Origin of the sequence: Nocardia sp. NPDC020380 (genome assembly GCF_044386975.1) — a bacterium.
Taxonomy (GTDB): Bacteria; Actinomycetota; Actinomycetes; order Mycobacteriales; family Mycobacteriaceae; genus Nocardia.
This window is the reverse complement of record NZ_JBIRVQ010000013.1, coordinates 115,343-228,269: the sequence shown is the minus strand read 5'-3', so window position 1 is coordinate 228,269 and position 112,927 is coordinate 115,343. Positions and strand designations below refer to the sequence as shown.

The window sequence follows — 112,927 nt, the reverse complement described above, 5'->3', positions numbered from 1 at the left end:
CGGTACCGCACGCCGAGGTGCGCATCGTCGATCCCGGCGATCGGGAGCTGCCGCGCGGCGAGATCGGCGAGGTGGTGGTGCGCGGGGACAATGTCATGCTCGGGTACTGGAACCGGCCCGAGGACACCGCCGCTGCCGTGCGGGACGGCTGGATGCATACCGGGGACGGCGGCTACATGGATGAGCGCGGGTACGTGTTCATCGTCGACCGGATCAAGGACATGATCATCACCGGTGGGGAGAACGTGTACTCCGCGGAGGTGGAGAACGCGCTGTCGAGTCATCCGGCGGTCGCCCTGTGCGCGGTGATCGGTGTGCCCGATGCCGAATGGGGTGAACGGGTGCATGCGGTAGTGGTGCTGCATCCGGGGGAGCAGGCCGCCGAGGCGGAGCTGCGCGAGCATTGCAAGACGCTGATCGCCGGTTACAAGGCGCCGCGGAGTGTCGAGTTCGTCCCGGAACTGCCCATGTCCGGTGCAGGTAAGATCCTCAAGCGCGAACTGCGCAAACCGTATTGGGACGCCGACGGCAGTCAGGTCTCCTGAGGAGTGTGACGCAATGGTGAGTGGGCCGGACGTGGTCCGTCCGGCCCGCAATACCAGGCCGGCGAACCGCCGCGATCTGATCGTGGCCGCGGCGGGGGATCTGTTCTACCGCAAGGGATATCAGAACGTCGGCATGGGCGAGGTCGCCGAAGCCGTGGCCATCGGGCCCTCCGCGCTCTACCGCCATTTCCGTGGCAAGCAGAGTCTGCTCGCCACCGTGATCGGCGGCGCGCTGCGGAAGCTCGACGATGCCATCGTGGCCATGGAGGATCCGCGGGAGGACATCGCCACCACCCTCGCCGTGTCCATCCTCGCCGGTCGTGAGGTGGGGGTGCTGTGGCGCCGGGAAGCCCGCCACCTCTCCGACGCGGACCGCGAGCAATTCCGTGCCGACGCCCGGCGTATCGGGGCCCGCTTCACCGAACTCATCACCCGGCGCCGGCCCGAACTCACCCCGGCGCAGTCCGATCTGCTGGCCTGGTGTGCCCTCGCGGTCGCGAACAGTGTGTCCTTCCACAGTCTTTCGCTCCCGGAGCTCGAATTCACCAAGCTGCTGGGCCAACTCATCGGGGCGGTGATCGACGCTCCCGCCCCGGTCCTGCCGGCAGAGCGCCGCCCCCACACGCGACCGACCCGGATCCCGAGCACGTCTCGCCGCGAGATCATCCTCACCGAGGCCACGGAACTGTTCGCCGACCGGGGTTTCAATGGAGTGAGCGTCGATGACATCGGCACGGCGTCCGGTATCGCCGGTCCCAGCGTCTACAACCATTTCTCCGGCAAGGTCGAAATCCTCACCGCCGCCATCACCCGCGGCGACGAATGGCTCCGCATGGGCATGCAACGTGCGCTCGCCGGAGCGGTCACCCCCTGCGATGGGCTGACCCGGCTGCTCGCCAACTACACCGAGTTCACGCTGGAGAACCCGCCTCTCATCCAGCTCCTCATCTCGGAGATCGAGCATCTGCCCGCCGCCGACCGGACCCGAGCCCGCGCCTCCCAGCGCGCTTACATCGCCGAATGGGTCCATCTGCTCCGCCAGTTGCACCCGGCCTTCGACCCTGTCGCGGCTCGCATCCGGGTACAGGCCGCTCAGACGATGGTCAATGACACCGCCCTCACCCCGCACCTGCGCGCCATCCCCGACCTCGCCGGGCCCTTGGCGAGCATCGCGGGCAGAGTCCTGGCACTTCCGGCGGCCTCGAAAGCCGGCTGACGCCGACCGCGAGCCCTACGCTCGCCGAATGCACCTGCAACTGGTCACGATCATCGTCGAGGAATACGACCCGGCCATCGACTTCTTCGTCAACACTCTAGGTTTCGACCTGATCGAGGATTCCCCCTCCTTGACCAACGACGGTCGCCAGAAGCGCTGGGTCGTCGTCCGTCCGCCCTCCTCCGCCACCGGCATCCTGCTGGCCCGAGCCGACGGCGACCGCCAGCGCCGGGCCATCGGCGACCAACTCGCGGGCCGAGTGGCCTTCTTCCTCCAAGTAGAGGACTTCGAAGCCGCGCACGCCCGATACCTCTCGGCCGGAGTCGAATTCGTCACCGAACCCCGTACCGAACCCTACGGAAAGGTAGCCGTCTTCCTGGATATCTCCGGTAACCGCTGGGACCTGCTGGGCCCTACCGCAGCAGCGAGCGCGCCGTAGGCGCCAGCCGAAGGTGAACCGTCGGTCCCGCAAGCCGTTTCGACAGCTCCGGCCCGATTTCCTGTGTCCAGCTCCGGGATCGATCCACGACCGCGAACCAGACGAACACCTGCTCCTCGCGAACCGGCAGCGCCGGGAAATCGTTTGCCGCAGAACTTGTTTCGTAACACCCGATAGGTACTATCCCGGCGTCGGCGAGCTCGGGCCGAATCGTGCTCTCGAAGAATTCGGCGAACTCCTCCGGCGGTACAGCCGGCTGATAGACCGTGGCCAGCACCCGCGATTCCGGCAACTCGCTCGCTCCCACCGCCGGTCGTACAGCCTCGGTGGCAAGGTCTCCCGTTCCCCCGACCGGCCGCAACAACAGCGCATTGTCGGTGTCCACCATGGTGGCTCGCGCGGCCGGCGCATGTGTGCGCCAAGCCTCGCCCTCCATATAGAAACCGTTCAGCGCCGTCAGCCGGGAGGGCATGTCCCGAAAGGCGCGGATCCACACGAATCGATCCGGATCATCCTCATCCCGGAACTGCCCGGCAATCCGCATTCCGACAGCTTCCTGCGTCTCCACCAACTCCCGATCGAACAATTCGATCAACGTGTCACGACTTCCCGGCCGCAACGTGTACTGCCGCAGTTCCACCACCGGCCACCGGATTTCACTCATCCGCCCACTCTGCCGCGCCCCCACCTCCCCGGCGAGTAACCCGACGGCCGTAATTCGCCAAGATCCGGCCAGCCCGCACCACCGGCTGCTGGTACGGCTGATCGGCGAGTTCTAGTTCAGGTTGCTGTCGACGCAGCTGCGGGTTTGGGCGGGCTGGTAGGTCCATTGGGGGTTGGGGCCGTCGGCTTGCCAGGTGAGGGTGCCGTTCACGTCGACGGCCTGGAAGAGGTAGGCGTTGCCGGGCTGGATGGTGTCGGCCTCGCAGGTGTCGAAGTAGGTGGAGCCGGGTTGTACTGCGCCTGCGCTGAATCCGACGGCGGCGGCCTGGGTGGCGCCGGGACTGGGGACGGTGTCGGGGTGGCCCGCGGCGGGGGACCGGGTCCACTCGGCCTGCTGAGCGCAGGTGAATGCGGTGCCGCCGGCGTAGACGGTGTCGCCTTGGGAGTAGGCGGTGCCTGCCCATTGACAGGATCCGGCAGGGGGCGGGCCGGCCTCGGCCTGACCGGCGTGCCCGAGTGTCGTTGCGGCGGCGATGGACAGGGCCGATCCGGTGAGGGCGATCTTCACAAAGGTGTTCATCATCTGATTCAGTCTCCGCCCCTGGCTCTTTCGGAGGGGCCGACCTGGGCCGAGTTTTATGAAACACACTTCTTCCAAATGGAAGTTGCGCTAGGTTCACCGCTACGCCGGATGATCGGCGATGAGATAGTCGGAGGACACTGTGGAATTTCTTGGCTCTATTGCCGGTCTCTTGCAGATGGTGATCGGCACCATCCTGGCTAACACAGGATCGGGTGGGTCCGGCTCCGGCTGGTGATCAGCGGCGGTGGCGGCGGAATTCGAGGATCGTAGCGATGACGTATCCGCCGCCACCGGCGATGGCAAGGATCGCGAAGAAGGCCGGCGGGCTGAAGAACAGCGCGACGGTGGAGACCAGCGCCAGCCAGCTGCCGACGCTGTAGTGCAGGATGTTCCGGCGCGCGGCGCCTTCCGCGAGATAGATCAGGCCGACGACGAGACCGGAACCGGCGGGCCAGAGCAGCGTCTGCAAGCCGGGGGTGGCGAGCGTCGAGGAGATGCCGGTGATCGCCAGGAACAGGGCGGCGAACCCCACGACCCAGGACAGGCCGAGCAGTTGTCCCGTGCGGACCTCGGGTTTGCCGGCGTCACGCTGGGCGCGTAGGGCGGCCATCGTGGCGAATACGGTGCCGATCGCGAAACCGGTGCCCAGCAACGTCATCGGTAGCCAGCCGGGCAGGCTGACCAGCGGGTTGTCGCCCTTGGACAGGCTCGCGGCGCCGTGTCCGAGGATGTAGGCGAGTCCGAAGGTGATGTAGACGGCGCGATTGTCGACGTCACCGCCGCGGGTGGTCGCGATCGAGGGGGCGAAAACAGTGGTGGTCATGGAAGTCTCCGAAGTGTGGGTGCCGGCGGTGGGATTCAGGACCGGGGCGGGTCCGGGACGATGACGACCTTGCCTGCGACGGTGCGTGATTCCGCCAGTGCCAGTGCGGAACCGGTCTGCGACAGCGGGAATTCGGCGGCGATCTGCGGGGTCAGCGCGCCGTCGGCCAGGAGCTGCAATACCTGGGTGAGGTCCTCGCGCTGCCGCAGGCGGTAGGCCTCGATGCGGCGCTGACCGTCCCAGAGGTTGTAGAACTGCGCACTCTTGCCGTTGGGCAGGTAATTCCACATCATCAGCCGCGGGAACATCTTCAGCACAGGCAGTTTCGCATTGCCCTCGACGTTCTTCGTTGCCGCGCTGCCGTAGGAGACGAGCGTCCCGCCCCGGCGCAGCAGTCGCCACGATTCGACGATCCCGGGACCGCCGACGTGGTCGAACACCGCATCCACTCCATCGGGCGCGAATTCCCTGATCCGGCGGTACATTTCCGGGTCGTTGTAGTCGATCGGCGTCACACCCTGCTCGCGCAGCGCCGCGTGGTGCCACGGGGACGCGGTGCCGATCACCCTGATTCCGCTGTGGCGGGCCAACTGTACGAGCGTGGATCCGACGCCGCCGTTGGCGCCCAGCACCACGATGATCCCGCCGGGTTGCACGGCGGCCTTGCGGTGCAACATCTGCCAGGCCGTGAGGCCGTTGACCACCACGGTCTCGGCGGCGGCCGGGGCCACGCCGTCCGGCACCGGCACCAGATCCACGGCGTCCAGCACCAGCGCGCTGGCCCAGCCGCCGACCTTGGTGACCGCGGCGAACCGCTGTCCGATCAGCGCGCGATCCACCCCGGGCCCGGTCGCGAGCACGGTGCCGACCACGTCGTAACCCGGCACGAACGGGAACGGCGGTTGATCGAAGTACTTGCCGCGCCGCATCTGCTGCTCGGCGAACGACACCCCGGTCGCTTCCATGCCCAATACGACCTGGCCCGCGGCCGGTGCCGGGAGGTCGCGAGTGGTGATTTGCAGGCCTTCGGGCTCGACCTTGCCCGGCAGGACTATCTCGGTAACGGTGCTGGTGGCGGTGCTGCTTCCCATGATGGGCTCCCGTTCGAATCGCTTGAGCTAACGCATGTAAGGCTACGCACGTAAGTTTATTTTCCGCAAGAGCTAACGCTTGTAAGCTTTCCGTTGTAAGGTGAGCCCATGGGAAAGAACGAGGCCGCGACGAACGTCCGCGCACGCAACCCCCGAGGGGAGGGCGCTCGGCTACGCGACGAGATCGTGGCGGCGGCGGTCGAGCTGCTCGACGAGACGGGTGAGGAAAGCGCCATCACATTGCGCTCGGTCGCGCGCCGCGCCGGGATCGCGGCTCCTTCCATCTATCGCCACTTCCCCGACCAGCCCGCCATCATGCTGGCCGTGGTCCAGGACGCCTTCGCCGAGCTGAACGAAGAACTGGCCGAAGCCGTACGCGCCCATGGCGACTCGCCCCGGGGGCGCCTGCTGGCCGTCTGCTACGGCTATCTCGACTTCGCTCGCGCCCGCCCCGGCCGCTACCGCACCATGTTCGGCGGCATCTGGGCGCCCGACCTGAAGGACGCCTCCGTGACCGAGAACGATCTGGCCATCCTCGGTCAGACCAGCCTGCAACTGCTCGCCGACGCCCTCGAAGACTGTGTCGCCGCAGGCGAAGCCACCAGCACCGACCCTGCCGCCGACGCCGTCGCCTTATGGCTCGGATTGCACGGTCTCGCGCACCAGCAGGCGGTCGCCCCCAATTTCCCCTGGCCGCCGGACATCTCCGAACGCCTCATCACCGCACTCGCGCACTTCACGACCGAATAAGCACAACTGAAAGCAGTTTCATATGAGCAAGGTCTGGTTCATCACCGGTGTCTCGCGCGGCCTCGGCCGCGAATGGGCTTCGGCCGCACTGGAACGCGGCGACCGGGTCGCCGGCACCGCCCGCGATCTGACCGCACTGACCGACCTGGTCACCGAGTTCCCGGAAACCTTCCTGCCGCTACAACTGGATGTGACCGACAGACCGGCCGATTTCGCCGCCGTTCAGCAAGCGGCACACCATTTCGGCCGCCTCGATGTAGTAGTGAACAACGCCGGATACATGCAGTTCGGCATGGTCGAAGAACTCACCGAACACCAGCTTCGAGCCGAACTCGACACCAATCTCCTGGGCGCCCTCTGGGTAACACAAGCAGCCCTCCCCATCCTCCGGTCACAAGGCGCCGGTCACATAATCCAGGTCTCCAGCCTCTGGGGAATCGTCGCCTCCCCCAACGCAGGCGCCTACAACGCCTCCAAATGGGCCCTCGAAGGCATCTCCCAATCCCTGGCCGCCGAAGTATCCGACCTCGGCATCCACGTCACCATCCTCGAACCCGCCAGCTACGACACCGGTTTCAAACTAACCGAATTCACCACCCCCCACCCCGCCTACGACCACCTCCGCACCACCGCCGACCCCTCCGGCACCCCGCTCGGCGACCCCGCCTCCACCCGCACCGCCCTACTGACCCTGGTAGACGCCGAAACCCCACCCCTCCGCCTACTTCTCGGCGCCCAAGCCCTCCACATCGCCACCGAAGAATACGAATCCCGCCTCTCCCTCTGGCAAGAATGGCACCCGATAACCACAGCCGCCCAAGGCAACTAACCCACTCGGCGGATTAGTTGGGTGGTTGTCCACCTCGCCAGGCGGTAGGTGAGGAGGGCGGGGACGATTATCAGAAGGGCCAGTCGGAGAACCAGTGTTGCGATGGTGATTGCCAAGTAGGGGAGGCCGAAGCCGTTGGGGGAGCCTAGGCCGTGGTGGGCGGAGAGGGCTGCCAGGAGGGGGGTCAGGGCCAGGTATAGGGCGATCAGGATTACGGGGGTGCGGAGCGGGCGCCAGGCGGTGCGGAGTTGGGGGCGGGTGGGGAGATTCATTGGGCGAGTTCCGGTCCGGAGGTGAGGAAGGCCAGGAGGAGGGCGTTGCCTATGGCGCCGCCTGTGGCGAAACGCAGGCTGGGGCCGCTGCGGAGGGGGAGGCCCAGGAGGTCGGTGGTGCGATACAGGCGGGTGAAGAGGGAGTGGTTTCCGAAGGCGCGGGCGGGGGCGAAGGCGAAAGCGGTGGCGGACACGGATACTCCGAGGATTACCGGGCCGCTGTCGATGTCGCCTGCGCCGTCGTAGCCCTTGCCGTACTCGTGGATTGCGCTGAAGCCGAGGAGGCTTCGCTCCTGGTGGAACAAGCCTGTGGCCAGTTGCTCGGCAATAGAGCGGTCGGCGAAGCCGGCGAAGTAGGCGGCCAGGCCCGTTCCTGAGGCACGAGGGGCGTCGTGGGCGTGGCCGTCCGGGCCCATGCGCTGGAGGACCAGGCCGGTGGCTGGGTCGATTTGGGTTGCGCGTAGTTGTTGGGCCCAGTGGGTGAGGACGGCGGTGTGGTCGGTGCCGGTGGCGCGGCCCTGTACGGCGATCGCGGCGGCTACGGCGGCGACATCCGTCGGATAGGCCTCGCCGGGAAGGGTTTCCACAAGGCCGGTCGGTGAGGCGAGTAGCTGGCGTTCGAAGGAGGCGACCAGGGCGTCATCCTCGACGGCGAGGTTGTGGGGGAAGGCTGGATCGACAAGACGTGCCATGCCCAGTGCGAGAGCGGGATACGAGAGGTATGCGTGGGCGTGCGGATTGCTGAGGTCGGCTGATCCGTCGTCGCCGTGCCAGGCGTTGGTGAAGGTGGTGCGCATGTCGGGGAGCAGGCTCTTGGCTGCTGCGCGAGTAGCAATGGGGGCGTAGTGGTCTCGCCATTCGGGGTGTGAGAGGCAGACCTGTGCGAGGCCCAGCGCGGTCATCTGATGTGCGAGCAGGCCCCACATATCGGTGAGCACATCGTGAGATCCATTGGCGCGCAGTTGATCGTCGGCGGCCTCGAAGGCCACCAGTTCCTCGGCGAGACCGTGCACCAGTGCCGGATCCCCGCGGTACCAGCGATCGGCATCACGACCGCACCACCAGCTCGGCACTGACGCCACGACCGTCGCCGCCACCACGATGCCGATCACAATTGCTATCGGCCGGCGAAACCTGTTGATAGAACGCAACGGACCGGTCGGACTCCCCATGCCCCGAAAGTACATCGGTTACGCGAACCGTGGCGGCGGCCTACTTGTCCAAGGATCGCCGGGCATCGAGGCGGGCGCGATCCGCGGCCGCGCGACCGGCGTCCCAGCCCGCGGCGCTGCGGATGCTGATGCCGCGGTTGCGGGCTTGCGGAAACAAGGTGTCGAATGCCGAGTCCACCGCGAGCTGGTGGGAGGCCAGGACCGGCAGCAATCGTTCCGGCTCGGCCGATTCCGCGATGCTGGCGGCGGTGGCTGCCTCGAGTCGTTCGCCGATGCGGGCGGCGTAGGCGACGAGGAACGACTTGCGGAAGGTGCGGCTGCGCGCCTCGTCGCTCCGGGAGTCCTTGTTGCCGTTGGCGATCATCGCGCGGGTGGCCTGGACCAGCAGCGAGGTGGACAGCAATTCCACCGCGTCCAGGTCGGCCTCGTCGCCGACAATGGTCATGAAACCCCACGCCGAGGCGAAGATCGCGCGGCACCGATTGGCTTTCGCCACCACATCGATCAGCAGCGCCTTCGCATCCGTATACGGCGTATCGAGCCATATCCGCCGTGCCCCGGGCAGATCCACCACCGAGGCGTCGGCATCGACCAGCACGCGATCGAGCGCGTATTTGCTCATCAATTCCTGCGCTTTGGCCGAAAGCGCCTCGGCCTCTTCGGGAAAGGAGGTCGATTCGGCCTTGGCCAGCAGTCCCCGGACCCGGCCGAGCACCTTCTCGTCGACATGATGATGGACCTCGGTCCGCGGGCGCGCCGTGCCGGGCAACGGCCGGATGAGCTCCAGCTTCGGCAGCACCATCAGCAGGGCGAGGGCCTCGATCACGGTGGCGAGGGCTTCGCCGGTGGTCAGCATGTGCTTGGCCGCCCACTGCCGGAAATGTGGCGCCGAGTCCGACCACCAAGTGCCGGCAGCCAATTCGCGCAATTGCACCAGCCAGGTCTCGTCCATGGTCGCGGCGGCGAAGGGCCGGGCGTAGGCCGCGATCACATCGGTCAGGAAGCTGACGGCGAAGTCGTCCACTCGCCGCCGCGCTGCCTGGTGGATATCCGCAGGCAGCCAGCCATTCTGGAACACTCTCGTGACGATGTGCTGACTCGCCGAGTGCACGCCTGATTCCACTTCGCGAACGAGTGCGTCGTCGCCGGCGAGCCCGGCGACGAATACGACCACCGGATCGCTCGCCGCGGATTTGCCCCGAGTTCCGCCCTGCGCCGATTCTATTGCCGCGGCCATGATCGCATTGGCAATCTCCTCCGCGCTGGGCTGCCGCTCGCCGGAGCCGATCCCGAAATCCGCGCCCCCTTGGCGCGCCCGCTGCTTGGCGGCCCGATGCTTGCGATTCGGCTTACCCACGACCGACGACCCTATTTCACCGGGTTCATCGGTCCCCGATTACCCTGCGGATCCCGCACCGACGCCATGTCCGCTTCCCGCCAGCGACGGCCGTGGCGGGACCGCAGAGTGGGTGCCATGCATCGAAACGTCAACTTGAAGGTTCTCTACTTCGGCACACCGGTCGTGCTGATCAGCACGCGCAATATCGATGGGACCGCGAACCTGGCGCCGATGTCGTCGGCGTGGTGGCTGGGGGACCAGTGCATGCTCGGGATGAGCACCTTGTCGCAGACCACCGGCAACCTGCTGCGCGAACGGGAATGCGTGCTGAACCTGCCCTCGCCGGACCTGGTGGAGGCGGTCGACCGGCTGGCCCTGCTGACCGGATCGCCGGTGCGCACACAGCACCGGATCGAGAAGGGCTACCGCCACGAGCCGGACAAGTTCGGGGCGGCGGGCCTCACACAGCTGGCCGCCGATCTGGTCGACGCGCCCCTGGTAGCCGAATGCCCGATCCAGCTCGAATGCGAACTGGTCTCGGCCACGCCGTTCGACGCCGGCGACAGCATCACCGCACACACCGTCCGAGTGATCCGCGTGCACGCGGACGAGGAGCTCATCATCCCCGGCACCCAGTACATCGACCCGCTCGGCTGGGATCCGCTGATCATGAAGTTCTGCGAGTTCTTCGGCGGCGGAACCCAGCTCCGGGACTCCCGGCTGGCAACCGCCTGGCAGATCCCGAAGTCCGCGACCACCGCGGCCGGCCCCGCCCCTGCTCGAAACTAGTTGCCGTCTATCGTTCGATCCGGCAATGATGAACCGTTGTCGATGATCTGCCGCGGTACCCCCGGCTCGGTCGAGAGGTGGGATGCCGGTCTTGTCCGGGCAGATGGTGGAGTTGTGTGGACGTGAGCCGGAACAGCAGGCGATTACCGCGCTGCTGACCGCGGCGCGCGCGGGAGGCAGTGGCGCCCTCGTATTGCGGGGCGAACCCGGGATCGGGAAGACATCACTGCTGGAATATGCGGCGGCTACGGCCGCGGAAATGCGGCTGCTGCGCGGCACGGGCATCGAGGTCGAGGCCGAATTACCTTTTGCCGGACTGCAATTGCTGCTGCGTCCGGCACTGGTCTGCCTCGACGCGCTGCCCGGCCCGCAGCGTGCGGCCCTGGCCACCGCGCTGGGACTGGAAGCCGGCGCGGCGAGCGAGCCGATGCTGGTGGGGCTGGGCGTGCTGTCGCTGCTCACCGAGTATGCCGACGGTATCGGCGCATTGGTGGTGATCGACGATGCGCAATGGCTGGACCGCGCATCGCAGGACGCGCTTCTGTTCGCCGCGCGCCGATTACAGGCCGACGGTGTCGTGATTCTGTTCGCCGCACGTGATGGCGAAGGATCCTTCCCGGCGCCCGGGATCCCGGAGCAACGTCTCGCGGGTCTGTCGCTGGAGGCGTCGGCCACGCTGTTGCAGGGCCGATCGATCAGCCCGTCGGTGCGGTACCGGCTGCTGGCCGAGGCGCGCGGGAATCCCCTGGCCTTGCTCGAATTGCCGGTCGCCGTCGCGGTCGCCGCCGAACGGTCGGTGGATCTCGGCGTCGGTTCGCTGCCCCTGACCGACCTGCTGCGTGCCGCCTTCCACGGTCAGGTGAGCAGACTGCCCGACGCGACCCGGACTCTGCTACTGGTGCTCGCCACCGACGAAACCGGTGAGCTGGGAGTGCTGCTGCGCGCCGCCGAGTCGTTGGGTGCGGGCATCGACGACCTGGCTCCGGCCGAGGAGGCCGGGCTGCTGCATCGCGGCGAAGGTCTCGGTGCGACAGTCGATTTCCGCCACCCACTGATCCGCGCGGCCGTGTATCAAGGCGCACCGCTGGCACAACGCCTGGCGGCGCACCGGGCCTTGGCCGCCGCACTGGATGCCCCCGAACACGCCGACCGCCACGCCTGGCACTTGGCGGCAGCGGCCACCGGCCCGGATGAGCAGACGGCGACTGTCCTGGAGCACACCGCCGTCCGAGCCCGCGAACGTGGCGGCCACAAGGCGGCGACGGCCGCATATGACCGCGCCGCAAGACTCAGTGTCGAGCTGGAGGCGAAGACCAGGCGCGAGGCGCTGGCTGCCCAATCGGCCTTGGAGGCAGGCGAACTCGACCATGCCGATCAGCTGGCCAAGCGAGCGTCGGGGCGAGAGATCGCGGAACCGATGCGCGCCGGCCTCGCGCAGGTAAGAGCATTGGCCCGATTCTGGCAAGGCGCCTTCCCCGAAGCGCATCGCTTGCTCATCGACGCGGCGTATCCCATCTCCGGCTCGGCGCCGGAACAAGCCGCGGGAATGCTCCTGCAAGCTCTGCACACCGCCTGGTATCTCGGCGAAGCACAGCTGTCCGAGGTACTGGAACGCATTGCCGCACTGGAATTCCCGCCAGCACACCCGATGACGCCCGCGACGGAATACGTCGGCCGCCTGCTGTACCGCGGACCGGCCGAACCGATCTCGCTCACCGACACGCTCGCCGAAATCCGTTCCCGGGGCGAGGTTTCGGATCAGGTCCTGGTGATGCTCTGCGGCGTGGCCCTGGCCCGTGGCCAAGACACCGCCGCATACACCCTGGCGACCGCGCAGATCGCACGCCATCGCGCCGCCGGCGCCGCGGGCCGCCTGCCGACGGTCCTGTTCTTCGCCGCCGAGACCGACATCTTCACCGGCCGCCTCCGCAATGCGCACACCACCGTGGCCGAGGCGCGAGAATTGGCCCGCGATACCGGACAACAACAATGGGTCCACCAACTGGCCAGCGTGCAGGCACACCTCGAAGCCCTCGCCGGTGACGCCGACGCCTGCCGCGAACACGCGGACATCGGCCTGGCCGGCGACACCCCCGGTTCGATGGCACCGGGCGCACCCTGGGCCCATTGGTCGCTAGGACTCCTCGAACTCGGCCTGGGCCGCGCCGAAGCGGCCCTGTCCCGCTTCGACCGCCTCACCCGAGACCCCATGCGCCACCACGTCTGCGCCACCCACTCCGTCCCCGACCTGGTCGAAGCCGCAGTACGCCTGGGCGCCCCGGACCGCGCCACCGCCACGTTCACCCGCTTCGAACAATGGGCGCACTCGGCACGCGAGCCCTGGGCCGACGCCCTCGTCCTGCGCTGTGCCGCACTACTCGACGACGCCAACGCCGAAAAGCACTACCTCCAAGCATTGCAAACCCACGACCGCGACGGCCGCCCCATCGAATACGCCCGCACGGCCCTCCTTTTCGGCGAATGGCTCCGCCGAGCCCGCCGCAAAGCCGAGGCCCGCACCCACCTCAACGACGCCCTGGAAGTCTTCGACCGCCTCGGCATGCACCCCTGGTCGCAGCGAACCCGCAACGAACTCACCGCCACCGGCGCCACCGACGACAACACCCGCCCCTCACCCGCCACCCTCTCCGGCCTCACCCCACAAGAACTACAAATCGTCCGACTAGCCGCCCAGGGCCTCTCGAACCGCGACATAGCCGCCCAACTCTTCCTCAGCCACCGCACCGTCGGCTACCACCTCTACAAGGCCTACCCGAAACTCGGCGTCACCTCCCGTGGCGAACTGAAAGACGTTGCCGCCCAGTTCGAGTAGTAGCGGAGAGCCGGCGGGAACGCGAGTTCCGCGTTCCCGCCGGTAGATCTGTGTCAGGCGCCGGCCGGGACCTGGTCGAGGAATCCGAGCACCTGGCCGATGCGGCCGTCCTCGGCGATCACCGCGACATCGAATCCGATGACCAGGGGTTCCGCGCCCGGCCGGCCTAGGTTCCAGGTGAAACGGACGATGTTGTGATGTGCGTCGATGGTGGTTGTGCCGGGGGTGAACTCGAGGCCCGCGAACTGTCCTTGGACCGCGGCGATGGTGGCGGCAAGGCCGGCGTGGCCTCGGACCGATACCAGCGGATCGGTGTACTCGGCGTCCTCGGTGAATACCTCGGCCACCAGGGCCGCCCGGGCGCTCGGGTCGGTGGCGTTCCACGCGGTCAGGTAGCGTCCGACCAGCTCGTTGATGTCACTCATGGTCTCTCTCCTTCGTGTTCTCGTTCGTGCTGAACACAAAGTTATTGACCGGCGCTCGCCTGGGAATCTGTCGTCCTTAAGTACGCTCGACCGGCATCTCGATCCGGCTGTCGTACCCCCTGGGTAGCGTGCTTCGCCATGCAGCCCACCACCGCTGTCATTGCCGCCACGGTCGCCGCGATCACGCCGTGGGACGAGCTCGAGCGCCTCCACATAGCTCGGACCTCAGCCTGGCTCCACTCCACCGACGACATCTACCGCCGCATCCAACCCGCCACTCCGTCACCGCATCTGGTGGCCTACACGGTCCTGGTCGACCCCGACGAGTCCGGCGTCTATCTGGGTCGTCATCGCAAGGCGGACCTGTATCTACCGATGGGCGGTCATGTGGAGCCCGGCGAGCATCCCCGCCATGCCGCTCGACGTGAGGCCGGTGAGGAACTGGGCATACCAGCCGTATTCGATGTCGTAGGTGAACAACCCTTGTTCCTTACGGTGACCCCGGTGACCCGCCCGGCCGCCCACATCGACTGTTCCCTCTGGTACGTGATCCGCGGGATGCGCACGCACGCATACGCTCTCGACCCCGCCGAGTTCGACGGCGGCCGGTGGTGGGACCTGAACCCGGAAACCCTGCCCGAATCGGACCCGCACCTGCACCGCTTCGTCCGAAAGCTCAACAGCGCCCTGGCTTCCGGGTAATTCCGCAGCGCATGAGCCGTTCGGGTCAGGTGCGGGCGCTGCCGCGGAGCCAATCGGGCCAGGCGATGGTCCAATCGCCGTTCTGCCAGATGTCGAGGGGATCGCCGCCGGTATTGCGGACCTCGACGATATCGCCGGGGACGACGAAGTCGTAGAACCATGCGGCATCGTCGGGGGAGATATTGAGGCAGCCGTGTGAGACGTCGGTATTGCCCTGCGCCCAGACGGTTTCGGCCAATTCGTGGACGTAGATGCCGTCGTGGCTGATGCGGACCGCCTTGTTGATGCTGGTGCGGTAGCCGAGACCGGAGGTGTTGGGGAGGCCGTACGTGGCGGAGTCCATCATTACCGGATCTTTCCGGTCCAGGACGGTGTAGACACCCGGCCGCGTCCAGAACGACAGGACTCGATCGCCGATGACCGCGGTGCCGCCCCTGCCCATCGAGGTGGGCATGGTGCGGACGAGAACACCATTGTCGAAGACTTCGATCTGCTTGGTGTCGTCGTCGGCGATCGCGACATGGGCGGCGCCGATATTCACGGTGATGCGCTGGTCGCGTTCGCCGAATGCGCCGTCGCCGAGATCGATTCCGAAGAATTCGGCCGCGGCCGTGATCTTGGTTCCCGGCGGGTGGTAGTGCTCGGGCCGCCAATGCGCATTCTGATCGTCGAGCCAGTACCAGGCGCCGGTCACGGCGGGCACGGTGGTGACCTTCAGGTGAGGTTCGGCGGCCGCTCGATCGATGGGTTCGTCGAAATGGGCGACGAGCACGAAACCCGTTCCGTACGTGTCATTCTCGGCTATCTCGTTCAGATTTGACGAGCATAGCGAGACGTCGACGAGCCGGTCGGGCTGGACGGTGGTGCAGGTCGCGGTAGCGGTGATGTCTCCGGTCGCGCCCTGCGCCACGACCTTGGCGGTGTAGGTGTGGCCGTAGCCGAGCGGTTCGGAGCTGATCCAGGTGCGATGATCGGGCGCCGGCCCGCCCGGTAAGGGTCTGCCCGTCTCGTCGATCCATTCGACCGAGCGCACAGTCCCATTGGTGATGGTGACCTTGGCGGGCGCGCGGGCGCCGACGTTTTGGGCATCGGGTGGCGGATCGAATCGGATCACGGCCGGTGGCGGCGGTGGCGGCGGCGGTTTCCGGTCTTGTGAACACGCGGTCAGGGCCAGCCCGCCGGCGCCTGCGAATCCGATCAGCAGCTCACGACGTCGCAATCCCATCGTCGTCTCCCTTCGCCGGGGCAGGGCAGACCTTCACGTCGCAGCTTGCGGTAGCCGGGGGACGGTCTCGGCGCCGACAGGCGGTATCGCCACCGATCCGTCGCGTAACCGACACCATTCCTAGATCGATCCGGGCGGCTCGCCCGGGCCGAAGGTATTGCGGGAGCTATATCTTACGATATATCTTCAGTGCGTGAGCCCGAGACGATTCGCCGACTTCGGCGGACCCGGAACCGGCCGTTTCTTCGGTCCGGGTGAGTTGCGCTGGGCCCTGCTGGCATTGATCGCCGAGCAGCCCGGCCACGGCTACGAGCTGATGTCCCGCCTGGAGCGGCGTTGCGGCGGCGCCTACCGCCCGAGTGCCGGCGCGGTGTATCCGACGCTGCAGCAGCTCGAGGACGAAGGTCTGGTCACCCTCGAAATTGAGGGCGGCCGAAAGATTTTCCACATCAGCGCCGAGGGACAGGCCGAGGTCGACGGGCACACCGACGCGATCGAACGCATCTGGGTGCGCGCCGATCAGCGCGGCGAATGGGGCATGTTCCGTGATCCCGATGCCGCCGAAATCGTCGGTCCCGCACTGCGTTTGTTCAAGGCCGCGGTCTCGGCCGTGGTCCATTCGCACCGGGATCCCGCGGTGATCGATCAGGTCCGCGACATCCTCACCGATACGACACGTGAACTGCAGCAACTGAAATCAGATATCAAGCGTCAGCATCACGACCGGCGACGCGGCCGGCGCACCGACTGACCGAACCCTCCGCATGGAAGGTATTCCCATGGCGCACACAGATAATCCCGCGCAGGACACTGCCACCGTCCGGCAATCCCGCGGCCTGGGCGATCGCCTCCTGGACCGGTTCCTCACCACGGGCCGCGTGCTGGAAACCGAACGGATCGCCGGCCGCATGATCCGCATCCGAATCGGCGGCCCGGCCTTGCAGGAGTTGAATTGCCTTCCCGGACAGCATCTCCGGGTAGTCGTCGGCGGCGACGGGCTGCTGTCCCGCGTCGCGGATCTGCGCACCTATACGGTGTGGCATTTCGACAAGGAGAACGGCGAACTCCACCTGTGCGTGCTCGATCACGGTGACGGACCGGGCTCCCGCTGGGGACGCGCCGCCGAGGTCGGTCAACAGATCCGATTCCGCGGCCCCGAAGGCTCTTTCACGCTCCGCGCCGATGCGCCGAACTATCTGTTCATCGGCGAGGAGACCGCCTCGGTGGCCTTCGGCGCCATGCTCCGTGCGGTACCCGACGAGGTTCCGGTCAACGGCGCGATCGAAACCGCCACGCCCGAGGACCGACTCCCGCTACCCCGCGCGGCCGAGCTGTCTCACCCCTTGCGCGGCACCGCCTCCGCAGCCCGTTCGGAGATTCTCCTCGACGCCGTCCGCAACCTCCGCCTGCCGGCCACCCCGGGCGTCGCATATGTCGCGGGCGAGGCGCGCACCATCCAGATGGTCACGAAACATCTTGTCCAAGAACGCCACTGGCCGCGCCGCTCCATCGTGACCAAGCCCTTCTGGACGCCGGGCCGCCGCGGCATGGACTGATGTGAAGCGAATCGTGATCCTCGGCGGCGGAGGTATGTCCGGTCAGGATGGAAGCCCACAGATTCTGACATAGTTGGGTGGGGAATCGACCTGGGAGGCGGACTGTGGGACGTGGTCGGGCAGTTGTTTTCGTGGTGTTCGACGGCATGAAGATGCTCGATGTGGCAGGGCCGGCGGAGGTTTTCGCGGAGGCGAACCTGTTCGGGGCGGCGTACTCACTGAGTTATGTGTCGCCGTCGGGGGAGGCCGTTCGCACATCGGCAGGGGTTCGGTTGCCTGTCGACGGGGCTGCCGGGGATGTCACGGATCCCGACACGGTAGTGGTGTCAGGTGGAGAGGTGCTGGTCAGCGCGCCGATACCGGAGGACTTGATTTCCGTGGTGCGTGAACTTCGTTCGCGGACAAGGCGATTGGTGTCGATCTGCACCGGGTCGTTCGCGCTGGCCGCGGCGGGAGTGCTGGCGGGGCGGCGGGCCACCACGCATTGGCGGCATGCGGGTGCGCTGGCCCGGCGATATCCGGATATCGAGGTCCTGCCCGACGCCCTGTTCGTCGAGGATGGAGGCGTCTTCACTTCTGCCGGCGTCTCGGCGGGAATGGATTTGGCGCTGGCGCTGGTGGAACAGGATCACGGGGTCGACCTGGCTCGCGAAGTCGCGCGTAGCTTGGTGATGTTCATGCAGCGACCCGGCGGGCAATCACAGTTCTCGGCGCCGCTGGAGGTCAGACCCGCGCGGACACCCACGGTTCGCGCCATCGTGGATGTGATCTCGGCGGAGCCCGCTCGCGATCACAGCGCAACCTCGCTGGCCGCACTGGTAGGAGTCAGTCCCCGGCATCTGGCGCGGTTATTCGCTTCGGAGCTGAACACCACGCCCGCACGGTATGTGGAGCAGGTGCGGCTGGATCACGCGAAGGCCCTGCTGGATGCCGGTCACGGAGTGGCGCAGGCCGCACGGGCCTCGGGATTCGGCAGCTCGGAGACCATGCGACGGACCTTCGTCGCGCGCCTCGGTATCTCGCCCAGCCAATACCGGGCCAGGTTCGGAAGCGCCATGTCCGGATCTGTGGGATAGCGGTCAATTCAGGCAGTGGGCGCGGCCTGGGCGACCGGGGAGAGTAAAGGCATTCCACCGAAACTCTGGAGGCCCGATGTCCGAAGCCATTGCCGGAATAGTCATTCCCGACACCGAACTCGTGCGAGCAGCCACCACTCTCGTCCGCAATGCCACCGACGACACACTTTTCAACCATTCCCGCCGAGTCTTTCTCTGGGGAGCATTGAAGTCGGCCGCTCGCGGCCAGGAGGTCGACCTCGAACTCGCCTATGTCGGCGCCCTTTTCCACGACCTCGGGCTGACTCCCACCTATGCCACCAAGGATCGCCGATTCGAGATCGACGGCGCCGAGGCAGCGCGAGACTTCCTGCTCGACCACGGTCGCACCGAGCAAGAGGCTCGAAATGTGTGGCTGGCCATCGCATTACACACCACCCCCGAAATCCCATTGCACCTCGCACCGGAAGTCGCCGTGGTGACCCTCGGCGTAGAGACCGACGTACTGGGCCTGGACCTCGGCGAAATCACTGATCGGCAACGCGCCGCCGTGGTGTCGGCCCACCCGCGCCCGGATTTCAAGAACCGCATCCTGCAAGCCTTCTACAACGGCATGTCCAACCGTCCCGACACCACGTTCGGCACCATGAACGACGATGTCCTGGCCCATTTCGACCCTTCCTTCAGCAGAAAGAACTTCGTCGAAATCATCCGGAACAACTCCTGGCCGGAGTAGTGCCCGGCCCGGAACTCCGGGCATACTGGCCGCTATGACGGAACCGGTCATTCGCCGGGCGCGCCCCGAAGACGATGCCGCACTGGCCGAACTCTTCCGCACCGCCTGGTCCGGCACGAGTGAGATCACCCCGCGCCCGGCGCCGGGCGAGCCGTTCTTCCATGACGGCAGCCGGCCCGAGCACTACCTGGTCGCCAGTCTCGACGAGCGCTTGGTCGCGTATCTCCGCCTGGTGCAGCCCATTCCGGTGGACAGCGTCGCGCATGTCCGTCAGATCCAGGGGCTGGCGGTCGATGCCTCGGTGCGCCGCCGCGGGATCGCCTCCACGCTGGTCCGGGCGGCGATGGCGGAATCGCGCCGGGCCGGGGCCACCCGCCTGACCTTGCGCGTGCTCGCCACCAACGACCCGGCCATCGCGCTGTACGAGAAGCTCGAGTTCCACCTGGAGGGTCGCCTGCGGGACGAATTCAAGCTCGACGGCCGCTACGTCGATGATCTCTTGATGGCTCGCCGCCTGAACGGAGATGCCGGTTAGGCTGGCGGGATGCCTTTGGTGCGAATAGATCTCATGCAGGGCTTCACCGTCGACGAACGTAAGGCCATCGGTGACTGCGTGCAGCTGGCGATGGTCGAGACGCTGAATGTGCCGGAGCGGGACAGGTTTCAGATCGTTACCGAGCACGGCGCCGAGACCTTCGATTTCAATCGGTCCTACCTCGATATCGAGCGGTCTGTTCGGTTCGTGATGGTGCAGGTGACGCTGTCGGCCGGGCGGACTGTGGAGGCCAAACAGGCGTTCTATGCCCGCCTCGCCGAGTTGCTGGCGAAACAGATCGGGCTGCGCACCGAGGATCTCGGTATCGCGCTCACCGAGAATCAGCGGCACGACTGGTCGTTCGGGCACGGAGAAGCGAGTTACGTGGTGCTGCCGCCGGAGCAATGGCGCTGACGGCAGCTGCCCGGCCTCAGACGGTCGTCATCCGGAGTTCCGCTAGCGCATAGGTCTGCCACGAAGGCCGCAACTGGTAATCCTCGCGAGGCGCGACCGTACTCAGATGCGGGTATTTGTGCAGGACTGCGCGGACTGCGTGGCGGGTCTGCAGTTCGGCGAGTTTCGCGCCGAGGCAGTAGTGGCGGCCGTGTCCGAACACCACGTCGGGGCGGCCGGCGCCGGCCGGGTCGAGATGCGCCGAGCGCAGGGAAGCCAGCACCGTGTGCCCGCGGGGAATGACCACGCCGTTGATTTCGATATCGGTGAGCGGGAAACGGCGGATGGCGTAGTTCATCGGCGCGGCGGCGCGAATCAGCCGCCGGATCAGCGCCTCGAATTCCGCTGGGTTGTCGAGTATTTCGCGGGCGTGTGCCTGATGCTCGCGGATCAGTTCGTCGAGGACGTAGGCGGTCAGGCTGATGGTGTTCTCGAAGCCGCCGACAATGGTGATGAAGGCCAGGCCGACGAGTTCGTTCTCGCTGAGCCGGTCTTCGCCGTCGCGGGCCGCGATCCAGGCCGACAGCAGGTCGTCGCCGGGTTCGCGGCGCTTGTCGGCGATGACGTCGGAGACCAGCCGCAGCATGATGCCCATCGAGGTGCGGGTCTCGTCACCGCCGGTGTTGACGCGCAGCAGTGGCGCGGACGCGGCCCGGAAGTCGCCGAGTTGCTCGCGCGGCAGCCCCAGCAGTTCGCCGGTGACGCGCGGCGGCAGTGGCTCGCACAGGCCGTTCATCAGGTCGATCTCGCCGTCGTCGGGCAAGGCGTCGACGAGTTCGGTGACGGCGTCGATGACGACTCGTTCCTGCGCCGGATGATTGCGTGGCCCGAAGGCCTCGGTGGCGAGGCGGCGGATGCGGCGGTGTGCGTCCCCGTCGAGGTTGAGCAGATTGGCGTCCAGGGCGGGCGGCAGTTTGTTGCCGCGAAATCCGGTGGTGGAGTCCGCTTTTGCCGCCGAGACCTTCGGATCGGCGAGCAGCCGGGTGACGGCGTCGTACCCCGTGATCACCCACACCGGCGACCCATCGGGCAACTCGGCCTCGTGCACGCCCGCTCCGCGGGTCCGCAGGTCTTCGTGCAGCTCATCGACGGCGTGGATCCCGGCCTGGAACGGGCAACTCCCGATTGTCATCCCGCCAGTCTGCCAAACGCGTCGGATCCGCTGTCCGGCAGCCGGTTTCGATAGATTGACGGCATGCCCCCGATAGAAGTGACCTAGCGGGAAACCAGCCTGCGGAACTTCGGAATTTGCCTGTCGCTACCGGCCGCGGCCTGGTCGCAGGGGGACTGAAGATCGTGATCTTTCCGTGTCCAAAAGGCGGCGTTTTCAGATCTACGCTAGAAGGCCCGATGTGATCTACGCCACTTTGTTTGGGTGAGGCGGGCGCCGCCCGGGCGGTCCCGCCGACCCCGTGAGTTCCCTACGCCAGCGGACGTGAGCATCTACGCCACGTACCAGCACATATCGCACTCCGAAAACGCCCCCTGCACGCAGCGGTCGCACCGCTGCCGGGAGCGGCCGTGTCACGAAGGAGGCGAGGACGCCATGAGCACCTACGCCGAACACGAAATGCGGATGGGCCGACACGCCCGCGCCGTACGCTTCGCCGCCAAGACCACCATCGCGGTAATCGTGATCCAGCAACTGATCACCTGGCAGCCCTGGATGCCCCGGGACGTCGCGGGCATCGAACAACGTTTCTACGCCACCGTTCGCAGTGAACGCGCCGAGGTCTGCCAGCTCTACGACATAGCCAAACTCTGCCGCTAGCCCCGGCCCCGCCGACGGGAACCTGTCAGGACAGGACCTCGATCAGCTTGCCGGTGGCCACATCGAACACGAAACCACGCAACGAGGTCGTCTTCGTGATGAACGGACTGGCCTCGATGCGATGAATCGACTGCCGCACATCCTCGTCGAGGTCGGGAAAGGCTTCCGCCGACCAAGTGGGCTTGATCCCGGCCTCGTCCTGGATGGCGCGCTTGAACTGGTCATCGGTGAAGGTCAGCATGCCGCAATCGGTGTGATGGATGAGAATGATCTCGGTGGTGCCGAGCAGGCGCTGACTGATGGCCAGCGAGCGCACCTCGTCCTCGGTGATCACCCCGCCCGCATTGCGGATGACATGCGCCTCACCATCTTTCAGGCCGAGAATGCGATAAACGTCGAGCCGGGCGTCCATGCACGCCACCACGGCGACATGTTTGCTCGGCGGCAGTGGCAGCGGCCCGGCGAACTGGGCGGCGTATTCGGCATTGTTGGCCAGGTACTCGTCGGTCACGGACATGATCGTTCCTTTGCCGAGGTGAAGACATGCGTATGTGTGCATCGACAGTGACGAGCGGGGGCGTCCGGGGCAAGGTATTCGCGCACGGTGAAGTCAACGGTTTACGCCCTTCGTTCTTGCTCACAGGTTTCCACCCCGCACCCACCCGCGGGTGGAGCCGGTCGCCGACCGGGCGCGACAGACTCGCTGTGCGGCACTTCGCCGTGTTTCTCATGTCGATCGATGATCATCGGAGGTTGGGGATGGGCGTTCGTTCAGTCTGGTCCGTCGCGGTGGTGGTGACGGCCGCGTTCGTCGCGGCCGGGTGTACCTCGACTTCGAACCCCGGTTCGCCGCAGAGTCTGCAGTGGGGTGCGTGCCCGGTGGCCACGCCCGATGCCGAAGGTGCCACCGCGCAGCGGGATCCGGCCGAGCAGTGCGCGACCTTGCGGGTGCCCCGCGACTATTCGGCCGCCAGCGCGGGCGATATCACGGTGACCGTGTCGCGGATCGCTACCGCGAAACCCGGTGCACGGAAGGGCTTTCTGCTGGTCGCACCCGGCGGGCCGGGCGGCTCGGGCCTGGATCAGCCGAGTGTCATGCGCAGTCAGCTGCCGGCGGCCATCACCGATGCCTACGACCTGATCGGCCTGGACGACCGCGGCATCGGCAACAGCACCCCCGTGCATTGCAATCTGACGTCGGCGGACCGCGCCGCGGCCGTGGCGGGCATGCCCTTTCCGGCGCCCGACGGCGACGTGACCGGCAATATCGCCTACGCCAAGCGGGTCGCGGACACCTGTGCCGCCAATGCCGGTGACTACCTGCGCGATATCACCACCGCGAATATCGCCCGCGATATCGACCGGTTCCGGGCGGCGCTGGGCGTGCCCAAGTTGTCGTACCTGGGCACCTCGTACGGCACCTACCGGGGTGCGGTCTACGCGCAGATGCTCCCGTCGCGCACCGATCACATCATCCTGGACAGCACGGTCGACCCGCTCGGTGCGGAGACCTGGGCCCGCGAGATGTACAGCCGCGGTGACCAGGAAGCCTTCCCGCCCCTGGCGCAATGGCTGGCCACCAATGACGCGACCCTGCATCTCGGCACCGATGCGGCACAGGTCGAAGCCTCCTACTTCCGGCTCACCGGTCAACTGGACCGCACGCCGATCCAGCTGAGCGGCGGGCGGGTCCTCGACGGCAACGGCCTGCGTTCGATAATCTACGAATGTGAGGAGAACGCGAAGTACTATCCGTTGGTCGCCAACGCATTTCAGGTAGCGAACGGCGTCGCCCCGCAGAGCTCCGGCGCCTCGTCATCGACCCTGCCGACGGAGATCCCCGACAACTTCCTGTCCGACCAGTTCGCCGTCATGTGCGACGACCAGGCCTGGTCGCCCGATACCGGTCAATTCGCCGCCACGGTCGCCGAGGGCAAGGCGAAGTACCCGATCGGCAATGGTTTCGGCGGCAGCCCGTGGCCGTGCAACTACTGGCATTACCAGCCGAAGGAACAGACCGTGAAGATCGGCGACAACGGGCCGGCCGATATTCTGCTGCTGCAGAATCACATCGACCCGTCGACGCCGTATTCCGGTGCCTGCCAGATGCTTTCCGCGTTCGGCCACCGCGCCGCGATGGTGACCGTCGAAAGTGTCGGTCACGGCGTGGATTTCAGCAACCCCTGCATCCAGTCCGCCCTGACCGGCTTCTTCTCCACCGGCAAGCTGCCCGCCGCGGACACGACCTGTCAGGCCAAGTAACGGTCGGCTCAGCGCTGCGGCGCTTCGCGATTCAGGATTGCTTCGGCAATGCTGTCCAGCTCGGCCGCCGCCTGGGAGGGGAAGTGCGCCTCCGTCAGGACCTGATGGATCTGCAGGCGGCGGTCACGAATCATCCGCTCCACCTCGAAACGCGCCGTGGTGTCGAGTATTTCGCGGCAGAGCGCGGCATCACCCTCGGTCGGGCGCGGATTGGCGATGAAATCGGTCAGCCGGTCCCGCTGGGCCGGGGTGGTATGGCGCAGGGCCAGCACCAGGAGCACCGTATGCCTGCCGTCGCGCAGGTCGCGCAGGGTGGGGGTGCGCCCGCTGCGGGCATCGCCGAACACATCGCTCAGTTCGTCCTGCAGCCGGGCCGCCTCCCCGAGTGGATGCGCGTAGGCGGAGAGGGCGTGCAGCACAGCGGGTCCCGCATCGGCCAGCACCGCGCCCAGTCGCAGCGGACCCTCGACCATCGAGGCCGCGCAGCTGTAGCGGACGATCTCCCACGCCTGTTCCAGATCGCAGGTCGGCCGCCCGGCGGTCACCAGTTCCAGGTAGCGCCCGTAGCCGACCTCGGTCCGCATGGCATCCAGAACCGTTGTGGCGACGTGGATTCGATCCGGTGAGAGCCCCGAGGTGTGCAGCAGTTCCTGCGCCCACACCAATCCGAGATCGCCGATGACGATGGCGGCGCGCGCCCCCAGTCGTTCGGCGGCCTGCCCGCCGCGCACCCCGTGATTGCGATCCGCGACCACGCGGTGGACGGTAGGCCGGTCGCCGCGGGTGTCCCGGTCGTCGATGACGTCATCGTGCATGAGCAGTGCGGCGTGGAAGAGTTCCATGGCCGCCGCGGCCCGCACCACCTCGTCGGGCAGTCCCGTGCCGCCGCCCGCATACCAGCCGAGGGTGCAGAACTGGGATCGCAGCCGCCGCCCGCCCGCGAACAGAAAGGACCGCACCGAATGCACGACATCGGCCGGCAGGCGGCGCGCCGCGGCGGATTCGGCTTTGGAATCGAGGAATTCGTGTAGTGCGGACTCCACCCGGGCACGGATGACATCCCGATCCAAGGGCGAACTGGCAATAGCGGGCGCACTCATCGCGTCTCCATTTCCGGGCAGTTCTCCGGATCAGACTAAAGGAAGTGTAATGGCTGTCTCGAACAATGGTAAAGGCAGCCTACGCGACGCGCCCACACTTCACCCATCGCCCGGCGCGGCTGGGCGGTTGACCACAACATGCAGGTCAGCGACCGCGCACCAGCCCGCGGAGCGCGAGCACACCTCCCGCGAGGCCGAGGAACCCGCCGAGAGCCGTTGTGACGGGGACATTGTGGACTATCTCCGGACCCGCGCGATGAACTATGAGGATCACCGCGCCGAGCAGGCAGGCAATGGCGATGAGCGTGGTGATCACCTGATGAGCCAATGATTCGCGGAAGGCGCGGTCGCCGGGATGCTCGAGCAGCCGCACACCGACGCTGAACCTCCCCGTCGCGAGGTCCCCGGTGAGTTTGTCCAAACGACTCGGAAGTCGTTGCAGCACGGGCAGAGCGGTGAGAAGCTGACCCGCGGCACGCCCGAGCAGTCGTTCGGGATCGGCGAGGTGGGTGAGCACGCCGCCGCCACTCCGGCGCGCGGCCGTCATCAGGTCGAAGTCCGGATCCAATTGCAGCAGCGTGCCTTCCACTGCCGCGAGGGTACGGAAAACACCCGCGACCTGACCCGGAACGGCGAACCCCGCCCCGGTGATCAGCCGGGCCATGTCGCCGAAGAGCGCCGCACTGCCACCGCCGAACCCGCCGCGGTGGCGCACGATGAGCCGGCCGAAACGCCGCTCGAACTCGCGGCGCTCGAACCCCTCGGGTGTGCCCAGCAGGGTGAGCAGGCCGTCGGTGGCGGCCACGGAATCATCGTTGTCGATGGCCAGCAGCACGGCGGTGAGCGCGAGACGTTCGGTTTCGTCGAGGCGCCCGACCGCGCCGAAGTCGAGCATGGCCAGGGTTCCGTCCGCGTCGATGAGCACATTGCCCGGATGCAGATCGGCATGAAAGACGCCGGCGGCCAGGATCTGGCGCAGCACCTCCTCGAGCAGCAGGTGAGCGGCCCCGACGCGGGTCTCGCGGTCCAGCCCGGCGAGCCGGGTCGCGGCAGAACCGATCGGGATGCCCGAAACCCGTTGCATGACGAGCACGGTCGAGGACGAGAACCGCGGATAAGCGGCCGGAATGATGATCGGGGAGTCCGCCATGACCGCGGCCAGATTGCGGGCCCAGCGCGCGTCCCGCTGCAGCCGCCGCGCGATGCGGCGCATGATCCGCAGATCGCGATCGACCTGGGTGCGCGCCTCCGGTCGCTGCACCTTCACCACGACCGCACTGCCGTCGAGCAACAGTGCGCTGTGCACCTGACCCACCGAGGCCGCCGCGAGCGGCTCCCGGTCCATCTCGGCGAAAACTGTGTCGAGCGGCCCGCCGAGCGAATGCCGCAGTACCGCTTCGGCTTCCGCCCACGGCATCGGCGCGACATCGGACTGCAGCTCGGCGAGCTCGTCGGCGACCGACGCCGGCACGATATCCCGGCGCGCCGAAAGCATCTGTCCCAGTTTGATATACGTGACACCGGCATCCTGCAGCGCCGCCCGCAACCGCCGCGCCGCACCCGGTACATCACCGGCGCGCGCCTCCGCCCCGCGGCGCAGGAATCCGCCCAGCCCGTGCCGTACCAGGACGGTCAGCAGCTGCAGATAGCGCAGCGTCTCGCGGCGCGAGTTCTCCAGCCGCCGAATCGCGGTGACGGGTCCGGGAATCGATCCGGTCGGCACCAGGATCTCGGCCACGTACAGCGCGGCCGGCAGCAGCACGAAGATCCACGCCCACACCAGCAGCACGAGCACCGCGGTGCCCGCGAAATCGGTGACCCGGCGGTCGGGGCCGAGCGTCCCGAGATATCGCACCAGCGCATTGGCGGCCGCGGAGCCCACCGTGGGAAATGCGATGGCCAGCAGGATGGTTCGCGGCCAGCCGACCGGCGAGCCGATCACCCGGCGGGCTACGGCGGCGAGGACCGCGACCGCGGCCGCGGCGGTCACGAACACGACAAGCGAGGCCACGATTGTCATCGGCTCCTCCGGAGGCGGCGGTCGGTGGCTCGACGCTAGCCACCGAGCGCCGCCGCCCGGATCGGGGAGATCCCCGAATTCGCCCCTGATCAAAGCGCCTTTCGTTCGTGTGACATGGATTACAGTGATGCGGATGTCGCATCGTGCCTGAATAGACTGCGTTATCCGGCCGGAGTCGGGGTCACCGGCGGGATGTACGTCGAAGTGCAGGAGGTTCATCCGGCGCCGAGGGGCAGTACATGTGGGTTGATCTGCGGTTGCTCCGGAATTGGTGGAGTGAGGACGTCGACTACGGATGGGTGGTCGACGCCATTTCCTCGCGGTCGGCGCTGGGGGTGCTGAAGGTCGCCATCGGCTTTTCCGGTCTGGCTGCGCCGATCATCGGATTGCTCACCGTGCTGTCGCCCGCCGGACCGGACGAACTGTTCGCGAAAGCGCTGCTGTGGTTGCTCATCGTGGTGGGCGTGCTGTGGGGTGCGAGCTGGTGGGTGCTGCCGTGGCCGAGCGAGCGGAAATCACTGGTGCTGGTCTCGGTCGCCGATGTCTGCCTCACCACGGTGTGCGCGTTGAGTCCCGGCGAGGTGGTCCGGTCGGTGGGGATGATGATGCTGCTGATCGTGGGTGTGTACATCAGCGCCTTCCACAGCCCGAAAATTCTTGCCCTGCACACGATATGGTCGATGGGCGCGGCGGTGATACTGGCCGCGCCGCTGTTCCGCGACGGTCACGTCACCTCGGGCTTGATCATGCTGCTGGGGATGGCGGCGACGGTCGTCGTGCCGCCCGGACTGCAGTTCTGCTATTGGGTGCTGCGCAGCGAAATGCTTTCGGACCCTTTGACAATGCTGCTGAGCCGGCGCGGGTTCGACTACCACTCGGTGCCGCTGCTGGCGCGTCCGGTGCCGCTGCCGGTCGGGGTGCTGATGATCGACCTCGATCGGTTCAAGGCGGTCAACGACACCTACGGCCACTCCGCCGGCGACGAGGTGCTGGTGTGCACGGCCGATCGACTACGCCGGGCCGCGCCGGCCGGCAGCATCGTGTCCCGTTTCGGCGGTGAGGAGTTCGCGGTGATCGTGCGGCTGCCGGTGGAGGCCGCGCTCGACGCCGCCGATCGCCTGCGTCGTGCCGTGGCCGAGCCGATCGGCTCGATATCGGTCACCGCCAGCATCGGTCTCGCGATTCTGGAGCGGGAGATGATCGGTGATCGCGTGCGGAACCAGCACGCGCTCTGGGAGGTCATCCAATCGGCGGATCAGGCGATGTACCGGGCGAAGCAGCAGGGCGGTGACACCGTCGTCATCGCGTCGGAAAGGCGCGTAGAGCACTGATCAGCGCGGCCGGATTGTCTTCCTGCACATTGTGACCCGCGTCCGGCGCCACCACGAGCTCGCCGTCCGGGAGCCCCTCGACGAAGTGTTCGGCGACGGTCTGGGAAAGTACCCTGCTGCGCCCGCCGCGGACGAGCAGTACCGGCACGCGGGTGAGCTGCACGGGGAATCGTTCGAGTGCGCCGAGAATGTGTGCAAAGTCGGGTGGGCGCGGATCCCATTTCGGCGCCCAGCCGCCGTCGGGCACCGGGCGGAACAAGGTGCTCATCCGATAGGTGACGGTTGCGCGGTCGGCCAGCGGATTGACCTGCATTGCCGCATCGACCACTTCGTCCAGTCCGGCGACCGGGCCGAGTCCGAGAATGAAGGCCCGCATCCGGCCGGTGCTCGCGAAATCGACACCGGGTGCGACATCGACGAGGGTCAGCCACTCGACTCGTTCGGGGTGGGTGCCGGCGATATGGGCCGCGACCACACCGCCGAGTGACATGCCGACCAGCCGTATTCGATCGAGGCCGAGGTGGTCGGCGGCGGCGAGGACATCTCCGGCCATGGTGGCGATGCGGTAGTCCTCGGACCAGTCGCTGTCGCCGTGCCCACGCAGGTCCAGGGCGACGAGCCGCGCCGCCCCGCGCAGGCCGAGGCAGACGAAGTCCCAGGTGTGCGCGGTCAATCGGCCGCCGTGCAGCAGCAGTACCGCGGGTCCTGTTCCGCCCCAGTCCAATCCGTGCAGTCGGCAGCCCGCGTGCGAGTAGCAGAAGTCGCGCGGCGGGGCCGGGTCGTGGATTCGGACGCCCAGGGACGTCGCCAGTTCGGTCATCGACGGGATGGTGATCTGTCCGGTCATAGCGGCACCTCACTACCTTGGACCTTCAAGGTAGGACGCTTACCTTGAGTGGTCAAGGTAGAGTCGATGGGTGGTCACCCGCATCCGCCGCAAACCCGATGACGCCAAGCGATTGATCCTGGCAGCGGCGGCCCGCCTGCTGGCCTCCGGCGGTCCGGCCGCCGTGCAGGTGCGGGCGGTGGCCGCCGCGGTCGGGGTGACCGATGCCGCGGTCAACCACCACTTCGGCACCCGCCAGGAGCTGCTCTCGGCGCTGCTGCGCTTCGGCGGCGCGCAGCTCAAGGCGGAACTGCATACCGCGCTGGGCGCCTGGCACGACCGGCCCGTCGACCCCGCGGAACTTGTGCGCACCCTGTTCGCGGTCTTCGCCGACGGCTACGCCGAACTGGCGCTCGCGCTGTACCAATCGGGCTGGCGGGGCACCGGCAGCGGACTGCTCGACGAGGTCGTGGACCGCTTGCACGCCCAAGCGCAGGCCAACCGCGCGGCCACCGGCCGTACACCCCCCTCCCGCGAGCAGATCCAGCTCACCGTGGCCGCACTTCACCAGGCCATTGCGCTGGAACCGGTATTCGGCGCCGCATTCCGGCGCAGCGTCGGAATGCGCGAGCCCGCAACCGAACCCATGCTCGAATGGTGGATCGACATCGTGCGCGCGGCCATCGCCGGCTAGGCCGGCACCGAATCCGGCTGCAGCGCGCGGACACACGCCTGAGCGATCTCCACATCCTGATCGGCGGTGCCACCGGACACCCCGACCGCGCCGAGGACGCGCCCGTCCGCATCGGCGATCGGCAGCCCGCCGCCGAAGGAGATCAGCCCGCCGCTGCTCCACTCGATGCCGTACACCGGCCCGTCCGGGCGCGACAGTTCACCGAGCAGTGCGCTGGGCATGTGGAACATGATCGAGGTCCGGGCCTTGCGTTGCGCGAGATCGATCGACCCCAGCGCGGCGTCGTCCATGCGGATGAGGTGCAGCAGATGCCCGCCCGCATCGAGGATGGCGATGGTCATCGGGGTCTCGATCGCGGTGGCCGCCTGCTGCCCGGCGGTGGCGAGGCGTGCGGCGGTATCCAGGGTCAGTGCGCTCATGAGGTGAATCTCCGTTCGAGAGGGTCTTTTCCGGTACGGACACCAGCCTGCGGCGTCGGCGACCGCGCAAACAGGGTGGTGTCGTAGCTGGAGATCGCGTTCCTGGGGACGGTTGCCCCAGGAACGCCACGGGCGGGCGATGCGACACTGGCGGGGTGAGTGAACTGGGTGAATTCCTGAAGGCGAAGCGCGCGGGCATCTCGCCCGAGGATGTCGGGCTGCCGCCGGTGGGGAACCCGCGCCGGGTCAAGGGCCTGCGCCGCGAGGAGGTCGCGCTGCTGGCCGCGGTGAGCGTCGATCACTACACGCGGCTCGAACAGGGACGCGTCGCGGCCGCGTCGGAGAATCTGCTGGCCGGTATCGCGCACGCTCTGCGGCTCAGCGACGAGGAGCACGAATACCTGCGCATGCTGGTCCAGGCGCGGCCCGCGCGGCGGCAGCGGGCGAACGCGCCGGAAATCGGTGCGGCACTGCGGGATCTGCTCGATGCGCTGCCGGCACCGGCCATGGTGCTCGGCCCGCGCACCGATATCCTGGCGTGGAATTCCGGGATGGCGGCACTGTTCCTGGACTTCGCCGAAATCCCGCTGGAGCAACGGACATTGGCGCGGATGGTGTTCCTGGAACCGCGGGTGCGCGGACTGTTCGTGCACTGGGAGCAGGTCGCCATGGAAGCGGTGGAGCGATTGCGGATGGTCGCCGCGCGCACGCCGGGTGATCCGCGGCTGGCGCGGTTGGTAGGGGAGCTGTCGGTGCACGACGGCGACTTCCGGCGCTGGTGGGCCGGGCACGGGGTACGGACGCTCTCGGGCGGGCGCAAGCAGATCCGGCATCCGGTGGTCGGTGAGCTGGAGTTGGATTGGCAAGTCCTGCAAGTGCTTACCGCCCCGGACCAGTCTCTGGTCACCTACACCGCGCCTGCGGGCTCACCCAGCCACGAGGCGCTGCGCCTCCTGGCCTCCTGGACCGCTGTCGCCCCCGAGCGCCGCACCGGACCGGTCGACGCCGTCCACTAGCGATTCAGGATGGCTGCGGGCCGCGCCAGCGATGGGCGGAGCGTGGCGCCTTCGTCTCCGTCGGTGATCAAGGTCAATTCGATCGTCGTGGTGAGTTCGGGACCGTCGTGGTCCGCGGTGGAGGTGAATCGATGGTTGCTGCTCACCCGCGGGCGGACGCTCGCGACCGTGATGCCGTCGTGCACCGTCGGTGCAGTGCTGAACAGGTAATGGTTACTGGGGACGAGCTTGTGGTCGGGTGAGAGCATCGATTCCGGAATCGCGGCTTCGGTGGCGAGCTGGTGCCGGCTCGCGGCGCTGCCCGCCGCACCCGTCAGCACGAAGCGCGTCACCGTGGTGCTGTAGCCGGTCACCCGCCGGCCTGGACGGCACGCGTGAAGATGGTGACCAGTTGCGCGGCAAAGACTTCGATGCCGGGCTCGGCCTGGGCCGCGTAGCGCCGGATCACCGAACGCGTCTGCCTGCCGGCCGGCCCGGAACCCTTCGGTGAGGATGTCGATGGCGGTGGGCATGTACGGCTCTTGACGAAAGTGGTGTTCTGATAACCGACTTCGGCGAGTGTCTCGATCGCTGAAGCGACGATCTGGGCCCGTCGCGCGGCGGTACCGGGGCCACTGTCAAGAGTCCAGCAGGCGGTCCAGCATCGACCGCGCCGTGTTGATTCGATCGATATCGGCGGTCATGCGCAGGCGCTCGTGCAGGAGTCGCTCCCGGCAGCCTTGCAGCAGTACGGATTCGCCGGAGGCGCAGGTGAGGATCTCGGTGATGAGTTCCATGCCGAGTCCGGCGGACAGCAACGTCTGGATATGGCCGACGGTCGATACGGCGTCGTCGTCGAAGATCCGGTATCCGCTCGAAGTGCGTTGCGGGCGCAGGGCGCCCTTCTCCTCGTAATAGCGCAGCGCACGGATGCTGACGCCGGTCCGGTTCGACAGTTCGCCGATCTTCACTGGCGTCTCCCGCGCATCGCCCGACTTGACTCTCACATGGACGTGAGACTTTAGCGTACCGGCATGCTTTCACTCTCGATCCTGATGGCCGGCGTATTCAGCATCACCACCGGCGAATTCGTGGTGGCGGGGATCCTGCCGGAGGTGGCCGGGGACCTGCACGTGCCGGTCGGCACCGCCGGGCTGCTGGTCACCGCCTACGCCCTCGGGATGATCCTCGGCGGTCCGCTGCTCACCGCGCTGACCGCGGCCGTGGACCGGAAACGGTTGCTGCTGGCCCTGCTCGCGGTCGCGGTCCTGGGCAATGTGCTCTCCGCGCTCGCGGCCGATTTCGTGGTCCTGCTGGGCGCGCGGGTGATCACGGCGCTGGTGACGTCCACCTTCTTCGCACAGGCCATCGTGATCGCGGTGCGTTCGGTGCCGCCCGAACGCGCCGCGTCCACCATCGCGCGACTGGCCTTCGGCATGAATCTGGCCATGATCGTCGGTGCGCCGCTGGGTACCGCGATCGGTGACCGCTGGGGCTGGCGGGCCACGTTCTCCTTCGTCGGTCTCGGTTGCCTGATCTGCCTGGGCCTGGTGGCCGCGTGCATCGCGTCGCCCGCCGAAGAGCCGCGGCGATCGGCCACGGCCGAACTCCGCGTCATCACCCGCGGGCCGGTGTTGTTCGCATTGGCGCTCACCGCGATCGGCAATGCCGGCGTGCTCATGGTGTTCACCTACTTCGCGCCGCTGCTCACCGATCTGGCCGGCCATCCGAGCCGGCGCCTGCCGATGCTGTTGCTGGCCTACGGAATCGGGGCCACCCTCGGCAACCTGGTGGGCGGCACGCTCTACGACAAGCGCCCGCGGGTATTCCAGCCCGCCGCACTGGGACTGCTCACCGCCGTCCTGCTCGGGAGCTGGCTCGCCGCGCGCATGCCGTTACCGGCCGCGGTGGCGATGGTGCTGATCGGCGCACTCGGCTTCGCGATCATCCCCGGCATGCAGGCCCGCGTGCTCGGCGCCGCCGCGGCGGCGCCCACCCTGTCCATGGCGGTCAATGCCTCCGCCTACCAGCTCGCCGCGGCCGGTGCGGGACTGCTCGGCGGCGTCATCGCCGATTCGGCCGCCGGTCCGCGCCCGATCTATCTGGCCGCGGCCGCGCTGACCGCCTGCGCGTTGGCTCTGACCGTGCGGGTGCAAATTCGATGGAAGTCGCCGGTGTAGCGGTCTAGCTTCCTGATGCATGTCACCGATCATTATTGTGCCGTTCCATCAGGATGAGCAGTTGCCCGTGGCGAGCATTCCGGTGCCCGGGTCCGGACATCGAATCGTGTTGCCGGACTTGCCGGAAGCCGATATCTGGGGTCGATTGGTCGCGTTGTATCAGGAAGTGGCCGAGGCGGTCGCCGGGGCCGAGGGGACTCCGGTGGTGGTGTCGGGGGACTGCGCGGTCGCCGTGGGGACGCTGACCGGGCTGCAGCGGCGCGGGGTGCGGCCGTCGATCGTCTGGTTCGATGCGCACGGAGATGTACATACGGTCGAATCCTCGACATCGGGCTATATCGGCGGGATGTCACTGCGATTGGCGATGGGCGCGCATACCGATCGGATGGCCGGTCCGCTGGGGCTCGAGCCGGTCACCGAGGATCGGGTGGTGCTCGTCGATGCCCGGGATCTCGATCCCGGCGAGCGCGAATACCTTTCGACCGCCCGGGTCCGCCATTGCCCGGTGGGGGATATCCGGCTTCCGGACGGGCCGTTGCTCGTGCACGTCGATGTCGATGTGATCGATCCGGAGGATGTGCCGGGACTCCGGTATCCCGTACCTGACGGTCGGTCCCGTGCGGCCGTGGTCGATGCCATTCGCGGCATCGCCGCCACGGGCCGGATCGCGGCCTTGAACGTCGCATGTCCTTGGTACGCAGGGGAATACCCGCAACGCGCGCAGTTGCTCGCCACGCTCGCCGACGCGGTGGGCTAGCACCGCGACGGCACTCACGCGCAACTGTCCGATTCTACGAAGGGGACACCGGAATTCGGGGCTTGCTTTGTGGCGGGCCGAGGTGTTGAGGCATCGGCGGCGGGGCGACGATAACGGGGCTTGCGTTCCGAAGGACACCGTCTTGGTAAGGGACGCAGCAAGATTCGGCCCGATCGCACAGTAGTCCGGCTCCCAGGGGTGGGAGCCGGCTCGGGCCTGCTCGCGTGAATCGGTTGCCATTCGACCAGAGGTGGGTAGTTCGTGATGTCAGCAACGCTTTCCGGACCGTCGCACAGAGTTGTCGAACCCGTTGTTCAGGAGGGGTTCTCGGTGCAACCCTTCACCAGCCATTGCCAGGTCATCCACCATGACGGCGATCATGCCGTCATCGGGGTATCTCCCGGGAACAGTTACTTCTCCGCGAGCCGCATTCGGGCGCTCGCGCAGTGGGGCCTGGCCTGTTTCGGTCGGGTGGACTTCGTCTACACCGACGTATTCCAGCTCGAAATGTACGAAGCGTTCGGCTATTCCGAGCTGAACGCCCGCCGCAAGGCGGACAAGAACCTGCGCGGCGTGCGCGCGAAGATCACCTCGGTGGTCGGCGAACTCGATCCCGCGGGTGAACGCCTTTTCGCACAACCGATCTCGGCATTCCGGAGCAATGACGCTTACCGGATCCTGCATGCGGATCTCCTCCTGCGGCTCGCCGACGACGAGGAATTCCGCGACGTCTGCCACGCATTGGTCGGTTTCTTCCTGTCGTCGAAGGTGCTGGCCGGTTCGGAACCCAGTCCGCGCCAGCAGCAGACGTGCCTGGACTACATCTGCGCCGAGGCGCCGCTGTTCCTCGATACGCCCGCAATCCTCGGCGTCCCTTCGTCTTTGAACTGCTACCACCAGCTGCTCCCCATGGCGGAACTGCTCTATTCCCGGGGCGCCGGCCTGCGGGCCTCGCGAAATCAAGGGCACGCCATCGTCACTCCCGCCGAAGGACTCAGCAAATGACCGTCACCACCAGTGCTCCCCTGGAATTTCCCTTCTCGGCGCGCGGCGATCGGATTCCGGACGAGGTCGCCGAATTGCGGACCGCGTCGCCGATCCGCAAGGTGCGCACCATCGCCGGCGACGAGGCCTGGCTGGTCTCCTCCTACCCGCTGTGCAAGCAGGTCCTGGAAGACCGCCGGTTCTCGCTGAAGGACACCTCCGCGCCGGGCGTCCCGCGCCAGTACGCGCTGACCATTCCACCGGAAGTGGTCAACAATATGGGCAATATCACCGGCGCCGGCCTGCGGAAGGCCGTGATGAAAGCGCTGAACCCGAAAGCTCCCGGGCTGGAAGAGTTCCTGCGCACCACCGCCGACACGCTGCTCGGCGATCTGGTCGCCGAGGGCGCGCCCGCCGACCTCCGGAACGATTTCGCCGAACCGTATTCCAGTGCGCTGCACTGCCATATCCTCGGAATTCCGCAGGAGGACGCTCCCCGGCTGGTGCGCAGCCTGCACATCGCGTTCATGAACTCCGCCGAACCGATCCCGGCCGCGAAACTCAACTGGGACCGCGATATCGCCTACATGACCGACCGGCTCGACGATCCCCGCTCCGGCGGCCTGATCGCCGAACTCGCCGCCTTGCGCCGGGAACCGGAGTACGCGCACGTCTCGGCCGAAATGTTCGCCACGGTCGGCGTCACGCTCTTCGGCGCCGGCGTGATCTCCACGTCGGGCTTCCTGTCCATGGCGCTGGTCTCACTGCTGCAGCATCCGGAGCTGCGAGAACTATTGCTGCGCGATCGATCCCTGATTCCGGCCGGGGTGGAGGAACTGCTGCGGATCAACCTCTCGATCGGCGATGCACTTCCGCGGCTGGCCACCGCGGACATCCAGGTCGGTGAGGTCCTGGTCCGGCAGGGCGAACTGGTACTCGTGCTGGTCGAGGGCGCGAACTTCGACCCGCAGGCCTTTCCGCAACCGGAGGTGATCGACCTCGGCAGGCCCAATGCCGCGTCCCACCTGTCCTTCGGCGGTGGACAGCACTACTGCCCCGCCACGGCGCTCGCCCGTCGTCACGCCCAGATCGCGCTCGAGGCGCTCCTGGACCGCATTCCCACGCTGGATCTGGCGGTCCCGATCGATCAGCTGGTGTGGCGCACCCGTTTCATGAAGCGGATCCCGGAGCGACTGCCGGTGCTGTGGTAACCGAATAACGCCGACGTTCCCCGGTTTTCGGTCAGCACGTCGATGACCGGCCGCCGGGGGATGTTACCGATGGGTTCTCGGTCCGCGTGTGCTCGATATTTGCGAGGATGCGTCGATGGGTGACGGGTTGGGGAGGGTTCGTTCCATCGGTGGTACGGCATTGCTGGCCGAGTTCGCGGTCGGGCGTGGGATGCCGATCCAGGTCGTGCTGAAGGGCAGCGGGATCGAGGAACGCGAACTGGCCGAGCCCGCGGGGGAGATCCTGCTCGAACAGGAGCTCACCGTCTTGCGGACGGTGGTGGAGGGGCTGGGGAACGAACCCGGGCTGGGGTTCCTGGCCGGGTTCCAGTGTCATCCAACGAGTTTCGGCGTGCTGGGCTTCGCCATGATCGGCAGTCCCAGCCTGCGCGATGCGCTCGAGATCGCGCTGCGATACACCGATCTGTCAGTGGCCATCGCGCATCACTACCTCGAGGTCCGCGGTTCGGAAATCACCTTGCTGCGCGATGATCGCGTGGTGCCGGCGGATCTGCGGCGCTTCGCCCAGGAGCGGGATATCGCCATGATCTCCACGATCCAGCAGGATCTGCTGCCCATGCCGTTTCCGGTCACCCGGGTGGATCTGGAATGGGAGCCGCATCCGGTCTACGAGACGCTCGGGGTCGTGCTCAATGTCGAGGAGCTGAACTTCGACGCGCCGCGCTTCGAGATCGTGATGCGGGCCGCCATGCTGGAAATGCGCCCCGCACAGGCGAATGCGGCGCTGGCGCGGGCCTACGAGCAGCAGTGCGTCGACATCATGCAGCGGCGCAAGCAGCGCACCGGAATCAGCGGGCGGGTGCGGGAACTGCTGGTGCACAGCGTCGGCACCGCCGATCAGTCCAGTATCGCGGCCGGGCTCGATATCAGCGTGCGGACGCTGCGCCGCCGGCTCGCCGAGGAAGGCACCACCTTCCGTGAATTGAGCTGCGAGACAGTCGGGCTGCTCGCCGAGGAACTGCTGATGACCGGCCTGACGGTGGAATCGGTCGCCGATCGCCTGGGCTATTCGAGTGTTTCGTCCTTCGCCTCGACCTTCCGTACCTGGAAGGGGCAAACCCCGGGCACTTTCGCCCGCGCGCACCGCGGTAACGATATCGCCGCGAAAGCCGTCCGTATCGGGCCACAAACGGTCAATGTCGGCCACGGCGAATACGAAGGAGAAGACTGGGGGCGTGACGGATGACGCAATTCGGCTGATTGTCGTGGACGCGGCGAATGTGGTGGGTTCGCGCCCCGACGGATGGTGGCGCGATCGCGCGGGCGCGGCGCGGCGATTACTCGGACAGCTGGCCGCGGCGGAACTGGATTCGGTGCAGCCGACCGAGGTGACCGTCGTACTCGAGGGCGCGGCCAAGGCCGCGCTCGCCGGCGACGCGGCGGAGTTCGACGGTTTGCGGGTGGTGCCGGCCGCCGGGTCCGGCGATGACGAGATCGTGCGCGTGGTGGCCGCCGCCGTGGCCGAACAGAGCGATCGAATGATCACCGTGGTGACGGCCGATCGCGGATTACGCGAGCGCGTCGAGCCGTTCGGCGCCGTCACGGTCGGTCCGCGCTGGCTGCTCGAACAGCTCACGCCCTAGGCTCGCCCGGCCCGCATGCTGCGGTTTTGCGGGCGGAACGCGCCCGATGCGTGCCACGCCGCTAATTGTTTCGGCGACAGGGGCCTGTTGTTCGCCTCCTACGGTTAGCGTAGGTGGAGTGCCCGTACCTTCCGCAGTCGGTGACCCCGACAGCGCAATTCCCCTTTCCGCGTTGCTGATCGACACCGAACCGCGGCCCGCGCCCGCCGCGGGTGTCCGGCGTGGCAGCGAATACGCGGTGCTCATGCGCCAGATCCGGGATGCCGGATTGCTGAATCGGCGCCTGCGGTCCTATGGCGTGCGCGCCGGGATCACGGTGGCCGCCTTCCTGGGCGGGTGGGTTGCGTTCGCGCTCATCGGCGATTCGTGGTGGCAGCTGGGCACCGCGGTATTTCTCGCGCTGGTGTTCGCGCAGTTCGCCTTCCTCGGTCACGATGCCGGGCATCAGCAGATCTTCGGCACCCGCCGGATCAATTATCTGGCCGGGCTGCTGTTCGGAAATCTCGGCATCGGTCTGAGTATCGGCTGGTGGACCAGCAATCACAATCGGCACCACGCCAATCCGAATACCGAGGGCGCGGATCCCGATGTGATGGGCATCCTGGCGCATTCGAGCGGGCGCGCCGCGACCGGTCGCGGCTTCCGGGCCTTCATCTTCCGCTATCAGGCGTGGCTGTTCTTCCCGATGCTGCTGCTCGAGGGCGGCAGCCTGCACTGGTCGAGCGTGCGCGCGGTGTGGCGGCGGTCGATTCCGAACTGGGGCTGGGAGGGCGCGCTGCTCGCCCTGCACGCGATCGCGTATCTGTCGGTCGTATTCCTGGTGCTGTCACCGGGTAAGGCGCTGGTCTTCATCGCGGTGCAGCAGGGCCTGTTCGGCCTCTACATGGGTTGCACCTTCGCGCCCAATCACAAGGGGATGGAAGTATTCGACGAGCCCGGCGCCGTCGATTTCCTCCGTCGGCAGGTGCTCACCTCGCGCAATGTGCGCGGCGGCTGGTTCACCGATGTGGCGCTGGGTGGTCTGAACTATCAGATCGAGCATCATCTGTTCCCCTCCATGCCCCGCCCGAATCTGCAGCTGGCGCGGCCCATGGTGATCGCCTTCTGCGCCGAGCACGAAATCCCCTACTGCGAGACCGGTCTGCTGGAGTCCTACGCACAGGCGTTGCGCCACCTGCACGAAGCCGGCAGCCCGCTGCGGCAGCCCGCCTGAGGGAATGGAGACGTATGTCTCATCGATGGACCGCGGTAGCCGTCGGTGTGCTGTGTGCGGTGGGTGTGATGGGATCGGCGACCGCCGATCCCGCGCCGCAAACACCGCCCCCGGACCTGAAATGCCACACGCCGTGGCAGTTTCCGCAGTACGCCGACGGCCAGTGGCGCTGTTCAGGTGGGCCGGGGCCGGTTGTCGTGCCCAAGAGCGACGGCTAGGATGGCGACTGAACCTCGTTAGGTGAGGCTCCTGAACGAACATAGGCCACTGATCTGACGACGTCGAGAGACGCCCAAGATCAGGACAGATCTTCCCGGCTTAAGGGTTGATCCCAAGTGGCTTCCGGATTCTGCGCACCGCAGGGATACGTCGCTCAGTGTCGAAACTCAACGTGTGGGGTAGTACGCGAAGGTCTTTCGCGTTCAGAACTCTTTCGTGCGTCACTGATTCCGGCGTGTTCTAGGTAGGTGTGACGATGAGGAATGTATTGAGCTGCGTCCCGGCAGCTGTGGCCGGTGTCCCTGCGGGCGTGACGGATATCGAGCGTTCGGCGCTGGGTAATCTGCTGGCACTGCGCGCGGTCCTGACGGCGGAGGAGATTCCGTTCCTGCTGATCCGGTCCGAGCGCGACGAACCGGCGCTGGCCATCGACCAGCGCTATCGGCCGCGGGTGGACGCGCTGGTCAGCGCCGCCGCCGGGCCCGGCACGGTGGATATCGAATTCTGGCACCACCGCGCCGACGGCCTGCTCGGCCCGCGGCCCAATGCCCTTACCCGCGAACGCATTCCGGCCGAGGATCTGCAGCGGACCCGGATCCGCCGCTTCGGCTACGACTGGGACACGCTGCGCGGCATGTTCGACGTGCACGCCGGCGATGTGGATTTCGATATCGACGTGGTGTTCTCCTGGGTGGACGCCGCCGATCCGGCGCGGAATGCGCTGCGGTCCGAGGCGATTTCCGAGGTGCTGCTCGGCGAGGGCGACGCCGCGCCGGCACGGGTCCGCCAGATCGACGAACTGCGCTACGCGCTGCGCTCGGTCTACGCGAACGCGCCGTGGGTGCGGCGCATCTTCATCGCCACCGATTGCACGCCGCCGGCCTGGCTGGACGAGCACCCGCAGGTGACGATCGTGCGTGCGGCCGAGCACTTTTCGGATCGGTCGCGCCTGCCCACCTTCAATTCGCATGCCGTGGAATCGCAGCTGCACCACATTCCGGGGCTGAGCGAGCATTTCATCTACGCCAACGACGATATGTTCTTCGGCCGTCCCATGCGGCCGACCATGTTCTTCACCTCGGGCGGGATCAGCAAGTTCATCGAATCCCCGGTGCGCATCGGCACCGGCACCCGGGCCGTGCGGCGCAGCGGATACGAGAACGCGGCCCGCAACAACCGGCAATTGCTGCGGAATCGTTTCGGCCAGTTGATCACCCGCCATCTCGAGCACACCCCGGCCCCGCTGCGGCGCAGCGTGCTGTTCGAGCTGGAGGGCGTCTTCGCCGACGATTTCGCCCGCACTCAGGCCAGCCGTTTCCGTTCCAGCACCGATATCTCGGTCACCAATTCGCTCTACCACTACTACGCGCTGCTCTCCGGCCGCGCGGTGCAGCACGAGACCGCCCGCGCCCGCTATGTCGACACCACCACGCGGGAAGGGCTGGATCAGCTTGTCGGACTGGGGATTCGGCGCGACGCCGATTTCTTCTGCCTGAACGACGGCAGTTTCCCCGAGATCGAGGAAACGCATCGCACCGCCCGCGTGCGCAACTTCCTGCAGCACTACTTCCCGGAACCCGGCCCCTGGGAGCGGGTCGAACTGCGGTCGCCGGGTGACGATCGCGCCGAACCGGTCGCGGTCTGACACCACCGAAATTGGGACTCCGCTGGGAGGTTGGGGTCCGGTGGCTGGGAGGTTGGATCGTATGGGTGCCGCGCTGCCGGTGGCGCGGCATCATGGGGTGAGTCTCGTGTGTTGCCAAGCACGTGTTTCGCAAACCATTGGGGAGCGCTCATGCCGTACACGGCGGAGATCAGCCGGACGAATCCGACCTGCTTCATCTTCCTGGTCGACCGATCGACGTCGATGAACGATCAGATCGGCGGCGGCATACCGCAGCGGAAGGCGGATGTCGTTGCCGATGCGATCAATCGGCTGCTGACCGAACTAGCCGTCAAGTGCGCCAAGGAGGAAGGCGTCCGGGACTACTTCCATGTCGCGGTGATCGGCTACGGCGCGACCGTCGGCTCGGCCTTCTCCGGCACGCTGGCCGGGCGGGATCTGGTGCCGCTCAGCGAGGTTGCCGATAATCCGGCGCGCGTGGACGAACGGGTGAAGAAGGTGCCCGACGGTGCGGGCGGGCTCGTCGAGACGACGGTGACCTTCCCGCTGTGGATGGATCCGTACGCCGACGGCGGCACGCCGATGAATCGTGCGCTGCGGTATGCGGAGAACCTCGTGAAGGGCTGGATCGAGCGGTATCCGGCGGGCTTCCCGCCCATCGTCATCAATCTCACCGACGGCGAGTCGACCGATGGCGTGCCCACCGAGGCCGCTACCGAGCTGACCTCGCAGGCCACCGCCGACGGCGCGGTCCTGCTGTTCAATCTGCACGTCTCGGCCACCGGCGGGTCCCCGGTCACCTTCCCGGCGTCGGACAACGGCCTGCCGGATGCCTACTCCCGCACGCTCTTCGGCATGTCGAGCGTGCTGCCCAGTCATATGCGCGCCTATGCCGCCGCCCAGGGACAACTGGTCGGTGACACCACGCGCGGTTTCGTCTACAACGCGGACATCACATCGGTGGTCCAATTCCTGGACATCGGGACACGTGCGACCGATCTGCGGTGACCACTCCCGGCCTGTACGTCACCCACCTGATCGCGCCCAAGCACGGCTGCACCGCGGCCGAATGCGAGGACGCGGTCTGCGTGCTGCCGGACCTCCCCTTCGACGAATTGATCGAGGGTCCGCTCGCGGCCAGCGTGTGCGACGGCGCGACCGAGAGTGTGCTGGCGAAGGATTGGGCCCGGCTGCTCGCCTCGGTCTCGGTGGCGAAGGCCCTGCCGGATCCGGGCTTCTTCGCGCCCGGCACCGCGTATGAGGAGTTCGCCGCCGACGTGGTGGGCCGCTGGGATCCCTGGCTGGCCGAATACGCGGACGGCCGGGCCGCGGCGGGCCGCCCGCTGCGGTGGTACGAGCAGGCGAAGCTGGCGAGCAGCACCTTCGCCACCATGCTCACCGTGCGTGTCGCACCCGGCGATTCGCCCGATGCGAGCGCGGACGAGGCGGAGTCGAGCCCCGAATGGCATTGGCACGCCGCGGCACTCGGCGATTCGTGCCTGTTCCACATCCGCGACGAGACGCTGCTCCGCTCGTTCCCGATCGAGAACGCCGCGGATTTCGGAACGACCCCGGATCTCTTCGGCAGTCGCAACCATGACACCGCCTTGTTGACGGCTCGTACCCGATTCGACACGGGCACGTGCCTGCCGGGTGACAGGCTGATGCTGATGTCGGACGCATTGGCGGCCTGGTTCCTGGCTGCGGGGGGCCCGGGTGCGGCGCTGCGCGAACTCCTGGAGTTCGGTGGCCCGCACGATGCGCCCGGATTCGCCGAATGGCTGGGCAAACTGCGGGCCCGGCAGGAACTTCGAAACGACGACGTCGCTTTGATCCGCATCGACGTCGAGGGGAGATAGCAGGGATGACGACGGGAATTGCCCGGGTCTTTCCCACCGCGGGCAATTATCAAGAGGCCCTTCAGCATCCGCGACTGTGCTTCACACACGCCGAGCTCAGGGATTCGGTCCCGGAATTGACCAAACTCCGGCAGCCCCGGGCGATTTCGGGCGCTTTCGCGAGCGTGTTCCCGATGACCCACACCCGGACCGGTCACCGCTACGCCGTCAAATGCTTCACCTCACCGCGCGGCCGCCGCGGCCCACCGAATTGGTGCCGGACCTGCCCCGGGGATTCGACGACGTCATCGCGACGGCCCTGGCCAAGGATCCGGACGACCGCTATCCCGATTGCACGACCTTGGCGGAGGCCGCACTGCTCGCGCTCGACGCACCGCACCGGCCGGCCCGGGTCTCCCCCGCGCGAAGTATCAACTCGGCCGTCACGATTCGCTCGAAACGCGCTCCTGCGGCGCGTTCACCGATCCCCGCACCGGCAACCGGGAGCCGGCCCGGCGAACTCCGGGAGCGAGTGATCGATTTCGTCACGCTCCAGGCCGGATTGCTGTCGATCATCGCCGCGATACTGCTCTCGGCCGGTCTCATGCCCCCGTTCGTGCGGATTCACGAGGCCGACCGGCCCGTGGAGGCGGTGCTACACGACGGCAGTTACTACATCGTGTGCCTGGCGGTCATCGGATGGATCGGCGGCGGTCTCGCCGGAACCCGGGTATTGATCCCGGAACTGCCGCGTGAGATCTGCAGTGCACTGATCCTCGGCTTGGGGTTGACCGGGGTATGGAGTATCGCGGTCCTGCTGCGCCTCAACGGATTGTGGACCGGCGAGAGCGACGCCGCGGCAGGACAGGAGATTCACGGTGCGGCGGGCGAGCAGATGGCCGTCCTCGGTATCGCGGTGCTGATTCTCGCCGGAGTTTTCGCGGGTATCGCGCTATTGCTCGGCGATCCCCCGCCGCTCGCCGCCCGAATTCCGCGCGACGCTTATTCGATTGCTACACTGCTGCTTTCACTGGCGGGCAGTATTACCGTGGCTTCCGCGCGATTACCGTCGGCGGACGCCGGGCATTTCCTCCGCCACGACTACGCCTGGCTGACGATCTGGGCCGCCGTCCTGGCCGCACTCCCGGCCCTCACGTCATTCCTGCTCCCGCTCAGCATCTTCCGTGCGCTCGCCCTGGGCGTGGCGCTCGGCAATCTCGCCATCTGCTTGTTCCTCCATTCCCAGGGCCAATCCCTCGCCAGCGGCGGAGTGGCCATCGGCGCCTCGCTCGGCCTGATAATCGTCAACGCCGTCGCCCTCACCAAGACCCGGCACCGATTCGGATAGTGTTCTCGCCCGGTATTGCACGCGGCGAGGAGAGGCGATGGTTTGAGCACGGTCTGGCAGGCGATCGGTGCTTTTGCCGTGACCAATATCGACGATCTCGTCGTGCTGGCCGTGTTCTTCGGGCAAGCGCCGGGCAATCGGGGTGCGGCCTGGCGGGTGGTCGCTGGGTGTGCGAGCTGGGTGGAATGTCTGGCGCGACCGCCACAACCGGCCCGCCGACGATGATCACGAGCCGACAGCGACGAGGCAAGGGCCCGGGGTGTGGCGAGTCGCGGGAGTCACCTTCGCCAATGGCAGCGACAATATCGGGGTCTATGCCCCACTGCTGGCGGTCGCGACAGCAGGCGCGATGTTCGTCTACACGGCTGTCTTTCTGGTCGGCGTCGCCGTCTGGTGCGCTGCGGGAAAGTATTTCGCCTCGCACCGATTGATCGCGAAGGCCCTCGCCCGATGGGGCCACATCGTATTGCCGGTGGCGCTCATCGCAATCGGGCTGGCCATCCTCTTCGGCGGGTAATCAACTGGGGAATTCGCCAGTCGACGTGAAGTTGACGGGCTGCGATCCTTTCGGCGAGTGACCCTTTCGGTCACATAGGGAGGTAATGGCATGTGGGCGAACGGAATTCGAGTGGCAGCTACCGCCATGTGTTGTGCGGCAATGACAGCGGGCTGCGGTGGATTGTCCCAGGCGGCGTCCGGTACCGGACAGGCCACCAGCGTCACGGATGGGGCCTACCAGCTGATTCAGGAACCCGCGGACGGCTACCAGGCCATCGATGACCTGATCAGTTCGGCGCACACCGCACTGGATATGACGATGTACGAGTTCACCGACGCCACGGCATTGCAAGCCCTCATCGCCGACCAGCAACGGGGAGTTCAGGTCCGGGTCCTGCTCGACCAGGACTTCGCAGGGCGCAAGACGAATCTGGACACGATGAATCAGCTGACGGCCGCCGGAATTGCCGCGAAATGGGCGCCCACCAACGTGATCGTGCATCAGAAGAGCATCGTGGTCGACGGCACCGTAGCCGCGATAGGCACCGGCAATCTGACCAGTCGCTACTACTCGACCAGCCGGGATGCCTGGATCTTCGACTCCTCGGCACCCCAGGTGTCCGCCGTCGAGAGCACCTTCGACGCGGACTTCGACGCCGCCGACAACAACGAACTCGGCTCGGCCACCCAGGCCGATGGACTGATCTGGTCACCGGGCGCCCAGCAACCCATGGTCACCGCCATCGAATCCGCCCAGACCAGTGTGGACTTCACCTCCGAAGAACTGGCCGATCCAGCCATCATCGACGCCCTCGCCGCCGACGCGAGCCGAGGCGTGAACTGCCGCATAGTCATGACCGACAGCGCCTCATGGAAAACCGGATTCACCAAGGTGACCGCCGCAGGCTGCCAGGTCCACGTCTACGCCCCCGACGCCTCCCTCTACATCCACGAGAAGCAAATCCTCACAGACGGCACCGATCTCACCATCGGATCCCAGAACGCCTCCGCCAGCAGCCTGAACCGCAACCGCGAACTGTCCATCCACCTGACCACCGCCACCACCCCGACCATCATCTCGACCGTGTCATCGACCTTCGACCAGGACTTCGACGCCGCCCCGGCCTGGACCGGAAAGTAGTGCCCGGCCTCAGGGTTCGGTGATCGCCGCGCGGACGGCGGGGACTATCTCCTGGGTCCAGAGGCTCACGGTGGTGTCGCTGAGGATGACGCCGGGGCGGTCGAGGTAGATGAGGGCGGAGGCGTCGTATTCGAGTACGGCGGTGGTCAATTCGTCGATCCAATGGCGAGCTCGTGTCCCGGTCGTCAGTGCGGATCCAGTGCGCCTTCGTGGTAGCTCACCGCCGGATTCCACAGGAAGAAGCTGTCGATGTGCTGGGCGGCGGCGGCCTGGATCTGAGCGCGAACCTCGGTGTCGCCGTATGGGAATCCGAGGGTGAAGTCCTGCAGCCACGGCATGATGGCCGCGCCGGAGGGATCGACCTGAGCGTGGAAGTCGGCCAGCGCGCGGAAGATGATGTCGTACGGCTGCGCGTTCGGGTCGGCGACATCGTATTCGCCGGCGTTCCAGTGCGACGGGTAGAGCATGGGGGCGACATAGTCGAGTTCGCCTGCCATGCGCGGGATGTCCTGGGCGATCTCGTCCGGGCGGGTCGCGGCGATACCGAAGACGGCCGCGCCCTGGAACGCGCCCGCCGCCCGCACCGGACCGCGGCTGTCGTGCAGGAAGCCGACCACCGCATCGGCCGGGGACTGCGTCAGACCGGGAAAGACCATGCCGGACAACGGCCCGTCGGGGCGGCGGATGTAGTCGTACATGATGTCGTCGAAGCCCAGCTGCGCCGCCTCGGTGGCCAGATCGATGTTGTAGCGGCGAATATCGGCGCTGGCGAAGTTCGTGAAGGCGATCGCGCCGTAACCGCTGGAATAGGGCGCGCCCGACGGATTCTGGACCACCCAGTCGGGATGACCATTGCGCCAGGCCCATTCGGCCAGCGTGCGGTCACGGAAGGCCACGATCCTGCCGACCACGCGGATACCCATGTCGTGCAGCGTCTTCAAGGCCTCCGGCGCGGAGTAGATGGCGGCCGACGCGCCGGACTGCCGGGCCAGCGGCACCTGCGAGTCGTAGCCGACCACGCCGTCCTCGTCCTTGATATCGAGCTGGACGGTATTGATCCGCCCCTCCCGCGCCATGGTCAGCACATCGTCGCGCATCGGCTCATAGGCCCACGCGTCCGCGGTGACGTGCACGGCCCGGGTGGCAGGCGGGTGCACCGCGATCGCGATGGGCGTGGTCGTCTCACCGGCGCGGTTGGTGGCGACCACCGTCGCCCCCAAAGGCACTCGGGGCAGCGTGATCTCGAACTGCCCGTCCGCGCCCGGCTTGACAGACGTCCCGGCCACGGTGACGGTCGTGGCTCCGGTCGCCTTGCCGCGCAAGGTGATCTGCGCGCGATAGGAGTTCACCGCCGCCACCGGCGCCAATTCCACCACGGGCGGTGTCGCCGCCGAGGCCGGCGCGGTCCGCCCCGACCCGAGGAACCCGAACGGACCGGTGGACGACACCGCCCCCACCACCACTCCAGCCAGCACCACGATCACCACGGCGACGACCAGCAACACCCGCGGGCGCGACCGGCCGACGCGCGAATACCGTTTCAGCAACGCGCACTCCACTTCTCGGCTCGAACGTCACCACTATCCACTGCGCCGCCGGGCGGCACGCCGAGTTCGCGACTTTCGCGCAACTCCCCCACACGAGGGACCTCGATCCCACAGCGGGGTGATGTCCGGGCAGGTGTTCCTCACCTACGCTGCCCGTGATCATCGTTCGGCAGTAGGAGGCAAGGGTGTTCGGCAGACGAGGATTTCTGACCGGCGCGGCGGCGTCGGTGGGCGCGGCCGCCGCCGCGACCGCCGTCGGACCGGCCGCGCGGGCGCGCGCGGATGTGAACCCGGATCAGCCCAATATCCTCGTCGTCATCGTGGACGAGATGCGGGCGCCCATGTGGTTCCCCGATCAGCAGGTGCTGGATCAGGTGCTGCCGAATCTCGCGCGCATCCGGCACGGCAGCGTCTCCTTCGAGCAGCACTACACCGCCGCCAACGACTGCACCGCCTCCCGCGGCGCCCTGGTGACCGGCCTCTACACCCATCAGACCGGCTGCATGGTGGTGTCGGAATCGACACTGTCCCCGAAGTTTCCGACCTGGGGCTCCATGCTGCGCGAGCACGGCTACGAAACTACCTGGTGGGGCAAGTGGCATCTGGGCCACTATCCGGACCGCACCCCGGGCGCACTGGACGCGTACGGATTCGGCGGCGGCACCTACCCGTCGCCGAACGGCGCACCGGGTCAGGGCCTGCAGGCCGACCCGCGCATCGTCGACGATTTCGTCGACTGGTTCGAGCACGACGCCGGCACCGCCCCCTGGTGCACCACCGTCTCGCTGGTGAACCCGCACGATATTCAGTACTGGCCGCGCTGGACCCGCCGCGATCAGGACAACTCCGGCATTCAGCGCTGGGTGGATCAGCTCCCGCCGAACTTCGAGACGCCCGAACAGCTCGCGGCCAAACCGCGACTACAGACCGCGCTCATCCAGGTGTCCATGGCCGCCTTCGGCGTCGCGCCCTACGGCACCGCCGAGGCGCAGGCCGCCTGGATCGATATGCGCAATATGTATCTGTGGCTGCAGCAGCAGGTCGACATCCAGATCGGCCGGGTGCTCGACACCTTGAACCAGCGCCCCGACGTCGCCGCCAACACGGTCATCGTCTTCACCTCGGACCACGGCGATTACGCGGGCTCGCACGGCCTGCACGGCAAGGGCGGCGGCGCCTACGACGAGGCGATCCGGGTGCCGTTCTACGTACACGACCCGCGCGGACGGCTCAGCCCCACCGACTCCACCAGCGTGCGAAAGCAACTCACCTCCAGCGTCGACCTGACGCCGCTGCTGCTCACCATCGGCACCGGCGGCAACGACTGGCGTTCGGTCGACCGGTATCAGCATCTGCAGGGCCGACTCGATATGGCCGCCCTGTGCCGCAATGCCACCGAGCCGGGCCGCCCGTTCATCGCGCACTCCACCGATGAGGCGACCATCGAGGAAGCCGCGATCCTGTTCGACCACAACGCGCCCGGCCATGTCGCCATGGTGCGCACCGCGGACGCCAAGTTCGCCTCGTACTCCACCTGGGTGGACGGGCAGATCCGCATCGACGGCGGCGCCGAGCAGGAGTTCGAGCTCTACGACTACTCGACCGGCAACGGCCGCCTGGAACTGGACAATCAGGCCGCCACCGGAAACCCGTTGCGCGGCAGCATGGAAGGACTGCTGAACCAGGCCATCCAGTCCGAACTGCAGCAGCCGCTGCCCGGCTATCTGAAGGACGCGCAGGAACAGGGCTACGACGACTACTTCCAGTCCCAGCGCAGCCTCGCCACCAAGGCCGAACGACTCGGCGACTTCCTCAGCGACTTCGTGCCCAAGTGAACCGGGCAATCCGGCCGAACCCTGACCCGACCCTGATTGCGCATCCCCCGCAGGTGGGATCCCATCCCGCCGCGCATTCGGTAGCTTCGGAAAGGTGCAGCTGCCGTTGACCGTTCGCATACGAGGCTTATGCCTGGTGGTGGGCGTCATCGGCCTGCTGCTGTCGGGCCTGGCGCTGGTGAACCCGCCCCAGGCGCGCGCGGACGGCATGGCGACCGGCGGCGATCTCATGGTCGCGCAGTCCCTGGGCGACCGGGAGCTGACGGTCATCGTGCGCCGCGCACAACCGGTCCCCGGACCACTGCGGGTCGATATCGTCACCCACACCGGTTCGCCGGCAGGCACACTCACGCTCACCGCCACCCCCACTGATCAGGGCGGGGCGACCTCCACGACCACGGTCCGGCTCGGTGACCGGGCCGGGCCGTACACCGGCACGCTGCAGGTCGATCACGCCGGACCGTGGGAGCTCGCGGTGGCGGACGGGCAGCACACCGGCCGAATTCCCTTCCTGGTGGCGGCGCAGGTCGTCACGCCTTGGGAACGCGCGGCGTACGGCGGGTTCTTCGCTTCCGGCGCACTGTTGCTCGTGTCGGTGGGTACCGCGCTCATCTCCAAACGCGGCTGGGCGACACTGATTCCGGTCGGGGCGCTCATTGCCGCGCTGACCGTCGGGGTGACCGGTGCGGTGCTGTCCTCGCGCGCGCCGCAGCCGCGCCCGGCGGGCAGCCTGCTCGATCCCACCTCCGGCAATATCGGCAATCCGTTCCCGGAACGGGACCTGCCGCTGACCACGAATTACTCACGCCCGCCGGTGAATCTGACCGTTCGCACCGACGGTCCGGCCGTGACGGGGCACGCGCTCGGCGTGCTGCTGTCCCTGACCGATTCGGCGACCGGACGTCCCGTCGACGATCTGCTGGTCACCGATGACGCGCTGGTGCATCTGATGGTGGTCGGGCCGTCCGGGCAGTTCTGGCATCGGCATCCGGTACGCACCGCGCCCGGCGTGTATCAGGTGCAGCTCGATGTCACCGAGCCCGGTGACTACGCGGTCGCCGCCGAGCTCTCGCGGCGCGGCGGCGGCGTACAGCTGGTGCGATCGGTGCTGCACGTGACCGGGCCGGCCCTGCCCGCCGAAACAGGCTCCGGCGCAACCACACCCGAGTTCGACACCACCGAGATGATCGCCGGGCAACCGGGCACGCTCACCGTGAAGTTCGGCGGCCCGGCCGATCTGCAACCGTGGCTGGGCATGCTCGGTCACCTCATCGCCGTCGGCCCGCTGCCCGACAATCTGCCCGCGGGGACGGCGGCCACGGCGGCGCCGGTGTGGGCGCATGCGCACGCCATGACGCCCATGCCCGCCGTCGGGGCGCAGACACCGGACGAGACGGTCGCGGCCTACGGCCCGGATGTCCCGTTCACCTTCACATTTCCGCTGCCCGGCCGTTATCTGGTGTGGGCGCAGGCGGAACGCGGCTATACCGTCCTGACCGTGCCGCACACGGTCCAGGTGGCAGGGGAGGATCCGAAATGACCGTGCGCCGGGGACTGCTCGCGGCCGCCGTGCTGATCGTCGTCGCGCTGGCGGCGTGGTGGCTGTGGCCGGGCGGCAGCGCGAAATCGGTGCAGCGCATGGCGGCCGGGCCCTACCTGGTCCATCTGACCGTGGGCGACGGCTCGCCGAAGACCGGCGACAATACGGTCGAGCTCGAAATCACCGACCAGCAGGGCGATCCCGCCACGCCCGCCAAGGTCTCGGTGGAACCCGCCATGCCCCAGATGGGTCATGCGGTCCCACCCGCCACCGCCGCGGTCGTGACACCCGGCCACTACCGCGCCACCGTGAACCTGCCCATGCCGGGACAGTGGGAGATCGCCGTGCAGCTCTCGGGACCGGCGGGTTCCGGCACGGCCACCTTCTCCACGCAAGCGTACTGAAACGCCAAGCAAGCCAACCGAAACGCAGCATCGTTCCTCAGGAGCAGCTCATGGACCTCACCGCCCACGGCGGCCGGCTCTCGGCGGGCGCCGGCGACCGCAGCGCCACCGCGGCCACCCCGCTCACCATCCGGCCCTGGCTACCCGCGTCGATCCTCCTCATCGCCAGCCTGACCTGGGCCGTCGGCGCCACCTGGGACATCCAGTGGCACTCCGATGTCGGCCCGGACACCTTCTTCACCCTGCCGCACCTGTTCATCTACGCCAGTGCGGCGATCTCCGGATTCACCAGTCTCGCGGTCATTCTGGCCACCACGGCCGCCGGGCGCGCGGGCCGGCCGGTGGACGGGGAACTCGGCGGACCCGGTATCGGCGTGTTCCGCCGGACCTTCACCGCGCCACTGGGTTACATGGTCGCCTCGCTGGGTGCGGCCTCGTTCCTGCTGTACGGACTCTGGGATCTGTGGTGGCACAGCCTGTACGGCTTCGACGCCATCATCGATTCCCCGCCGCACATCGGATTGTTCCTGTCCAGCACGGTGACCGCGGTGGGCACGATCATCGTGTTCGCCTCGGCGCGCGGGCAGCGCTGGGGGCAGATCGGTGCGCTGGTGTCCCTCGGCCTGCTGCTGACCTCGAGCACCATCACCGCGCTCGCCGTGCAGCGGCTCAGCGCCGGCAACGTGCGCTGGACGGTCGCGGTCACCGCGTTCATGGTGGTGCTGCTGATGGCCGTGGGCGCCGCGCAACGCCGCGGCGGGGCGACCGCCGTGGCGATCACCGCCTCCGCCGTGCAGGGTGTGTTCTGGTGGTTCGCGCCGTGGTCGGCGCGCGCCTACGCCGATTTCGTGGGATTGCCCATGCGCGAACACATCCGGGGCATTCCGGCCACGCCGGCGCTGATCCCGTTCTGCCTGATCCCGGTGGGCATCGTGATCGATCTGCTGGTGCGGCGGACCGCCGCGACGGCCCGGCTGCTCCCGGCGCTGGTTGGCGGGCTGGGCGGTGCGATCATCGCGGCCTTCCATCCCGTGCAGGACATCATCATCTACGACGCCCATATTTCGCGGGCGGCGGTCATCATCGCCACCACCATCGCGGGCGCGGCGCTGGGTACGCTCGGCGGATTCCTGGGCTGGCGTTTCGGGCAGCTGCTGCGCCTGACCGCCCCGGCCGCGGAGGTGACCGCGTGAAACGCGTATTCGCCACTGTCGCAACGCTGATCGCCTTCCTGGTGCTGACCGCGGCGGCCACCGGTACGGCCGCCGCCTATCAGCCCGTCGATATCGTGCATACCGAACATGTGCAGGCGGGCCCGTACAACCTGACCCTCGGGTTCAGCCAATGGCCTTTGCGCGCAATGCAATCGCTGGACTTCACCTTCATTCCCGACGGTGGCATCGGCGACAAGTCCGGCACCCTGACCGAGGTGCAGCCCAACGGTCAGATCCGCCATGAGGAACCCCTGTCCCGGCATCCGCGCAAGCGTGATGTCTGGGGCCTGGATGTGCGGTCCCTGGACAAGCAGGGCGATTGGATCTTCCGCTTCGCCATCGACGGTCCCCTGGGTCACGGCGAGGGTCAGCTGACGAACCTCACGGTCCTGAAGCAACCCGGTCCCCCACTCGGCCTGAGCTGGGCCATCAGCACCCTGCCGCTGCTCGGCCTCATCGCCTTCCTGACTTACGTCTGGCGGCGCATGAAACGCGCGCGGATCAGCATGTAACTGGATTGTTGCACCGTGCTCGACTACCCTCGGCGCAGGCGAACGCACCGACCGAGCCGAGGATGATGCACGATGAGGCAAGCGTTCGACGCTTGGAAACGAACGATCACCCGCGGGGCCAGCACCCGCGCGATTGCCGAGCGCCTCGACAGCAACGGTCCGCGGATCAAGCGTCACCTGGAGGAATCCGATCCGCCGGTCGCCGATACGGTCATCGAACTGGCCCGCGCCTACGGCGCCAATCCGGTCGAGGGCCTCATCGCCGCCGGGCTGCTCACCCGTAGCGACGTCGACCACGCGGCCACCCGGGACGCGCTGTCCGATGTGCCCATGCTGCAACTGCTCGAGGAGGCCGTCACCCGGGAACGCCGCGCCGTGGAACGCCGGGCGCCCGAACCGGAACACCACGCCGAACTCGACGAGCAGCGCAGCCGCCGGCTCAAACGACGCAGGATCGGAGAGGGGTTGCTGTGACGGTGCCGGTGCTGCCGACGGTGACGGGCGTGGCCGGCGCGGTCGCGGTACTGCTGCGGCTGAGCCTGTGGCGCAGCCATCCCGGCTCCCGGCCGCTGACGGTGGCCTTGGCACTGCTCATGCTGGCCGCGGTGCTCACCCAGCCGGCCATCATCTCCGACGACTGGGTGGACCAGGCGACGCCGGAGAGCGTGCGACTGGCCAATGTCAGCAATCTGATCGGCGATCTGGTGGCCGTGGCCGCGGCCTGCTGCCTGGTGCTCACCGTCGGACATGCCTGGGGACAGCGGCGGCTGATGCGTTGGACGGGTCGGTCTTTCGCCGCGACGAGCGTGCTGCTGCTGGTGTTGTATGCCGTGTCCGAGGCGCACGTGACGCCGACCATGTACATCGGCAACCTCGGCGGGCTGGCCAGCGTCTACATCTACGTCACCGCCGCGGCACTGCTGGTGGCCAATCTCGCGGTGCTGGGATCGCTGATCTACGCCTTCCCGCATTCCACCGATCGGACCCGGATCTCCCTGCTGCCCATGGCGATCGGCGCGATCGTCGGCACCGCGCTCATCGTGCTGCTGGTGGTGGACGGCCTGTGGCCCAATCGATTCGGCGGCTGGTACGTCGAGTGGTCCTGGCGCATTGCCGCGGTCATGGTGCTGGCCTACGCCGTGTCCGGGATCCTCGGCTACCTGCAATTGCGTGGCGGGCCGTCAGGGCGCGACCGCGAGCAGGACGAACGCGGAGAACAACACCAGGTGCACGGCGCCCTGCAATAGGGTCGCGCGGCCCGGCACCACGGTGAGCACCCCGACCACCACGGTCAGCGCCAGCAACACCATCTCGGTCGGGCCCAATCCCAGCAGCAGTACGAACAACGGCAGATCGGCGAGCAGGGACAGATGCCGCCCCCACACCGCAGCCAAGACGACTGTCCCAGCGACCGGCAGTACCCCGGTCCAGCGAATTCTATTGAGCAGCAGCAAGTTTTCAGGTCACCGTTCGTTCGGGTCGCCAGGTGGCGACGGCCCAGATCACGACCACGTTCAAGGCGATCACCAGCACCGCCCAGGCGGTTCCGTACGGGCTTTCACAGCGCGTGCACCCTGGGCCGAATCGGTCATGGTCATTCCTTCCGCGATCCCCCGGCAACTACTTCGAATGTACGGTGATACCGTAACGTTTACAAAGCAGACCGAATCGTCTGCATTACATGCGTGGACATAACATCCGGCTGATTGCCTGGTCAGAACCCAATTCAGATCCGCAGAGTGATCGCAGACACGTGAACGAATACGAAACACAAAGGAAGTGGGACAGATGGTGAACGTTTTCCTGGTCGACGATCGCGAGATCGTGCGCCGCGGTGTCCGTGAACTCGTCGACGCCGAGACCGATCTCGCGGTGGTCGGCGAGGCCGGCAGCTGCGCGCAGGCGCGGGCCCGGATTCCCGCACTGCGCCCGGATATCGCGGTACTCGATATCCGGCTACCGGACGGGGACGGCATCGCACTGTGCCGGGATCTGCTGGTCTCGCGACCCGGCATGAAGTGCCTGATCCTCACCTCCTTCGCCGATGAGCAGGCCATGCTGGCGGCCGTCCTGGCCGGAGCGGGCGGCTTTGTGCCGGAAGACATTCGGGGACCCGAGCTGGTCGGCGCCATCCGCGATGTCGGCGCGGGCCGGATGCTGCTGGATCAGCGCGCCTCGGCCGCGGTGCTGGCCCGGCTCCGCACGCCGGCCGCCGCGGCCGGGGATCCACTGGAGGCACTCACCGCCCGGGAAAGGATGCTGCTGGCCCACATTCGCGACGGACTCACCAACCGGGAAATCGCGGCACGCGTTTTCTTATCGGAGAAGACCGTCAAGAACTACGTGTCCCGGCTACTTGCCAAACTCGAAGTGGAACGGCGAACACAGGCCGCCGTCCTTGCCGCTCAGCTCGAACTGCCGGCCTGCGATCCCGCGTGAATAGTGGGTGATGCATTCGTAATCGCCGCCGCCGAAAGAAACCGTGCGCATTCCTGCCCTCGCATTCCCGAAATTCGATCTCCGGGACTCTCCGTACCGGCGTATGCCGGGCCGTTATGCAGCAATCTCACCGGTTGCTCGCGGTCGGCTGCCAGACCGAGGTGTCGTAATCGACCTGAGCAGTCTGCCCCGGACGCCGGGGTGATCCGGTCGCGCAATGGGGCACGATCGGGTCGGATGCCCGGTGAGTGGCCGGCGCCGGAAGTCCCCCCGGCGCCGGCTGCGCGGGCCGGGCCAGCGGCGACTGGCAAGCTGGGCGGGGTGTGGAAATACGCGATACTGGCCGGCGCGCTGGCGGTGGTCACCGGATGGCTACCCGCCGGCGCCGCCTACGAGGTCGGCGTCACCCGGGCGCTGCCCATCCTCGGCTTCCTGGTCGCGATCACGGTGCTGGCCGAATTGGCCGATATCGCAGGTGTCTTCGATGCGGCCGCGGACCGCTGCGCCCGGCTGGCCCGCGGTTCGACGGCCGCGCTGTTCGCGCTGGTGGCCGTGCTGGCCACGGCGACCACCATCGGCATGAGCCTGGACACCACGGCGGTGCTGCTCACGCCGGTCGTGCTGGCGCTGACCGCGCGGCTGGGCCTGGCCCCGCTGCCCTTCGCGCTACTGGTGATCTGGCTGGCCAATACCGCGAGCCTGTTGCTGCCGATCTCGAATCTCACGAATCTGCTTGCGCTGCAGCACAGCCGGATGTCGACGGTGGAGTTCGCGGGCCGGATGGCGTTGCCCGAATTGGTGGCGGTCACCGTGACGGTGGTCTTTCTGGCAATCCTGTTCCGCCGCAAACTGATCGGTCGCTACGAAGTGCCCGAGACCACGCCGCCCGCCGATCGGATCGCCTTCGGCAGCTGCGTGGCGGCCTGCCTGGGCTTCGTCGTGGCCGTCACCGCCGGTGTGCCGCCGTGGCTCGCCGCGACCCTCGCCGCGCTGGTCGCACTGACCGTTTTCGCGGTGCGCGGCCGGAAACACCTGCGCTGGTCGCTGTTTCCGTGGCGTCTGGTCCTCATGACCGAGGGCCTGTTCCTGCTGGTGGCCGCCCTGGTCCAGCACGGCCTCGGTAGCCTGCTGACCCGCTGGGCGGATCATTCCGCCCTGCTGACCACCCTGCTCGCCGCGGGTGCGGGCAACCTGGTCAACAATCTGCCCGCCTATCTCGCCATGGAGACCTCGGTCCCCGCCGGGTCCAGCCACGGCCTGTTCGAGATCCTGCTGGGCACCAATATCGGCCCGCTGGTGACGATGTGGGGTTCGCTGGCCACGCTGTTGTGGGCCGATCGCTGCCGCGCCCGCGGTGTGCGGGTGCGGCCCGCGACCTTCGCGGCCATCGGCCTGGCCGGTATGCCGCTGGTACTGCTCGGCGCGTGGGCCGCACTCCAGGTGTGACACACGCGCCGAAAGCGATTACCGGACAGCCGTTCTACTCGGCCGGCGCGGACTTCTCCGGGACGGTCACCACGTGGTTGGTGGTCCCGGGAGCGGTCACCTCGGGGCCGATTGCCCCGGGGGTAGCCCCCTTACCACTGCGCCAGTGGTTGAACAGCAGGTTCAGCACGAACACCACGATCACCGCGGAGGTGATCGGGCTGCTGGCGATCATCTGGAAATCGGTCGGGAACTTGGTGTAGAAGCTCGGCGCGACCGCCGGCAGCAGGGCCACCGACAGCGTGACCGCGATGATCAGCATATTGCTGGTGCCCTCGAACTGGACCTTGTGCAGCACGCGCAGGCCGACCGCGGTCACCATGGCGAACATGACGGTCGCCGCACCGCCGACCACCGGACCGGGCAGCGCCGCAACCACATTGCCGACCTTGGGCACCAGGCCCAGCACCACCAGGAAGCCACCGCAGACCGCGACCACCCACCGGCTGCGCACCCCGGTCAATCCGACCAGGCCCACGTTCTCCGCGAACGCGGTGTCGGGGAACGAGTTCATGAAACCGGCCAGCACGGCGGACAGGCCGTCCGCGGCCAGACCACGTGCCAGATCGGCGGGTTCGAGCTGCTTGTCGACCATTTCGGCGACGGCGACCATATCGGCGGTGGATTCGGTGAAGGTCACCAGCATGACCACGCACATGGAGATGATCGCGGCCAGATGGAACTGCGGGGCGCCGAAGTGGAACGGCTGCGAGATGCCGAACCAGCTCGCCTTGCCCACCCCGGACATGTCGACCAGGTGCATGGGCCACGCGACCAGCGTGCCGACCGCGACGCTGATCAGGACCGCGAGCTGGCTGACCAGTCCGCGCCCGAATTTGGTGACCACCACGATCAGCAGGATCACCAGCCCGGCCAGCGCGATATGCGAGATCTGGCCGTAGTCGGCCGCTTTCGGGTCGTCGCCGGCGATCAGCCCGGCATCGGCGCCGATCAGCGACAACCCGATCACACAGATGACGCAGCCCGACACCAGCGGCGGGAAGAACCGCGCGACCTTGGCGAAGAACCGCGCGATCAGCAGGCCGAACACACCCGACACCAGGATGGCGCCGTACACGGTGGGCAGGCCGGCCTCACCCCCGCCGAACTGTTCGGCGATCAGGATCATCGGCGAGACCACGGTGAAGGTCGCGCCGGCGACCACCGGTAGTCGCACACCCAGGATCCGGCCGATGCCGATGGACTGGATGAGCGTGACGATGCCCGAGACCAGCAGGTCGGCGTTCACCAGCAGGCCGATGGTGTGCGTGGGTAGTTTCAGCGCACCGCCGACGAGCAGCGGCACGGCGACCGCGCCGGCATACATGATCGCGAGGTGCTGCAGGCCCAGCAGCACCAACCGTGGCGGGGGTGGAACTTCATCGACTGGGTGCCGAGCGACGCCGGGATCGGAAGTACGGGAGGGGCGCGAAAATCGCATTTGCATGGCATGTCTCCTGGACAAGCAGAAATACGGCCGAAACCACCGGGGGGCGACATCGAAATGCCATGAGCCGACGTCCGGTTGACCGCAATACACATATCTACAGTAGAAAGACGGCCGCCACAGCGTTTTATATGATAGTCCAGCCGGATCATTCGCGGCGATACGGCCTTTCGTACGATCCTCCAAATCCCCCGACCAGGGCTTCCGCCTGCGGCTCGGCGCCCGCGCCGGAAAACGGCATAGAATATATTCTTAGTTATACGCACGTCCAGGTATGAGAATCGGGGTGCGGCATGGTAGAGGCGCAGATCAATATCAACGGGAACGGCGTCCCGATTTCGCCCGCCGCGACGCATACGACGATCCTGGACTTTCTGCGCGACAACGGCCTCACCGGAACGAAAGAAGGCTGCGCCGAGGGCGAATGCGGCGCCTGCGCGATTCTGGTGGCCCGGCCCGGCGTCATCGGGACCACGGAATGGGTCGCCGTCAATGCCTGCCTGATTCCGGCCGCTATGCTCGACGGTCAGGAGATCCGCACCGCCGAGGGACTCGGCGCCCCGGAAGCCCTGCATCCGGTACAGCGGGAGATGGCCGTGCGCGGCGGCTCCCAATGCGGTTATTGCACGCCCGGATTCATCTGCGGCATGGCCGCCGAGTACTACCGGCCCGACCGGCATTCCCCCGGCAACCCCGAAACCGGCGCGGACTCCGAGCACGGACCGAACGGATTCGATCTGCACGCGCTCAGCGGAAACCTGTGCCGGTGCACCGGGTATCGCCCGATCCGCGATGCCGCCTTCGCACTCGGCCCGCCCGCGGCCGATGACCCGCTCGCCCGGCGCCGTACACAGCCACCGGCCCCACCCGCCCAGACCGACCTGGAACAGGACGGCCGCACCTTCGCCCGGCCCGCCACCCTCGGCGAGGCGGCACGGTTGCTGCGGAATCGGCCCGATGCGGTGATCGTGGCGGGCAGCACCGATTGGGGTGTGGAGGTGAATCTGCGCGGCCGGCGCGCGGATCACGTGATCGCGATCGACCGGCTCCCCGAATTGCGCGAGCTGCGTATCGAATCCGAGCGGATCGAACTCGGGGCAGCGCTGACCCTCACCGAGATCGAACGCCGGCTCGACGGGGCGGTGCCCTTGCTCGCGGAGCTGTTCCCGCAGTTCGCGTCCCGGCTCATCCGCAACAGCGCCACCCTGGGTGGCAATCTGGGTACCGGCTCCCCCATCGGTGACGCCGCGCCGGTGCTGCTGGCCCTGGACGCCTCGATCGTGCTGGCGGATGCCGACGGCGAAAGAGACGTCCCGCTCGCGGAGTACTTCACCGGATATCGGCAGTCGGTGCGCCGGGCCGGCGAATTGATCCGAGCCGTCCGGATTCCACTGCCGCTCGCGCCGGTGACCGCATTCCACAAGATCGCCAAGCGTCGCTTCGACGATATCTCCAGCGTGGCGGTCGCCTTCGCTCTGGAAATCGAGGACGGCACGGTGTCCAGGGCCCGCATCGGATTGGGCGGCGTGGCCGCGACTCCGATCCGCGCGCGGGCCGCCGAAGAGGCGCTGACGGGCCGGCCGTGGTCGGCCGCCGCCGTGGAGGTCGCGGCGGAGTTGCTGCAGTCGACGGGCACGCCGCTGGACGATCACCGGGCCAGCGCTCGCTATCGCAGCGTCATGCTCGGGCAGAGCCTGCGAAAACTGTATGCGGAGACCACCGAGGCGGTGCCGTCGTGAATCAACCAGAGGTGCCGTCATGAGCCTGCTGTCCCAGCGCCCCGCGAATCCCGCCGTCGGCCTGGCCCTGCCGCACGAGAGCGCGGTCCTGCACGTCACCGGAAAAGCGCTCTACACAGACGATCTCGTGCACCGCACCAAGGATGTCCTGCACGCCTACCCCGTGCAGGTCATGCAGGCGCACGCGCACGTCACCGCGCTGCGCACCGCACCCGCGCTGGCGGTGCCCGGCGTGGTGCGGGTGCTCACCGCCGCGGATGTGCCCGGCCGCAACGACGCCGGAGTCAAGCACGATGAGCCCTTGTTCCCCGACGAGGTCATGTTCCACGGGCACGCGGTCTGCTGGGTGCTCGGCGAGACCCTGGAAGCCGCCCGGCTGGGCGCGGCCGCCGTCGAGGTCGAGACCACCGCGCTGCCGTCGCTCATCTCGATCGCGGATGCGGTGGCCGCCAACAGTTTCCAGGGCGCGCAGCGGCTGGTGCAGCGCGGCGATACCGAGGCCGGTTTCGCGGCGGCGGCGCACGTCTTCCGCGGCGAGATCCAGTTCTCCGATCAAGAGCACTTCTATCTCGAGACGCATGCCGCGCTGGCCCTGGTCGACGAGGCCGGACAGGTGTTCGTGCAGTCCAGCACCCAGCATCCTTCCGAGACACAGGAAATCGTCGCCCACGTCCTGGGCCTGCACAGTCACCAGGTCACCGTGCAGTGCCTGCGCATGGGTGGCGGGTTCGGCGGTAAGGAGATGCAGCCGCACGGGTTCGCGGCCATTGCCGCACTGGGCGCGACGCTGACCGGACGACCGGTCCGGCTGCGGCTCAACCGGACCCAGGATCTGACCATGTCCGGGAAGCGGCACGGCTTCCACGCGAGCTGGCGGGCCGGTTTCGATGCCGAGGGTCATCTGCTGGCGCTGGACACCACGCTGACCGCGGACGGCGGCTGGAGCCTGGACCTGTCCGAGCCGGTGCTGGCCCGCGCGCTCTGCCATGTCGACAATGTCTATTGGATTCCCAACGCCCGCTTCCTCGGTCGCATCGCCAAGACCAACAAGACCTCCAATACCGCCTTCCGTGGTTTCGGCGGACCGCAGGGCATGCTGGTGATGGAGGATCTGCTGGGCCGGTGCGCGCCGCTGCTCGGCCTGGATCCGATGGAGTTGCGGCGGCGCAACTTCTACCGGGCCGGCCAGTCCACCCCCTACGGGCAGGTGGTGCGGCATCCGGAGCGGATCACCGCCACCTGGGAGCAGGTCATCGAACGCGGCGAGGTCGAGGCGCGACGCCACGAGATAGCGGAATTCAATGCGGCGCACCGCAATACCAAGCGCGGACTGGCGGTGACCGGGGTCAAGTTCGGCATCTCGTTCAACCTGACCACCTTCAATCAGGGTGGGGCCTTGGTGCTGATCTACAAGGACGGCTCGGTACTCATCAATCACGGCGGCACCGAGATGGGCCAGGGCCTGCACACCAAGATGCTGCAGGTGGCCGCCACCACGCTGGGCATTCCGCTGCCCAAGGTGCGGCTGGCGCCGACGCGAACGGACAAGGTACCCAACACTTCCGCCACCGCGGCCAGCTCCGGCGCCGACCTCAATGGCGCGGCCGTCAAGAACGCGTGCGAGCAATTGCGCGAGCGGCTGATGCAGGTTGCCGCAACACAATTCGGTGTCGAACCCTCGGATGTGCGCGTGACCGACGGCATTGCGCGGCCACTCGGGGACGCGACGCGGACCTTGGACTGGGACACGCTCGTGCGCACCGCGTATCAGCAGCGGGTCCAGTTGTCGGCGGCCGGTTTCTATCGGACCGAGGGTCTGCACTGGGATGCGCAGGCCATGCAGGGCACCCCGTTCAAGTACTTCGCCTACGGGGCCGCCGCGACGGAGGTGGAGGTCGACGGCTTCACCGGCGCCTACCGCATCCGGCGGGTGGACATCGTGCACGATGCCGGCGACAGCCTCTCCCCGCTCATCGATCTCGGCCAGGTCGAAGGCGGATTCGTCCAGGGCGCGGGCTGGCTGACCCTGGAAGAACTGCGCTGGGACACCAGCGCCGGGCCCGGCCGCGGCCGGCTCCTCACCCAGGCCGCGAGTACCTACAAGCTGCCGAGCTTCTCGGAGATGCCCGAGATCTTCAATGTCACGCTGCTGGCGAACGCCACCGAAGAGGGCGCGGTCTACGGCTCCAAGGCCGTGGGCGAACCGCCGCTCATGCTGGCCTTCTCGGTGCGTGAGGCGCTGCGGCAGGCCGCCGCGGCCTTCGGGCCCGAGGGCACCAGCGTCGAACTCGGCGCCCCGGCCACACCGGAGGCCGTGTATTGGGCGCTGGACGCCGCCCGGCACGCCGCGGACATGCCCGGCGGCACCACTGTCGAAGAACCGAGCCGAATCAGTGTCTGACCTGAACTGGGTGGCCGCGATCACCCACCTGCGCACCCGCCGGGAGCCCGGCGTGCTGGTCACGGTGGCGACCGTGCGCGGGCACGCGCCGCGCCGCCCGGGCGCGAAACTCGTTGTGGGCCCGGCGCAGACGTGGGGCTCGATCGGCGGCGGCAATATCGAGGCGGTCGCCGTCGAGCGGGGACGCGAACTGCTCGGCAAGCCCGAGGCCGAACCCGAGCTCATGGAATTCGCCTTGAACGACAAGGTGCTCAACGAGCACGGTGTGCAATGCTGCGGCGGCGTGGTCACCCTGCTGCTGGAACCGCTGCCGGTGGTGCCCGCGGTGGCGATCTTCGGCATCGGGCATGTGGGGATCGAGCTGGCGCGCATCCTCGCCCGCCACGATCTGGAACTGCACCTGATCGACACCCGGCCCGACATGCTGTCCGCGGAACGGCTCGCGGTGCTCTCGGATGCGGTCGCGCGGTTACACGTTCACCACACCCCGCTGCTGCCGGAGGAGGTGCTCGAACAGCTGCCGGCCGGCAGCCACGTGCTGATCATGACCCATGACCACGCCGAGGACGCCGCGCTCTGCGATGCGGCGCTGCGGCTGGGCCGTTTCGATTCCATCGGGCTCATCGGCTCGGCCGCCAAATGGTCGCGCTTCCGCAGCCGGCTGCTCACCGAGGGCGGCCACGACCCGGAAGCGCTCGCCCGCATCAAAACGCCGATCGGCCTGCCCGATATCACCGGGAAGGAACCCGCGGTCATCGCGGTCAGTGTCGCCGCGGACCTGCTGCACGCCTTCGAGCATCGCCCCATCGCCGGTTGATGTCGAGGTAGCCTGTGGGACACGACATTTCAGGAGGCGACGTGTTCGATCCGGATGCCATCGAGGCCATCACCTTCGATATCTTCGGTACCACCGTCGACTGGTACACCGGTGTCAGCAGTCAGGCGGAGACGATATTCCGGGCGGCGGGCGTGGATCTCGAGGCCGGCGGGTTCGTCTCCGAATGGCGGGCGCAGTATCTGCCCGCGCTGGAACGGGTCCGCGACGGGGAACGCAAGTGGGCCTACCTGGACACCCTGCACCGGGAATCGCTCGACGAGTTGCTGGAGCGCCATGGCGTCGCCGCGGCGCTCGACGACGACGCGCGAAACCGGTTGGTACGCACCTGGCATCGCCTGCCCGCCTGGCCCGATGCCACACCCGGCCTCAAGCGCCTGCGCACCCGCTACACCGTGGCCGCGCTGTCCAATGGCGGTTTCGCGCTCATGACCCGGCTGATCAAATCCGAGAACCTGCCGTTCGACTGTGTGCTGTCCGCCGAACTCGCGCGGACCTACAAGCCCGGTTCGCAGGCCTATCTGACCGCGGCCGAGCTGCTGGATCTGCCGCCCGACCGGATTCTCATGGTCGCCGCGCACCGCTGGGATCTGGCGGGCGCCCGGTCCGCGGGCTTCCACACCGCCTACGTCGAACGCCCCTACGAGAAGGGCCCGGATTCGGCCACCGATCGCACCGATCCCGCCGCCGACCTCAATGTGAACAGCTTCCCCGCCCTGGCCGCGGCGCTGGGCTGCTGAGGTCTCCGGCCCGGGCCGGACGGGATTTGTGAGCCCGGGTAACGTTCTACGCGGATACCTGATGTCGGGCGAAGGCGAGTCGGAGTGCACCGGTGACGATGACCCAGGCACTCCTGTTGCTGCTCATAGGATTCGGTTCCGGGCTGGCGGGCGTGCTCACCAGTGTCGCGTCGCTCATTTCCTATCCGGCGCTGCTGGCCATGGGATTGCCGCCCGTCTCGGCGAATGTCACCAACACCATGGCGGTGCTGTTCACCGGTGCGGGCGCCGCGGCGGGTTCGCGGCCCGAGCTGGCCGGCAAGCGTGAGGTCGTGCTGCGGCTGAGTGCGCTGGCGGCGGTCGGCGGCGCGATCGGGGCCGCGCTGCTGCTGCTCGCGCCCGCCTCCACCTTCCATGTGGTGGTGCCGTTCCTCATCGGCGGTTCGTCGCTGTTCCTGCTGGCCCAGCCCTATCTCGCGCGCCGCCGCGCCGAGCACGCCACCGACCCGCCGCATCGGCCCGCACGCTGGCTCTACCTCGCATTCCTGGCCTCCGCCGTCTACACCGGTTACTTCGGCGCGGCGGGCGCGGTCATGATTCTCGCGATTCTCGCCGCCATGTATCCGGCGTGGACCGCCCAGCAGTCCAATGCGGTGAAGGCGCTGGTCAGCTTTGCCGGAAACGGTGCTGCCGCCATCGGATTCGCGTTCTTCGGGCCGGTGCACTGGGCCTTCGTGATCCCCTTGGCCCTGGGGTCGTTCCTGGGCGGGCGCATCGGGCCGTCGCTGGCCCGCCGCATGCCCGGCACCGCATTGCGCATTCTCGCTGCCACCTGCGGTCTGGCCATGGCGGTGAAATTCGCGCTCTGACAAGGACAGTCAGTGCCCGCCCATATCCATGCCGGGCATGCTGGGCTGCTGGTGTCCGGGCACGGTGACCGATGAGCCGACCTGGCGTCCCGACGAAATCCAGCCGACGGTCCACGCCGTGCTGAACACGAAGGTCAGCGCCAGCGCGAAAACGCCTATCCGCCACAGCGGCCCGCGATCGGGCCGCCGCCCTGCCTCGTTCATGCCGGACATGGTCTCACGAGGCGGTCACCAGGGCACAACCCCGGCGTCATCGAAGAACCCACCGGTCGGTCCGTTGTCGGGCAGGGTCGCGAGCCGGATGGCGATGGCCGCACCTTGTTCGGGCGTGCGGACGCCATGGAAAGCGTTGAGGTCGGTCGCGGTGTAGCCCGGGCAACCGGCATTGATCAGAATATTGCTGCCGCGCAGCTCTTTCACGTACTGGAGCATCACCGCATTGAGGAAGCTCTTCGACGGCGCGTAGGCGGCCGACACCGGGCTCGACGCCACCTCCGACGTCTCCGAGGCCTGCAAGGTCAGCGACCCGACGCTGCTGGACATGTTCACGATGCGCGGTGACGCCGAGCGGCGCAGCAGCGGCAGCATCGCATTGGTGACCCGGATAACGCCGATCACATTGGTCTCCACCGCGGTTCGCACCGCGTCGAGATCCACCCGGGTCGGTTCCTGCGGCATGCCACCGGTGACGCCCGCATTGTTCACGAGCACATCGAGACGCCCGGCCCGCCCCTCGAGCAGTGCCGCGGCGGCCGCCACGCTGGCATCGTCGGTGACATCGAGGGCGACGCCGAACGCGTCGACCCCGGCCGCGCGCAACTTCTCCACGGCGGCCTCGCGGCGGTGCTCGTCGCGCGCGCCGACGCCGACGCTCCAGCCCAGTGCGCCCAGCCCGGCCGCGATTTCGTATCCGATCCCCTTGTTCGCGCCGGTGACCAGCGCGATCGTCTTTTCGCTCATGTCTCCAATCTGTCCGTGCCACAAGGAAAGGTCCAAGACCATGTGGGTGCGCGGCGATACCGCAGCGGTATCGTTGCCGGTACCGTGGCATTCATGGAGACGCGAGAACTGCGGTACTTCGTCGCCGTCGCCGAGGAGTTGCATTTCGGCCGCGCCGCCCAGCGGCTCGGCATCGCGCAGCCACCCCTGTCACGAGCGATCCGCCAACTCGAAAGACGGCTCGGGGTAACGCTGCTGGACCGCAACAGCCGCGCGGTCGCCTTGACCGACGCCGGTTCGGTCCTGCTGAACGAGGGACGCGCGGCCCTGACCGCGGTCGACGCCGCGGACCGCCGCACCCGCCGGGCCGCGCACACGGCCGACGGCGATCCCCGGCTGGTGCTGGTCACGAAGGCGGGCGCATCCAGTGAACTGCTGCGCAAGCTGCTCGACGCCTACGCCGCCGAGCCCGATGCGGTGACGGTCGAAGTCGTCCTGTGCGGGCCCGCCGAGCAGGAGCAGGTACTGCGGGACGGGCGCGCCGATGTGGCGCTGCTGCACCTCCCGTTCGACTCCACGGCCGACTTCGACACCGAGGAGCTGCACACCGAAGGCCAGGTCGTCGTCCTGCCCGCCGGGCACGCCCTCAGCACCCGCGCGGCCGTGCGCCTGGCCGAGGTCACCGCGCTCCCCGATCTGCCCCTGCCGCGCTGGCCCAAGCCCGCCGGCGGCTATCCCGAGGGCCCCGGCCCCGAGGTGCACGACAGCACGCAGCTCTATCAGCTCATCGCCCTGGGTCGCGCCGCGGCGGTACTGCCGGAATCCTCCCGCGTCCACCTGCACCATGATCTGGTCGCCGTCCCCGTGGTGGACGCGCCCACGGTGACCACCGTCATCGCGTGGCCGCCGCACAGCCGCTCCCGGGCGCTGGCCGGGCTGATCCGCGCGGCCACCCGGCTCTAGCGACAGCGCGGGTTCAGCGCCGCACCGCCGGAGAACAATTCCGTGCCGCGATGCAGGTCCCTCAGCCGAACGAATGCGAGACCGACTCCAGGAAGTCCGCGAGCAGGCCGGTGACCACGGCGGGTTTTTCCAGGGTGCTGGTGTGGCCGCAGTCCTCGATGAACTCCAGGCGGGCGGCGGGGATGCGGTCAGCGATCTCCCGGGCGCGGGGCGGCGGCGTGGCCTGATCGTCCGTGCCCACCGCGATCAGGGTCGGCACGGTAATCGCCGAAATCTCGTCCACTACGGCGGCCCGATCGGCCACGCCCAGCACGGCCCGCCGCAGGGCGACCCGGTCGGCTCGCCGCAGCCGCGCCGACCATATCCGGATGATCGGGCGCGCGGCCGGATCCGCACGGAAGACCGGGCCGAACATGTGCGGCTCGACGAGGCGCTGGATCGCGCGGAAGCCGAGTAGGCGCAGAGCCAGGGCGAGTCGCTTGTACTCGGCCACCTTGGCCGGATCCTCCTGTCCCGCACTGGTATCCAGCAGTGTCAGCGAGCGCAGGAGTTCGCCGTGACGGGCGGCGAGACGCTGGCCGATGAATCCACCCATCGACAGTCCGACCCAGTGCACCGGTGCGAGGCCGAGCGCGCGAATCAGCGCGGCGGCGTCCGCGGTGAGGGTGTCCATGTCGTAGCCGCCCGGGGACCGCGGCGTCTCGCCCTGGCCGCGCCAGTCGATGGTGACGCAGCGGTACTGCTCGCGCAGCGCGGCGATCTGCGGGCCGAACATCCAGCCGCCGAACAGCAGGCCGTGGCCGAAGACGATGGTCGGCGCATCGGGCTGCCCGGGCGGAATCCCGGTGTCGGAGTACGCGATCGGCGCAGCGTTGAGCTGGATGATCGGCATGGGCAGGTTCCTCGGTTAGACGGTGACGACGAGTTCGGCGGGTCCACGGACATTGATGCGGCCGTTCCAGCGCACGTCCTCCACCACGGCATCCGGGAAGCGGCGCACGAAGGAACCGAAGGTGACCCGGCCTTCCAGCCGGACCAGCGCGGCGCCCAGGCAGTGGTGCAGGCCCGCGCCGAACGAACCGTGCTGCACGGCGTTCGGCCGATCGAGGCGGACCTCGGCGGCATCCTCGCCCCAGAATCCGGGATCCCGGTTGGCCGCCGCCACACAGCCGAGTACCCAGCTGCCGGTGGGGATTTCGAACTCGCCGACGGTCAGCGGCGCGAGGGTGATGCGCCGCATGAGATGCACCGGCGAGTCGTAGCGCAGCAGTTCGTCCACGGCATTGGCGGCCAGGGCCGGCTCGGCGCGCAGCCGCCGGACCTGTTCCGGATGCTGCAGCAGCGCGAGCAGGCCACCGGCGAGATGGTTCACGGTGGTCTCGTGCCCGGCCAGATACAGCAGCATGACCTGCGCGATCAACTCCGCCTCGCTGAGTACGTCACCCTCGTGCTCGGCGGCGATCAGCGCGCTCAGCAGATCCTCGCCCGGCTCCGCGCGCTTCCAGCGGACCAGATCGCCGATCATGGCACGCAGTTCGGCGTCGGCCGCCCGGATCCGCTCCTGTATCTGCGGATCCGGCAGCGGTTCGAGCGAGAGCACCGCCAGCGCGGTGAGCTCGCGCAGCCGCGCGTCCTCGACCACCGGAATGCCCAGCATTTCCGAGATGATCGTGAACGGCAGTGGAAAGGCCAGTTCGGCAACCACATCCGCGCGCCCGACCGCGGCGATCCGATCCAGCGCGGCATCGACATACGCCTGCACGCGCGGTTCCAGACTCTCCACCGCCCGCCGGGTGAAGGCCTTGGCGGCCAGGCGGCGCAGGCGGGTGTGATCGGGCGGGTCCTGATCCAGCATGGACAGCCCGCCCATGATCCGGTTCTGCTTGCCGAGGGTGGCGCTGTCGCTCTTCCACGCGGGCAGCCGGGTCAGGTTCGCCTCGTCGACCGAATGCGAGGAGCGTTGCAGCGCGGCCACATCCGGGTATCTGGACAGGATCCAGAAGCCCAGCGGATGCTCATAGACCGGGGCCTCGGCGCGCAGGCGCTCGTACTGCGGATACGGGTCGGCCGCGAAGCCGGGTGCGAACGGATCGAAGACGAACGGCGCGGTGGTCACGGCTACCCCAGCTTCACATTGCGCATGGTGACCAGCGCGGTGGCGCAGAGGATCTGGGCCTCGCCCTCGAGGGAGTAGAGGTCGGCGGCCGCGATGGTGATGAGCGCGCCCGGCTTCACCACCCGGCCGCGGGCCAGGACCTGTTCGCCCTTGGCCGGTGCGAGGATCTTGATCGTGTAGTCGATGGTCATATTGACCCAGCCCGGTTGCAGCAGCGTGCCGGCCGCGGAGCCCGCGGCGAAGTCGGCCAGCGAGCCGAGCACGCCGCCCTGGAAGTACCCGTTGTGCTCGGTGAGTTCGGTGCGGTGCGGCTGCAGGATCTCGACCTCGCCGGGCGCGATCTTGCCGAATTCGAAGCCCAGGTGCCGGGCGGCGGGCATGGACAGCACCACGGCCTCGATCGCCGCGGCGTAGTCCGGATTCGATATCTGCCAGGTCTGCATGCTCAGCTCCTCTGTGCTTCGGTGAGATCGCCGAAAAGCGGCATCCACGGGGACACTTCACGTGCCAGGTATCGGGCCCGGACGGCGGACCGCCGGATCTTGCCGCTGCTGGTGCGCGGCACCTCATCCGGTGCGGCGAGCACGACATCGGCCGGGGCGAGTTCGTGTTCGGCGACCACGGCCGCCCGGATGGCGCCGAGCACCTCGGCCGGATCGGCCACGGCGTCGCGGCGGATCTCCTGGACCACCACCAGTTGCTCGCCGGCCGGCGCGGGGATGGCGAACGCGGCGCAGGCGCCCGCCCGCAAGGCGGGGTGGCTGGCCTGCACGGTCTGCTCGATGTCCTGCGGGTAGTAGTTGCGGCCGCGAATGATGACGATGTCCTTCGCGCGGCCGATCACGTACAACTCGCCGTCCACCAGCAGGCCGAGGTCGCCGGTGCGCAGATATTCGCCCGCGGCCCGGAAGGTCTGTGCGGTGGCGGACGGGTTGCGCCAATAGCCCTGTGCGACTTGGCCGCCCGACACCCAGATCTCCCCTACCCGATCCGGCGGGCAGGTTTCGCCGGTGGCGGGGTCGGCTATCCGTACGGTCTCGCCGGGCAGCACTTGCCCGCAGCCGACGAGGGTCTTGGATTTCGGCCCGTCAGCGGGGACGTAGCGGCTAGCGGCGAGCGCGTCGGCGTCCACCTCGAGCAGGCGGGCGCCGCGGCCGGGCGTGCCGCCGCTGACCAGCAGGGTGGCCTCGGCGAGTCCATAGCACGGATACCAGGCGGCGGGGTCGAACCCGTGCGGGGCAAAGGTTTCCGCGAAGCGTTCCAGGGTCTGCGGGCGGATCGGTTCCGCTCCGTTGAACGCCACCCGCCAGCTGCTGAGGTCCAGCTCCGGCAGCGGTCCCGCGGCGGCGCGCGCCACACAGGCCTCGAAGGCGAAGTTCGGGCCGCCGCTGGTGTGTGCGCGATAGCGGGAGATGGTCGACAGCCACAGCAGCGGCCGGCGGATGAAGGCGACCGGCGACATCAGGATGGCGGTGGCGCCCGCGTAAAGAGGTTGCAGCACATTGCCGATCAGCCCCTGATCGTGGAAGAACGGCGCCCAGCCGACCACGGTGGAATCGCGGGAGTGACCGAAGCCCCGGTGGATCATCTCCTCGTTGGCCACCAGATTCCCGTGGGTGACCATGACACCCTTGGGCGCGGCGGTGGAGCCGGAGGTGTACTGCAGGAAGGCCACTTCCGCCGTCTCGGCCCGCCGGGGCTCGAAATCCACTGCCGCGCTGGTTATCCCGTCCAGGGCCAGCCAGTGCGAGGCCGTGCACAGCGGTTCCAGCACCGCGCGCAGCGGCGCCACGAACATATCCAGGGTCAGCACGGCGGCCGGGTCACAGTCCCGCATGATCGATCCGGTGGCATCCTGAATCCGGTTGCGGCGCGGCGGATTCAGCGGCACGGCGATCACGCCGGCGTACAGGCAGCCGAAGTAGGCGATGATGAATTCGGGGCACTGCGGGAACACCAGGACCGCACGATCGCCCGGCGCACAGCGTGATCCGAGTTCGGCGGCCACCGCGAGCGCTCGCTCGTGCAGTTCACGGTAGGAGAGAGTGGTGGTCTCCGCGCCATTGTCGTCGAGGAAGACATAGGCGGTCCGGCCGGGCTCGTCGGCGGCGCGGCGGGTGAGGATCTCCGGGAGCAGTTCCGGTCGCGTCTCGTTCATGCGGCGCTCCGGACGGCCAACGGCAGGTGTTTCAGCCCGCGGACGATGAAACTGTGGTCCTGCCACTCGTATTCGTCGGTCAGCGGTTCCGGGCCGAGTGCGCTCAGACAGGTGAAGGCGGTCTCGGCGAGCAGTTCGGCCAGTTGCCCGCCCAGGCAGCCGTGCATGCCGTGCCCGAAGGCCAGATGCCCGCTGCCGCCGCGTACCGGATCGAATTCGTCGGGTCGTGCGAAGACCTCGGGATCGCGATTGGCCGCGCCGAGGCAGACCAGCACCTGGTCCCCCGCGCGGATCGTCTGACCGCCGAGTTCGACATCGCGCGTGGCGAGCCGCTTGGTCAGCTGCAACGGGCTGTCGTAGCGGAGGGCTTCCGTGACAACGGCTTTCACCGATCCGGGCGTGCGGCGCAGCGCCCGCGCCTGCTCCGGATGCCGCAGCAGCGCCAGGGTGCCGTTGCCGATCAGGGATTTGGTGGTCTCGTTCCCCGCGACGAAACACATGATGCAGACGAAGACCAGCTCCTCCTCGCTGAGCGCGTCACCGCCGGTCGTCCGGGCCGCCAGCAATCGGCTGATGAGGTCGTCGCCCGGCCGCGTGCGCCGCTGGGCCAGCATGCCGGTGAGCGCGGCCGCGAACTCCGCCACCACCGTGCGCACCCGCTCGAAGTCGGCGGCCTGCATCAGGCCCGGTTCGAGCAGGAAGCGAATGTCATGGGTCCACGGCCCCACCTGTTCGCGCAGGTCTCCGGGCAGTGCCATCCATTCGCAGAGCACCGAAACCGGCAGTGGCGCGGCCAGATCGGTGATCACATCCAAGCCACCGGCGGCGTGTGCGCGGGCGCGGCAGCGGTCGGTGAATTCGGTCGCCAGCGGGCGCAGCGCGGCCATCGCCTGCGCGGTGAAGACACGGTTCACCAGCCCGCGCAGCCGCGCGTGATCGGGATTGTCGGTGAATACCAGCGACTTCTGCCCGAGCCGGTCGATGCGGTCCACTTCGGTCCGACCCAGCCGCCTGGCCTGTTCGGTCACCAGTTGCGGGATGAGCCCGGCGCTGAAGGTCCGATCGTGCAGGACGGTCTTCACATCGGCGTGCCGGGTGAGCACCCACATGCCGAGTGTCTTGTGCATCGGCCGGGTTTCGCGCAGCGAGCGGTACATCGGGTAGGGGTCGCGGCGGAACTCGCTGGAGAACGGATTGAACCGCAGGCGCGGGCGGGCCGGTTCCGAGGCTTGTACCGTCATGCGATCACGGCTCCGCGGCCGAAGTATTCGCTGTGGTAGGGCCGCAGCACCAGCCGGAACAGCGTCAGCTTGCCCATCCGGAAACCCATGGCGGACAGCTTGAGATAGCGCGCGTAGCGGGCCACCGCCTCGGGTCCGACCAGTGCGGTGGCCGCCGCGCGTTCGGCGCGCAGCCGCCGCGCCCATTCCGCGCAGGTCCAGGCGTAGTCGAGGCGGCCGTTGGTGATCGCGCAGACCTCGAAGAGTCCGTCGGCGGCGGCGGTGATCTCGGCCAGGGTGGGCAGTTCGGCGTCGGGGAAGATCTCGCGCTGCATGAAGGTGTCCGCCTGTGCCGCGGTCATGTTGGCGTAGGCGATGGTCTGCAGGGACAGTGTGCCGTCGGGTGTCAGCCAGTCCCGGCAGCGGGTGAAGAATTCGCGGTAGACGCGGATCTTCTCCTCGGGCCCGTCGTCGGGGCGTGCGAAGTGTTCGAAGGCGCCGATGGAGACGATGCCGTCGAACCGTTCCGCCGGGCGGTAGTGCAGCCAGTCCTCGACCCGCACTTCGACGCCCGGATAGTGCTGTGCGCGCACGTATTCCGCTTGCTCCTGGCTGAGGGTGAGCCCGACCGAGCGGGCCACCCCGTGCCGGTTCGCGAGGCGGTCCAGCAGTGCGCCCCAGCCGCAGCCGATATCGAGTACCGCGCCCGCCCGGCCGGCGTCGATGGCGTCGAGGTGCTGGCGCAGTTTGCGTTCCTGCGCGACTTCCAGTGTGTCGCCGGGCTGTTCGCGCAGCGCGCACGAATAGCTCAATGTCGGGTCGAGCCAGAGCCGGTAGAAGTCGTTGCCGATGTCGTAGTGGTGGCGGATGGCCGCCGCCGCGGCATCGGTGCGCCCGGTGTCCGTCTCGAGGTGTCCGGTGTCGGTGGCGGCCATGGTCAGGCCGCGGTCTCGGCGAGCTGCTCGTGCAGGTAGGCGCCGACGGCGTCGAGGTTCGGGTTGCGGTAGAGGTCCTCCGGCGACAGGTCGATGCCGTAGCGCTCCTCGACCTCGATCAGCAGTGAGACCGCCAGGGCCGAATCGACGCCGAGCCGGTCGAAGTCCGCCTGCGGGTCGATCGCCGCCGCGGGCACTTCCATCAGGTCCGCCAGGTAGTCCCGGCACCAGGTCACGATGGCTTCCTTGCTGGTATCCACGGTGTTCCCTCTCTCAGGCAATGCGTTCTCTCAGGCAAGGCGTTTGGCGGCCATGCGGGCCTCGGACGGCAGCTTCAGGTCCCAGGCCAGACCGGTGGCGGCCAGCGTCCGGATCAGCCAGTAGCCGGGATCGAGCCGGTACCAATCGAGTCCGAACGACGGGGATTCGGGGAAGGCGTGGTGATTGTTGTGCCAGGACTCCCCCAGCGTCACCAGTGCGAACACGCCGCCGTTGCGGCTGTTCTCCCGGGAGTCGTAGGGCCGGGTGCCGAACATGTGCAGGAACGAATTGATGGCCCACACAATGTGTTCGAGCAGGAACATGCGGGCGAATCCGCCCCACAGCAGACCGCTCACCGCACCGGTCCAGCTCATGCTGATCAATCCGCCGAGCACGGCCGGAATCAGCAGTCCGAGCGCGACCCACCAGTAGTACTGCCGGGCGACGCGCACCAGCCGGCGATCCTTGATGAGATCGGGAGCGTAATGCACGATGTTCGGATATTCGTGGCGGCGCATCCACAGGAAGTGCGAATGCGCCAGCCCGCGCACGGCGCCCCGGAATCCGGTGCCGGACAGGTTCGGCGAGTGCGGGTCACCCTCGCGGTCACTGTATTCGTGGTGGCGGCGGTGCAGCGCGACCCAGGACACCACCGCGCCCTGACCCGCCATCGAACCGAGCACGACCAGGATGTCGACCACCCACGGCGCGGCCTTGAAGGTGCGGTGGGTGAACAGCCGGTGATAGCCGACCGTCACGCCGAGCCCGGTGACCAGCCACATCGCGAACAACAGCACGAATTCGAGCAGCCCGAACGGGCGGACCCAGAGGAACGCGAACGCCGCCACCGTGCCGATGATCGGCAGGACATCGAACAACAGGAAATGCCGCTGCTGCAAGCGGTGAATATAGGGATTGCTGATCGTCTTCTTGCGCGGCGCGGATTTCCAGGTGCCGAATGCCTCCGAGAAATCCCCGACCGACAGCGGATTGTCCTCGATCATGTATCCGAAGGTAATCACCGTTTTCCGGCCACCGAGTTCGAATTCCATCTGCCTGCAGTGCGATTCGTTCTCCCTATCGTCGCCGGCATCGGCCATCATGGGCTGATGAGCGACACGACCATCGAACTGGCCGCGGGCGACGCCCGGCTGAGCATCGACACCGGGACCGGGCGCATCACCAGCTTCCGGGTGGCCGGTTCCGACGTGCTCACGCCGGGGCCGAAGAACGGGGCCTTTCCCATGGCGCCGTGGTGCGGGCGCATGCGCAACGGGATCCTGGCCTGGGACGGCAAACAGTACGAGTTCCCGCGCAATGCCGAACCGCACGCCATGCACGGGACCGTGCGCGGGCATCCGTGGGAGGTGGCCGAGCGGTCGGGCACGCGCATCGTGCTCACCCAGAAACTCCAGGAGCGCTGGCCTTTTCCGGGCACCATCACGCAGTCGATCGAGCTGGCCGCCGATGCCGCTGCCTTCCGCATGACGATCGAGGCGCACGCCGAACCCTTTCCGGCGCAGGTCGGCTGGCATCCCTGGTTCGCCAAGCGACTGGCCACCGGCGGTGCGGCCCAGCTCGACTTCCATCCCGGCTGGCAGGAGGAGCGGGGTCCGGACTATCTGCCCGACGGCAATCGGATCACTCCGCTGCCCGGCCCGTGGGACGACTGCTTCGGCATGCCCGACGGCATCCACGCCACCCTCACCTGGCCGGGGGCCTTCGAGCTCACGGTGTCCAGTCCGCTGCGGTGGATCGTGGTCTTCGACCAGCCCGCCGACAGCATCTGCGTGGAACCGATGTCCGGCCCGCCGAACGGGCTCAACACCATGCCGTACACCGTGACGCCCGAGGCGCCACTGCAAGCCGAAATGAACTGGCAGTGGCGAGATCTCAGCGCGGGTGCTCCGCAGGCGTGACCGTGATGGCCGCGGCGGGACAGTCCCACGCGGCCCGCTCGGCTCGCTCGGCCTGGCCGGCGGTCACCTCGAGGGGGCCGCCGGTCAGTTGCCCGTCACCGCGCAGCGCGATGATGCCTTCGTCGTCGAGGGCGAAGACCTGCGGTGCGGTGTGCACGCAGTATCCGGAGCCCTGACACACCTCACGGTCGACTTCGACTCGGGTCCCGGCCATCTCGTCACCTCCTGCTGATCCGGACGGGCAGGCCGCCGTCGAGGGTGATGGAGAAGGTGGAGGCGTGCCGGGGCCGCCAGTCCGGCGGCGTCTCCAGGCGGTAGCGCTGGAAGATCAGTGTGAGCAGGAATTGGGCGTTCATATAGGCCATTCCGGAGCCGATGCAGTGATGTGGACCGGCGCCGAAGGGGATGAAGGCGGTGTTCGGGCGGGTCGGGTGGGAAGCGTCGGTGAAACGGGTCGGGTCGTACCGATCGGGGTCCTGCCACCAGCGTTCATCGCGATGCACCGTGTAGACCGGGGTGCCGATCAGGGTGCCACGCGGAATGTGGAAGCCGCCGAGTTCGCTGTCGCGCAGGGTGAGTCGCGGGTTCATGGGGTGGCCCTGCAATCGCTGGCCTTCGTCGAAACAGGCCTTGGCCCAGGTCAGCCGGGACAGATCGGCGAGTGCCGGTGTCACACCGCCGAGTTCGTCGATTTCCGCGTAGAGGCGTTGCGCCGGTTCGGGATTCACGCAGAGGTGTGCGAGCGTGTGCGACAGGGAGGCGACCACGGTCTCGTAGCCGCCGCCCATGAGCGCGATGAGTTCGGCGCGCAGATCGCGGCGCGACAGGGCGGTGCCGTCCTCGTAGCGGCTCTGCAGCAGCAGACCCAGTAGATCGGTGTCCTCGATCGGGCGGGCGGCGCGTTCGTCGATGAAGCCGCCCACCAGGGTGACCATCCGCCACACCGCCAGCGGCAGGTTCTCGGTGCCCGGAATCGGCAGTGGATTGGGCGGATTGGACAGGAACACTCCCGCGGCGACCGTGCGCATGAGCAGCCGCATATCCGCGTCCACCCGGGCGAGCTGCACATCGGTGAGCCGGGTGGAGTACATGGCGCGCAGGAAGGCCGGCAGGGTCACCTGCGCGATCTCGTGCTGCAGGTCCACGGTTTCGCCGGTGCCGGCGAAGCGATCCCAGCGTTCGATGCGGCGGGTGAACTCGTCGACGATGGTGTCGGCGATCCTGGCGAGGTGCTTGCGCCCGAACATCGGGGTGAGCATGCGCCGGCGCTGCCGGAAACGCTCTCCCTCCATCATCGGCAGCGCCGACCCGATGGTCCGCGCCACCGGGCGCTCACCAGGGCCGATCATGCTGAACCTGCCTTCGCGATTGTTCATCACCTCGTTGACCAGATCGGGATGGTTGATCATGACGAGATTCCAGGCCGGAATGGGCACCCGGAACACGTCACCGTGCTCGCGCGCCCAGCCGCGCACGGATTCGAAAGGGTCCCTGCGGAATTGGGGCAGCACACCGAGCACCGGCAGCCCCTTCGGGCCCGGGATGGCCGGGTCCAGTGCCCGGCCCAGGGTGCTCAGGCGGCGCCCGCTCATGCCCGCGTCTCCTGCGTATTGCCCTGCCACTGTTCGAGCTTGGTGATGTTGGGCATGGGCAGGTCGAAGCGGCGATGGGCATCGATACCGCCGCGCCCGAACCGGTTCAGCAGCGGGATCAGTACCCGCGCGGCCACCGAGGCCACCCGCATCACTTCGAGTCCCGGCGCCTTGATACCCAAGGGCGACAACTGGATTCCCATGTACACCATGTCCCAGTCGGTATCGATATGACTGATCCGGAAGTCATCGGTGAGCAGGTAGCGGTCCACGCCGATGAAGTTCAGGCAGCGCCCGGTCGGCGGGAAGACGATCTCGGTGCCGGGCAGTCGCAGCGGACCCGCCCAGCGGGTGATGCCGCGCCAGGGAATGAGCATGCGCAGCTGGCCGTGTGTGTAATCCAGGAACGGCAGGGCGCGCAGGCTGTCGTCCTGCGGATAGAAGGCCATGTCCGGGAAGGCTTCGAAGCAGGCAGCGCAGTTGGCGAGGGTCTCCTCGCGGCCGACGCGGATGTTCTGGAAGGTGGTGCTGTCGATGAAGTCGCACTCCTCGGCCATGCAGTCGCGTAGCCCGTCGACGTTCTGAGTTGCCCAGGCGTTCAGCCACTTCCGCCCGAATTCGGTGGCGCCGGTAATCGGGAAGCCGCGTTCGAGCGCTTCGGCCTCCTGCCGCTCGACCTTCTTCCAGAAGTCCGGGAGCAGGGCCTGGTAGCGCGGGTGCTCGGGAGACGGGCCGAGGTGATGGAAAGTCCTCATCAGGGGTGCCTTTCGAATCAAGAGGTGAGACGAAAGTACGCAGTTGTAACACCATAGGTCAAGGAATTGGTGCTAACTTGCAGTTCAGAGCGCGAACACTTTTAGATTTTCGTCTCAGCGAGGAGCGCCCGTGCCCAGCCGGTAATCTCACAGTCATGACCTTCCCGGGTGCCGACCAGTTGCTCGGCGCGGGCCTGCCCACCGCCGACGCCGATCAGCAGCGGCTGCTGGACGCGGCCCGCGCCGAATTCGTCGAGCGCGGCTTCCGGCGTACCTCGGTCGGCGATATCGCCCGCCGGGCAGGCGTTTCCAGGCCCACGGTCTACCGGCGGCTCGGCGACAAGGACGAGATCGTGCGGCAGGTCGTGGTGCGCGAGGTGGTGTCGTTCTTCGTCGCGATCAGCCCCCAGGTGCTCGGCAAGGACACCCCCGCCGAGAAGGCCATCGAGGCGTTCGTGCTCGGCGTGCGCGAATGCCGCCGCCATCCCCTGGTCGCGGCGCTGCGCCAGTTCGAGCCCGACACCTTCAACTCGTTCCTCACCGATGACGTCGCGAGCATGGAACCGGTGCGCGCCGCCATCGCCATGGCCATCGCGGGCGACGGGCTGCCCCTCGACGCCGCCCTGCGCGCCGCCGAGATGTTCGTCCGGGTGACCGCGTCCATGCTGCTGGTCACCAGCGAGCTGCTGCCCATCGACACCGACGAGCACGCGCGCTGGTTCGCGCAGACCTATTTCCCCCCGCTCATCGCGGCCTCGGCGGGACCCGGCCCGCACTGAATCCCCCGACCACGAGCGGCCCCGGCCACGAGGACCGGGGACCGCTTGCCGGGCAATCGATTACGCGAAGGTCACATTGGTGATCGGCACCGAGAGCGTGCGCGCCGAGTCCGACAGGCACGGGCCCGTGACGGCACCCGCGTCCGGTCCGGCCTGCTGGACGGTCATGGAACCGCCGTCCGAGGTGGGAACCGTATTGGTGGACGGCGGCGGGGTGGGGCCGCCGGCGACGTGGTACGGGCCGTTGGCGGTGGTGTTCTGGCCATTGCCCCAGTCCAGGTTGGCGTTCACCATGCCGTTGACATCGAGGCAGCTGCCGTTGCCGGTGAAGTCACCGGTGAAATGCGCTGTCTGACTGGGGGTTCCAGTGCAACCGGTCAGTTGACCGTCGATCTGCGCGGTCACCGGACCCTCGTTCATCCCGATCGGGTTGGTGTTCATGGTCAACTGCCCGCCCGAACACGATCCCGCCATGGCGGACGCCTGCGGCGCGGCGATGCCGACCAGCGAACCGGCGGCGACGAGTCCCACCGCGAGCGCGGCGAAACGACTGATGCTCATGACTAGCCTCTCTCCAGAAGTGATGGGTACATCCGAAGCGGGAAATGTCGCATGACCTGCGGCAATTCCCCGGCAATGCGATAGCCGCGGGCTATCGTACAGATACCGCCCGGAGCCCATTCACAGCCGGCGCATAGGTACGGCACAGCAACCGTCCAGTCATATGATCGAGGCTGGGACGATGCCCACCACGACCACCGCGAACAGTCCCATCGAACGCACGAGCATGCGCCGGGCGGACGGCACCGCTATCAGCGTGCTGGTCGTCGACGACGAACCCGCGCTGGCCGAACTGGTCTCCATGGCCTTGCGCTACGAGGGCTGGGAGGTCAGCACCGCCGCCGACGGGCGCACCGCGGTCACCGTCGCGCGCGAGGTGCGCCCGGACGTGGTCGTGCTGGATCTGATGTTGCCGGATATGAGCGGGCTGGAAGTGCTCGCCCGCTTGCGGCAGCAACTCCCGCAGTTGCCGGTACTGCTGCTCACCGCAAAGGATTCCGTCGAAGACCGGATCGCCGGATTCACCGCGGGCGGCGACGATTACGTGACCAAGCCGTTCAGCCTCGAAGAGGTCGTGCTGCGCCTGCGGGCACTGCTGCGGCGCACCGGAGTGTCGGGCCCCGACAGCGGCGCCGAAATCGTGGTCGGCGACCTGATTCTCGACGAGGACAGCCACGAGGTCACCCGCGCCGGCGAGCAGATCGTGCTCACCTCCACCGAATTCGAGCTGCTGCGCTTCTTCATGCGCAATCCCCGGCGCGTATTGAGCAAGGCGCAGATTCTGGACCGGGTGTGGAGCTACGACTTCGGCGGGCGCTCGAACATCGTCGAACTCTATGTCTCCTACCTGCGCAAGAAGATCGACAGCGGACGCGAGCCGATGATCCACACCCTGCGCGGCGCCGGATATGTCCTCAAGCCCGCGAGCTGACGCCGCGCGCCGGATCCGGTCGCCGCGGCGCTGGTCACTGCGCGCCCGGCTGCTCGTGGGTCAAGTGCTGCTGCTGGTGATCGTGGTCGTCGGTATCGGCGCCGCGACCGAGGCTGCGCTGCACCACTTCCTGGTGCGTCAGCTCGATACCGGGCTCGTCGATATCGAGCAGCGCTCGCTCGGCGCGGCGGGCGGCGGCCCCAGCCTCGGCCCGCCCCCCGGCACCGGCGCGGCTCCCGCACAGCCGCCACCGCCGCTGCCCGATCTCAGCGGCGGCCCCGGACCCGATTTCATGAATCTGCGTGGCCTGCAACCCGATACCGTCGGCGCGCTCGTCTCGAACGGGCATGCCACCGCGAGCCGGATACGCAGCGACGGCAGTCAGGTGGCGCTCTCGGCCGCGGCGGAGGGGCAGCTGTCGCGGGTCGGGCCCGGGCAGACCGTCACCATCGATCTGGACGGGCAGGGCAGTTATCGTCTTGTCGCGCAATCGACCTGGTCCGGCGACACGGTGATCACCGGGCTGCCGATGGCTTCGGTGGACGCCACGCTCACGCAGGTGCTGCTGATCCTGCTGATCGTCACCGTCGTGGTGCTGATCGTGGCGATCAGCGCGGGCATCTGGGTGATCCGGCGCGCGCTCGCGCCGCTGGATCGGGTCGCGAGCACCGCGGCGCGGGTGGCGGATCTGCGCCTGGATCGCGGGGAAGTCGCACTGCCCGTGCGGGTTCCGGCCGCCGACGCCGATCCGCACACCGAGGTCGGGCGCCTCGGCGAGGCCATCAACCGCATGCTCGATCACATCACCGACGCGCTCTCCGCCCGCCACGCCAGCGAGACCCGCGTACGCCGCTTCCTCGCCGACGCCAGCCACGAACTGCGCACCCCGCTGGCCGCCATTCGCGGGTATGCCGAACTGGCGCAACGGGAGCCGGGCGCGATACCCGCCGGGATGGCCACCGCCATGGGCCGGGTCGAATCGGAATCCAAGCGGATGACGACGCTGGTGGAGGACATGCTGCTGCTGGCCCGCCTGGATTCCGGGCGCGGACTCGAGCACGCCGCGGTCGATCTCACCCAGCTGACCGTGGACGCGATCAGCGATGCGCACATCGCCGGACCCGGGTTGCGGTGGGAACTGGAGTTGCCGGCGGAGCCGGTGGTCATCGACGGCGATGCCGCGCGCCTGCATCAGGTGCTGGCCAACCTGCTCGCCAACGCACGCATTCACACCGGCCCGGGCACGACCGTCGCGGTGGCGCTCGCGGGCGACGGTGCCGGCGGCGCGGTCTGGCGCATCACCGATGACGGGCCGGGCATTCCGGCGGAGTTGCAGCCGGAAGTGTTCGAGCGCTTCGCCCGTGGCGACTCCTCCCGCTCCCGGCGGGCGGGCAGTACCGGACTGGGCCTGGCGATCGTCGCCGCGGTGGTGCAGGCGCACGGTGGGCAGATCGCGATCGAAAGCGCGCCGGGGCGAACCGAATTCACGGTGCGATTGCCGGGATCGACCATGGAACCGCCTTGCGCACCGGACGCGGAGCCGTCGGTTACCTGCCACGAACCCGGTCGCCATACACAGCGGGCACATAGCTTGGACCAATATTCCGCCCACATCGCGGCCGAAGAATCGTCGCCATGACTACCGCTACCCTCGATACTCCCGCGCGGGAGCAGCCGGCCGCGGCGGGCCCGGCAACCGTATGGCGTATCCGCGGCGCGTTCTGGGCACTGCTGGCCACCACGGGTGTGCTCTACCTGTGGGGGCTGAGCAGATCCGGCTGGGCCAACGACTTCTACGCCGCCGCCGTGCAGGCCGGCACCCAGAACTGGAAGGCGCTGCTCTTCGGATCACTGGATGCCGGCAATGCCATCACCGTCGACAAACCGCCCGCCGCCATGTGGGTGATGGGATTGTCGGGCCGGGTGCTCGGGTTCAGCTCGTTCTCCATGCTGCTGCCGCAGGCGCTGATGGGCGTGGCCTCGGTCGCGCTGGTGTACGCGGCGGTGAAGCGCTGGAGTGGCCCGACCGCCGGACTGCTCGCGGGTGCGGCGCTGGCGCTGACTCCCGTTGCGGCGCTGATGTTCAAGTTCAACAACCCCGATGCACTGCTGGTGCTGCTACTGGTCGGGGCCGCCTACTGCACCGTGCGCGCCACCGAGAACGGCAGTGGCCGTTGGCTCGCCGGGGCGGGCGTGTGCGTGGGGTTCGCTTTCCTCGCGAAACTGATGCAGGCCTTCCTGGTGCTCCCGGCGCTCGGACTGGTGTTCCTGATCGCGGCGCCGATCGCCCTGCGGGGCCGCATCTTCCGGCTGCTGGGCGCCTGCCTCGCCATGGTGATCTCCGGCGGCTGGTTCGTCGCACTGGTGAGTCTGTGGCCCGCGGATTCCCGGCCCTACATCGGCGGCTCGACCGACAATTCACTGCTGCAATTGGCGCTCGGCTACAACGGACTAGGCCGCGTCCTCGGCGGCAATGGTGACGGCGGAGGAGGCGGCGCCCCGCACGGCGGCCCCGGCGGCGGCAACACCATGTTCGGCGGCAGCAGCGGAATCACCCGCCTGTTCGGCGCTTCCATGGGCACCGAGATCTCCTGGCTGCTACCCGCCGCACTGATCGGCCTGCTGGCCGGACTGTGGCTCACCCGCCGCGCACCCCGCACCGACCACACCCGCGCCGGACTCGTGCTCTGGGGTGGCTGGCTGCTGGTGACGGCCGTGGTCTTCAGCTACATGCAGGGCATCATGCACCCGTATTACACGGTGGCGCTCGCACCCGAAGTCGCGGCAGTGGTGTGGATCTCGGTGTGGGCCTTGTGGAAGGCACGCGAATCCCTCTGGACTCGAATAGCTCTCGGCGCCATGCTGGGTGCGACGGGCGTGTGGAACTACATCCTCCTGGATCGCACGCCCGACTGGTATCCGGCGCTGCGCTGGATCATCCTGATCGGCTCACTGGTGACCGCCGTGATCCTGGCGGCGGGCGTCCACCGCCTCGGCAGGCTCACCGCCGTAATCGCCTCTGCCGCACTGCTCTTCGGGTTCGCCGGCAGCGCCGCCTACACCGTCGACACCGCCCTCACCCCGCACACCGGCGCCATCCCCACCTCCGGTCCGAGCAAGGGTCACGGTATGGGCTTCCCCGGCGGCGGGCCGGGCGGCGCAAGTAGCGACAACGCGGCCTTGGAAAGCCTGCTGACCGGCACCCACGACCGCTGGTCCGCGGCAGCGATCGGCTCCATGCAAGCCTCCGGCCTCGAATTGTCCACCGGCACTTCGATCATGGCCATCGGCGGCTTCAACGGCGGCGATCCCTCCCCCACCCTCGCCCAGTTCGAGCAATATGTAGCCAACGGGGACATCCACTACTTCCTCTCCGGTGGCGGCATGGGCGGTTCCGGTGGCGGCGGCCGGCCCGGCGACACTTCCGGTGCCGGAAACGCACCCGGTGATCCGGCCGCGCCCGGTGCCCGCGGCGGCGAAATGCCCGGCACACCAGGCGGTTCGCCGGACGGCAAGGCCGGTGATCACGGCGGTATGGGCGGTTTCGGTGGCGGATCCGCCAATGCCACCGCCATCACCGCCTGGGTGAAAGCCCACTACAAGGCGACCACGGTCGACGGCACGACGGTCTACGACCTCACTTCCCCGACCACCTCCTGAACGCCGGCACACCAGTCACGATCACGCTGGCGAGCGGCCCCGAAGCCACCCGGGACCGCTCGCCGTGCGCTGATCTCGCTGCGGCACTGCCACTTCCGCGCCCGGCGAGCGCGATCAGCATGCCGCGGAAAGCTAGCTCGCGGCCGCTGATGCGTGTCCGCGCGCTCCTTGTGCGAGTTCAGCGGCGAATGCTCGGACCGCGTCTGCTCCGGCCTGGGCGTCTGGGACATCGAGGAGCGTCTTCACCAGTGCGGAACCGACGATCACACCGTCGGCGAACTCCGCTACGGCGGCGGCCTGTTCCGCGGTGGAGATGCCGATGCCGACGCAGACGGGCAGGTCGGTGGCCGCGCGGATGCGCTGTACCAGCGCCCTCGCGGCCTCGCCGACCGACTTGCGCGAGCCGGTCACTCCCATCAGGGCCGAGGCATAGACGAATCCGGAACCGGCCGCGGTGATCTCGTGCAGCCGCTCGTCCTCGCTGCTGGGTGCGACGACGAAGACGGTGGCGAGGCCACGGGCGGTGGCGTGTTCTCGCCATTCGGCCGATTCCTGCACCGGCAGATCGGGCAGAATGCAGCCCGCGCCGCCGGCCTCGGCCAATTCGGTGGTGAAGCGCTCGATGCCGTAGCGGGAGATCGGATTCCAGTACGACATCACCAGCACCGGTTTGCCCGTGGCCGCATATACCTCACGCACGGTGCGGATGACGTCCTTGATGCGGGTGCCGCCGCGCAGGGCGATATCGGCGGCGGTCTGGATGATCGGCCCGTCCAGCACCGGATCACTGTGCGGCAGGCCGACTTCGACGATATCCGCACCGCCCGCCAGTATCGCGGTGAGCGCCGCGATGCCGCCCTCGACGGTCGGGAATCCGGCGGGCAGATACCCGATGAGCGCCGCGCGATCTTCCCGCCGCGCGGCGGCGAAGGTCTCGGCCAGCAGTGTGATGTTTCCGCTCATGTCACAGTCCCCCGTCGATCGCAGCCGCATCCCGGTCGCTGAAATAGCGGGCGGCGGTGTCCATGTCCTTGTCGCCCCGGCCGGACAGATTGACCAGGATCAATCCGTCCTCCCCGAGTTCGCGGCCCACTTCGAGCGCGCCGGCCAGTGCGTGCGCGCTCTCGATGGCCGGAATGATCCCCTCGGTCCGCGACAGCAGCCGAAACGCCTGCATCGCGGCATCATCGGTGATCGGCCGGTACTCGCCGCGGCCACTGTCGTGCAGATACGCGTGCTCGGGGCCGATGCCCGGGTAGTCGAGTCCCGCGGAGATGGAGTGCGCCTCGGTGATCTGCCCCTCGTCGTCCTGCAGCACGAAAGACCGGGAACCGTGCAGGATTCCGGGTTCGCCCGCCGACAGCGAGGCCGCGTGCCGTCCGGTCTCCACCCCGTCCCCGGCGGCCTCGCAGCCGATGAGCCGCACGTCCGCATCGTCGAGGAAGACGTGGAAGAGGCCGATCGCATTGGATCCGCCGCCGACGCAGGCGATGGCCGCGTCGGGCAGTCGCCCGGCCCGTTCCAGGAGCTGGCGGCGCGCCTCCACGCCGATGACGCGCTGGAAGTCGCGGATCATCGCCGGGAACGGGTGCGGCCCGGCCACGGTGCCGAAGATGTAGTGCGTGTCCTCGACATTCGCGACCCAGTCGCGGAAGGTTTCGTTGATGGCGTCCTTCAAGGTGCGCGAGCCGGTGGTCACCGGAACGACCTGCGCGCCCAGCATTTCCATGCGCGCCACGTTCAGCGCCTGCCGCTGGGTGTCGACTTCGCCCATGTAGATGACGCATTCGAGGCCGAACAGCGCGCACGCCGTGGCGGTGGCGACGCCGTGCGAGCCGGCGCCGGTCTCGGCGATGACGCGCCGCTTGCCCATGCGCCGGGTGAGCAGCGCCTGGCCCAGCACATTGTTCACCTTGTGCGAGCCGGTGTGGTTGAGGTCCTCGCGCTTGAGGAAAACCCGTGCGCCACCGGCATGTTCGGCGAATCGGGGCGCCTCGGTGAGCGCGGTCGGCCGGCCGGCGTAGTTGGCGAGCAGGCCGTCGAGCTCGGCGAGGAAGTCCGGGTCGGTCTTGGCCTTCTCGTAGGCGACGGCGACCTCGTCCACGGTGGCGACCAGCGCCTCCGGAATGAACTTGCCGCCGAAGTCACCGAAATAGCCTCGGGCGGTGGGGAATCGGCCCGGCGCGGCCGGGACGAAGAATTGACTGGTCATGGTGGGACATGCTCCTCGACCGGGACGCAGGTCCCGGTGGTCAGCTGATGGGGGTCACGAGAACGCGCCGCTGGGCGCGTCGTGCCATCGCATGCCGTTGACCTGACCGGGCTCGGAGCCGATCACATACCGCACCCTGCGTCCGTGGACCCGCCGTGCGGGCGCCCGGCAGCCACGCGGGCGGCAACCCGGGGCGAGACGGACGGCAATGGGCATGCCGCGATCCTAACCCATTTCTCAGGTACGCCGTGTTACTGTTATTGCAGCGCCACTGCAATAAGGCAGGGCGCGGTAATTCCACCGATCGAGAACGGACCTGAACGTTCGCTATTGGTGCCAGCAGATGCCCGACCACAGGTGGCGACATTGGAGTTCGACGAGCAGACCCGGCCCACAGCAGCTGATATGTGGGGGAAGTTCAGGGCACTCGGCGGTCTGCAGCACCTTCTGGACAGCGCCGCGCCGGCCGTCGGCTTCCTGCTCGGCTACGGCATCTGGAACGCGAAGATCGGCGTCCTGATCGCGCTGGCCGTGGCCGTCGGGATCGGCGCCTACCGCCTGCTGCACGGTGATTCGATCAAGGTCGTCGCCATCTCGGTCGCGGCCGTGGCGGTGTTCTCGCTGTTCGTCGGCATCACCGGCGAAAGCCGCGGGTTCTATCTGCCGGACCTGCTGGTCAGCGCGGCGGGCACGCTCGCATTCGGCATCGCCGCGGTGACCCGGCGTCCGCTGAGCCATTGGCTCTGCCGGCGTATCGGCCTGGAACCGGCCGAGACCGCCGATCCGGCCGCACGTTTGCGGCTGCATCGCCGGGTCACCCTGGCCTGGTTCGTGTTCTGGGCGCTGCACCTCGTGGTGATGGTGCCGCTGTATACGGCGAACCAGGTGGTCATCCTGGGTTCCGTCGCCCTCGTCCTCGGCAAACCCGCGCTCGTGGTGATGCTCGCCGCGACCTGGCTGTGGGTGCGCCGGTCTCTCCATTCCGCACAAGAAGTAACTCCGAACAGGAAGGTGTCCCGATGACCGCAGCTACCGAACCCAGTAGCTATATCGTCGACCAGAACCAGCGCGTCGCCGCCGAACTGCCGTTCGCCGACACCACCGATCAGGACGACGCCGACCGCGGCTTCATCGCGGCCCTCGAACCCGGCGTGGTGCGCGACGCCGACGGAAATGTGGTCTGGGACAACGACTCCTACGACTTCCTCAACGGCGCCTGCCCCGCCAGCGTGAACCCCAGCCTGTGGCGGCAGGCCGGGCTGAACATCCGCCAGGGCCTCTACCAGGTCACCGACCGCATCTACCAGATCCGCGGCCTGGACCTGTCGAACATGACGATCATCGAGGGCGATACCGGCGTGATCGTGATCGATCCGCTCATCTCCGCCGAGACCGCCAAGGCCGGCATGGACCTGTACTTCGCCAACCGCGGGCAGCGCCCGGTCACCGGCATGATCTACACCCACTCGCACGTCGACCACTTCGGCGGCGCCATGGGCGTGATGACCGCCGAGGACGCCGAATCCGGCCGCATCCCGGTGATCGCGCCCGCCGGCTTCCTGGAACACGCGGTGGCCGAGAACGTCTACGCGGGCACCGCCATGACCCGCCGGGCCACCTACATGTACGGCGCGGTCCTCCCCCGCGGCCCGAAGGGCCAGGTCACCGCGGGTCTCGGCCAGACCACCTCGACGGGCACGGTCACCCTCATCGCGCCCACGGTCGACATCACCGAGACCGAGCAGGAACTCACCGTGGACGGGGTGCGGATCGTCTTCCAGATCACCCCCGGCACCGAGGCGCCCTCGGAGATGAACTTCTTCTTCCCGGACATGCGCGCACTGTGCATGGCCGAGAACGCGACTCATACCCTGCACAACCTGCTCACCCTGCGCGGCGCCCTGGTGCGCGACCCGCACGCGTGGTCGCAGTACCTCACCGAATCGATCAACCTGTTCGGCTACGACTCCGATGTCGTGTTCGCCTCGCACCACTGGCCGACCTGGGGCACCGAGCGGCTCATCGGCTACCTGTCGGTGCAGCGCGACCTCTACGCCTACCTGCAAGATCAGACCCTGCGCCGGCTCAACCAGGGCTACGTCGGCGGCGAGATCGCCGAAATGATCGAGCTGCCACCGGCAATCGAGAATGCCTGGCACGCCAAGGGCTACTACGGCTCGGTCTCGCACAATGTGAAGGCCATCTACCAGCGCTACATGGGCTGGTTCGACGGCAACCCCGCACACCTGTGGGAGCACCCGCCGGTCGAATCCGCCAAGCGGCACGTGGAATTCATGGGCGGCGCCGACGAGGTACTGCGCAAGGCGCGCGTCGCCTTCGACAACGGCGACTACCGCTGGGTCGCGCAGGTGATCAACTACGTCATCTTCGCCGATCCCTCGAACGAGGCCGCGAAAACCTTGCAGGCCAGCACCTTCGAGCAACTCGGCTACGGCGCCGAGAACGGCCCCTGGCGCAACTTCTATCTCATGGGCGCCTACGAACTGCGCAACGGCAGCGTCGGCACACCCACCAAGGCCAATGCCCCCACCATGGTCGCCGCCCTGACCATCGACCAGGTCTTCGACGCCTTGTCGCTACGCCTGGACGGCCCCAAGGCCTGGCACGAAAAGGCCATCAGCGACTGGCATTTCACCGATGAGAAGCGCCTGCACCGCCTGGAACTCCGCAATGGCGTTCTGGTGCACTACGACCGCCGCAGCGGCGACAAGCTCCCCCCGGCGGACGTCACCTTCACCCTGACCCGGCAGGCCCTCATCGGTGTCCTACTCGGCGGTCAGGACCTGGGCGCCACCCTGCAGTCCGGCGCCATCAAGATCGACGGCGACGCCCAGAGCTTCGCCAAACTCATCACCCTGTTCGACGAGCCGGACCCGGGCTTCAACATCGTCACCCCCTGACGATCGAGCTCATTCCCCGATCCGCGCGATGGTCTCGGCCACCCGCTCCAGATGATCGGTCATGGCAAGACGAGCAGCCTCCGCCGACCCGGCTTCGATCGCCCGCACGATGGCCTCGTGCTCGCGATCGGAGTCGGCTCGCCGATGCTGCGTCAGATTCAGAAACTCCGACTGCACATCCAGCGCCCGCCGAGTGTCGGCAACCATCGACTTGAGCATGGCGTTCCCGCTCGCGGCCGCGATCGCGGTATGCAGTTCCCCATCCAGCCGCACCCATTCGCGAGCATCGCTGGTCTCGCCCAGCTTCTCCAGCAACGCGAACAAGTGCCGCAACTGATCGGGCCGGCGCCGCTCGGCGGCAAATCCGGCAGCCGGTATCTCCACCAGCCGCCGCGCCTCGATCAGATCCCGAGCATCCACCCCCGCGAAACTCAGCTGCGAACTCTCCTTACTAGAGATGACGAATGTGCCCCGCCCCGTCCGAGTTTCGGTGAGCCCCAGAATCGCACAAGCATGCAGCGCCTCCCGCACCACCGGCCGGCTCACCCCGAACTCCTTCGCGAGCGCGATCTCCCCCGGCAGCCGATCCCCGACCGCATACTCCCCGCTGTGAATCAGGCTCTTCAACCGGCGAAAGACCGCTTCCGTAGCGCCGATGCGCTGCACCTGTCCTTCTTCCACCGTCACGAGCACAGTATGCATTGACATCGAGTGTGACCCCTATTACGGTTCACCTGTCTTACAGCCTGACAGCCTTACTGCCGGTGCGTTCGTATCCGCGCCTGCGAGGGCTGGATGCGGCTCCCGGAAGGTTTGAAGGATCTCCATGCAGCACGACTCAGTGACGAGTCCACCGGTCACCACGCCGGCGCCCCCGATCGACGCAGGCGACCTCGGGTATCAGAAGCACCTGCGTAAACGCCATATGCGGATGATCGCCATCGGCGGATCGATCGGCACCGGCCTGTTCCTGGGCGCGAGCGGACGCATGGCGCTGGCCGGGCCGTCGCTGGCCCTGGTCTACATCGTGTGCGGGATCTTCACTTTCATGGTCGTGCGCGCTTTGGGTGAGCTGGTCATGTATCGGCCCTCGTCGGGTGCGTTCGTCTCGTATGCCCGCGAGTTCCTGGGTGAGCGCGGGGCGTACTCGGTGGGGTGGCTGTACTTCCTCAACTGGTCGACCACGCTGGTCGCGGATATCACCGCGGTCGCGCTGTATGTGCACTACTGGTCGTTCTTCGTGCCGGTGCCGCAGTGGGCGCTCGCGCTCATCGCGCTGACCGTGGTGGTCGCGCTGAATGTGGTGTCGGTCAAGCTGTTCGGTGAACTGGAGTTCTGGTTCGCGCTGATCAAGGTCGGGACCATTGTGCTGTTCATGGCGGTGGCGATCGGATTCATCGTCACCGGAACGCATATCGGCGGGCATGCGCCGGGGATCTCGACCATCACCGACAATGGCGGCATCTTCCCGCGCGGGCTGGCGCCGATGCTGACCATCGCGCTGGGCGTGGTGTTCGCGTTCGGCGGCACCGAGATGATCGGTGTGGCCGCGGGCGAATCCGATGATCCGAAGGCCGTCGTGCCCAAGGCCGTCAACTCGATCATGTGGCGGATCATCCTGTTCTACGCCGGATCGGTGGTGCTGTTCACGCTGCTGCTGCCGTGGACCGCGTACTCCGCGGCGGAGAGTCCTTTCGTCACGGTGATGAGCAGGATCGGTGTGCCGCATGCCGGTGACGTCATGAACCTGGTGGTGCTCACCGCCGCCATGTCCAGCCTGAACGCGGGCCTGTACGCGACCGGTCGCACGCTGCGCTCGATGGCCGTGGCCGGCACCGCGCCGCGTTTCGCCGCCCGGATGAACCGCAATGGTGTTCCGTACGGCGGCATTCTGATGACCAGTGCGGTCGGCATCGCGGGTGTGGTGCTGAATCTGCTGATGCCACAGAAGGCCTTCGAGATCGTGCTGAATCTGGCCGGGCTCGGCATTGTCGGCACCTGGGCGTCGATCATGATCTGCCACTGGATCTTCGTGCGCCGCGCCGAGCGCGGCGACTACCCGCGGCCGGACTTCCGGTTGCCCTTCGCACCGGTGCTCAATGTGCTGACCCTCGGCTTCCTGGTCGCGGTGGTGGTGCTGATGTTCTTCGACGGCGATATCGGGCGCATCACGCTGGTGGTGTTCGCGGGTGTGGTCGTCGCCATGGTGGCGGGCTGGTTCCGGGTGCGCGGCCGGCTGAATCAGGAGGTCCTGCAGTGAGCAGTCCCGCAACCATTCTCGCGGCTCCGGACGTGACCACCCTGCGTGTCGGCATTTTGTACACCGGCGGCACGTTCGGCATGGTCGATCGGGGCGACGGATTGCACCCGCGCTCGGGGATCGATGACGAGATCACCGAGGTGGTGGAGGATTTCGCCGCGGCGACCGGTATCGATGTCGTGGTGCGCTACACCGAATTCGACGATGTCATCGACAGCGCCAATGCCGATCCCGCCACCGCCTGCCGGATCGCCGCCCGGGTGCGCGCGGATCTCGGATCGACCGCGCCCGACGGTGTCATCGTCATCCACGGCACCGACACCATGGCCTACGCCGGTGCGCGCATCGCGTTCGAGCTGCACGATGTCGAAGTTCCGGTGGTACTCACCGGTGCGCAGATACCGCTCGGTCATGTCGGCAGCGATGCCAGGGACAATCTGTTCCTGGCCCTGAATTCGATTGCCGCGCAGCCCGGTCCGGGCACCTTCATCGCCTTCGGTACCGCCCTGCACCCGGCCGTGCGCGCCAGCAAGCGCAGCTGCGACGGGTACGACGGGTTCGCCACCCTGTGCGAGCTCACTCCCCCGGCGGCCCGGCCGGCGATTCCGGCGCCGCGAGACCTGCGCGAAACCCCCGCGCCCGTCGGCCTTTTCGCGGTGTTCCCGGGAGTCGACATCGATCTGCTCGACGCCGCCCTGCGCATCTATCACGGCGGTGTGGTGCTCGAATGCTACGGCTCGGGCACCATGCCCCTCGACGGCGGCCGGACCGTCGAGGCCATCCGCCGCGCCACTCGGCGCGGTACTCCGGTCGTCGTGATCACCCACTGCGACAGCGGTGCGGTCGATCTCGGCCGCTACCAACCCGGTCGGGCGATGCTGGAGGCGGGCGTCATCGGCGGGGCGGACCTCACTCGCGAGACGGCGCTGGCCAAGCTCGCGTACCTCACCGGGCTCGGGCTCACCGGCTCGGAGCTACATCGCTGGATGACCACGAATCTTCTCGGCGAAATCTCGAATTCCCTTGCTCATCAATGAATTACCCGTCAATTGATAACCGCATGGAGACGCTCGTGAACAACACTCGCACGGAAACCGATTCGCTCGGCAGCCTGGAAGTGCCCAGGAAGGCCTACTGGGGCATTCACACCGCACGCGCGCTGGACAACTTCGCCATCTCCGGCGATGCCATCGGCCGCTACCCGGCGCTGATCGTCTCGCTGGCCGCCGTCAAACAGGCTGCGTGCCGCGCCAATCGGGAGCTGGGCCTGCTCGATGATCGCCGCGCCGATGCCATCGAGGCGGCGTGTGCCGAGATCCGCGGCGGCGCACTGCACGATCAGTTCCCGATCGATCCGATCCAGGGCGGTGCGGGCACCTCGACGAACATGAACGCCAACGAGGTCATCGCCAACCGGGCCCTGGAACTGCTCGGCTTCGAGCGCGGCGCCTACGCCGAGCTCGATCCGCTGGATCATGTGAACCTCGGCCAGTCCACCAACGACGTCTATCCGACCGCCGTCAGACTCGCTGTCGTGCAGCACATTCGGCTGCTGGTGGCCGCGATGGGCCGGTTGACCGGTGAGTTCGCCCGCAAGTCGGCCGAGTTCGCGGATGTGCTCAAGATGGGCCGCACCCAGTTGCAGGATGCGGTGCCGATGACGCTGGGCCAGGAGTTCGGCACCTTCGCGGTCATGCTGCGCGAGGATTGCGCCCGGCTGGAGGAGGGCATCGCGCTGCTGCGCGAGGCGAATCTGGGCGGCACCGCCATCGGCACCGGCATCAACGGTCATCCGCTGTATCCCGCGCTGGCGTGCGCGCAGTTGAGTGAGCTGACCGGTGAGCAGGTCGTCTCGGCCGAGAATCTGATCGAGGCCACCCAGGATTGCGGCGCGTTCGTGCAGATCTCCGGAATTCTCAAGCGGGTGGCGGTGAAGCTGTCCAAGACCTGTAATGATCTGCGCCTGATGTCCTCGGGCCCGATCACGGGTCTGGGTGAGATCAATCTGCCGCCGGTGCAGGCGGGTTCGTCGATCATGCCGGGAAAGGTCAATCCGGTCATTCCGGAAATCGTGAATCAGGTGGCGTTCGAGGCCATCGGTTCGGATCTGACGGTCACCATGGCGGCGGAGGGCGGGCAGTTCCAGCTCAACGCATTCGAACCGATTATTGGTTACAGCCTGCTGCGCACCACCGCGCATCTGACCGCGGCGGCCGATACCCTGGCCACGAAATGCGTCAGCGGAATTACGGCAAATCGGGAACGCCTCTATGACAGCGTGCATCGCTCGATCGGAATTGTCACCGCACTGACCCCGCATATCGGATATGCCGCAAGTGCCCGAATCGCCAAGCACGCCTTGCAAACCGGACAGCCGGTGGCCGAGGTCGCGACCGAACTCGGCCTGCTCGCACCCGAGACCGTGCGCGCGCTGCTGGCGCCGCATCGCCTGGCCGGATTGCCCAGTCCGACCCCCGCCTGACGCGCGGCTCGCCTGGTCATCGCAACTTGCGGCAAATCGGCAACGGGACCGGATAGTTTTTTTGGTATGTTCGGCGCGGTAACTCCACCGCATGCCGAGTATTCGCCAAGTCTCGCCCGGCAGGCGTCGGGCGGGGCCGGGCGTGGATACCGCAGTGTCGCTTATCCCCGCACAGTGGGGTGCCGCAAGCTTACGAATGGTCTCGAGCAAGGAGTGTTGGCCTTGTCGTTTCGAACAACGCGGTCGGTCAGAACAGTCTGTGCCGCTGCGGCGTCCGTCGTCGCGGTCGCCGCAGGGGTGCTGTCCGCCACTACCGGTGCACCCGAGGCTGCCGCCGCGCCCGGCGGCTGCCCGGACATCAATGTCATCGCCGTTCCGGGTACCTGGGAGACGTCCGACAGTGACCCGCGTCAGGGCATGCTGTCGCTGGTCACCCGTGGTCTGCCCGGCAATGTGCAAACGGATTACGTCAGCTATGCCGCCACCGCCCTGCCCTGGGAGGGTGCGGTCTACGGTCGCTCCGAGCACGAAGGCGTCACAAATGCCCGGGGCATGATCTCCGCCATGGCGGCCCGCTGTGGCAATACGCGTTTCGCCTTGGTCGGTTACAGCCAGGGCGCGAATGTGGCCGGGGACGTGGCCGCCGAGATCGGCACCGGGATCGGGGCCATTCCGCCCGATCGGCTGATCGCCGTCGGCCTGTTGTCCGACCCGCGCCGCTCCCCTACCGACGCGCTGATCGGCCCGCAGGTGCCGGGCGTCGGTGCCGGGGGTGCCCGGGTGGGTGGCTTCGGCTGGGTGAGCCCGGTGGTCCGAACCTTCTGTGCGGCGGGCGATTTGTACTGTTCCGTCCCCACGGACGATCTCGCCGGGCGTTTTGCCGGCTGGGCCACCGAGCTGTCCGCGCCCGATCTGCTGCAGGTCCCCAACTACGTCTACAACTTCAACTCCATCCTCGGCGAGGCCCTGGTCCCCGGCTGGCAGTCCATCATCACCGCCCCGCAGGACGATCCGTCCAGCAAGCAGTGGACCCGGCAGATCCAGGACTTCCTCTCCTCTGGCGTGCACCAGTCCTACCCGCGTTATGTGGTGGACAGCAATGGCACCACCGCCACCACCTGGCTGCACAACTGGCTGTCGGATCTGGCCAGTCACTGATCGATGCAGGCCAATGGGCCCGGCACCGATTTTCGGTGCCGGGCCCAATTGTTTGCGGGCCTCAGCCGATATCGCCGAAGAACTGGTAACCGGTGGGATCACCGGTCATCTTCCAGTGCAGGCCCTGCAGCAGGAAGCACGCCACCAGGTTGGTGCCGGCGAAGGCCAGCAACACCATCGGAGTAACCCGGGCCGCGGCGCGCAGCCCCGACGAGGTAGCCGCGAGCGGTTCGGCGAACTGGGTCAGGAACAACGCGACGGCGGCGGCGAATGCGGCGGCCACGAAGGTGATCAGCGCCCAGGTGTACAAATGCAGGCCGAACAAGGCGCCGGCATAACCGGGGTCCGGCGGCACCACATGCATGAGCACCTGTGAGGCCGACACGATGCCGCCGAGCAGGGCGGCCATGATCGACCAGCCCCAGCCCGCCGCGAATTCGCGAGTGGTCACCGAGCCGGTGCGCGAACGCACGATGATCCACACCGGGCCGATCGCGGTCAGCAGAAAGAACATTCGCTGCAGCAGGCACATCGGGCACGGGTACTCCCACAACCCGAACTGGAAGAAATACGCTCCGGCCAGGGTGCCGCAGATACCGAGCACATAAGCGTGTGCGAACCACAAACCGAGTCGATGCGAAAGGCTGCTCATCTCGCGCCTCACAGTCCGATTCCGAACGACCGGCCCACGACGTGCGGCAGAAAAGCCAGCACCGCCAGTGCCAATGTGCCCGAGCACAATGCCATCACCTTGGGCTGCGGCCAATTTCGGACCACGCCCACCACGCACAGCACGATCAACGCAAAAAGTAGGGTGTACACAACGACCTGATTTCATCGGATTCCTGTTTCACCCTCGACTCTGCCCGCGCGCGTTGCCGTGAGGTAGCCACTGCGAACCGATGTACCCATAGATTCGATCTATGGGCTCGGGGTATCAGGCGCGAAGTTCGAGATCTATTGCGCCGGTGAGGAGTTGACGCGCCGCATCCAGGGTGATCGAGGCGCTGTGCCAGCGTTCGCTGAGCCCTTCGACGAGGGCGGTGAGCCGTATGGCGGCCGCGGCGGCATCGACGCCGGGACCGACCGCGCCGGAGTCCTGCGCCTGGCGGATGAGCAGTTCGACATCGGCGTTCCAGGACTGCGTGGTGCTGCGCAGGGGGTCACGCAGGTCGGGGTTGAAGACCGCGCTGGCACGCAATTCCCCCCAGGCGATACTGGTTTCGCGCACCTCGTCGCTGTCCTGCAGTTCGAGCAGCAGCATCCGCGCCACCTGCGTGCGCGGATCGGCGATCTCGGCGAAGGCCCTGTCGGTATAGCCCTGCGCCCGGTGGTTGATGTGCTCGAGGGCCGCGTGCAGAACGCCGGCCCGATCCTTGAAGTGGTAGTAGATCAATGCCGTGGACACTTCGGCCGCGGCGGCGAGCTTCTCTATCCGCAGTCCGCGCACGCCATCCTGCGCGATGACACGGACTGCGGCTTCCAGGATCTGGGTTCGACGTTCCGACACGGTTCCTCACAGTAGGGGTGAGCCGGCTAGGCGGGCTCTTGCTGGGTGGTGCAATGGATGCCACCACCGCCGGCGGCGATGCCGTCGATATTGATCTGCACCACCTGACGCCCCGGGAACAGGCGCTCCAGCGTCGATTTCGCGGCGGTGTCGGTGTCCGGATCACCGAATTCGGGGCCGATGACCGCGCCGTTGCAGACGTAGAAGTTGATATATCCGGCGGCGAAATCCTCGTCGGCGAACTTCTCCCGCACCGTCGAGGGACCTTCGAGCACCTCGACCTGCAGCGCGCTGCCGTGCACATCGGTGGCCGCGTGCAGGATGTCGAGGTGGCGGCGCGTCACGTCGTAATCGAAAGAGTCCGGGTCGTTTTCGAGTCCGGCCACCACCACGCCCGGGCTCGCGAAGCGGGCGTAGAAGTCGGTGTGGCCGTCGGTGATGTCCTGGCCGGCGATGCCCGGCAGCCAGATCACCTTCTTGACGCCCAGCAGGTGGTCGAGTTCGGCCTCGACATCCTGTTTCTTCCAGCCGCGGTTGCGATTGTTGTTGAGCACACAGCTCTCGGTGATGATCGCGGTGCCCTGTCCGTCGACCTCCAGCGCGCCGCCCTCGAGCACCAGATCGGTGTGCACCGTCTCGACTCCCGCACGGCCGGTGACGAATTGGGCCACCTTGGCGTCATTGCGGTGCTGCTGCTTGCCACCCCAGCCGTTGAAGTTGAAATCCACGCCGGCCTTGGTGTTTCCGTTCTTCACGAACACCGGTCCGGTATCGCGCATCCAGAGATCGTCGAGTTCGGCGGCGATCAGTTGCACGTTCGCGTCGCCGATGAGCGTCTTGGCCTGCCCCATCTGCCCCGGGGAGACCAGCATGGACACCGGCTCGAACCGGGCGATGGTGGTGGCGATGCCGGCCAGGTTGCGTTGCACCTCGGGCACCAGGTTCGCGCCCCAGATGCGTTCGCCGGCGGCGAAGGCCATCCAGGTGCGGGTGTGCGGCTGTCCCTCGTCGGGCATCAGCCAGGTCCTTCCGTCGTCGTGCTCGCCGCTGGGGCCGCCGCTGCCGAACGGCAGGCTCTTGTCGTTGCAAGCGGCGAGCAGCACACTGCCGAGCGCGGCCATAGAAGTCTGGACGAACGTCCGTCGTCGCATTTCCATGTCTCCTCTGTTCGCCCCTCGCAGACCAGGACTCTAGGTCCTGACTAAAAAATTAGTCAAGGTGACAGGCGTCGACGTGACCCATTTCATGCAGTATTGCTATCGCTCCGATTATGCCTGGCCGGAGGTCCCGGACATCAGGTCGTAGCAGTAGTCCACCCAGGTGGTGACGAATCGATCCCGGTCGACGCCGAGCGGGGGCTGCGAATACGTCCATTGCGTGCGCGCGTAGTTGAAGACCGCGCCGATCATGACGGCGGCGGAGGCTTCCGGATCCCGGGCGGGGTGGCTGGTCTCGGCCGCCCAGCGGCTGGTGAACTGCACGGCCGCCAGGTGCGCGGCGTCGATGAGGTTGACGCGGAAGTGGTCACGCAACTCCGGGAATCGATCGCCGTCGCGTTCCACCACGCGGAACAGGTCGCGCTGCTGTTCGATCGCACCCAGCAGCCAGCGGCAGACAAGGGTCAGTTCGGACCGGAGATCGCCCAGCGGCAGTAGCCCGAGCACGGCCGCCTGGCCCTGCGAGATCTCGCGGATGTGGGTGTCCACCGCCGCGGCGAGCACTTCCTCCTTGGACTGGAAGTGCCGGTAGAAGCCGCCGCCGCGGGGCGCCAGGCCGGCGTCGCCTTCGATATCGCCGACGGTGGTGCCCGCGAAGCCCTTGTCCGCGAACAGCTTCAGGGCGGAGTTCAGCAGTCGCTCGCGGGTGGATCCGCCGCTCTCCCCCGCTGCGGTGACGGCGTCGGGTGACGGCGTTCGCTCGGTCTTCGGCGGAGTTCGTTTCGGCATTCGGCCATTATCGCCCGGCGTCCGAGCGCGGCCCGCCAGGCATTGACCATGCCATCAAGTGATTACTAGAATCATCATCGGATTGCACGGCTGGCATCGACAGCCACACCTCACCCACTCAGGGGGTTCCCGTGACCAAGAAGAATCTGACCGCGTCCATCGATATCGACGCAGCGCCCGAACAGGTCTGGGGCATTGTCTCCGATCTGAAGCGCATGCCCGAATGGAGTGACCAGTGCCGGCTGATGCGGCCGCTGGGCCGGGTCAGGGTCGGCGCCCTCACCGTCAATATGAACCATCGCGGCCGCCGCTACTGGCCCACCGTCTCCAGGATCGAGCGTTTCGAGCCCGGTCACGCCATCGCGTTCCGCACCCTGTCCAACGACAGCGTGTGGCATTTCGAAATCACGCCCACCGCAACCGGTTCCACCGTCGTCCACCGCCGCACGGTGCCCCCGCACGGCACCAAGTGGATCTCGTACACCATCGTCGATCACTGGCTCGGCGGCGAGGAGACCTTCGATATCGAGATGGAAGAAGGCCTCAACAACACCTTGCGGCGGATCAAGGCGGCCCTCGAGCATCGCCCCGCCGGAATCCGGCCGCGCACTGTGTGAATACCAGCGGCCCGACCGGGTAGTGCGTGAGGACGACATACGGACGCGCGACCTCCCGGAAAGGACTCATCATGCTGCGGCGAGTTGCTCATCCCCTGTTGGCGGCGGTTTTCGTCGTCGACGGAATCGATACGCTGACCAATCCCGAACCGCGGGCGAAGGCGGCGACGGAACTCGTACACCGCGGGGAGACGCGGCTGCCGCCCAAGCTGGCGGCCTATCTGCCCGACGACCCGCTGCAGGCGGTCCGGATCAATGCCGCGATCCGGATCGGCGGCGGGGCGCTGCTCGCACTGGGCAAACTACCGCGGCTCTCGGCGGTCGTGCTCGCCGCGACCATCATTCCCTCCGCACTGACCGAGGACGATTACTGGAGCGAGCAGAGCCCGGAGCGGCGGGCCGCGAAACGCACTTCCCTGCTCAAGGATGCGAGCCTGCTCGGCGGCCTGCTGATCGCCTCCACCGACCGCGAGGGCCGGCCCTCGCTGGGCTGGCGTGGGCGGCGGGCGGTTTCGCGCCTCCGCAATGAATCCTCGCCGCCGCGTGAGCGTTTGGCCGATATCGCCGACTTCGCGAAGGACCACGGCCCCGAACTCGGTGCCGCACTGCGGGATCAGGGCGGAAAGCTCGTCGAGGTCACCCGCGATCTCGGCGCCCAGGTGGGTACGGTAGCGGCCGACCGGGGCGGAAAGCTCCTCGACGCAGCCCTGGAACGTGGCGGACAGGTCGCCGAAATCGCCCGCGAGCGCGGCGGACAGTTCGCGGAAGTCGCACGTGAGCGTAGCGAGCAACTGGCCGAGGTGGCCCGCGAGCGCGGCGAACAGCTCGCGGATGTAGCACGCGAGCGCGGCGAACAGCTGGCCGACGCCACGCGCGAGGCGACTCGCGACGCGGCATCGCGCGTGCGCTGACGATCGCTCGATTTCCCCGGTCCTGGTGCAGGGCCGGGGATTTCAGCTGTCGTGGGCCGGTGGCTCCGCGTCCAGGCGCGGAAAGAGCATCTCCTGCACCAGCAGCAGGACCGCCGCGGCCAGCGGGATCGCGATGAGCGCGCCCAGGACGCCGAGCAGCGCGCCACCGATCAGGACGGACACCACGGTCACCACCGCCGGTACGCGCACGGTGCGGCCGATGATGCGCGGTGCGAGCAGGTAGTCCTCGAGCAGCCGCAGGGCGAGAAAGAACCCGATAGTGGCCAGGCACACCGGAAGTGAGACGGTCAGCGCGACCACCGCGATGATCAGGCCGGCGAGGGTGGATCCGATCATGGGGATCAGATCGAGCAGCGCCACCAGTACCGCGAGCACGAGCGGGAAGGGCACCCGGAACGCGGTGAGCCAGACGAAGGTCAGGGTGCCGGTGACCAGTGAGATCAGCAGATTGCCCAGCACATACCCGCCGACCTTCGCGAAGATGGCGTCCCCGATGAGGATTGCGCGCGGCCGCCGCGAAGCCGGGAAGAGCCGATACAGATTCGCGCGCAGGCTGGGGAAGTTCGCCGAGAAGTACGCGGTCAGCACCGCCACGATGACGGTACTGGTCAAGGCGCTGAATACGATTCGCCCCGCACCCACCACGCCGCGCGACACCGGCCCGAAGTCATTGCCCAGCCCTTGCCGCAGTTTCTGATCGAGCTGGAACCGCTGGTCCAGCGACCGCACCAGCGGATACGTCCGTTCCAGATGCTGCAGCCGGTCGGGCCCGTGCGCGATCAGCGCCTGTGCCTGCGCGATGAGCGGCGTGATCGCCGCGAACAGGAATCCGCCGAGTCCGGCCAGCACGATCACATACACCAGTGCCACGGCCACCGTGCGCCGGAATCGATGCCGCACCAGCCAGGAGATCGCGGGTTCGATGCCGATGGCGAGGAACATCGCCGCCACCACGAGCAGCAGTGCCTCCCGTGCGGCGAGCAGGGCGCGAACACCCGCCAAGGCGACGAGAACGCCTGCGGCACCGGCCAATCCGAGCATGAACGGCGAGCGCCGGTCGAACTTCCGTCCGGGCTTCCCGAGGGGGTGTTCGTCGCTGGCCTGTTCGGCGGCCTCGGCTTCCGCCTCCAGAATGGGTTCGGGTTCGTCGGCAGGTTCCGGTCTGCCCACCCAGTCGTTCTCGTCGCTCATGACTCCACCTCGGTGCGTTTCCGCACGGGCAGTACCCGATACGACGGTTGTCAGTCCCGGAGTGATTCCTCGCGGAGCCAGTTGAGGGTTCTGGTGAGAATGCGCGAGACCTGCATCTGCGAGACGCCGAGCTGCTCGGCAATCTGGCTCTGGGTCTTCGATTCGAAGAACCGCATGACCAGCACCCGTCGTTCGCGGGTCGGCAGTTCCTCGATGAGCGGCCGCACCGCGAGGAACTGATCGACCAGTTCGTAGTTCGGCTCTTCCTCGCCCAGCGCGTCCAGCAGCGCGAGCGGCGTGTTCTCGCCCTCGTCGGGCGCGACCGCGTCGAGCGAGGAGCTCTGATAGGCGTTGGAGGCGAGCAGCGCCTGGGTGATCTCGGGCCGGTCCACGCCGAGTTCGGCGGCCAGTTCGCGGGCCTTGGGCATGCGTCCGAGCCGCTGGGCCAGGGTTTCGATGGTGCTGCCGAGCCGGTTCTGGGTTTCCTTGACCCGTCGCGGTACCCGCACCGCCCAGGTGTTGTCGCGGAAGTAGCGCCGCACCTCACCCATGATGGTCGGCACCGCGAAGGACAGGAACCGCGAACCGCGGGCGACGTCGAAGCGGTCGATGGACTGCACCATGCCGAGCCGCGCGACCTGTAGCAGGTCCTCGTAGGCTTCGCCGCGGCCGGAGAACTTGCGCGCGATGTGGTCGGCCAGGGGCAGGCATCGGCGTATTGCTTCCTCCCGCAAGGTATCTCGCTCGGGAGCACCGTTCTCCGCGGCGACGGCAAGCGCTTTCAGCAGCGGCTCGATATCGTCGTAGCTGTCACCCGTCATCGGCGTCACTCCGTACTCGGCTGAACTGCACGAGTATCGGGTACCCACCGCGGCTGTCGTCGAACGTATCCGGTGTTATTTCCCGCGCGGCATGCCGAATTGCGCTGCGTCCGCTGATATCTGGATGCGGAGCGAATCGCGGGTCGATTTCGTCATCGGCCATCGCTCCCGTCGACGCGCTCGTGCACCGTCAGCAGCAGATGGTCGAACCGGGTCCGCAGCGAGGCGGTGGAGTCGGTGAAGGACCCGAGCTCCTCCACCAGCTGTTCGGCGAGCGCCCGCAGTTTCGTATTGGTCTCCTGCGACCGCCAGGTCAGTACCCGGAAGGCCTGCTCGGCGCTGATGCCATAGACCAAGCGCAAGGCGCCCTTGGCCTGTTCGATCACCGCGCGGGCCGCGAACAGCTCGGGCAGCTCGTCGTCCAGGGTCTCCTGCCGCTGTTCGGCCAGCGTCTCTGTCACGTCGATGTAGTAGCCGGCGGTGCCGACGACCCGGCCGTCGTCGTCGAGCATCTGATCGCCGACGACGATCACATGATGGACTTCGCCGCCGGTGTCCACGATGCGGTGGCGGCTGCAGAACGGCTCGGCGTCCTGTACCGACCGGTCGATCGTGTTCGCGACCTGCACCCGGTCCTCGGGGTGCTTGTGCGTCAGCAGCAGTTCGGTGGTCGGATTCACCGTCCCGGGCCGATACCCGTGCATTTCGGCCAACTCATCGGACCATTCCCACCGCTGATCGTCGAACCAGAAGCGGAAGCTGCCGATCGTCTGGGCACAACCGGGCCCACCCATCACCTGCTCGAACGCCTGCGCCTCATCGGGCGAGACCTCACCACCGTGCATCACAGTGGGAATTATCCGCTTCGCCGCTGCTGTGAGCGCTGTTCCGGGTTCATATGGCGCGCTGACGCGCGGGATCCCCTGGTGTTTCGTCCGACCGGTCGGGGTTATTGCCGGTCCATGACATCAGTCTGGAAAATCGGCCTGCCTACACCCGCCCGGTTGCGTGTGACACCGGGACTGCGTTACGACGTGGTCGTGATCGGTGGCGGCCTCACCGGCCTGGTCACGACACTTCTGCTGGCCGAGAACGGAATCGAGGTCGCCGTCGTGGAGGGGCGGCGGATCGGCGACGGCACCACCGGTTCCAGCACTGCCAAAGTCAGTTTGTTGCAGGGCATTCGGGCACAGCGAATACGGCGCGGCAATTCCACCGAGATTCTGCGTACCTATCTGGACGCGAATCATGCCGCCCAGCAGTGGCTGCTGGAATACTGCGGCACGCACGGCATCGCCTGTCAGGAGGCCGACGCGGTCACCTATGCGCGATCCGATCGGGAATCGGCCGCTGTCCGGCGGGAATTCGAGGTGCTGCACGCCGCGGGACTGCCCGTGGAGTTCGTCGGGCAGCTGGATGCGCCGTTCCCGGCACGGGACGCGGTGCGGCTGCCCGCACAGGCGCAGCTGAATCCGATGGCGCTGCTGGCCGCCTTGGCCGCCGATGTCGAATCGAATTCGGTGACGATCTACGAATCCAGCACGGTGCAGGGCGTGCACGGCGATGGCCCGGACCACGCGGTCGTCACCGAGCACGGCCCGGTGCGCGCGGGCACGGTCGTTCTCGCCACCGGCACACCGATTCTGGATCGCAGCGGCTTCTTCGCGCGGCTGACGCCGCAGCGCTCGTATCTGGCGGCCTATCGCTCGGCGGGACCGCTGCTCGGGGACATGTTCGTCACCGCCGGCGCACCCACCCGGTCGGTTCGTACGGTCCCGGACGCGGATGGCGACATTCTCCTGGTGGGCGGCAATGGTCATGTGGTCGGCCGCGCGGATCGCACCGATGCGTGTGCCGCGGATCTGGATTCGTGGACCCGGCGGTACTTCCCGGATGCGGAGCCGCTGACCAGCTGGTCCGCACAGGATTACGCTCCGATCGGCGGACTCCCCTACGCCGGGCCGCTGCTGCCGGGCCGCGACGGCATTCTGCTCGGAACCGGCTATGCGAAATGGGGTCTGACCAATGCCGTTGCCGCGGCCCATGTCATGGTCGGCCGCATCACCGGTAAATCACCGGACTGGGCCGCGGCCTTCGATACCTGGCGTCCGGACGAGCTGAAAGCCGTTCCCGCCGCCATTCGCGCCAATGCAACTGTCGCCCTTGACTTCTCGTCCGGCTGGCTGCGCACGGCGCGTTCGGGTGGTAGCTCGGCCGCACCGGCCGAGGGCGAGGGCCGGGTGGAGCGCGGCATCCCCCGCCCGGCGGCGACCTGCACCGTCGACGGCACGACCACCACGGTCTCCGCGGTCTGCCCGCATCTGGCCGGCATCGTCACCTGGAATCCGGCCGAGAAGTCCTGGGATTGCCCGCTGCACGGCTCCCGATTCGCCGCCGACGGCACCCGGTTGGAGGGTCCCGCTACCCGTTCTCTCGACCCGCTACGCCCGCCCCTGCCGCGCCCGTATCTGTGAGGCGGACCGGCGGCACAGCGGCTCCCGCGCCGCCGGACCTTTGACTTCGCTGGATCGGATACCACAATTCGGCATGCCGGGTATACGATTTCACCCTGGTGCATGCCGGTCGAGAACACGGCTGGCTACCGTCGACTTTCCATGCCGGCCCCGTCGGTGTGGCATCCGCTGAAAGGCATGCCTTGTCCGACGTATCGATCGTCTCGGACCGCCTCGATATCAGTCCCAATGGCGACAGCACGGGGCTGCTGTCGGAATTGGTGCAGCATCTGCGGCAGAACCGGACGGTCCTTCGGGAAGAGTGGGCGCGGCGCATTACCAGCGCCCAGCTGCTCACCGCGATGACGCCCGACGAGATGTTCTCCGAAGCGACCTCGGTCTACGACAATTACGTCGCGGTGCTGGAGACCGGTTCGGTGGAGGCACTGCAGGATTACGCGCGCGACCTGTCCGAGCGCATCATTCCGCGGGGCGTGGAAACCGACGAGGTGCTCGGTATCGTGCTGTTGCTGCGAGATGTGCTGGCGCGCTCGCTGTTCCAGAAGTACCAATCCGACTTCGAGGTGCTCAACCGCATTCTCGACGCCTACGAGCCCGCCGCCAACCGCATCGCCAATACCGTGGGCGTCTCCTTCGTCGACGAGCGCGAGCGCATCATCCGCCAGCAGCAGGAAGCCATTCGCGAGCTCTCCACCCCGGTGCTGCAGGTGCGTGAGCAATTGCTCATCCTCCCGATCATCGGCGTGCTGGACGGTCAGCGAGCCAGACAGCTGACCGAGCAGTTGCTGCGCGCGATTCGCGCCAATCGCGCCAAGGTCGTCGTCATCGATATCACCGGTGTGCCCGAAATCGATTCCACCGTCGCCAACCATCTGGTGCAGACCGTCGACGCCTCCGGTCTGATGGGCGCGAGCGTGATCATCACCGGCATGTCCTCGAAGATCGCCCTCACCCTGGTCGCCATCGGTCTGGACCTGTCCAAGATGAACGCGGTCGGTGATCTCCAGGGCGGTATCGAAGAGGCCGAACGGCTGCTGGGCTACGAGGTCAGCCGCAGCGGCGACAACAGCTGACTCCACGCCGCAACGAGAAAAAGCGGGCTTCGGTGCATGTCTGCGTCGCGACCGGGTAGGCGCCCCGGTAAGGCGAACAACGACAACACAAGGAGTTGGTTCAGAGTCATGAGCACCGCGAACACCCCCTCGGAAGCCGCTCGTACCCCATCCGATTCGACGACGGCGCTGCTGATCTACGCCATCGTGCCGGCCGAAACGCGGCTGGCGGCAGACGGTATCGGCCGCGCCCCCACCCCGGTCCGCACCGTCACGCACGGGCCGATCGCGGCGCTGGTCAGCGAGGTGCCGGCCGGGCAGCCGCTGGATCAGGCCGAGGACATCCGGGGTTTCGCGAATATCGTGGACGCCCTGGTCACGCAGGGACCCATCATTCCCATGCGATTCGGCTCCGCACTGCCCGACGACAAGGCCGTGGACGAGAGCCTGCTCGCGCCGAACGAGGAACGCTTCCATGCGGCGCTGGGCCAATTGTTCGGGCGGGCCGAATATCTGGTGCAGGCCCAGTACCTCGAGCTGCCCACCGGTACGACGGCCGAGGAACAGCGCCACGCCGACAGTGAGATCCTGCAGCGGGCACTGTCGCAGCTGACCGGGCAGATCTCGGTGCGCCCGCCCAGCCACGCCGCGGAGCTGGCCGATATCGCCGTGCTGATCCCGTTCGACAAGCAAGACGAACTGCTGCACATCGTGAACAGTTTCGCCGAGGAGTGGCAGCAGCGCGCGCAGCTGCGCATCGTGGGACCGCTCGCGGCCTGGGATTTCCTGGCCGCCGAGGCCCCGGACTCGACCGCGCGACTGCGCTGAGCCAGCCGAGTTCCACTGGGTGGTACCGGCCCCGCTCGACGTGCGGCCGCTGTGTTCTAGTGGATCGATGCGTCTGGATATCCAGCTCGATGCCCGGCCGGATCAATTGCTCTCCAGGGCAACCGATCTGGCCGGGCTCGGGATCGACGGGCTGTTCACCTTCGAGGGCCGCCATGATGTCTTCGTACCGCTCGCGGTGGTCGCGGCGGCGGTACCGGTGGACATCATGACGAATGTCGCGGTGGCCTTTCCGCGCAGCCCGCTGCAGGTGGCGCACGCGGCCTACGACCTGCAGCTGTTGAGCGGCGGCCGTTTCCGGCTCGGACTGGGGTCGCAGGTCCGGACGCATATCGAAAAGCGTTATGGCGCAACCTGGTCCAAGCCCGCGGCACGGCTGGGTGAGTTCGTGTCGGCGGTGCGGGCCGTGCTCACGGCCTGGCAGACCGGTGAACCACTGGATTTCCGTGGCGAATTCACGACGCACACGTTCATGCCCGCGGCCTTCGATCCGGGCCCGAATCCGATGGGAATCCCGCCGATTCTGATGGGCGGCTCCGGACCGATCATGGTGCGCACGGCGGCCGAGGTGGCCGATGGGCTGCTGGTGATGCCGTTCCACACCGAGCGGCATTTCCAGGAGCGCACACTGACCGCCGTGCACGCGGGTCTGGATCGGGAGGGCAGGGCGGCCGCGGATTTCACGATCGTGCCGCAGGTGATGGCCGCCATGGGCAGCACCCCGGAACAACGCACCCGGGCCGAAGCCGGTGTGCGCGAACTGATCGCCTTCTACGGTTCGACTCCGGCCTACGCCCCGGTCCTCGAGGTCGAGGGCCGGGCCGAGTTGCAGCCGCGGCTGTACGCGCTCGCGAAGCAGGGCGCCGCGGATCGAATGGCGGAGCTGATCGACGATTCGCTGCTGTCCGCGGTCGCGGTCACCGGCACTCCGCAACAGTGCGCGGCCGAGATCCTCCGCCGCTACGGTGACGTGGCCGATCGAGTGTGCGTCTACTTCCCCGGCTACACCCCGGAACACCGGGACATCGCCGCCCTGCGCACGGCCCTGCGGTCATGATGACCGAATACCGGACAATCCGATTCGAGGTCAGCGCGCGTATCGCGACGGTGACGCTGCATCGCCCGGACCGCCGCAATGCCTTCACCCGCGAGATGGGCGTGGAACTCGCCGACGCCTACCGGCGCTGCGATGCCGACGACGACATCCGGGCCGTCGTGCTCACCGGTACCCCGCCCGCGTTCTGTGCGGGCGCCGACCTCACGACGGGTGAGCGCACCTTCACCGAGCCGGGTGCGGAGTTCAGCGCCGCCGGTGTCGAGATGCCGGCGTGGCGGGTACGCAAGCCGGTGATCGCGGCCGTCAACGGTCATGCCGTGGGCATCGGCCTCACCTTGGCTCTGCAGTGCGATCTGCGCATCATGGCCGCGGACGCCAAATACGGTGTGGTGCAGGTGCGCCGGGGCATGATCGGTGACGCCTGTTCGCATTGGACGCTGCCGCGACTGGTCGGTATGTCCCGCGCCGCCTACCTGCTGCTGACCGGCGCCACCATCGACGGCCGGCGGGCCGCCGACATGGGTCTGTGCCTGGAGGTCCTGCCCGCGGCGGAGGTCCTCGACGCGGCGCTGGCGATCGCCCGCGATATCGCCGAGCACACCGCGCCTTTGGCGGTGGCGGCCAGCAAACGCCTGCTCTGGTCCGCCTTCGAGAACGACGAACAGCGCACGGCCGCCGCCGAAACCGAGTTGCACCTGCTGCTGATGGAGCATGACGATGCGCGTGAGGGCATGCGCGCCTTCCTCGGCAACCGCCCGCCCGACTGGACCGGCCGGCCGAGCCTGCTGCCCACGGACCCTCCCTCAGCGTGAGATGCCCGCGAGCTTGGCCAGATAGCCGACTTCCGTTCGGGTGAGGTAATTGTCGCGGCGGAGCAGATGCTGGACGCAGTGATGCGCCTCGGCGTCGTAGCGGATGTCCTCCGGGCTGACATTGGCGATCTTCATCAAAGCCAGGGTGGCCTCGGCGTCCTCGCGGCGCAGGACGTAGGCGCGAGCCTGGCAGATGTGATAGGCGGCGCGGCGTTCGTAGGATTGCCCCTCGAAGAGCGGCACCGCCGGCGCCAGCCGGATGGCCTGATCCGGATCGTGCTGCGCCAGCGCCATTTCCACCGTCGTGATGCCGACCTCGCTGGGGCCGAAGGGGATTCCGCGCGCGGTGCGGTCGGCGCCGAAGCTCACGGCGCGGGTCTTGGCCTCGCTGAGCAGTCCCGCCGATTCGGTGAGGTCGCCGGCCACGGCCGCGGCGTGCGAGGCCAGCAGGCGCAGGGCGGCGTCGATGATGTCCGAATCCGGCGTGGACAGCCCGGTTTCGGTTAGTCGGCAGGCGGCCGCCAGAGCGTAGTCGTGGCTCTCGACCGGATGCCCGGAGTGCAGCAGGGCGGTGGCGACGTGCCAGGCGCTGGCGGCGATCAGCAGCGGCTGATGGACCTGCGCCGCGGTGCCCATGGCGCGGTCGGCGACGGTGGCGGCCATGCTGTGGTCGCCGCAGGCGCTGAGCAGGTGGCGGGCAATGTGATACGCCTCGACGAGCTGGTCGGCGGTCTCCAGGTTCTGCAGCTGCCAGCGGGCCGAGCGGGCGGCCTCGATGACATCGGGGAGCGTGCGGGTGAGCTGTGAATACCGTTGTGCCGAACCCGTCCACACCTGGCGGCAGGTGCGCAGGTCGGCGGTCAGCACGGCCTGGTCGTAGTCGTCGACCGGGCGATTGCTCCGGATTCGCAAGGCGGGGTGATCGATGATGACCTCGCGCAGTTCGCGAAGGCATTCGTGGGGTTCGACATTCGTGTGTGGAATCACCCGGGAGGGCCAGTCGATCAATTCGGTGACGTCGTCGATCTGCAGCACTTCGGCCAGCCGGGCCAATACTTCAAGGCTGTCCAGTTTGCGTTGTCCGGATTCGACGAGTCTGAGCCATTCCTCGCTGCGCCCAACCAGATTCGCCACCACCTTCCGGGATAGGCCGCGACGCCGCCGGCGGAATTCGAGCCGTTGACCCACCGTCTGTCCACCCATTTTCGGCGTCACGAAAGCCAATGGTGACATCACCATTCGGGCACGCGCGGCGACATGGAAGTATCGGTTTGGGCACAGTCTCCATTCGGGCGCGGTGGCGGTCCGGGCGTGTCGGTCAGTTCGGGCAAAGGGGCGATCCGGGTGTGGCGCCGGTGAGTGCGCCCGCGCGCAGCACCGGAATCCCCGCTACCAGAACATCATCGATACCCACGGCCAACTCCCGCGGATTGTGGTATTCGGCGCGATCGGCCACGGTATTCGGATCGATGACAATGACATCGGCGGCATATCCGGGCGCCAGCCGGCCGCGCTGCGGCAACCGGAATCGTTCGGCGGGCCGGGTCGAGAGATGCGCGATCGCGTCCGCCCAGGACCAATCCCCCCACTCGCGGACCTGCCCGCGCAGGAATCGCGCGAAGGCCCCGTATCCGCGCGGATGCGGGCGCCCGCCGATGTAGATGCCGTCCGAGCCGCCGACATGCGCGGAATCGGCTGCGAGCGCGCGCATATCGTCGATCGTGGTGGTGGCCGGATAGTCGAAGACCATGGCGGTCTCGGCGCGCGTGGCGATGAGCAGTTCGGCGCACAGCTCCCCGACGGTCAGCCCGGCGCGCTCGGCGGCGCAGGGCAGGGTCAGGCCCTCGGCCCAGGAGAAACGGGCTTCCGGGATATGCGCCAAGGTCACCCGGGCCGATCGGTCCGGACCCATCTCGACCGTCAGGCGATGCCGAATACGACTGTCCGACAGCACGTCACACAGCCGTTCGGGATCGCCGCTGGGCAGCCATTCGGGCAGGACGGCGGTCAGGACGCTGGCGCCCTTCAGATACGGATAACTGTCGAACGAGACGTCCGCACGATTCGCACGAGCCTGCCCGAGCAGCGCGATGAGCGAACGCGCGGGGCCGTGATAGTGCGAGATGTGCACGGGAACCCCTGCGCCGCAGCCGATCGCGACCGCTTCCGCCATGCCGATGCCGGCCCGCTCCTCGTAGCCGCGCATATGGGTGACGTATGGCAGGCCCCGGGCGGCCAGCGGCTTGCAGAGTTCGGTGAGTTCGGCGGCGTCGGCGTAGCGGCCGGGCAGATATCCCAGTCCGCTCGACAGGCCGATGGCGCCGTCGGCCAGCGCCCCGCCGACCAGGTCGCGCATGCGGGCCGTCTCCGCGCCGGAGGCGCGATAGTCCCGCCCGCCCATGACCAATCGCCGGATCGTGCCGTGCGGGGCGAGATATGCCGTGTTCAGCGCGGTGGAACCGCGATAGGTCGCCAGCAGGCGCGCGACCCCCACCCGCCCGTTCGCGGGTACCTCGAGGGTGCGATGGCGGCCGTTGACGCCGGCGAAGTAGCTGCCCACCCAGTCCAGGGTCTCGGCATCGGCGGGTGCGAAGGACAGCCCGTCCTGGCCCAGGATCATGGTGGTGATGCCTTGTCGCAGGGCCGCGAGTTGTACGTCCGCGTCGAGGATGCGGGCGTCCGCGTGCACGTGGGCGTCGACGAAGCCGGGCGCGACCAGCCGGCCCCGCGCATCGATCTCGCGCCGTCCGCGGGCCGCCGCCAAACCGCCCACGGCGGTGACCTTCCCGCCGGCGATGCCGATATCGGCCGGATAGGCCGTCCGTCCGGAGCCATCGAGCACACTGCCGGCGCGAATCACGGTGTCGAACATCATTGCTCCCTCTCGATGGTGCGCTTCGGATGCGGAAAGACCGCCGCTATGATCGCCGCATGGATTGTCCGCCACGGTTTTCGCCGACGACCGAGCCCCGGATATATCAATTCCGCGATCCGGCGGAAATATCCGAGGGAATCGCGCTGTATCGGAATGTCTTCCGGGTGCCGCCGGCGGATTGCACGCTCGGCCCGCGCTTGCTCACCGGATTGGCGAACAATCACGGCTTCGTATTCGGCGCCCGGATCGGATCCGAACTGGTCGGTTTCGCCTATGGATTTCCCTGTCTCCCCGACTCCTGGACCCCGCCTTATCTTTATCTGCAATTGATAGTCGTGCATCCGGAGCATCAGGGAAACCGTATCGGCCGCACCATGATGGGAGCGCTCGCGGATTTCGCGCTGGCGCGCGGATTGCTGACCGTCCGCTGGGCCTTCGACCCGGTCGATACCCGCAACGCCCACTTCTACCTCGATGTCATCGGAGCCGCTGCGCAGCAGTTCGTGCCGGACATGTACGGCGCGGCCGCGGACGCCCCGACCGACCGGGTCATCGCCGAATGGGACCTGACCGATTACGCCGGACCAACCATTCTCCATGCCCCGCGCGGTGCATCGACCTGCTGAACATGGCCACAACCAGCGTTGGATGATCCGGGTCCCGGACCCTTAGCGTCGGAAGGCATGATTCAGCAATCGATCGGGATCATATCGACCGGTTCCTATGTTCCGGACCGTACGATCTCCAATGCCGAATTGGCCGCGCGGACAGGCACTTCGCCAGAATGGATAGAACTCAAGACACAGATCAGAAGCCGGCGCTACGCCGCCCCCGACCAGGCGGCCTCGGATCTCGCCGTCCTCGCCGGGCGGCGCGCGCTCACCGCGGCGCGCTTGTCCGAGAACGATATCGATTACCTGATCGTCTCCACCTCCACCGGTGATTCACCGCAGCCACCGACCGCCGCGCTGGTCCAGCACGCGCTGCAGGCGCACCGCGCGGCCTGCCTCGATATCAATGTGGTGTGCAGCGGCTTCGTCTACGCGCTCGAACTCGCGCACGCCCTGCTCACCCTGCATCCGGGCGGGCGGGCGCTGGTCATCGCCGCCGATGTGTATTCGCGCATACTCGATTTCAGTGATCCGCGCACGGCGGTGCTGTTCGCCGACGGCGCCGGTGCCGCGGTGGTGGGCCCGGTCCCCGGGCCGTACGGCATCGAGCGCGTGCTGCTGCGCAGCTTCGGCAATATGCACCACCTGCTCGGGGTGCCCGCCGGGGGCAGCCGATCCCCCGCCTCGCACGCCACCGTCGACGCTGGTGCGCACTACTTCAAGATGGACGGCCACGCCACCGCGGACTTCCTGCTCGACATCCTGCCGCCGCTGATCAGCGAGGTGGTGCACGCGGCCGGCTTCGAACTCGGCGATATCGAACACGTTGTGCCCCACCAGCCCAACGGGCGGCTGATCGACGACCTCGCGCACAAGGCGGGACTGGACCACACCCGCATCCACCGCACCATCGACGCCCTCGGCAACATGGGCAGCGCCTCGATCGCGGTCACCCTCGACCAGGCGAGCGCCGAGTTCACCGACGGCGATCTGGTGCTGCTGATCGGATTCGGCGGCGGTATGGCCGCCGGGGCGTGTCTGTTGCGTTGGGCGCAGCGCCGGGAGTTGTGACCGGAGACCAACAGAAGTTGGGGTGGCCGCTTCCACTCCGCGTTGGTGATCGAACACTTTGGCACGCCGTGCGATCCGCTCTCCTACCGTGAACGGACGGCATTCGGCCGCACGGTGAACATTCGCCCATCTGTGAATCCGATCTTCTGGAGGTGACTCCGCATGCCCGCATTGGCTACCGGATCGGCTGTGCAACGGTCTTCGGCCTCGAGGCAACTGG

The 112,927-nt window shown here is 67.6% G+C and carries 116 protein-coding genes, 1 pseudogene and 1 riboswitch (2 of these 118 cut by a window edge); of the genes and pseudogenes, 69 read left to right on the top strand and 48 right to left on the bottom strand.

Going from position 1 to position 112,927, the window contains the following annotated elements; translation table 11 throughout:
- The 3 genes in view from ACH438_RS33270 to ACH438_RS33260 are tightly spaced (at most 28 nt apart) and all read left to right on the top strand, a layout consistent with a single transcriptional unit that may run on beyond the window.
- On the top strand, positions 1–545 hold the 3' end of the coding sequence (locus ACH438_RS33270) for a long-chain-fatty-acid--CoA ligase (RefSeq protein ID WP_397012520.1). 1,003 nt of this gene lie to the left of the window's left edge; the window shows 545 of its 1,548 coding nt (coding positions 1,004–1,548); its start codon lies off the left edge, out of view; the stop codon is at positions 543–545.
- Between the two features lie 13 nt (positions 546–558).
- Positions 559–1,761, top strand: coding sequence for a TetR/AcrR family transcriptional regulator (locus ACH438_RS33265; RefSeq protein WP_397012518.1), 1,203 nt, complete (start codon positions 559–561; stop codon positions 1,759–1,761).
- Between the two features lie 28 nt (positions 1,762–1,789).
- Positions 1,790–2,200: a VOC family protein gene (locus ACH438_RS33260; RefSeq protein ID WP_397012516.1), complete on the top strand. Its 411-nt coding sequence runs from the start codon at positions 1,790–1,792 to the stop codon at positions 2,198–2,200.
- Here the strand turns inward: ACH438_RS33260 and ACH438_RS33255 are convergent.
- From ACH438_RS33255 to ACH438_RS33240, 4 genes are all read right to left on the bottom strand, one after another.
- On the bottom strand, positions 2,175–2,864 hold the full coding sequence (locus ACH438_RS33255; RefSeq protein WP_397012514.1) for an NIPSNAP family protein: 690 nt from the start codon (positions 2,862–2,864) through the stop codon (positions 2,175–2,177). The two genes, ACH438_RS33260 and ACH438_RS33255, sit on opposite strands and share 26 nt — an antisense overlap.
- A gap of 111 nt (positions 2,865–2,975) precedes the next feature.
- Entirely contained in the window at positions 2,976–3,446 is a 471-nt protein-coding gene (locus tag ACH438_RS33250) for a hypothetical protein (RefSeq protein ID WP_397012512.1), read from the bottom strand.
- Between the two features lie 235 nt (positions 3,447–3,681).
- Entirely contained in the window at positions 3,682–4,269 is a 588-nt protein-coding gene (locus tag ACH438_RS33245) for an ABC transporter permease (protein ID WP_397012510.1), read from the bottom strand.
- A gap of 35 nt (positions 4,270–4,304) precedes the next feature.
- On the bottom strand, positions 4,305–5,360 hold the full coding sequence (locus ACH438_RS33240) for a medium chain dehydrogenase/reductase family protein (RefSeq protein ID WP_397012508.1): 1,056 nt from the start codon (positions 5,358–5,360) through the stop codon (positions 4,305–4,307).
- A gap of 108 nt (positions 5,361–5,468) precedes the next feature.
- On the opposite strand from ACH438_RS33240, the gene ACH438_RS33235 reads away from it, so the two are divergent.
- A complete protein-coding gene (locus ACH438_RS33235) occupies positions 5,469–6,110 on the top strand; it encodes a TetR/AcrR family transcriptional regulator (RefSeq protein WP_397012506.1) in 642 nt (213 codons plus the stop codon).
- Between the two features lie 22 nt (positions 6,111–6,132).
- The gene (locus ACH438_RS33230) at positions 6,133–6,939 is read left to right on the top strand and encodes an SDR family NAD(P)-dependent oxidoreductase (RefSeq protein ID WP_397012504.1); all 807 of its coding nucleotides are present in this window, start codon (positions 6,133–6,135) and stop codon (positions 6,937–6,939) included.
- A gap of 268 nt (positions 6,940–7,207) precedes the next feature.
- Here ACH438_RS33230 and ACH438_RS33225 read toward each other — a convergent pair whose 3' ends face one another.
- Both ACH438_RS33225 and ACH438_RS33220 read right to left on the bottom strand, forming a co-directional pair.
- Positions 7,208–8,323, bottom strand: a complete 1,116-nt coding sequence (locus tag ACH438_RS33225; protein ID WP_397012502.1) for a hypothetical protein — start codon at positions 8,321–8,323, stop codon at positions 7,208–7,210.
- A gap of 100 nt (positions 8,324–8,423) precedes the next feature.
- A complete protein-coding gene (locus ACH438_RS33220) occupies positions 8,424–9,740 on the bottom strand; it encodes a DUF2786 domain-containing protein (RefSeq protein ID WP_397012500.1) in 1,317 nt (438 codons plus the stop codon).
- Positions 9,741–9,857: 117 nt separating this feature from the next.
- On the opposite strand from ACH438_RS33220, the gene ACH438_RS33215 reads away from it, so the two are divergent.
- Positions 9,858–10,511: a flavin reductase family protein gene (locus ACH438_RS33215; protein WP_397012498.1), complete on the top strand. Its 654-nt coding sequence runs from the start codon at positions 9,858–9,860 to the stop codon at positions 10,509–10,511.
- Between the two features lie 82 nt (positions 10,512–10,593).
- The gene (locus tag ACH438_RS33210) at positions 10,594–13,344 is read left to right on the top strand and encodes an AAA family ATPase (RefSeq protein WP_397012496.1); all 2,751 of its coding nucleotides are present in this window, start codon (positions 10,594–10,596) and stop codon (positions 13,342–13,344) included.
- Positions 13,345–13,397: 53 nt separating this feature from the next.
- Here the strand turns inward: ACH438_RS33210 and ACH438_RS33205 are convergent, their stop codons facing one another.
- Positions 13,398–13,769, bottom strand: a complete 372-nt coding sequence (locus tag ACH438_RS33205; protein WP_397012493.1) for a nuclear transport factor 2 family protein — start codon at positions 13,767–13,769, stop codon at positions 13,398–13,400.
- Positions 13,770–13,907: 138 nt separating this feature from the next.
- On the opposite strand from ACH438_RS33205, the gene ACH438_RS33200 reads away from it, so the two are divergent.
- Entirely contained in the window at positions 13,908–14,471 is a 564-nt protein-coding gene (locus ACH438_RS33200; protein WP_397012491.1) for an NUDIX domain-containing protein, read from the top strand.
- A gap of 25 nt (positions 14,472–14,496) precedes the next feature.
- On the opposite strand, the gene ACH438_RS33195 is transcribed toward ACH438_RS33200, so the two are convergent.
- Positions 14,497–15,696 (bottom strand): Ig-like domain-containing protein, encoded by a 1,200-nt coding sequence (locus ACH438_RS33195; RefSeq protein ID WP_397012489.1) that lies wholly within the window; start codon positions 15,694–15,696, stop codon positions 14,497–14,499.
- A gap of 193 nt (positions 15,697–15,889) precedes the next feature.
- On the opposite strand from ACH438_RS33195, the gene ACH438_RS33190 reads away from it, so the two are divergent.
- The 6 genes from ACH438_RS33190 to ACH438_RS33165 all read left to right on the top strand — a co-directional run bounded on the left by ACH438_RS33190 (position 15,890) and on the right by ACH438_RS33165 (position 19,992).
- Positions 15,890–16,447 (top strand): PadR family transcriptional regulator, encoded by a 558-nt coding sequence (locus ACH438_RS33190; RefSeq protein ID WP_397012487.1) that lies wholly within the window; start codon positions 15,890–15,892, stop codon positions 16,445–16,447.
- A gap of 28 nt (positions 16,448–16,475) precedes the next feature.
- The gene (locus tag ACH438_RS33185; protein WP_397012485.1) at positions 16,476–17,252 is read left to right on the top strand and encodes a siderophore-interacting protein; all 777 of its coding nucleotides are present in this window, start codon (positions 16,476–16,478) and stop codon (positions 17,250–17,252) included.
- A gap of 104 nt (positions 17,253–17,356) precedes the next feature.
- Positions 17,357–18,328: a GlxA family transcriptional regulator gene (locus tag ACH438_RS33180; protein WP_397012483.1), complete on the top strand. Its 972-nt coding sequence runs from the start codon at positions 17,357–17,359 to the stop codon at positions 18,326–18,328.
- A gap of 76 nt (positions 18,329–18,404) precedes the next feature.
- Entirely contained in the window at positions 18,405–19,043 is a 639-nt protein-coding gene (locus tag ACH438_RS33175) for an HD domain-containing protein (RefSeq protein WP_397012481.1), read from the top strand.
- A 34-nt stretch (positions 19,044–19,077) separates the two neighbouring features.
- On the top strand, positions 19,078–19,578 hold the full coding sequence (locus ACH438_RS33170; RefSeq protein ID WP_397012479.1) for a GNAT family N-acetyltransferase: 501 nt from the start codon (positions 19,078–19,080) through the stop codon (positions 19,576–19,578).
- 9 nt (positions 19,579–19,587) lie between these two features.
- Positions 19,588–19,992, top strand: a complete 405-nt coding sequence (locus ACH438_RS33165) for a tautomerase family protein (RefSeq protein ID WP_397012476.1) — start codon at positions 19,588–19,590, stop codon at positions 19,990–19,992.
- Positions 19,993–20,008: 16 nt separating this feature from the next.
- On the opposite strand, the gene ACH438_RS33160 is transcribed toward ACH438_RS33165, so the two are convergent.
- The gene (locus ACH438_RS33160) at positions 20,009–21,163 is read right to left on the bottom strand and encodes a cytochrome P450 (protein WP_397012474.1); all 1,155 of its coding nucleotides are present in this window, start codon (positions 21,161–21,163) and stop codon (positions 20,009–20,011) included.
- Between the two features lie 414 nt (positions 21,164–21,577).
- On the opposite strand from ACH438_RS33160, the gene ACH438_RS33155 reads away from it, so the two are divergent.
- On the top strand, positions 21,578–21,802 hold the full coding sequence (locus ACH438_RS33155; protein WP_397012472.1) for a hypothetical protein: 225 nt from the start codon (positions 21,578–21,580) through the stop codon (positions 21,800–21,802).
- 25 nt (positions 21,803–21,827) lie between these two features.
- On the opposite strand, the gene ACH438_RS33150 is transcribed toward ACH438_RS33155, so the two are convergent.
- Entirely contained in the window at positions 21,828–22,319 is a 492-nt protein-coding gene (locus ACH438_RS33150) for a beta-class carbonic anhydrase (RefSeq protein ID WP_397012470.1), read from the bottom strand.
- Positions 22,320–22,561: 242 nt separating this feature from the next.
- On the opposite strand from ACH438_RS33150, the gene ACH438_RS33145 reads away from it, so the two are divergent.
- The gene (locus tag ACH438_RS33145; protein ID WP_397012468.1) at positions 22,562–24,064 is read left to right on the top strand and encodes an alpha/beta hydrolase; all 1,503 of its coding nucleotides are present in this window, start codon (positions 22,562–22,564) and stop codon (positions 24,062–24,064) included.
- Between the two features lie 8 nt (positions 24,065–24,072).
- Here ACH438_RS33145 and ACH438_RS33140 read toward each other — a convergent pair whose 3' ends face one another.
- Together ACH438_RS33140 and ACH438_RS33135 are read right to left on the bottom strand one after the other, a co-directional pair.
- A complete protein-coding gene (locus ACH438_RS33140) occupies positions 24,073–25,164 on the bottom strand; it encodes a polyprenyl synthetase family protein (RefSeq protein WP_397012465.1) in 1,092 nt (363 codons plus the stop codon).
- Positions 25,165–25,309: 145 nt separating this feature from the next.
- The gene (locus tag ACH438_RS33135; protein ID WP_397012463.1) at positions 25,310–27,184 is read right to left on the bottom strand and encodes an ABC1 kinase family protein; all 1,875 of its coding nucleotides are present in this window, start codon (positions 27,182–27,184) and stop codon (positions 25,310–25,312) included.
- A 239-nt stretch (positions 27,185–27,423) separates the two neighbouring features.
- Here ACH438_RS33135 and ACH438_RS33130 point away from each other — a divergent pair, with 239 nt between their 5' ends.
- Positions 27,424–28,515: a GGDEF domain-containing protein gene (locus ACH438_RS33130; RefSeq protein WP_397012461.1), complete on the top strand. Its 1,092-nt coding sequence runs from the start codon at positions 27,424–27,426 to the stop codon at positions 28,513–28,515.
- Here the strand turns inward: ACH438_RS33130 and ACH438_RS33125 are convergent.
- Positions 28,484–29,362, bottom strand: coding sequence for an alpha/beta fold hydrolase (locus ACH438_RS33125; RefSeq protein ID WP_397012458.1), 879 nt, complete (start codon positions 29,360–29,362; stop codon positions 28,484–28,486). The genes ACH438_RS33130 and ACH438_RS33125 overlap by 32 nt on opposite strands.
- Before the next feature lie 70 nt (positions 29,363–29,432).
- Between ACH438_RS33125 and ACH438_RS33120 the strand changes: the two genes are divergently transcribed.
- Positions 29,433–30,035, top strand: coding sequence for a TetR family transcriptional regulator (locus ACH438_RS33120; protein ID WP_397012456.1), 603 nt, complete (start codon positions 29,433–29,435; stop codon positions 30,033–30,035).
- Here the strand turns inward: ACH438_RS33120 and ACH438_RS33115 are convergent.
- Entirely contained in the window at positions 30,032–30,454 is a 423-nt protein-coding gene (locus ACH438_RS33115) for a heme-binding protein (protein WP_397012454.1), read from the bottom strand. The genes ACH438_RS33120 and ACH438_RS33115 overlap by 4 nt on opposite strands.
- Before the next feature lie 155 nt (positions 30,455–30,609).
- Here ACH438_RS33115 and ACH438_RS33110 point away from each other — a divergent pair, with 155 nt between their 5' ends.
- The gene (locus tag ACH438_RS33110; RefSeq protein WP_397012452.1) at positions 30,610–31,470 is read left to right on the top strand and encodes a helix-turn-helix domain-containing protein; all 861 of its coding nucleotides are present in this window, start codon (positions 30,610–30,612) and stop codon (positions 31,468–31,470) included.
- Here ACH438_RS33110 and ACH438_RS33105 read toward each other — a convergent pair.
- Positions 31,467–31,823, bottom strand: a complete 357-nt coding sequence (locus ACH438_RS33105) for a hypothetical protein (protein ID WP_397012450.1) — start codon at positions 31,821–31,823, stop codon at positions 31,467–31,469. The genes ACH438_RS33110 and ACH438_RS33105 overlap by 4 nt on opposite strands.
- Positions 31,824–32,087: 264 nt before the next feature.
- The gene (locus tag ACH438_RS33100) at positions 32,088–32,420 is read right to left on the bottom strand and encodes a MerR family transcriptional regulator (RefSeq protein ID WP_397012448.1); all 333 of its coding nucleotides are present in this window, start codon (positions 32,418–32,420) and stop codon (positions 32,088–32,090) included.
- A 63-nt stretch (positions 32,421–32,483) separates the two neighbouring features.
- Between ACH438_RS33100 and ACH438_RS33095 the strand changes: the two genes are divergently transcribed.
- The 14 genes from ACH438_RS33095 (at position 32,484) to ACH438_RS33030 (ending at position 46,084) form a co-directional block, all read left to right on the top strand.
- Positions 32,484–33,629: an MFS transporter gene (locus ACH438_RS33095; protein WP_397012446.1), complete on the top strand. Its 1,146-nt coding sequence runs from the start codon at positions 32,484–32,486 to the stop codon at positions 33,627–33,629.
- Between the two features lie 19 nt (positions 33,630–33,648).
- Positions 33,649–34,386 (top strand): arginase family protein, encoded by a 738-nt coding sequence (locus ACH438_RS33090; protein WP_397012444.1) that lies wholly within the window; start codon positions 33,649–33,651, stop codon positions 34,384–34,386.
- 330 nt (positions 34,387–34,716) lie between these two features.
- Positions 34,717–35,391 (top strand): tRNA-dependent cyclodipeptide synthase, encoded by a 675-nt coding sequence (locus tag ACH438_RS33085; RefSeq protein ID WP_397012442.1) that lies wholly within the window; start codon positions 34,717–34,719, stop codon positions 35,389–35,391.
- On the top strand, positions 35,388–36,581 hold the full coding sequence (locus ACH438_RS33080; RefSeq protein ID WP_397012440.1) for a cytochrome P450: 1,194 nt from the start codon (positions 35,388–35,390) through the stop codon (positions 36,579–36,581). The genes ACH438_RS33085 and ACH438_RS33080 overlap by 4 nt, the downstream gene beginning before the upstream one ends.
- A gap of 115 nt (positions 36,582–36,696) precedes the next feature.
- Positions 36,697–37,806 carry an AraC family transcriptional regulator gene (locus tag ACH438_RS33075; RefSeq protein ID WP_397012438.1) on the top strand — a complete coding sequence of 370 codons (1,110 nt, stop codon included), beginning with the start codon at positions 36,697–36,699 and terminating at the stop codon, positions 37,804–37,806.
- Positions 37,796–38,203 (top strand): NYN domain-containing protein, encoded by a 408-nt coding sequence (locus ACH438_RS33070; RefSeq protein ID WP_397012436.1) that lies wholly within the window; start codon positions 37,796–37,798, stop codon positions 38,201–38,203. Before ACH438_RS33075 ends, ACH438_RS33070 begins: the two co-directional genes overlap by 11 nt.
- A gap of 118 nt (positions 38,204–38,321) precedes the next feature.
- Positions 38,322–39,416, top strand: coding sequence for a fatty acid desaturase family protein (locus tag ACH438_RS33065; RefSeq protein WP_397012434.1), 1,095 nt, complete (start codon positions 38,322–38,324; stop codon positions 39,414–39,416).
- Between the two features lie 225 nt (positions 39,417–39,641).
- Positions 39,642–39,821, top strand: a riboswitch (M-box (ykoK) riboswitch).
- A gap of 70 nt (positions 39,822–39,891) precedes the next feature.
- Positions 39,892–41,280 (top strand): stealth conserved region 3 domain-containing protein, encoded by a 1,389-nt coding sequence (locus ACH438_RS33060; RefSeq protein ID WP_397012432.1) that lies wholly within the window; start codon positions 39,892–39,894, stop codon positions 41,278–41,280.
- A 150-nt stretch (positions 41,281–41,430) separates the two neighbouring features.
- The gene (locus ACH438_RS33055; protein WP_397012430.1) at positions 41,431–42,267 is read left to right on the top strand and encodes a vWA domain-containing protein; all 837 of its coding nucleotides are present in this window, start codon (positions 41,431–41,433) and stop codon (positions 42,265–42,267) included.
- On the top strand, positions 42,264–43,118 hold the full coding sequence (locus ACH438_RS33050; protein ID WP_397012428.1) for a hypothetical protein: 855 nt from the start codon (positions 42,264–42,266) through the stop codon (positions 43,116–43,118). The genes ACH438_RS33055 and ACH438_RS33050 overlap by 4 nt, the downstream gene beginning before the upstream one ends.
- A gap of 211 nt (positions 43,119–43,329) precedes the next feature.
- Complete coding sequence (locus ACH438_RS33045; protein WP_397012426.1) at positions 43,330–44,445, top strand: hypothetical protein; 1,116 nt, start codon at positions 43,330–43,332, stop codon at positions 44,443–44,445.
- 42 nt (positions 44,446–44,487) lie between these two features.
- On the top strand, positions 44,488–44,670 hold the full coding sequence (locus tag ACH438_RS33040; RefSeq protein WP_397012424.1) for a hypothetical protein: 183 nt from the start codon (positions 44,488–44,490) through the stop codon (positions 44,668–44,670).
- Between the two features lie 34 nt (positions 44,671–44,704).
- Positions 44,705–44,962: a cadmium resistance transporter gene (locus ACH438_RS33035; protein ID WP_397012422.1), complete on the top strand. Its 258-nt coding sequence runs from the start codon at positions 44,705–44,707 to the stop codon at positions 44,960–44,962.
- 141 nt (positions 44,963–45,103) lie between these two features.
- Positions 45,104–46,084, top strand: a complete 981-nt coding sequence (locus ACH438_RS33030) for a phosphatidylserine/phosphatidylglycerophosphate/cardiolipin synthase family protein (protein WP_397012420.1) — start codon at positions 45,104–45,106, stop codon at positions 46,082–46,084.
- A gap of 9 nt (positions 46,085–46,093) precedes the next feature.
- On the opposite strand, the gene ACH438_RS33025 is transcribed toward ACH438_RS33030, so the two are convergent.
- Entirely contained in the window at positions 46,094–46,234 is a 141-nt protein-coding gene (locus ACH438_RS33025; RefSeq protein ID WP_397012418.1) for a hypothetical protein, read from the bottom strand.
- A 35-nt stretch (positions 46,235–46,269) separates the two neighbouring features.
- Positions 46,270–47,631, bottom strand: coding sequence for a putative glycoside hydrolase (locus ACH438_RS33020; RefSeq protein ID WP_397012416.1), 1,362 nt, complete (start codon positions 47,629–47,631; stop codon positions 46,270–46,272).
- 185 nt (positions 47,632–47,816) lie between these two features.
- Between ACH438_RS33020 and ACH438_RS33015 the strand changes: the two genes are divergently transcribed.
- From ACH438_RS33015 to ACH438_RS32985, 7 genes are all read left to right on the top strand, one after another.
- Entirely contained in the window at positions 47,817–49,466 is a 1,650-nt protein-coding gene (locus ACH438_RS33015; protein WP_397012414.1) for a sulfatase-like hydrolase/transferase, read from the top strand.
- A 106-nt stretch (positions 49,467–49,572) separates the two neighbouring features.
- Positions 49,573–51,006, top strand: a complete 1,434-nt coding sequence (locus ACH438_RS33010; RefSeq protein WP_397012412.1) for a hypothetical protein — start codon at positions 49,573–49,575, stop codon at positions 51,004–51,006.
- Positions 51,003–51,410, top strand: a complete 408-nt coding sequence (locus ACH438_RS33005) for a FixH family protein (protein ID WP_397012410.1) — start codon at positions 51,003–51,005, stop codon at positions 51,408–51,410. The genes ACH438_RS33010 and ACH438_RS33005 overlap by 4 nt, the downstream gene beginning before the upstream one ends.
- Positions 51,411–51,460: 50 nt before the next feature.
- On the top strand, positions 51,461–52,603 hold the full coding sequence (locus ACH438_RS33000) for a hypothetical protein (RefSeq protein ID WP_397012408.1): 1,143 nt from the start codon (positions 51,461–51,463) through the stop codon (positions 52,601–52,603).
- Positions 52,604–52,632: 29 nt separating this feature from the next.
- A complete protein-coding gene (locus ACH438_RS32995) occupies positions 52,633–53,136 on the top strand; it encodes a hypothetical protein (protein WP_397012708.1) in 504 nt (167 codons plus the stop codon).
- Positions 53,137–53,208: 72 nt separating this feature from the next.
- Entirely contained in the window at positions 53,209–53,610 is a 402-nt protein-coding gene (locus tag ACH438_RS32990) for a hypothetical protein (protein ID WP_397012406.1), read from the top strand.
- Positions 53,607–54,383: a hypothetical protein gene (locus ACH438_RS32985; RefSeq protein WP_397012404.1), complete on the top strand. Its 777-nt coding sequence runs from the start codon at positions 53,607–53,609 to the stop codon at positions 54,381–54,383. The genes ACH438_RS32990 and ACH438_RS32985 overlap by 4 nt, the downstream gene beginning before the upstream one ends.
- On the opposite strand, the pseudogene ACH438_RS32980 reads toward ACH438_RS32985, so the two are convergent.
- Positions 54,318–54,473, bottom strand: a pseudogene (locus ACH438_RS32980) (ionic transporter y4hA); the annotation flags it as partial. The gene ACH438_RS32985 and the pseudogene ACH438_RS32980 overlap by 66 nt on opposite strands.
- 451 nt (positions 54,474–54,924) lie before the next feature.
- Between ACH438_RS32980 and ACH438_RS32975 the strand changes: the two are divergent.
- Together ACH438_RS32975 and ACH438_RS32970 are read left to right on the top strand one after the other, a co-directional pair.
- Complete coding sequence (locus ACH438_RS32975; RefSeq protein ID WP_397012402.1) at positions 54,925–55,575, top strand: response regulator; 651 nt, start codon at positions 54,925–54,927, stop codon at positions 55,573–55,575.
- Between the two features lie 321 nt (positions 55,576–55,896).
- Positions 55,897–57,021 carry an SLC13 family permease gene (locus tag ACH438_RS32970; protein WP_397012400.1) on the top strand — a complete coding sequence of 375 codons (1,125 nt, stop codon included), beginning with the start codon at positions 55,897–55,899 and terminating at the stop codon, positions 57,019–57,021.
- Between the two features lie 34 nt (positions 57,022–57,055).
- On the opposite strand, the gene ACH438_RS32965 is transcribed toward ACH438_RS32970, so the two are convergent.
- Positions 57,056–58,420 carry a nucleobase:cation symporter-2 family protein gene (locus ACH438_RS32965; protein ID WP_397012397.1) on the bottom strand — a complete coding sequence of 455 codons (1,365 nt, stop codon included), beginning with the start codon at positions 58,418–58,420 and terminating at the stop codon, positions 57,056–57,058.
- Between the two features lie 380 nt (positions 58,421–58,800).
- Between ACH438_RS32965 and ACH438_RS32960 the strand changes: the two genes are divergently transcribed.
- The 5 genes from ACH438_RS32960 to ACH438_RS32940 all read left to right on the top strand — a co-directional run bounded on the left by ACH438_RS32960 (position 58,801) and on the right by ACH438_RS32940 (position 65,070).
- The gene (locus ACH438_RS32960) at positions 58,801–60,246 is read left to right on the top strand and encodes a xanthine dehydrogenase small subunit (RefSeq protein WP_397012395.1); all 1,446 of its coding nucleotides are present in this window, start codon (positions 58,801–58,803) and stop codon (positions 60,244–60,246) included.
- Positions 60,247–60,265: 19 nt separating this feature from the next.
- Positions 60,266–62,647, top strand: a complete 2,382-nt coding sequence (gene xdhB / locus ACH438_RS32955; RefSeq protein ID WP_397012393.1) for a xanthine dehydrogenase molybdopterin binding subunit — start codon at positions 60,266–60,268, stop codon at positions 62,645–62,647.
- Positions 62,640–63,464, top strand: a complete 825-nt coding sequence (gene xdhC / locus ACH438_RS32950) for a xanthine dehydrogenase accessory protein XdhC (protein WP_397012391.1) — start codon at positions 62,640–62,642, stop codon at positions 63,462–63,464. Before xdhB ends, xdhC begins: the two co-directional genes overlap by 8 nt.
- Positions 63,465–63,505: 41 nt before the next feature.
- The gene (locus tag ACH438_RS32945) at positions 63,506–64,222 is read left to right on the top strand and encodes a haloacid dehalogenase type II (protein ID WP_397012388.1); all 717 of its coding nucleotides are present in this window, start codon (positions 63,506–63,508) and stop codon (positions 64,220–64,222) included.
- A 98-nt stretch (positions 64,223–64,320) separates the two neighbouring features.
- Positions 64,321–65,070, top strand: coding sequence for a sulfite exporter TauE/SafE family protein (locus ACH438_RS32940; RefSeq protein WP_397012706.1), 750 nt, complete (start codon positions 64,321–64,323; stop codon positions 65,068–65,070).
- A gap of 9 nt (positions 65,071–65,079) precedes the next feature.
- On the opposite strand, the gene ACH438_RS32935 is transcribed toward ACH438_RS32940, so the two are convergent.
- Positions 65,080–65,274 (bottom strand): hypothetical protein, encoded by a 195-nt coding sequence (locus ACH438_RS32935; protein ID WP_397012386.1) that lies wholly within the window; start codon positions 65,272–65,274, stop codon positions 65,080–65,082.
- 24 nt (positions 65,275–65,298) lie between these two features.
- A complete protein-coding gene (locus ACH438_RS32930; RefSeq protein ID WP_397012384.1) occupies positions 65,299–66,030 on the bottom strand; it encodes an SDR family oxidoreductase in 732 nt (243 codons plus the stop codon).
- Positions 66,031–66,123: 93 nt separating this feature from the next.
- Here ACH438_RS32930 and ACH438_RS32925 point away from each other — a divergent pair, with 93 nt between their 5' ends.
- Positions 66,124–66,972: a LysR family transcriptional regulator gene (locus ACH438_RS32925; RefSeq protein ID WP_397012382.1), complete on the top strand. Its 849-nt coding sequence runs from the start codon at positions 66,124–66,126 to the stop codon at positions 66,970–66,972.
- Between the two features lie 61 nt (positions 66,973–67,033).
- Here ACH438_RS32925 and ACH438_RS32920 read toward each other — a convergent pair whose 3' ends face one another.
- From ACH438_RS32920 to ACH438_RS32885, 8 genes are read right to left on the bottom strand one after another with little or no spacing between them, the layout of a single operon-like run.
- A complete protein-coding gene (locus ACH438_RS32920; protein WP_397012380.1) occupies positions 67,034–67,864 on the bottom strand; it encodes an alpha/beta fold hydrolase in 831 nt (276 codons plus the stop codon).
- A 15-nt stretch (positions 67,865–67,879) separates the two neighbouring features.
- Complete coding sequence (locus ACH438_RS32915) at positions 67,880–69,088, bottom strand: cytochrome P450 (RefSeq protein ID WP_397012378.1); 1,209 nt, start codon at positions 69,086–69,088, stop codon at positions 67,880–67,882.
- 2 nt (positions 69,089–69,090) lie between these two features.
- Positions 69,091–69,531: a PaaI family thioesterase gene (locus ACH438_RS32910; RefSeq protein WP_397012376.1), complete on the bottom strand. Its 441-nt coding sequence runs from the start codon at positions 69,529–69,531 to the stop codon at positions 69,091–69,093.
- 2 nt (positions 69,532–69,533) lie between these two features.
- Positions 69,534–71,246: a fatty acyl-AMP ligase gene (locus tag ACH438_RS32905; protein WP_397012374.1), complete on the bottom strand. Its 1,713-nt coding sequence runs from the start codon at positions 71,244–71,246 to the stop codon at positions 69,534–69,536.
- On the bottom strand, positions 71,243–72,487 hold the full coding sequence (locus tag ACH438_RS32900) for a cytochrome P450 (RefSeq protein ID WP_397012372.1): 1,245 nt from the start codon (positions 72,485–72,487) through the stop codon (positions 71,243–71,245). Before ACH438_RS32900 ends, ACH438_RS32905 begins: the two co-directional genes overlap by 4 nt.
- Positions 72,484–73,401, bottom strand: coding sequence for a class I SAM-dependent methyltransferase (locus ACH438_RS32895; protein WP_397012370.1), 918 nt, complete (start codon positions 73,399–73,401; stop codon positions 72,484–72,486). The genes ACH438_RS32900 and ACH438_RS32895 overlap by 4 nt, the downstream gene beginning before the upstream one ends.
- 2 nt (positions 73,402–73,403) lie before the next feature.
- Complete coding sequence (locus ACH438_RS32890) at positions 73,404–73,661, bottom strand: acyl carrier protein (protein WP_397012368.1); 258 nt, start codon at positions 73,659–73,661, stop codon at positions 73,404–73,406.
- Between the two features lie 30 nt (positions 73,662–73,691).
- Entirely contained in the window at positions 73,692–74,666 is a 975-nt protein-coding gene (locus tag ACH438_RS32885) for an acyl-CoA desaturase (RefSeq protein ID WP_397012366.1), read from the bottom strand.
- A gap of 105 nt (positions 74,667–74,771) precedes the next feature.
- Here ACH438_RS32885 and ACH438_RS32880 point away from each other — a divergent pair, with 105 nt between their 5' ends.
- Positions 74,772–75,581: an aldose 1-epimerase gene (locus ACH438_RS32880; protein ID WP_397012364.1), complete on the top strand. Its 810-nt coding sequence runs from the start codon at positions 74,772–74,774 to the stop codon at positions 75,579–75,581.
- On the opposite strand, the gene ACH438_RS32875 is transcribed toward ACH438_RS32880, so the two are convergent.
- The 3 genes from ACH438_RS32875 to ACH438_RS32865 are packed head-to-tail and all read right to left on the bottom strand — an operon-like array spanning position 75,556 to position 77,928.
- Positions 75,556–75,795 carry a ferredoxin gene (locus ACH438_RS32875; RefSeq protein WP_397012362.1) on the bottom strand — a complete coding sequence of 80 codons (240 nt, stop codon included), beginning with the start codon at positions 75,793–75,795 and terminating at the stop codon, positions 75,556–75,558. The genes ACH438_RS32880 and ACH438_RS32875 overlap by 26 nt on opposite strands.
- A 4-nt stretch (positions 75,796–75,799) precedes the next feature.
- On the bottom strand, positions 75,800–77,173 hold the full coding sequence (locus tag ACH438_RS32870; protein WP_397012360.1) for a cytochrome P450: 1,374 nt from the start codon (positions 77,171–77,173) through the stop codon (positions 75,800–75,802).
- Positions 77,170–77,928, bottom strand: a complete 759-nt coding sequence (locus tag ACH438_RS32865; RefSeq protein ID WP_397012358.1) for a nuclear transport factor 2 family protein — start codon at positions 77,926–77,928, stop codon at positions 77,170–77,172. Before ACH438_RS32865 ends, ACH438_RS32870 begins: the two co-directional genes overlap by 4 nt.
- Before the next feature lie 155 nt (positions 77,929–78,083).
- Between ACH438_RS32865 and ACH438_RS32860 the strand changes: the two genes are divergently transcribed.
- Positions 78,084–78,707 (top strand): TetR/AcrR family transcriptional regulator, encoded by a 624-nt coding sequence (locus ACH438_RS32860; protein ID WP_397012356.1) that lies wholly within the window; start codon positions 78,084–78,086, stop codon positions 78,705–78,707.
- 60 nt (positions 78,708–78,767) lie between these two features.
- Here the strand turns inward: ACH438_RS32860 and ACH438_RS32855 are convergent, their stop codons facing one another.
- Positions 78,768–79,268, bottom strand: a complete 501-nt coding sequence (locus ACH438_RS32855; RefSeq protein ID WP_397012354.1) for a hypothetical protein — start codon at positions 79,266–79,268, stop codon at positions 78,768–78,770.
- 226 nt (positions 79,269–79,494) lie between these two features.
- Between ACH438_RS32855 and ACH438_RS32850 the strand changes: the two genes are divergently transcribed.
- From ACH438_RS32850 to ACH438_RS32840, 3 genes are read left to right on the top strand one after another with little or no spacing between them, the layout of a single operon-like run.
- Positions 79,495–80,199 (top strand): response regulator transcription factor, encoded by a 705-nt coding sequence (locus ACH438_RS32850; RefSeq protein ID WP_397012704.1) that lies wholly within the window; start codon positions 79,495–79,497, stop codon positions 80,197–80,199.
- A complete protein-coding gene (locus ACH438_RS32845; RefSeq protein WP_397012352.1) occupies positions 80,177–81,838 on the top strand; it encodes an ATP-binding protein in 1,662 nt (553 codons plus the stop codon). Before ACH438_RS32850 ends, ACH438_RS32845 begins: the two co-directional genes overlap by 23 nt.
- A complete protein-coding gene (locus ACH438_RS32840; RefSeq protein ID WP_397012350.1) occupies positions 81,835–83,859 on the top strand; it encodes an ArnT family glycosyltransferase in 2,025 nt (674 codons plus the stop codon). Before ACH438_RS32845 ends, ACH438_RS32840 begins: the two co-directional genes overlap by 4 nt.
- Before the next feature lie 132 nt (positions 83,860–83,991).
- Here the strand turns inward: ACH438_RS32840 and trpA are convergent, their stop codons facing one another.
- From trpA to trpM, 3 genes are read right to left on the bottom strand one after another with little or no spacing between them, the layout of a single operon-like run.
- On the bottom strand, positions 83,992–84,822 hold the full coding sequence (gene trpA / locus ACH438_RS32835; RefSeq protein WP_397012348.1) for a tryptophan synthase subunit alpha: 831 nt from the start codon (positions 84,820–84,822) through the stop codon (positions 83,992–83,994).
- A gap of 1 nt (position 84,823) precedes the next feature.
- On the bottom strand, positions 84,824–86,071 hold the full coding sequence (trpB, locus tag ACH438_RS32830; RefSeq protein WP_397012346.1) for a tryptophan synthase subunit beta: 1,248 nt from the start codon (positions 86,069–86,071) through the stop codon (positions 84,824–84,826).
- A 54-nt stretch (positions 86,072–86,125) separates the two neighbouring features.
- Entirely contained in the window at positions 86,126–86,287 is a 162-nt protein-coding gene (gene trpM, locus ACH438_RS32825; protein ID WP_397012344.1) for a tryptophan biosynthesis modulator TrpM, read from the bottom strand.
- Positions 86,288–86,428: 141 nt separating this feature from the next.
- On the opposite strand from trpM, the gene ACH438_RS32820 reads away from it, so the two are divergent.
- Together ACH438_RS32820 and ACH438_RS32815 are read left to right on the top strand one after the other, a co-directional pair.
- The gene (locus ACH438_RS32820; protein WP_397012342.1) at positions 86,429–87,094 is read left to right on the top strand and encodes a DUF3159 domain-containing protein; all 666 of its coding nucleotides are present in this window, start codon (positions 86,429–86,431) and stop codon (positions 87,092–87,094) included.
- The gene (locus ACH438_RS32815; RefSeq protein ID WP_397012340.1) at positions 87,091–88,992 is read left to right on the top strand and encodes an alkyl/aryl-sulfatase; all 1,902 of its coding nucleotides are present in this window, start codon (positions 87,091–87,093) and stop codon (positions 88,990–88,992) included. The genes ACH438_RS32820 and ACH438_RS32815 overlap by 4 nt, the downstream gene beginning before the upstream one ends.
- A 9-nt stretch (positions 88,993–89,001) precedes the next feature.
- Here the strand turns inward: ACH438_RS32815 and ACH438_RS32810 are convergent, their stop codons facing one another.
- A complete protein-coding gene (locus ACH438_RS32810) occupies positions 89,002–89,694 on the bottom strand; it encodes a FadR/GntR family transcriptional regulator (RefSeq protein WP_397012337.1) in 693 nt (230 codons plus the stop codon).
- 124 nt (positions 89,695–89,818) lie between these two features.
- Here ACH438_RS32810 and ACH438_RS32805 point away from each other — a divergent pair, with 124 nt between their 5' ends.
- The 4 genes from ACH438_RS32805 to ACH438_RS32790 all read left to right on the top strand — a co-directional run bounded on the left by ACH438_RS32805 (position 89,819) and on the right by ACH438_RS32790 (position 94,892).
- A complete protein-coding gene (locus ACH438_RS32805; RefSeq protein WP_397012335.1) occupies positions 89,819–91,252 on the top strand; it encodes an amino acid permease in 1,434 nt (477 codons plus the stop codon).
- Positions 91,249–92,289 (top strand): asparaginase domain-containing protein, encoded by a 1,041-nt coding sequence (locus ACH438_RS32800; RefSeq protein WP_397012333.1) that lies wholly within the window; start codon positions 91,249–91,251, stop codon positions 92,287–92,289. The genes ACH438_RS32805 and ACH438_RS32800 overlap by 4 nt, the downstream gene beginning before the upstream one ends.
- A gap of 23 nt (positions 92,290–92,312) precedes the next feature.
- Entirely contained in the window at positions 92,313–93,734 is a 1,422-nt protein-coding gene (locus tag ACH438_RS32795) for an aspartate ammonia-lyase (RefSeq protein WP_397012331.1), read from the top strand.
- Positions 93,735–93,956: 222 nt separating this feature from the next.
- Positions 93,957–94,892, top strand: coding sequence for a cutinase family protein (locus tag ACH438_RS32790; protein WP_397012329.1), 936 nt, complete (start codon positions 93,957–93,959; stop codon positions 94,890–94,892).
- Between the two features lie 61 nt (positions 94,893–94,953).
- Here the strand turns inward: ACH438_RS32790 and ACH438_RS32785 are convergent, their stop codons facing one another.
- From ACH438_RS32785 to ACH438_RS32765, 5 genes are all read right to left on the bottom strand, one after another.
- Positions 94,954–95,544 (bottom strand): disulfide bond formation protein B, encoded by a 591-nt coding sequence (locus tag ACH438_RS32785; protein WP_397012327.1) that lies wholly within the window; start codon positions 95,542–95,544, stop codon positions 94,954–94,956.
- A gap of 8 nt (positions 95,545–95,552) precedes the next feature.
- The gene (locus ACH438_RS32780; protein WP_397012325.1) at positions 95,553–95,714 is read right to left on the bottom strand and encodes a hypothetical protein; all 162 of its coding nucleotides are present in this window, start codon (positions 95,712–95,714) and stop codon (positions 95,553–95,555) included.
- A 115-nt stretch (positions 95,715–95,829) separates the two neighbouring features.
- Entirely contained in the window at positions 95,830–96,402 is a 573-nt protein-coding gene (locus ACH438_RS32775) for a TetR/AcrR family transcriptional regulator (RefSeq protein WP_397012323.1), read from the bottom strand.
- Positions 96,403–96,428: 26 nt separating this feature from the next.
- Positions 96,429–97,553, bottom strand: coding sequence for an agmatine/peptidylarginine deiminase (locus ACH438_RS32770; protein ID WP_397012321.1), 1,125 nt, complete (start codon positions 97,551–97,553; stop codon positions 96,429–96,431).
- A gap of 117 nt (positions 97,554–97,670) precedes the next feature.
- On the bottom strand, positions 97,671–98,348 hold the full coding sequence (locus tag ACH438_RS32765; protein ID WP_397012319.1) for a TetR/AcrR family transcriptional regulator: 678 nt from the start codon (positions 98,346–98,348) through the stop codon (positions 97,671–97,673).
- Positions 98,349–98,479: 131 nt separating this feature from the next.
- Here ACH438_RS32765 and ACH438_RS32760 point away from each other — a divergent pair, with 131 nt between their 5' ends.
- A complete protein-coding gene (locus ACH438_RS32760; RefSeq protein WP_397012317.1) occupies positions 98,480–98,965 on the top strand; it encodes an SRPBCC family protein in 486 nt (161 codons plus the stop codon).
- A 71-nt stretch (positions 98,966–99,036) separates the two neighbouring features.
- Positions 99,037–99,876, top strand: a complete 840-nt coding sequence (locus tag ACH438_RS32755; RefSeq protein WP_397012315.1) for a DoxX family membrane protein — start codon at positions 99,037–99,039, stop codon at positions 99,874–99,876.
- Positions 99,877–99,918: 42 nt separating this feature from the next.
- Here the strand turns inward: ACH438_RS32755 and ACH438_RS32750 are convergent, their stop codons facing one another.
- The 3 genes from ACH438_RS32750 to ACH438_RS32740 all read right to left on the bottom strand — a co-directional run bounded on the left by ACH438_RS32750 (position 99,919) and on the right by ACH438_RS32740 (position 102,754).
- Complete coding sequence (locus tag ACH438_RS32750) at positions 99,919–101,088, bottom strand: AI-2E family transporter (RefSeq protein WP_397012312.1); 1,170 nt, start codon at positions 101,086–101,088, stop codon at positions 99,919–99,921.
- Positions 101,089–101,138: 50 nt separating this feature from the next.
- Positions 101,139–101,909, bottom strand: coding sequence for an RNA polymerase sigma factor SigF (locus tag ACH438_RS32745; RefSeq protein ID WP_397012310.1), 771 nt, complete (start codon positions 101,907–101,909; stop codon positions 101,139–101,141).
- Between the two features lie 152 nt (positions 101,910–102,061).
- Complete coding sequence (locus ACH438_RS32740; RefSeq protein WP_397012702.1) at positions 102,062–102,754, bottom strand: PAS and ANTAR domain-containing protein; 693 nt, start codon at positions 102,752–102,754, stop codon at positions 102,062–102,064.
- A gap of 165 nt (positions 102,755–102,919) precedes the next feature.
- Between ACH438_RS32740 and ACH438_RS32735 the strand changes: the two genes are divergently transcribed.
- The 5 genes from ACH438_RS32735 (at position 102,920) to ACH438_RS32715 (ending at position 108,150) form a co-directional block, all read left to right on the top strand.
- The gene (locus ACH438_RS32735) at positions 102,920–104,383 is read left to right on the top strand and encodes an FAD-dependent oxidoreductase (protein ID WP_397012700.1); all 1,464 of its coding nucleotides are present in this window, start codon (positions 102,920–102,922) and stop codon (positions 104,381–104,383) included.
- Between the two features lie 182 nt (positions 104,384–104,565).
- The gene (locus tag ACH438_RS32730) at positions 104,566–105,456 is read left to right on the top strand and encodes an STAS domain-containing protein (protein WP_397012308.1); all 891 of its coding nucleotides are present in this window, start codon (positions 104,566–104,568) and stop codon (positions 105,454–105,456) included.
- 108 nt (positions 105,457–105,564) lie between these two features.
- Entirely contained in the window at positions 105,565–106,263 is a 699-nt protein-coding gene (locus ACH438_RS32725; RefSeq protein ID WP_397012306.1) for a GvpL/GvpF family gas vesicle protein, read from the top strand.
- Positions 106,264–106,330: 67 nt separating this feature from the next.
- A complete protein-coding gene (locus ACH438_RS32720; protein ID WP_397012304.1) occupies positions 106,331–107,338 on the top strand; it encodes a TIGR03617 family F420-dependent LLM class oxidoreductase in 1,008 nt (335 codons plus the stop codon).
- The gene (locus ACH438_RS32715; RefSeq protein ID WP_397012302.1) at positions 107,335–108,150 is read left to right on the top strand and encodes an enoyl-CoA hydratase/isomerase family protein; all 816 of its coding nucleotides are present in this window, start codon (positions 107,335–107,337) and stop codon (positions 108,148–108,150) included. The genes ACH438_RS32720 and ACH438_RS32715 overlap by 4 nt, the downstream gene beginning before the upstream one ends.
- Here the strand turns inward: ACH438_RS32715 and ACH438_RS32710 are convergent.
- Positions 108,142–109,353 (bottom strand): helix-turn-helix domain-containing protein, encoded by a 1,212-nt coding sequence (locus ACH438_RS32710; protein ID WP_397012698.1) that lies wholly within the window; start codon positions 109,351–109,353, stop codon positions 108,142–108,144. The genes ACH438_RS32715 and ACH438_RS32710 overlap by 9 nt on opposite strands.
- A 115-nt stretch (positions 109,354–109,468) precedes the next feature.
- The gene (locus tag ACH438_RS32705; RefSeq protein ID WP_397012300.1) at positions 109,469–111,025 is read right to left on the bottom strand and encodes an amidohydrolase family protein; all 1,557 of its coding nucleotides are present in this window, start codon (positions 111,023–111,025) and stop codon (positions 109,469–109,471) included.
- Positions 111,026–111,189: 164 nt separating this feature from the next.
- Here ACH438_RS32705 and ACH438_RS32700 point away from each other — a divergent pair, with 164 nt between their 5' ends.
- The 3 genes from ACH438_RS32700 to ACH438_RS32690 all read left to right on the top strand — a co-directional run.
- The gene (locus tag ACH438_RS32700) at positions 111,190–111,651 is read left to right on the top strand and encodes a GNAT family N-acetyltransferase (RefSeq protein ID WP_397012298.1); all 462 of its coding nucleotides are present in this window, start codon (positions 111,190–111,192) and stop codon (positions 111,649–111,651) included.
- Positions 111,652–111,708: 57 nt separating this feature from the next.
- Entirely contained in the window at positions 111,709–112,707 is a 999-nt protein-coding gene (locus ACH438_RS32695; RefSeq protein ID WP_397012296.1) for a 3-oxoacyl-ACP synthase III family protein, read from the top strand.
- A gap of 162 nt (positions 112,708–112,869) precedes the next feature.
- On the top strand, positions 112,870–112,927 hold the start of the coding sequence (locus ACH438_RS32690; RefSeq protein ID WP_397012294.1) for a polyprenyl synthetase family protein. It continues 980 nt past the right edge of the window; 58 of the gene's 1,038 nt are visible here — the first part of the coding sequence; it begins with the start codon at positions 112,870–112,872; its stop codon lies off the right edge, out of view.

Bases quoted from the DNA above. Each gene is read 5' to 3' on its own strand.
- ACH438_RS33265 (WP_397012518.1), top strand. From the start codon at position 559: ATGGTGAGTGGGCCGGACGTGGTCCGTCCGGCCCGCAATACCAGGCCG.
- ACH438_RS33260 (WP_397012516.1), top strand. From the start codon at position 1,790: ATGCACCTGCAACTGGTCACGATCATCGTCGAGGAATACGACCCGGCC.
- ACH438_RS33255 (WP_397012514.1), bottom strand. From the start codon at position 2,864: ATGAGTGAAATCCGGTGGCCGGTGGTGGAACTGCGGCAGTACACGTTG.
- ACH438_RS33250 (WP_397012512.1), bottom strand. From the start codon at position 3,446: ATGATGAACACCTTTGTGAAGATCGCCCTCACCGGATCGGCCCTGTCC.
- ACH438_RS33245 (WP_397012510.1), bottom strand. From the start codon at position 4,269: ATGACCACCACTGTTTTCGCCCCCTCGATCGCGACCACCCGCGGCGGT.
- ACH438_RS33240 (WP_397012508.1), bottom strand. From the start codon at position 5,360: ATGGGAAGCAGCACCGCCACCAGCACCGTTACCGAGATAGTCCTGCCG.
- ACH438_RS33235 (WP_397012506.1), top strand. From the start codon at position 5,469: ATGGGAAAGAACGAGGCCGCGACGAACGTCCGCGCACGCAACCCCCGA.
- ACH438_RS33230 (WP_397012504.1), top strand. From the start codon at position 6,133: ATGAGCAAGGTCTGGTTCATCACCGGTGTCTCGCGCGGCCTCGGCCGC.
- ACH438_RS33215 (WP_397012498.1), top strand. From the start codon at position 9,858: ATGCATCGAAACGTCAACTTGAAGGTTCTCTACTTCGGCACACCGGTC.
- ACH438_RS33210 (WP_397012496.1), top strand. From the start codon at position 10,594: ATGCCGGTCTTGTCCGGGCAGATGGTGGAGTTGTGTGGACGTGAGCCG.
- ACH438_RS33205 (WP_397012493.1), bottom strand. From the start codon at position 13,769: ATGAGTGACATCAACGAGCTGGTCGGACGCTACCTGACCGCGTGGAAC.
- ACH438_RS33200 (WP_397012491.1), top strand. From the start codon at position 13,908: ATGCAGCCCACCACCGCTGTCATTGCCGCCACGGTCGCCGCGATCACG.
- ACH438_RS33195 (WP_397012489.1), bottom strand. From the start codon at position 15,696: ATGGGATTGCGACGTCGTGAGCTGCTGATCGGATTCGCAGGCGCCGGC.
- ACH438_RS33185 (WP_397012485.1), top strand. From the start codon at position 16,476: ATGGCGCACACAGATAATCCCGCGCAGGACACTGCCACCGTCCGGCAA.
- ACH438_RS33175 (WP_397012481.1), top strand. From the start codon at position 18,405: ATGTCCGAAGCCATTGCCGGAATAGTCATTCCCGACACCGAACTCGTG.
- ACH438_RS33170 (WP_397012479.1), top strand. From the start codon at position 19,078: ATGACGGAACCGGTCATTCGCCGGGCGCGCCCCGAAGACGATGCCGCA.
- ACH438_RS33165 (WP_397012476.1), top strand. From the start codon at position 19,588: ATGCCTTTGGTGCGAATAGATCTCATGCAGGGCTTCACCGTCGACGAA.
- ACH438_RS33160 (WP_397012474.1), bottom strand. From the start codon at position 21,163: ATGACAATCGGGAGTTGCCCGTTCCAGGCCGGGATCCACGCCGTCGAT.
- ACH438_RS33155 (WP_397012472.1), top strand. From the start codon at position 21,578: ATGAGCACCTACGCCGAACACGAAATGCGGATGGGCCGACACGCCCGC.
- ACH438_RS33150 (WP_397012470.1), bottom strand. From the start codon at position 22,319: ATGTCCGTGACCGACGAGTACCTGGCCAACAATGCCGAATACGCCGCC.
- ACH438_RS33145 (WP_397012468.1), top strand. From the start codon at position 22,562: ATGGGCGTTCGTTCAGTCTGGTCCGTCGCGGTGGTGGTGACGGCCGCG.
- ACH438_RS33140 (WP_397012465.1), bottom strand. From the start codon at position 25,164: ATGAGTGCGCCCGCTATTGCCAGTTCGCCCTTGGATCGGGATGTCATC.
- ACH438_RS33135 (WP_397012463.1), bottom strand. From the start codon at position 27,184: ATGACAATCGTGGCCTCGCTTGTCGTGTTCGTGACCGCCGCGGCCGCG.
- ACH438_RS33130 (WP_397012461.1), top strand. From the start codon at position 27,424: ATGTGGGTTGATCTGCGGTTGCTCCGGAATTGGTGGAGTGAGGACGTC.
- ACH438_RS33125 (WP_397012458.1), bottom strand. From the start codon at position 29,362: ATGACCGGACAGATCACCATCCCGTCGATGACCGAACTGGCGACGTCC.
- ACH438_RS33115 (WP_397012454.1), bottom strand. From the start codon at position 30,454: ATGAGCGCACTGACCCTGGATACCGCCGCACGCCTCGCCACCGCCGGG.
- ACH438_RS33095 (WP_397012446.1), top strand. From the start codon at position 32,484: ATGCTTTCACTCTCGATCCTGATGGCCGGCGTATTCAGCATCACCACC.
- ACH438_RS33090 (WP_397012444.1), top strand. From the start codon at position 33,649: ATGTCACCGATCATTATTGTGCCGTTCCATCAGGATGAGCAGTTGCCC.
- ACH438_RS33080 (WP_397012440.1), top strand. From the start codon at position 35,388: ATGACCGTCACCACCAGTGCTCCCCTGGAATTTCCCTTCTCGGCGCGC.
- ACH438_RS33075 (WP_397012438.1), top strand. From the start codon at position 36,697: ATGGGTGACGGGTTGGGGAGGGTTCGTTCCATCGGTGGTACGGCATTG.
- ACH438_RS33060 (WP_397012432.1), top strand. From the start codon at position 39,892: ATGAGGAATGTATTGAGCTGCGTCCCGGCAGCTGTGGCCGGTGTCCCT.
- ACH438_RS33055 (WP_397012430.1), top strand. From the start codon at position 41,431: ATGCCGTACACGGCGGAGATCAGCCGGACGAATCCGACCTGCTTCATC.
- ACH438_RS33045 (WP_397012426.1), top strand. From the start codon at position 43,330: ATGCTTCACCTCACCGCGCGGCCGCCGCGGCCCACCGAATTGGTGCCG.
- ACH438_RS33030 (WP_397012420.1), top strand. From the start codon at position 45,104: ATGACAGCGGGCTGCGGTGGATTGTCCCAGGCGGCGTCCGGTACCGGA.
- ACH438_RS33005 (WP_397012410.1), top strand. From the start codon at position 51,003: ATGACCGTGCGCCGGGGACTGCTCGCGGCCGCCGTGCTGATCGTCGTC.
- ACH438_RS33000 (WP_397012408.1), top strand. From the start codon at position 51,461: ATGGACCTCACCGCCCACGGCGGCCGGCTCTCGGCGGGCGCCGGCGAC.
- ACH438_RS32990 (WP_397012406.1), top strand. From the start codon at position 53,209: ATGAGGCAAGCGTTCGACGCTTGGAAACGAACGATCACCCGCGGGGCC.
- ACH438_RS32975 (WP_397012402.1), top strand. From the start codon at position 54,925: ATGGTGAACGTTTTCCTGGTCGACGATCGCGAGATCGTGCGCCGCGGT.
- ACH438_RS32960 (WP_397012395.1), top strand. From the start codon at position 58,801: ATGGTAGAGGCGCAGATCAATATCAACGGGAACGGCGTCCCGATTTCG.
- xdhB (WP_397012393.1), top strand. From the start codon at position 60,266: ATGAGCCTGCTGTCCCAGCGCCCCGCGAATCCCGCCGTCGGCCTGGCC.
- ACH438_RS32940 (WP_397012706.1), top strand. From the start codon at position 64,321: ATGACCCAGGCACTCCTGTTGCTGCTCATAGGATTCGGTTCCGGGCTG.
- ACH438_RS32935 (WP_397012386.1), bottom strand. From the start codon at position 65,274: ATGAACGAGGCAGGGCGGCGGCCCGATCGCGGGCCGCTGTGGCGGATA.
- ACH438_RS32930 (WP_397012384.1), bottom strand. From the start codon at position 66,030: ATGAGCGAAAAGACGATCGCGCTGGTCACCGGCGCGAACAAGGGGATC.
- ACH438_RS32925 (WP_397012382.1), top strand. From the start codon at position 66,124: ATGGAGACGCGAGAACTGCGGTACTTCGTCGCCGTCGCCGAGGAGTTG.
- ACH438_RS32920 (WP_397012380.1), bottom strand. From the start codon at position 67,864: ATGCCGATCATCCAGCTCAACGCTGCGCCGATCGCGTACTCCGACACC.
- ACH438_RS32910 (WP_397012376.1), bottom strand. From the start codon at position 69,531: ATGCAGACCTGGCAGATATCGAATCCGGACTACGCCGCGGCGATCGAG.
- ACH438_RS32905 (WP_397012374.1), bottom strand. From the start codon at position 71,246: ATGAACGAGACGCGACCGGAACTGCTCCCGGAGATCCTCACCCGCCGC.
- ACH438_RS32900 (WP_397012372.1), bottom strand. From the start codon at position 72,487: ATGACGGTACAAGCCTCGGAACCGGCCCGCCCGCGCCTGCGGTTCAAT.
- ACH438_RS32895 (WP_397012370.1), bottom strand. From the start codon at position 73,401: ATGGCCGCCACCGACACCGGACACCTCGAGACGGACACCGGGCGCACC.
- ACH438_RS32885 (WP_397012366.1), bottom strand. From the start codon at position 74,666: ATGATCGAGGACAATCCGCTGTCGGTCGGGGATTTCTCGGAGGCATTC.
- ACH438_RS32880 (WP_397012364.1), top strand. From the start codon at position 74,772: ATGAGCGACACGACCATCGAACTGGCCGCGGGCGACGCCCGGCTGAGC.
- ACH438_RS32875 (WP_397012362.1), bottom strand. From the start codon at position 75,795: ATGGCCGGGACCCGAGTCGAAGTCGACCGTGAGGTGTGTCAGGGCTCC.
- ACH438_RS32870 (WP_397012360.1), bottom strand. From the start codon at position 77,173: ATGAGCGGGCGCCGCCTGAGCACCCTGGGCCGGGCACTGGACCCGGCC.
- ACH438_RS32865 (WP_397012358.1), bottom strand. From the start codon at position 77,928: ATGAGGACTTTCCATCACCTCGGCCCGTCTCCCGAGCACCCGCGCTAC.
- ACH438_RS32860 (WP_397012356.1), top strand. From the start codon at position 78,084: ATGACCTTCCCGGGTGCCGACCAGTTGCTCGGCGCGGGCCTGCCCACC.
- ACH438_RS32855 (WP_397012354.1), bottom strand. From the start codon at position 79,268: ATGAGCATCAGTCGTTTCGCCGCGCTCGCGGTGGGACTCGTCGCCGCC.
- ACH438_RS32850 (WP_397012704.1), top strand. From the start codon at position 79,495: ATGCGCCGGGCGGACGGCACCGCTATCAGCGTGCTGGTCGTCGACGAC.
- ACH438_RS32845 (WP_397012352.1), top strand. From the start codon at position 80,177: ATGTCCTCAAGCCCGCGAGCTGACGCCGCGCGCCGGATCCGGTCGCCG.
- ACH438_RS32840 (WP_397012350.1), top strand. From the start codon at position 81,835: ATGACTACCGCTACCCTCGATACTCCCGCGCGGGAGCAGCCGGCCGCG.
- trpA (WP_397012348.1), bottom strand. From the start codon at position 84,822: ATGAGCGGAAACATCACACTGCTGGCCGAGACCTTCGCCGCCGCGCGG.
- trpB (WP_397012346.1), bottom strand. From the start codon at position 86,071: ATGACCAGTCAATTCTTCGTCCCGGCCGCGCCGGGCCGATTCCCCACC.
- trpM (WP_397012344.1), bottom strand. From the start codon at position 86,287: ATGCCCATTGCCGTCCGTCTCGCCCCGGGTTGCCGCCCGCGTGGCTGC.
- ACH438_RS32815 (WP_397012340.1), top strand. From the start codon at position 87,091: ATGACCGCAGCTACCGAACCCAGTAGCTATATCGTCGACCAGAACCAG.
- ACH438_RS32810 (WP_397012337.1), bottom strand. From the start codon at position 89,694: ATGCATACTGTGCTCGTGACGGTGGAAGAAGGACAGGTGCAGCGCATC.
- ACH438_RS32805 (WP_397012335.1), top strand. From the start codon at position 89,819: ATGCAGCACGACTCAGTGACGAGTCCACCGGTCACCACGCCGGCGCCC.
- ACH438_RS32795 (WP_397012331.1), top strand. From the start codon at position 92,313: ATGGAGACGCTCGTGAACAACACTCGCACGGAAACCGATTCGCTCGGC.
- ACH438_RS32785 (WP_397012327.1), bottom strand. From the start codon at position 95,544: ATGAGCAGCCTTTCGCATCGACTCGGTTTGTGGTTCGCACACGCTTAT.
- ACH438_RS32770 (WP_397012321.1), bottom strand. From the start codon at position 97,553: ATGCGACGACGGACGTTCGTCCAGACTTCTATGGCCGCGCTCGGCAGT.
- ACH438_RS32765 (WP_397012319.1), bottom strand. From the start codon at position 98,348: ATGCCGAAACGAACTCCGCCGAAGACCGAGCGAACGCCGTCACCCGAC.
- ACH438_RS32755 (WP_397012315.1), top strand. From the start codon at position 99,037: ATGCTGCGGCGAGTTGCTCATCCCCTGTTGGCGGCGGTTTTCGTCGTC.
- ACH438_RS32750 (WP_397012312.1), bottom strand. From the start codon at position 101,088: ATGAGCGACGAGAACGACTGGGTGGGCAGACCGGAACCTGCCGACGAA.
- ACH438_RS32745 (WP_397012310.1), bottom strand. From the start codon at position 101,909: ATGACGGGTGACAGCTACGACGATATCGAGCCGCTGCTGAAAGCGCTT.
- ACH438_RS32740 (WP_397012702.1), bottom strand. From the start codon at position 102,754: ATGCACGGTGGTGAGGTCTCGCCCGATGAGGCGCAGGCGTTCGAGCAG.
- ACH438_RS32725 (WP_397012306.1), top strand. From the start codon at position 105,565: ATGAGCACCGCGAACACCCCCTCGGAAGCCGCTCGTACCCCATCCGAT.
- ACH438_RS32720 (WP_397012304.1), top strand. From the start codon at position 106,331: ATGCGTCTGGATATCCAGCTCGATGCCCGGCCGGATCAATTGCTCTCC.
- ACH438_RS32715 (WP_397012302.1), top strand. From the start codon at position 107,335: ATGATGACCGAATACCGGACAATCCGATTCGAGGTCAGCGCGCGTATC.
- ACH438_RS32710 (WP_397012698.1), bottom strand. From the start codon at position 109,353: ATGGGTGGACAGACGGTGGGTCAACGGCTCGAATTCCGCCGGCGGCGT.
- ACH438_RS32705 (WP_397012300.1), bottom strand. From the start codon at position 111,025: ATGATGTTCGACACCGTGATTCGCGCCGGCAGTGTGCTCGATGGCTCC.
- ACH438_RS32695 (WP_397012296.1), top strand. From the start codon at position 111,709: ATGATTCAGCAATCGATCGGGATCATATCGACCGGTTCCTATGTTCCG.